Below are 115,343 nucleotides of genomic sequence, written 5' to 3'. Positions count from 1 at the left end.
ATCACCAATTTTTTTTTGGCTATGTATCCTAATTTATATTTCGCTTTTAAGGACCTGTTCGGCCTAGAAATCCCGTTTCTCAAATTATTCCAGACCTTTGGTTTCTTTGTTGCCATTGCTTTTCTTGCTGCTGCTTACGTATTGACCCAGGAGTTGAAGCGCCGTGAAAAGTTGGGCTGGCTGAAAGGGGTACAGGAAAAAGTATTGGTGGGACAACCTGCTACCAACGCAGAAATTATTGTTAATACCATTGTTGGTTTTATCCTAGGTTTCAAAATCCTTGGCCTTTTCTTTCAATGGGATACTGCTATGCAGGATTTCCAAGGTTATGTGATGTCTGGACAGGGAAGCTGGCCTGCAGGGATTTTCCTGGCTGCCGCTTTCGGTGGATATAAACTTTATAAAAGACAACAGACATTAAAAAATACAAAGCAGAAAGAAGAAATCGTTACCGTGATGCCGCATCAACGGGTGCCCGATTTTACGGTGATGGCTGCCATTGCTGGTTTGATCGGTGCTAAGATTTTCCATAACCTGGAAAACTGGAACGATTTCGTTGCCAATCCGGTGGAAGCGCTGCTTTCCTTTAGTGGCTTGACTTTCTACGGTGGTTTGATTGTCGCTGCGATTGTTATTATTAATTATGCCCGCAAGAAAAAGATCAATATCAAACAGTTGATTGATAGTGCCGCTCCGGCGCTTATGCTGGCGTATGGTATTGGTCGTATGGGTTGTCATTTCTCCGGGGATGGCGACTGGGGTATTTATAACAGTGCCTATGCAACGGATAGTGTTGGGAAAGTGGTGAAAGTAGCCCCTGCACAGTTTACCGCAGAAGTAGAAAAGAATTCCGCTTTCTTCCTGAACCAGTATCCATCATTGGATAAAATCCCGCATGCTGCATTTGAAAAGCCTGCTTCATTTGGATTCTTGCCTGATTGGTTTTTCGCTTATGGCTATCCACATAATGTGGTTAGAGAAGGCGTACAGATGGCGGGTTGTGATGGCCAATATTGCAAGGTGTTGCCTATCGCCGTATATCCGACTCCGTTATATGAAATTATTGCCTGTATCGGGTTATTCCTGGTATTATGGGCTATCAGAAAACGCATAACAGTACCTGGTGTTATTTTTGGAATTTACCTGATAATGAATGGTTTAGAGCGATTTTTTATAGAAAAGATCAGGGTAAATACTAAGTACAATATATTCGGATTCCATCCTACACAGGCGGAAATTATTTCTGCCCTAATGGTAGTAGGAGGTTTGGTATTGATCTGGTATTGCCGTAAAAACAACAATAGTACAGCAACAGCAGTTTCCTGATAACGAGATATGCAAAGACATTCCACATTAGTACCACTGTCACATGAACACAAACGTTTACTGTTTGTGTGTCGGTATTTGAAAAAAAATGCCGCTTCCTATGAGGGGTTCCCATTGGAGACTCAGGCAAAGTTTGAATATGTAGTACGCATATTCCAGGAAGTGATGGTACCACATATTCAAAAAGAAGATCATTTATTTGAAAAATGTTTTGGGAAGACAGCCAGTATTGATGCTGCCATTACTGAACTACAGGCAGAACACCGTATCATTTCAGGCATGTATGCCGTATTAGCCGATAGCGCCAACTTGGAGGACGATATGGATCTCCTCGCGAATAGCCTAGAAGCACATATTAGAAAAGAAGAAAGAGTATTATTTGAACTGTTACAGAAAGAACTTCCAGATGTACTGGATAGTATCCAGTTTGAATAGTATTCCTATATATTACGACATTAAATAAAATGGAGAAAACGACATCATTTTGATGTCGTTTTTTTTATGGGGGTAGCTATCTGGAAATGTATTGAAAGTGTTATTATTTCTGTTATCAAATTATCTACCTTCAACTGACTTATTAACCGCAAACAATTCACCAGTTCCTTTTGTAGCTTTTCCATTGTTGCATTGATCCACGTTTTCTATTAATGCCAATTTTATGAGTATGCGTCGTATATACTGGGTTTTCTGTTTCCTCATTGTACATTCTACCGTTTTTGGTACCGGTATCGATTCTGTTATTTCCCATTTCAAATGGCAACATACTGCGCAGGTATTGCCGGAGGGTATTAAAATGTCTGTTCCGGCAGGGTTTCGTTACCTGCAGCAACAGGATAGTTATACCTTACTGAAAGAGCTGTGGCATAATGACGTGCACAATGGCACTGTAGGGATGTTCTTGCCGGAAGGCGTCAACCCTATGTCGAATCAGGCATGGGGCGTTACGGTCACCTATGAGCCTATCCAGGAAGATTTTTACAACCGAATTTTTGATTATGATCATTTGATAGCAGAACGTAGGGCGGAGCAAAAAGGTCGCATGTTGGTGGAGTGGATGGTGCCACCCCATTACAGTATGGAGGATCATGCCTTGCATTATCCTTGGATTTATAAAAAGTCCGCGACTGATAAAGGAATTATTAATTATGAGGTAGTGCTATTAACAGATGCTGGACAGTTATGCCTGAATTTCTTCGGAGATTATGATCAATTGAATGACATGATGAAAAGCATGCCGGACCTGGTAAATAGTATGCATATCCATTCCGGCTTGCGGAAATATACGGGGGCGATTGGTTTTGTAGCACCTAGAAATGCAGTAGGTATTTCTGGAATCCCCGATTTGTTGGATGCTATCTATAATAGCTGGTTATTTGCAGTGGTCATGATATGCATGGTTTTATTTGTTTATTGTATGCAATACATCCGCAGGCCTAATACCTCCAGGCCTCGTGTAATGGTCGACGCCAGTTTGAACTAGCATCTCCCGAAATCATCTATATATTATATAACAGAAAGGACCGTCTCGAGACGGTCCTTTCTGTTATATAATATATTTATCCCTCCTTTTGTCGCTTAATTTCCTTTTAAGTGCAGATCCGACAATTTGAAATTTTTTTCAAAAGGATTGAAACATACCCGATTACCGGTCGTCTTTATGACATCATCACAAACTTTACCAATCATCCCTGTCTACAGACCGCTTGTGTAAAACAGTGTACTATGCAATGCATAATACCTATTTTTACATTGTAGTTGTTAAACTACTGTAGTAGATAAACCAAGGATCTAAATTAATCCAAGTACTAAATACCTAAACTGCCCAATATATGAAAGCAACTTTTAAAGCGATAATGTTGACAACCAGTGTTATCTGCGCTGCTTTAAGCTCTCATGCTCAAAACAACACCAAAGTTACCGGTCAAGTAATGCAAGCCGGAGATAAACCCGTAGAATTTGCCACTGTAACCCTCCTCAAAGCCAGCGATTCCTCACTTGTAAAAGGAGCGATTGCGGATATGAATGGTAAATATGAATTCGAGAATATCAAACAAGGAAAATATATTATTGCTGCGGCCTTTGTTGGTATGAACAAAGTGTACAGCAATAGTTTTGACCTGAAAGCAGCTTCTTTTGCTGCAGCCCCATTGGTACTCACCGCCAACGCTAAAAATCTGAAAGCAGTAGACGTTACTGCCCGTCGCCCTTTCATCGAACAGAAAGTGGACCGTCTGGTGGTGAATGTGGAAAGTAGCATTGCTACTTCCGGTGGTACTGCTATGGAAGCCCTGGAAAAATCCCCGAATATTACTGTAGACAAGGATGGTAACATCTCTATGAAGGGAAAAAGTGGTGTGATTATCCTAATAGATGGTAAACAAACCAATATGTCTTCCGCAGATGTAGCCGAAATGCTGAAAAGCATGCCAGCCACCTCTATGGACCAGATAGAACTGATCTCCAATCCATCCGCCAAATATGATGCTGCAGGTAATGCAGGTGTCATCAACCTAAAACTAAAAAAGAACACCAACTTCGGAACAAATGGTAATGTAACTGTAGGCGGCACTATGGCAACATGGCCTATGTACAACGCTAGTCTGAATCTGAACCACCGGAGTTCTAAATTCAATGTGTTCGGATCTTTGAACAATACCTATCGTCATACGAAACAGTTCCTGAACGTTGACCGTACCCGCCAGGAAAATAAAGGTACACAGCTCTTTGATCAGTCAAATGTGACTGTTAACGAATCAAGATACCTGAGTGGCAGAATTGGTGCGGATTATTTTATCAATAAGAACAATACCGTTGGGGTACTGGTGGATCTGACCAACCGGGATTGGGAGGCAATGAACAATAGTGCTACCAAAATGGGCTATGGTGCTATCGTCGATTCCATTCTTAACACCAGTTCTGGTAATTTGAGTCGTTGGAAAAAAGGCGGATACAATGTGAACTATCGTGGTATACTGGATACGACCGGTAAAGAATTGAACATCGACCTGGACTATGCTAAGAACGGCGATAACAGACCATCAACAATTTACGCCTTAACTACTGATGCTCTTGGTAAACAGATATTCAGTACTGATACATCCCGTAATATTCCGCATTCCGATATTACCATTAAAACTGCTAAAGTTGATTATGTACAACCATTGAAGAATCAGGCCAGACTGGAACTGGGGCTTAAAAGCAGCTTCGTAACATCCGATAATGATGCGCGTTTTGATTCGCTTCGTAGTGGTAGCTGGATTGCAGATACGATGCGTTCCAACCACTTCATCTACAAAGAAAATGTAAATGCAGCTTATGTGAACTTCAGCAAACAGTTTACAAAACTGCAGGTACAGGTGGGATTGCGTGCAGAACAGACCAATGTTTCCGGCACCTCTACTTCTCTGCGTAAATCACAACAAGAAGCTATTAAGAATGATACCAGCTACTTCAACCTGTTCCCAAGCGCAGCAATGACTTACAAGCTGAATAAGAGCAATAGTCTTGGATTAAGCTATAGCCGCCGTATTCAGCGTCCGAGCTATGAGGATCTGAATCCATTTGAATTCTACATCGATAGATATACCAAAACGGCTGGTAATCCTTCTCTGAAGCCACAGTATTCCAACAACTTTGAACTGTCTCATACCTTTAAGGATTTCCTGATTACAACCGTAGGTTATATCCATACAAAAGATATGATGATGCGTATCCTGGAAGCAGACAGAGATCCAGCAACAGGAGATACCACCGTACTGCGCTATAAATATATGAACGTAGCGAAATCTGATAACGTGAGTTTAAGTATCGCAGCACCAATGCCGATTACCAAATGGTGGAACAGTTATACTACTATGTCAGTCTACTATAACGCTTACCAAGCATATGTGAACGATAACCATGTAAACATGAATGCGGTAGGTTATTTTGGCCGCACAGCGCAGACCTTCACCCTGTCTAAAACCCTGACAGCAGAGGCAGTAGTATTTTATTTGTCTCCACAGATCTCCGATAACGAGTTATTCCGTATGAAATCCATGTGGAGCCTGGATCTGGGAGTACAACAAAAAGTGTTGAAATCAAAAGGTACTATCAAGCTGAATGTAACCGACTTGTTCCGTACACAGTATTTCAGAGGGTCTTTTGAGAATGCCGGTATGTACACTGCCATTCGCAATACCTGGGATTCAAGACAGGTAAGAGTTTCCTTCAACTATCGTTTTGGAAACACCAATGTAAAAGCCGCCCGTGATCATAAGACAGGCTTGCAGGATGAACAGAGTCGTGTAAAGGGAGGCAATTAATCCGCGTACCAAGGAAGGTTTTTTAGGTATATATAAGGATGGAAAAGCGCGGTTTCAAAATTTTTGAACCGCGTTTTTTTCATTTCGTCACAAAAAACAGGACGTTGGTGGAATTTGGAACATGCTATAGGGAGATTGAAGGTACATTTGAAAAAAAATATCTGGCATATATAAAATTAGAATTCTCTTCATAATATACTGATATTTAATAATGTAAATCAAAAATGCGCTTCGGGTATTGCTGATAAGAGACCCTCCCGCCTGAAAATTTATTCCGGAGCGTGCAACCTTTCATACAATCATTGTCTTTATAATGAAAGCATCAGAAAACACCTTGAACCAAACGTTATTAGCCGAGAATGTAGTAGACCGCTGCAAGAAGGGGGATGTTCGCGCATTTCGCGAGCTGTACGATTCCTACTCCGCAGCCATGTATAATATTTGTCTTCGTATGACCAATCACGTTAGTGATGCAGAAGATATTTTACAGGAGGCATTTATACAGGTCTACCGCAGTATTGGCAAGCTGGAACGTGGTGCCAGTCTTAGCGCATGGATCAAGCGGATTGTAGTGAATCATTGTCTGAATTATCTTCGCAAAAAGAAAGTCTACTTTGAAGAAGTGGATGATGTGGAGGTATCAGAGGATAACGGGGTAGATGAAGCGCAGTTTAGTTATACGGTAGCCGCCATTAAATCGGCTATTCATACGCTTCCTACAGGATATCGGACGGTGCTGAACCTTTATCTCTTTGAAAATTATTCTCACAAGGAAATAGCAGAGATGCTGGGAATATCCGAGTCGACTGCGAAAACGCAGTATATGCGGGCAAAGGAGAAGGTTAGACAGATTGTAAATCAGCAAAATTTAATGAATTAATGTCGGACAATTTCGAGCAATTTATTCAACAAAACAGGGCGGCCTTTGAGCAGCCCGGGCCATCATCCAGGGTATGGGATGCGTTGGAGAAGGAACTGAGTGGCAAGGAAGAAAAGGGCCGGGTCGTACGAATGCTGTCATCAAACTGGTTTAAAGCAGCCGTGATAGCACTATTATTAATCAATGCAGGGGTGTTGTTCCTCTTCGTACAGCACAAACAACAATCTAGGAATGATGTGGCGCTGATGATCCCTGAAATGCAGGAAGCACAGGTGTATTATAGTGCCAGGATTGAAGCCAGGCTGGATTCTATCAAAACTTACCCTGCCGGGGAGTTGGGATTGGATAGTGCTGCATTGAAAGAGCTGGAGCTTAAGAATGAGACGTATAAAATGCTCGAAAAAGAGCTGAAAAATAACCCTGGTAATGAAAGAATCCGCGCGGCCATCATCAGGTATTACCAAATGAAATTGGATCTACTAGACAAAATCCTGGAAGAGATGCAGTCCCGACATGCAGTTCCGGGTGATTTAAAAAAGCAATATGAAGAGAAAATTTAGTTTCCTGTTATGCCTTTTACTTCCCCTCCTTGCACTGGGAAATACTGGGGACGAAGCCTTCAAAAGAACAGAAGTCAAAACCTACAATGTAGCTAATGGTGCGCAATTTAAAGTGAGCAATAAGTATGGACAAATTGTGCTTCACACTTGGAACAAGAATGAAATTAAGGCAACGGTTACGATTACCGGTTATGGTAAAAGTGACGCAGAATCGCAGAATATTGTAGGTTCCGTGAGCATTAGTGGCAAGCAGAGTGATAATACCGTGGCGTTGAGTACAGAGTACAATCCAGGCTCCGGAGGCCGCTGGTTTAACTGGGGTAGTAATAAGAACTCCAAGGATTATGTGAGTATTGACTATGACATTTATCTACCTCAATCCTTGCAGATGGCATTTGTAGAAAATAATTTCGGAGATGTAGTTGTGGGAGACAAGCTTACATTTCCTACCAAGTTTACTCTGAATTATGGCAATTACGATATCCGGGATGCAGCAGATGTACAACTGACGGTAAACTACTGTAGTAAAGGGCGTATAGGTAAGGCTGGAGTAGTGAATCTGAGAAGTAACTATTCCGATCTGAAAGCGGAGAGTATCCGCAGCTTGTCGGCCGTGTCTACCTACAGCACCTGTAGCTTTAATTCCATTGGAGAAGCAACTATCAAAGCAACTTACGACGATTATAAACTAGAAGACGTAGGGAGTCTGCGTTTGATAGGTACTTATACAGATGTGGTAGCAGGGGGATTACGGGAAGATTTGACAGCTACATTAACTTATGGAGATCTGAAAGTACGTAAAATTGCCGGTACATTTAAAGGAGCAGATCTTAAAATGACTTATTCAGATGCGAAATTAAGCTTTGCCCGCAAAGTGCCTGTACAACTGGATTTCCGCTTTGTATATGGTGGTATTAAAACCGGTGGAATGGAATTGAAAAATGTACAGTCAGATAAGAAATCTGTGAAGTGGGATTACTCTGCCCAGGCAAATGGCGCTACCGAGCAATCGCCTAAAATCAAAGCCTCTGGTACCAATGCAGATATCTCCGTTGATGTAGAATAAAGCACTTTACCATTTTAAATAGAACCATTCTAAATCCTTTAAGTATATAACGTCATGAAAAAATTAACATTCCTCTGTGTTGCAATGATATCTGCCATTGTATTATTATCCTCCTTCAAGGCTTGGAATGAGCGTATAATAGGAAGTGGCAATGTGAAATCGGAAAAACGTACTGCTGGCAAGTTCAATCAGATATCTGCTGGTGGCGTTTTTAAAATAGAGTTGACACAGGGAGCTACTGAAAGTATCAAGCTGGAAGCAGAAGACAATATCTTACCATTAATAGAAACAGAGGTATCCAGTGGGGGACTTGAAATTCGCATGAAGAAAGGTTATAGCATTTCCCCTAACAAGGACATTAAAGTGTATGTAACATTACCGGAGTTGAAGCGATTATCCATTAGCGGTGCGAGCAAATTGAATGCTACCAATAGTTTTAAAGGTGATAGGCTCAATATTGATCAGAGTGGTGCGAGTACTATTACGATGGATCTGGCAGTAAGTAACCTGGATCTGGAGATATCTGGTGCTGCATTATTGGATTTATCAGGCAAAACTGGTGGTATGAATATAGGCGCCAGTGGAGGAGCAAGAGTACATACCGCAGATCTCCGTGCGGAAACTGCAAAAGTGGGCGCATCTGGTGGTGCCGACGTGATAGTAAATGCTGCAAAATCGCTCTCAGCAAGCTTATCCGGTGGCGCAAGGGTGAAATACAAAGGTACGCCTGAAGTTCAGAAGAGCACCTCTGGTGGCGCCTCTGTGACCAAATATTAAAGATAATGACCAATTTCTTTATATTTGCCGCTGTAAGAAAGCAGCTTATATACTAAAAATTGTCAATTATGCCGTCCTTTGATATTGTTAGCAAAGTAGATTTACAGACGTTGGATAATGCCATCAATACTGTAAAGAAGGAGATTACGAACAGATTCGATTTTAAGGATTCACATGTCAATCTTGAGTTGAACAAGAAAGACTTGAAGTTGACAGTAGAGGTGGAGAGTGATATGAAACTGGGGCAGGTGATTGATGTATTGATCAGTCGCAGTATGCGTCAGGGTTTGGATGCCACCATCTATGACCAGAGTAAGGAGCCTTATCAGAGCGGAAAAGTTTACAAGCAGGATATTTTGGTAAGAAATGGTATCAAACAGGAAGATGCAAAGAAAATCGTGAAGTTGATCAAAGATTCAGGATTAAAGGTACAGGCCGCCATTATGGACGATATTGTTCGGGTGACTGGCAAAAAAATCGATGATTTACAAGACGTTATACAGCTTTGCCGCAATGCGAACCTGGGTATTCCGTTACAGTACATCAATATGAAGTCCTGATTTTTTTAGAATAATCTTTGAGTGTTTAAGAAAAAGTTTTACCTTTGCACTCTGTATTTACAAAATTTTGATATGAAACAGGGAATCCATCCAGAAAGTTACAGATTTGTGATATTTAAAGATATGTCAAACGGACACAGCTTTTTAAGCCGTTCCACTGCTCCTTCTAAAGAGACTGCTACGTGGGAAGATGGTAATGAGTATCCGTTGATTAAGTTGGAAATTTCCAATACTTCTCATCCTTTCTACACTGGTAAGAACGTATTGGTGGATACTGCAGGACGTATCGATAAATTCAACAAACGCTACGCTAAAAAAGCATAGTAGTTTACGAAAATATTTTTTTGGGGATCCCATCGGTTTAATCGATGGGATTTTCTATTTTTAGCCATTATGGAGCGTAACATTATTTTATTCGACACGCCCGTACGTGATTTGTTATACCCCTTTACCCATACCAGGCCTATTGCCGAATGCAGAGTGGGGATCCTGAAGATCCGTGAAAAATGGGAGCGATGGCTAGGAAAAGCGGTTAGTCATTTCACCGTACAGCATCTGCAAGATAAGTACCCATTAAAATTGGGTAATGAATCAACCGTCAACATATTGATTAGCGGGCATTTATTGCCTGATGCCGGGCTGGTAGCCGCGATAGAAGCGTTGTTACCGGATGAGGAGTTGTATGTCGATAATCGCCTGGTAGCGAAAGTAGCACTAGGAAAGGATGTGCAACTATTGCCTGCCCGTGCTCGGAAAAATTATTCTGGGAAGGTATTGGGAATTCATAAGCCCTGGGATATTTTTGCGCTCAATGATGTGGCGATTAGGAATGATTTTAAGTTATTGACGGAAGGGCGGGAATCTGCGCCTATACCGGAAGGAAATACTGTTATCAATCCATCGGCCGTATTTATAGAGCCTGGTGCGGAAGTGCAGTGTAGTGTTTTGAATGCGTCTACAGGACCGATATACATAGGGGCAGATGCTGTGATTATGGAGGGGAACTTGATTAGGGGGCCATTTGCCATGGGAGAGAAGGCGGTATTGAAGATGGGAAGCCGCATTTATGGTGCTACTACATTAGGGCCTTATTGTACCGGTGGTGGCGAGATCAAAAATACAGTGATGTTTGGGTACTCCAATAAAGGGCATGATGGTTATATAGGCGATGCCGTTATTGGAGAGTGGTGCAACCTGGGGGCAGGAACGAATTGCTCCAATCTGAAGAACAATGCCTCTGACGTTAAAGTATGGATGGAAGCTACGGCAAGTGTTGCATCGGCAGGTACCAAATGTGGAGTGTTGATGGGTGATTATAGTCGGACGGGTATTGGTACCTTATTGAATACGGGCACTGTCTTAGGCGTATCCTGTAATGTATTTGGCGGTATTATGCCGCCCAAGTATGTAGGGTCCTTCAGTTGGGCAATAGGAGATGATATTGTCCGATATAGAAAGGAAGAAGCATTGAAAGATGCGGCGGCCTGGATGAAGATGAAAGGTAGGGAAATGGAGGATGCCGAGCGAGCGATGTTGCAGTATTTGTACCAGGAAACGGTGCATGTGAATCTTTGACATTACAATCACGATAATTATATGAGAAAAAAAATTGTAGCGGCGAATTGGAAGATGAACCTTACGCTGGCACAGGGAGAACAACTGATTAACGATATCCTGGCAGCGGGTATCCGATTGGCAGATGGCCAGGAAGTAGTTATATCTACTCCTTTTCCGTACCTGGTAAAGGCTAAATCTCTGCTGAAGAATTACCCTGGATTTTATGTAGGTGCTCAGAACTGCTACAGTGAAAAATCAGGCGCATATACTGGTGAGGTATCTGCAGAGATGTTGCAGTCAATTGGCGTGGATTATGTGATCCTGGGCCATTCCGAGAGAAGAGAATATTTCCATGAGAGCAATGAAATGCTGGCAAAGAAAGTGGATCAGGCATTAGCAAATGGTCTGAAACCAATTTTCTGTTGTGGCGAGCCTTTGGCCATTCGTCAGGCAGAAACGCAGAATGATTATGTAGCGAAACAATTAGAAGAGAGTCTGTATCATTTAACAGAAGAGCAACTGAAGCAAGTAGTCATTGCTTATGAGCCGATTTGGGCTATTGGTACTGGTTTGACAGCTAGTGCAGCGCAGGCACAGGATATGCATGCGTTTATTCGTTCTCAGATTGCCGCAAAATATGGCCGTGAAGCAGCATTGCGCATGCCTATTTTGTATGGTGGTAGTGCGAAGCCTGGTAATGCAGCAGAATTGTTTGCGTGCCCGGATGTAGATGGCGGTTTAATTGGGGGAGCTTCATTAGTAGCGGCTGATTTTGCTGCTATTGTTAGCAAACTCGCTTAATAAATTGAAAATACGCAGCTTATATATGGTTGCGTATTTTTTTAGTAAATAATGCTAAAAAAATTAGTATTTCTGAAAAATGAGTGTATCTTTGTATTGTCATTCTAACACGGAGATTTAAAAAAACTGGTTATGAATACGAATATTGAAAATACAGAGGTATTATTTGATTATTTGGTAGTAGTAAATCCTGATGTATTGGTAACGAAGGATATACTTCGCATCAGGCAGTTTATTGGTCGAGAGATAGGGGAGGAAGGAATGGTAAATGCTGCTGTTCAGATTCCGTTATTTCGATCAGTATTCCCGGAGCGTTTTCAGGAGGCTTTCGTAGGGGTATTGGAAGATGTAGCGAGACACCAGGCTGGTTTTGCGGTATACACTTCCCGAATCGACAGTCTGGTACATGAAGATGGCAGGAGTAGTATTTTTATTAATGTGGCTAATCCGAAGCCGATGATGGATTTACAGCGACAATTACTGAAAGGTTTTGAGATGGCGCCACAGGATTATCGTCCGCACATATTGGTGGCAGGTCGGGTACAGCATCCTGCGTTGGCGGGTTTTTTACCGCAGATTTCTCAGCAGATGTTTGTTCGCAGTTTTAACTGTCACTGTTTCAGTTTATTGAAACGTCCATCAGCAGGAGGTCGATATGAGCGGGTAAGAGATTTTGTATTTGGTGATATTGAGCACATGGTAGGTTCTCTGTTTAACTATGCTGCCTAATATGTTAAACTATGCTGCCTAGTAGGGCAAAGTACAGGAAGTGTGGGATAGCGGAATAACAACAAGATTTATTGCTATAGCTGTATACCTTAGAAGAATTGTTTGCTTTTTGCCTCAACACTGATATAGGTTCCCTCGGCGTTCGTCCGAACCTGGCTCACTGAATTCAAATCTGATCAGCACTGATAATTTCCAATTTAGCATTGGGCCCTCTAATTGCTGCTGGTATTGATTTCCTTAGTATAGGCTTCACTCCATCCAAAATTGATATACTTGCGATCTACCATGGTGGTGGAATAGGAAAGTTATGTCTAGAAAGTATGTCTAACTACGGGCGACACATCTCCTTCATTCGCGGTGAGGATGTGTAGAACATGTAGACGTTTAGCGAGAAGTATGTATCGGGTATTTAGGATGTAGCATTTAGTATGTAGTATGTATAAGATAATGTATAGGATGTGTAAGATGATGTATAGGATGTATAGGGGGGAGTACGTGTATTCGCGTATAGGATATATTAGTTAGATACCCTTACTATATTAAAGATATTTGACAGACTGTTTTAAAAGCTATTTGATAGCCTACGTTTCGGCGGGTTTACATCATTGTATAGCCGACTTTAGCGTCCATTGTTTCATCTATGTTTGTTTGCCCCTCCTCATTGTAACCATGACTTACTACCCCATTATTTTCTATTTATGAGGAGTTGGGATTTTGCAGGACGCTGGAATAGGTTTAATTTGTATACTCGCAGGAATGTTTTGAGAGCTATCGGATTAAGATTTAAATTAGTTACGTTTTATAATCATCATAATAGTTCTTTTCCTAAGAGGGAAAGGAGCGTCTCAAAAAGCCATGAAAAGGAATAATATTCCCTCGATCATGTTGAGTGTGCATCCTGTAAGCGTTGGGTAAATTAGCCCTGGTGGTAAATTTGCAGCTTTATTCATCTCCTATATTTTTCGAAATGGCAACAAATTCAATTGTACACAATGAGATCAATGTGAAAGGTCTTGTGCATGGTGTAGGATATCGCGCCAATGCCAAACACATGGCTGACTTGCTAGGAGTGCAAGGCAGTGTCAAAAATATGCAGGATGGCAGTGTATGGATTGTCGCGGAAGCTACCGCGGATGCGATGAAAACTTTTCTGGAATGGTGTCGTAAAGGTCCAAGACCTTCCGTGGTGAAGGAAGTGATCGTGATTCCGGGAGAAGTGATCCATATTAAAGAGTTCACCATTCTGCATTAACAGGATCAGCAGAGGTTGTACATTCCGGGTAGGGGGAATGAAGGAAGCCTATTGTCTGTGATGAAGGAGAATAGCTCTTAGTAATAACCTGATTACAGTTATTTATTTAGATGTAAGCTGGTTTATACTGGCCCCGTTCTGTGAAAGTTTGGGCTAAGGGGAAAGTTATTTCTAAAATCGGAATGCACTGGGGTGGTATCCTCGTCAGTTCATTATCAAATCACCAGCAGATTATTATCAGATCATTGTCAGATTATCATTAGATTATCATCAGATTATCATCAGATCATATTCTTGTTTGTGGCTGCCTCCATCATTGTTAATCCAATAAAGATATTTGAAATCGAGTACGTTAGTCCTCCGGGCGGCACGGACGCTTTCCGCCCGAAGGGCCTCCGTATTATTTATTTTCCCCCTTTTGCTACTCTTGCTCTCAGGGCTTTGTCTAGCGCAGCTTTAGGGACTACAATACTAACGGTATTAGTAGCCATGTAAGCTTCGGAGACATTTAGATATCCATGAAATGGACCTCCCTTTCCCCAGGAGTTTTTCACAATAAAATAGGTTTTACCATCAGGACGTTGACCGATACCTGTTATTTGCATCATGTGATCATCCTGAGTGACAAGTTCTTCAAATAATCGCTGGCGAGATTCCTGTGTTACCTTTTTTTCTGCTATATCAGGTGAGAAATTCTTTACGCGCATGAGGGAATCTACTTCTGGCACTAGTCCATAGCCCTGGCCAGCATTCCAACCTACATTGGAAACATCCGCATCCCATGCTACTGTGTAGCCCTTGCGGAGACTGGAACTGATGATATTCAACAATTCCTCCAACGGTACATTATAGTAAGCACCATTGGAGAAATTATCCGGTACTTCTAATATGAAACGGGTATTAAAAGGATGATGGGTAAAGGAAGTAAATCCTATGTAATCATCTTCATTGAATTTTACTACCTCTTTAGCAAATGACTGTGGAGTATAGGTTTTACCGTTATACTGAAAAGTAGCTGGTGGTTCACCCATATATTTGTTGAGGATCACCACAATGTTATCCATCCAATTATCTGGAATGGGGATTCTGGATTTGAGCACACTATCCAGATAAGTTTTCATTTCCGTTACCATTTTCCCATGAGCGTAATACTTGACGCCTTCCGCCTTACCACTGTATACACTTCCCGGAATGATACCATAAGTGCCCATAGCGTGAATAACATCGTGTCCTAAACCGCCTTCATCAAATCGGGAAGTACCTTGACGTAAAATGTAGTTTTTTGCCTTTTCAATATAGATGTTCCGAACGGTAAACATCACTGAAAAATCGGGCTCAGAATGGCCTTTACGCAGACTTTCAGATTCTACCATGGAAGTAGTGCCAAAACTCCAGCAGGTACCTGATGCCTGTTGATTTTTGACAGAAGTAGCGAGGTTTAGTTTTTCCCTTAGCAGGCTACTGTCTTGCGCTTGCGCAAGCACAGAAAGAGAGAGGGTTACAAGGAGGAACAGTGATTTCATATGCTGTAATCTTCTAGTGATAACTAACAATATCTAAAGATAACAGATGCCACTGCGAAAATAGCACTGTTCGTTTAGGAACAGTGCTATTTCTATTTATGAAGAACGATATGAAAAATGAATAAGGGGTGGACGTATGTCAGTTGAATAGATAATGTCAACTGATGCCCGTTTGAAAGGGATTATTTGTTGTTATTAGCATCAATATCCAGGTTATTCTTATTACCGGAGATAGACAGATTAGATTCTGTAATATATCCTTTGTATTTGCTGGCTACGGAAGCTGATTGCTCTACGCCGTTTATGCTCAAGGTGTTGTTGTGGTACTCGATCCGATAACCTTTGGTTTTATCGATCAGGTTATCATCGGAAAGTTTATCAATCAGTTGATGGTATCGGTTGGTGCTGGCCTGATGAACGACTGCTCTTTTCTCTGCAGCCATCCTGTTAGTTTCAGCAATCATCCTGCTACGTTCAGCAGCTATTCTACCACGTTCAGCAGCAACTCTTCCAGCTTCTGCTGCTACATATGCCATGCTATCGCCATCGATGCCGTAGTAGGAGGTATGACTACCAGCTTTGTATTTGGAATTATTTCTGATTACATAAAATTTCTTGGATGAATCTGCGGAATATCTCATTTCTTTCAGATCGCCTTTCATCTTGTCCCAGTCGATACTGTTGAGCGAAGCGCGGGCCTGTTCCTGTGCTGCCAGTACCTCTTCATTGATTTTCTTCCAATCAACTTTATCTATTGCGGCTTTGCTTTCCGCCTGGATACGTTTGAGATCTGCTGCTTTCAGTTGTGCCATGGCTTTCTGCATGGTTCTCTCTGCGTCATTGATCTGTTTTTGCAGTTTTTCGCGTTCCACTTTGGTCAGCTTTTTCTCTTGAATATCGCCATCGCAAGTGTAAATATATCTACCTGAATGTACTTTCACATTTTTAGGAAGTGCTGGTGGTGGTGGCGGAGCTGGCATGTCCACATCGCCTGGTGCTGGTGGCATAGGCGGTTCGGCAGGAGGTGCTGGAGGCGCAGGAGGTTCCGGCCAGGTGGTATCAGACACCATTTCTTGCACAGTAGTAATTGTTTGGTCTATTTTATCTTTATAGATAGCAATATTACCAAGGGATTGTGGCTGCGCTTTAATAGCAGGAATAGCATTTTTCTGGTTGCTTTCAGATGCTTTCACCTTGGCTGGATTGAGCCATGCAATAGAGATGATGCCGGTAGCAATGATTAAAACTGCCAATAATCTTTGACTATAGTTGAGATGTTTTGTTTTCATTTCCATAATGCGTTTAATGCGATTAAACAGATGCTGTTTATTATTCGCTGCCGCCATGGCCAATGCATTGGAAGATAACCGGTATTCTTCCAGGGCTACAAGTGCCTGGGCGTAGTGCAACGGCTGTATGGAACCAACCACCAGATCATCACAGCAGTGTTCGCGCTCCTGCCGGATTATCCTGGAGATCTGCCATACAAAGGGGTTAAAGAAGAGAATTGTCTCTACAATGGACTGGAAGATATTCAACAGATAATCATTGCGTTTGATATGCGCCAGTTCATGAAGCAAGATAGCTTCTAACTGTACTGGCGTAAGATTGTTTACCATGGCTATCGGCAACAGGATGATGGGTTTGAAGAAGCCCAACATCACAGGTACCTGGATGTATCCTGAAACTAGCAACTGTACTTTTCTGGGTATACGCAATTGCGCTACCAGTCGCTCCAGATGCTTATCCCAAGAAGGATCCATGGGAGAGGTTTTGTTTGTTTTGATCTGCTGCAATTGTGCGAGATCAGAAAACAATTTGATGGTCATTAAACAGAAACCAACAACATACAGTGCCACCAATACGGGGAACCAGTCTTCCATACGGGGGAATAACCATTTCAGTTCATCTTGACTCTTATACACCGTTTCCACATGGAGAGGGGCGGTTGGCGCTAGCAACTGGAGATGCGTCATCGCAGTTGCCACGCTTTCTCTGGCAGCCTGGAAGGCTGTGATCTGCTGGCATAACGTAATCACAAACCAGGTGAAAATCCCTGCAAGTGAAACGACAGAAAGATTGTACTTAATTTTGGCAGAGGCCATTGGCCACAGTGCCAGTACAGCTTTCAGGCAGATGAATACAAAGAAAGCCTGCCAGGTGGAATGGAGAATAGTCCATCCCAACGCACATATCAGGTCTCCGGTGAGTGGGAATAAGGTCATACGACAGGAATTAAACGGTTATCGCTGTTGCTTTTCGATTTCGGATAAGTATTTTCGAATTTGGTCTAGTTCTTCTCCAGAAGATTTATGATGGCCTAGTGCCTGCATTACCAACTGGGTAGCGGAACCACCAAAAACAGTATCAATCATTTTGTTGAGCAGCTGTTGCTGGGTTTCCTGCTGCGATACGGCCGCCGCATAAATATGCGTTTTACTGCTGGCATCGCGGGTGAGCAGGCCCTTTTCATACATGATCTGCATCAACTTAAGGGTGGTGGTATAACCAGCTTCTTTTGTTTCTGCCAGCTTCTCATGCACCTCCCTCACCGTACTAGCCCCTCTTTCCCAGAGGATGCCCAGTATTTCCAATTCACTTTCTGTAGGCTTTTGCTGTTTCAATATTATGTAATTAGGATGATCGAATCTTGTTTCAGAATCCTGATGCGCGAACATCTACGAATATCTTCGTAAACAAATGTACGATAGTTTTCGTAAATGCAAAATATTTTCTGAAAAAAAACTACTTCTCTTGTTCCTGCTGCATTTGGCGTAATTGCCGGGTGGTTTTCCGACTACCATCTGCACTCCAGCCCGGCGCATCAAATAGGTAATGCAGGGCTTCCTTAAACGACTTGGAACCACGTAGGTCCGTCCAGATATTCATCCATTCATGGGTGGCAATGAGCAGTGGATTGTAAGTATGTATATTGGTAGTCAGCCCGTAATGTGGTCTGTCCTTCTCTTCGATGAAAGTACCAAACATCCGGTCCCAGATTATCAAAATACCTCCGTGATTGCGGTCTAGGTACTCAATATCGGAGCCATGATGTACCCGATGATGTGAAGGAGTATTTAAAACATACTCCAAAGGAGCAGGAAGCCTATGTATTACTTCTGTATGTATCCAAAACTGGTAGATCAAACTGATGGCCTGCATACTCATCACCATGATCGGATGAAAACCTACCAGCGGCATCCAGAGCCAGAATAGAAAGGTTCCGGTGAGATTGCCAGTCCATGTTTGCCGCAGTGCTGTTGCGAGGTTGTATTTTTCGGAGGAATGATGAATGACATGTGATGCCCAGAAGAACCGTACTGTATGGCTGGTACGATGGAACCAATAGTAACTGAAATCATCGGCAAAGAAGCAGAGTATCCACACCCACCATGCAAACCCTAATTCGAACAGCCGAAACTGATAAATGAGGGTGTATGTACCAAAGATGACTGATTTGGTGAAGATGCCAATAAAAACATTACCTAAGCCCATAGCTATACTACTGGCGGCATCCTTTGGCTCATATTTGTTCCTGTTATCAATAGAAGTGAAGATGATTTCCAAGAGGATCAACAACACGAACCCTGGGATGGCATATGTAATTAGGTTAGGAGGCATACGGGTATTCTTTTTAGTAAGTTACTGAATTTCCCCCGTAATTGCCTGGCATAAAAAAGGCGGCCGGGAAGCTTCCCGTACCGCCTGTAGTTGAGAGGGTGTTACCTTATTTGATGGTGATCTCAGCACGACTAACCGCTGATGTACCGAACCATCCCAGCAGTTTTACCTTACCATTAGTGGTGGTATTCTGCATATTACTTTTTACATTTTCCAATACTTTGGCAAAGAGCCCTCCAGCATTGACCTGCTGATCAACCTGTTTCAGGAAATCAAAGCTAGGCTTGCTGCAGGAAGAGAGGCGCATGATTACTTTATCATTTAATAACCATGGATGTTGGCCGTCTGTAATACTTTGGGCTATCGGTAGAATGAACTGGGCGCCATCACTTACTCCTTCACTATAGCTACCATCTATGGAAAACTCATCACGTACGCGGTGAAGGCTATCATTTCTATAGGATCTGATCCAATAATAATCAGTAGCCCCTTTGATATCAATAGCATAGAAGCGGCAATAGTAGCCTTCTTTGCCAGACGTAGACTCTCCCTTTGCTTTATATTCATAAGTCATGGAGTCAATTGGAGGTACACGTTTGATGGTGTCTATTCCTTCCAGAATTTCACCTTGGAGTTCTACATGGAGTTTATACACATGGCCTACTACACCAATCGCTTTGTTAGTAGCATCGTACTGGTAGAGGTTATCCTTAAACAAGAAAGGATAGCTATCGCCCGTGGTCAGGTCATTCAAAATAATTTTAGCATCACTTACAATAGGAGCAGGCGCTTGATCTGTATAAGGCACGCTCATGGTGATACGAATTTTCTGAATGCCAGGTTCGGTGGTAACCCAGGCATCAAGCACTGGGAATGACTGCCCTTTGGGAACATTCAAGTTGATGGTATCCGTACATGCAGTCAGTGCTCCGAGGCAAACTATTACTATATAAAAGAGTATTTTTTTCATCACTAATCTTTTTGTGCTGTTAGAACTTGAAGTTATAGGTAATGCCAGGAATGATAGAACCTATGATGGACAGTCGTACTGCTTCTTTTTTCTCAGGATTATCTGGGTTCTGTCTGAAATAAATGGTGTATGGGTTTTTGCGACCATAAACGTTATACAGCGAAAACACCCATTCGCCTTTCCAACGGTGCAGTTGCTTGCCCTTCAGGGTCATAGACAGATCCAGACGATGATATGGGTCCAAACGATAGTTATTTCTCTTATCAGTACTGTTGTAAGGAATGTCCCAACCTTGGTATTCCAGACGGTTGTCTGCGAAGGTTGCAGGCGTACCTGAAGCAAATACCCAGTTACCAGAGAAGGAAAGACGATCGTTCACTGTATGTGTTACGACTACGTTTAGGTTATGGGTACGGTCATAACGGTTCAGGAACCATTCATTCAGACTGATACCTGGCGTTTTGCGCTCAGAACGGGACAGTGTATAGCTGATCCAACCAGTTGTTTTACCAATATCTTTCTTCGCATACAATTCCAATCCATAAGCACGTCCTTGTGAAGGCAGCAGATCTGCTTCAATGTAAGGGTTCAACTGCAAGTCTGCATTATCAATGTAGTCCAGTTGATGATCGGTGGTTTTATAGAACACTTCTGCAGACAGTTCATAACTATCGTGAGGCGAGTTGTAGAAATAACCGGCTGTATACTGATTAGATACCATCGGCTGAATATTGTTGGAGCTAGGCGTCCAGATATCCAGTGGAGTAGGAGAGGCAGTATTAGACAGTTGATGCATGAACTGAGAGGTTCTGCTAAACGCAACTTTCACTGCATTCTGATCATTGAATGAATATTTAGCACTGATACGTGGTTCGAAATAGTAGTAGGTTTTCATATTTTCACCTGCACCATATTCTTTGCTGCCGATGAGTCTTTTCCGAATACCTGGAGTGGTGTCTGCATAATAGTATTCAATGCCTTTACCTAGTAACTGATAGGAGGAAAGACGAGCGCCATACTGAATGCCAAAACGTTTGCTAGGCTTGTATTCGTGATCTACATATACTGCCGACTCCAATGCATGTTTGTCTGCCAGCGATCTTATATGTTGGTCATCTCCTTGAGTTCCTATACCAGTACCTGGTTTGAAGGTATAATAAACACCTTGTACACCAAAACGAAGGGTATTCTCCGCATTGACATAATAAGTAAAGGAAGGCTTCAGACCATAGTTAATGATGTTGGAAGTCCAGTCGTACTGCTGGTTCGCCTCGCCGGCGGATTTGTGCTGGCTGTTGCTGAACATCAAACTATAATCGTATTTGCTATAGTAAGAAGTCAGGTTCAGGAACAACCTGTTATTGAAAACGTGGTTCCATCTGAGCGTAGCCGTAGCGTTGCCCCAGTTGATGTTGCCATCTTTTCCAAAACCGAATACATCTCTACCGAAGTAACCACTGAGGAAGAGGGTATTATTACTGTTGAATTTATAGTTCGCTTTGGCAGTGATATCGTAGAAGTTCAGTTTGGTATCTTTCATGTCGCCTTTCATGAAAGGTTTCATCAGTACGTCAATGTAAGATCTTCTAGCTGCTACGATGAAGGAAGATTTATCTTTTACAATCGGCGCTTCCACAGAAAGACGGCTGAAGATATTACCAATACCGCCATTCAGGGCCAATTTCTGGTTGTTTCCATCTTTCATGCGAATATCCAATACAGAAGAGGTACGACCACCGTATTCTGCTGGAAATCCACCTTTGATGAGGTTCAAACTTTTTACTGCATCTGGATTGAATACAGAGAAGAAGCCCAACATATGGGTGGAATTATAAACAGGTGCTTCATCCAACAGGATCAAGTTTTCATCGCTATTACCGCCGCGCACGTTAAAGCCGCTGGCGCCTTCTCCCACTGTATTTACACCAGGAAGCGTTTGAATAGCTTTCAGTACATCTACTTCACCCATGAAAGTGGGCAGTTTTTTCATCTGAGCGATATCCAGTCTATTAATACTGGTGTTCAGTGTATTGATGGCTTTTTCTTGTTTATCGCCTTTGATGGTCACCTCATTGAGCGTACTACTACTGGTTTCAAGGTTTACATCCAGGGTAGTGTTTTTTTGTAGGTGAACGGTGGTTTTAAAAGAATTGTATCCCAGGAAGCTGAATTGTATTTCCTGGTCTCCGGCTGGGAGGGTTATGGAATAAAATCCATACTGGTTGGTAACAGTACCGAGGCTGGTACCTGGCTTCCCAACGGAGATACCGATGAGGCTTTCGCCATTTGTTTTATCTTTCACATATCCGCTAATGGTATACTTGGCTTGCGCAAAAGTCTTGCTGGTGCTCAGTATTAGGCATATAGCGGCAAAAAGCATGATCGCCCTGGATTTCATAAAAGGTATTGCTGTTTTTAAATGAGATGTTTTCAAGTTTGGTAACATGCATATATGACGTAGGACGGACTAGTTACCCCTACGTATATGGTGAAAATAAAATGAAAAACGGGTTTACTCATGGTTACGGTTAAAAATTGATGGAACCATAACTATGAGTAAACCCGTTGAATATTGCGTAAAACTGGGACTAATCCAAGATATGACAGGAAAATCCGAGTCTGGTGACAAATTCAATAATGACTTGTTCTTCCAGGTTTTCTGGGGCGTCTACGCGCAATACGCGATCGCAGTCTTCTATATCTACGCTGCAGGCTTGTACCGAAAAATTTTTCGAAATGGCGCTAATTACGCTATTTTTATCATGTACAGAGCTGATATTTGTACGGAATATTCCAATCATTGCTAATCTAAATTTGGTTATTCGGAATATATTTGTGCAAATTTGCTACTGTTATCCCATATAACTGTTACACGAAACGGAGTAAAACTTATACGAAACGGATTTTTTATGGCTGTAGTGATTAAAAATGATGCCAGCGACATCCTTCTAGAGGAAGAATTTCCGTTCGACGAGGAGACAATGTCATCGCCAACGATAGTAGAGAACGTGAAAAACATCTCCTACGATTTTGGCAATGCTACCTTTAATAGTCTATATTTCGACGGATATCATCTCGGATATGGCAAAGCCCATGTCTATGAGAACCTCCATATATCGCATTCTAAATTAGCCCGTCCGCTGGTGGACATGCTATTTTTACAACGAGGAAGTTTTCACACAACCCTGGACGGGATGCATGACAACCTTCATTTCTCTACGCTGGAACATAACCTGATGTTTACCCCTACCCACGGGGAAAATGCGGCTGTGGAGAAGCAGGATGGCCTCACTTTATTTACCATCAGCTTTACGCAAGACCGATTTCTCGCCCTGGCAGAGCATAATGGTGAAATTCTGGACAGGATGGCCAACAATATTGCAGGCAATCGCCCTGTAATGCTGGATCAGCACCATAATCCGCATATTACCCCGCGAATGAATGCTATTATTGAGGAAATGACAAACTGTACCTTTCAGGGCGGTTTGAAGAAATTATTCCTCCAATCCAAAGCCCTAGAGCTATTGGCATTACAATGCAGTCAGGCCAGCGAGGTAACGGACAGGCGTACACGTCAGGTGAGCGCTTCGGACCGGGAGCGATTGGATCATGCCCGCTCCATCCTACAGGCGAATGTGCAGCAACCGCCTACCATGGCGCAATTGGCTAGGATGACAGGCCTGAATGAATTTAAACTGAAGTCTGGTTTCCGTGATATATATAATAATACCGTATTCGGTTATCTGAGTGATTTTCGCCTGGAGCAGGCCAGGATACTCGTATTAGAAGCTAAGCAATCCCTGACGGATATTGCTGAAGATGCTGGTTTTTCTTCCCTGCAACATTTCAGCAATGCCTTCCGAAAGAAGTTCGGGGTAAGTCCGAGTAAACTACGATAATAATTTTTGATATAACGGGAGATGACAGTCTAGCCAGACTGTCATCTCCCGTTATTATTCATACGACTTAATAAGCCACTGTGAACTGCTGTTTGATATGCTGTGGTTTTTCCAGCTCATCTACCATAGCGATGGCGTAATCGGCCACAGATATTTTACTGTTGCCTGCTGCATCTGTCAGCAGGGTAGTAGTACCTAATCTGAATTTACCAGTGCGTTCGCCCGGTTGAATCATCGCAGCAGGACTTAACGCGGTCCATTCCAGGTCGTTTTCTTGTTTTAATACCAACAGTCCGTCGCGGGTAGCCTGGGCAATAGGTTTCCATTCAGCCGGGAAATGAGGGCTGTCCAACAATAGCTGTCCTGGAGCCACTTCCAGACTAGCAGCACCACTTACCAGCAAGAAACGCTTTACACCCGCTTTTTTCAAGCCATCAATAGTTGCTTTGGTAGCCTGTACGTAAGTTTTGCTGTCGTCAGATTTATATGCACTTATTACCGCATCATTTCCTGCCACCAGCCCAGCTACTGTGGCCGCGTCTGTAATATCCCCTTGTTTAACAGTCAGTTTATCGTCTTTAATAGTGATTTTCTCCGGGTGACGTACGATTGCAGTCACTTCATGCCCTCTGCGGAGAGCTTCTGCCAATATTTCGTGGCCTATAAAACCAGATGCGCCAATAATTGCAACTTTCATTTTAGTCAATTTTTAAACTGTAATAAAAATAATTACAGTACAAATGTAGGGCAGAAAAATATACGGACCAAGAAAATTTCTATAAAAACAAACGGTCCCACCAGTTAACAACTGGTGGGACCGATGGTTCAGGGATTTTGGCGTTGTATAGTTATTTTACCTTTTGCACATATGTTACCTGCGGTGCTTTCACTGATTTTTCCACCTGCTGTACTTTCGTAACCGGAGCCGCATTGCGGGTATGGAATCTATCGGCCAGGGTTGGCGCGATCACCAAGGAAACAATAGACATCAGTTTAATCAGGATATTCATGGAAGGACCAGAAGTATCTTTAAAAGGATCACCTACGGTATCACCAGTTACAGAAGCTTTATGTGGCTCTGATTTTTTATAGTGGGTTTCACCATTAATTTCAACACCTTTCTCGAAAGATTTCTTAGCGTTATCCCATGCACCGCCTGCATTACTCTGGAAGATGCCCATCAATACACCACTTACGGTTGCACCGGCGAGGAAACCGCCCAGTACTTCCGGACCAGCTATGAAGCCCATCAGGAGTGGGGCAATCAGCGCAATAGCGCCAGGAGCCAGCATCTCGCGGATAGAAGCATTTGTAGAGATCGCCACGCATTTATCATATTCTGGTTTGCCGGTACCATCCATGATACCAGGGATTTCGCGGAACTGGCGGCGTACCTCCTCTACCATCGCCATGGCAGCGCGTCCTACGGCCGCAATAGCCAGGGAGGAGAAGATAAATGGAATCATACCACCTACAAACAGACCAGCCAGTACATCTGCTTTATAGATATCGATACCGGTGATACCAGCTACACCTACGAAAGCCGCGAAAAGCGCCAGTGCAGTCAAGGCTGCGGAAGCGATAGCGAATCCTTTACCAGTTGCAGCGGTGGTGTTACCTACAGCATCCAGAATATCTGTTTTTTCACGCACATCTTTCGGCAGTTCACTCATCTCCGCGATACCGCCTGCGTTATCCGCAATCGGACCAAATGCATCGATAGCCAACTGCATAGCAGTAGTAGCCATCATACCCGCAGCGGCAATCGCCACACCGTAGAGGCCTGCGAAAGAATAAGAACCCCAAATACCTGCTGCCAGCACAAGAATAGGCAGGGTAGTGGATTCCATACCTACAGCGATACCACCGATGATGTTTGTCGCATGGCCGGTGGCAGACTGGCGGATGATGGATTTCACAGGGCGTTTACCCATGGCCGTATAATACTCAGTAATAATACTCATGAGTGTACCTACTGCGAGTCCCACTACAATAGAACCGAATACCTGAGCTCTTGTGAAGGCATGACCGCGGAGGGTCATTTCGGAATCAGGGAGGATCCAGTTTACCAGGAACCAGGAAGCGATCAATGTCAGAACAATGGAGCCCCAGTTTCCCATGTTCAGGGCACGTTGTACCACGCCAGTACTGAGACCTGCGCTATCGCTTATTTTAACGAAGAAGGTACCTATCATGGAGAAGATGATCCCTGTACCTGCGATGATCATTGGTAAAAGGATAGGTGCGATACCTCCAAAAGCGTCGTTGGAAGAGGTTTCGGAGCCCAATACCATGGTAGCTAATACGGTAGCTACATAGGAACCGAAGAGGTCTGCGCCCATACCGGCCACATCACCCACGTTATCACCTACGTTATCTGCGATGGTGGCAGGGTTGCGAGGATCGTCCTCTGGAATGCCTGCTTCTACTTTACCTACGAGGTCCGCGCCAACGTCGGCAGCTTTGGTATAGATACCGCCCCCTACACGGGCGAACAATGCGATACTTTCCGCTCCCAGAGAGAATCCGGTCAATACCTCGATTGTCTTTATCATTTCAGCCGTATTGGCTGCTGCACCAAAATAAGTTTTGAGAATAATGAATAAAGAACCCAGTCCCAATACGGCAAGGCCGGCAACACCCATACCCATCACGGTACCACCAGTAAAAGAAACCTGTAAGGCTTTGGCCAGACTAGTTCTTGCTGCCTGGGCAGTACGTACGTTGGCTTTGGTAGCGATTTTCATCCCAATGAAACCTGCTGTAGCAGAGAATATAGCACCTGCAATAAAGGCCAGCGCTATCGACCAGTGGGAGTTGGCATGAGAGGCGCCCATATAGCCGAGCAGCAGGGCTGCAATAATTACAAAATAGGTAAGGATTTTATACTCAGCTTTCAGAAATGCCATGGCTCCTTCTGCAATGTGCTGTGCGATTTCTTTCATCCTGTCGTTTCCTGCATCCTGACGCGTTACCCAGGCACTTCGGAAGGCGGTAAATAACAAGGCTAATAATCCAAAACATGGAACGAGGTAAACTATACTCATATAAGCGAATTTAAAAGATGCAAGGTTGACAAAAGTAGTTTAGTAGTTAAAAGATCATCGGATTCCAAATAGTGTTTCAACTAAATATAAAACATAAAAAATTAATACGCATCCTTGTGCGCTAAGATTTTGTTGAAATTAGCCATGGTATTATGTTTGGGGGAGAAAATTTTTACGTTATATGCCTTGGAGAAATGCGCTGCCCAGGTGGGAGGTAATATCGCCCGCTGTCATTGCCTCTTGCGACAAACTGGCTGCGGCCAAATCACCGGCAAATCCATGAATCCATACACCCAATATGATAGCGGCTTTCGGGGTATATCGCTGGGCTAACAAGGCAGTAAGAATACCTGTGAGTACATCCCCGCTACCGCCGGTAGCCATCCCGGGATTACCTGTAGGATTGAAATACACGGAGCCATCTGGACAGGCCATCGCACTATAACGGCCTTTGAGCAGGATGTAAATGCCTAGTTCCTGCGACTTGCTACTGAGTAGTTCTAGTCGCTCAAAATCATTAGCTGTTTTCCCAAACAAGCGTTCAAATTCTTTGGGGTGAGGGGTGAGGATAGAACCCTGGGGAATACGATATAACAGGTAAGGATATACGGAGATAATATTTAATGCATCGGCATCTAGCACCATGGGCTGACGGAAATTTTCCAGTAGTTTTTCTAGGGAGAGGGCCGTTTGCTGATGGCTACCCAGGCCGGGGCCGATGCCTACGGTGGTATACTTGCCTTCGGCGATGTCCTCATGGAAGTGCGTGCTGTGTTGTATTTCCGAATCAGTAATGCACATGGCGGCTGGTTCTCCCAATTGCATGATCTGGTAGCCACTGGTCGGCACATGGCAGGTGAGTAAGCCCACGCCTGCGCGGAGGCAGGATCGGGCAGCTAGGAGGGCGGCCCCCATTTTTCCATAGCAGCCCGCTATGAGTAGCGCATGCCCGTAAATACCTTTATGACCAAAGGGATCACGGGGCTGGTAGATGGTACGAATAGTTTCTTGGTCTGTCAGGTGAAATCGTGCTGGCGTATGCGTGAGGTAGTCCGGATGCAGACCAATAGGGAGTATATGTACCTGCCCGGTAACAGCGGCATTTTCCGGCATCAGAAAGGCCAGTTTCCAGGTTTCAAAGCTTAAAGTATAATGGGCTTGTACTACAGGTGTATGGAGGGAGCTGCTATCGGCGCAGAGCCCTGAAGGTGTGTCTATGGCAATAATGGTATGTTTTTGCCGTAGATTATTTATATGATGAACGACACCAGCCATCCAGCCATCAATAGGTTTATTGAGCCCCGTACCGAAGAGCGCATCCACTATTAGGGCACCTGCCGGTAATGTAGGAAACGCTTGCAAATCATTGAGGGGATGTACTTTATCTGGGTAAGATTCCTGGAGGCGAAGCAGGTTGGCAGCATGATCGGGGCTGGTTTGGCCTTGGATGGTCCAGGCGGCAGCTTCGTAGCCAAGTTGTAGCAGTTGCCGTGCGATGGCCAGGCCGTCTCCCCCATTATTTCCTTTCCCACAAAATATATATATCGGATTCTTTGGAGAGAAATGCTCTTCAATCCAGGTAGTACAGCGACTGGCGGCCCTTTCCATCAAATCGAGGCTGCTAACCGGTTCATGTTGTATGGTATATGCATCGGCTTCCCTTACCTGTGGCGCACTGAAGATTTTCATAGTCTGCTCTTATTTCCTAAAATTAGGGAAAATTAGCGGGATCCTATTTGACTTGGAGTTGCTTCACCTGGGTGCCATCACTCCACTTGCCCATATTTTTCTGCGCTTCGGTATTGCCTAAGGCGGTTTCGCAGCCTTGTTTATTGAAGATGCAGTCCATCAGGGCATCCGTCAATTTCCAATAGCAGAAATAATCTGTGGCATCTATGCGGGTACCGGAGAAAGATAGATTGATAAATGTATTGCGCTGGCCCGAATCGAAGGTCATATCTGTGGCGGCAGCTTCCCCATGATCCGCTGTGATGGCCGGATAGCCGTGCTTATCTGCCACATGGGTGATATGGTTCTTGTTGGCAGCAGGAATATAGGTGGTAGTATTATATAACAAATCAGGAAACGTAGTGCCGTTACTGTTATCATCTGCTTCTGTAATCAGCAGCATTTTCAGTTTGGAAGACATCATTTTATAGCTGGAAGCAGCGCCTTGGGAGGTATTACCTGTGCCCGGACAAGCCAGGATAATCGCTTTGGGAGCCGGAACACTATAAGTACCGGGGCTTAAAGCCAGATTCGCGCTGATAACGCCGCCAAAGGAGTGGCCCACATACACGAGTTTGGATTTGATAGGCTGTGGCCAAGTCGGTTGGCTGGCAATCTCTTTGAAAGCACGGTTAATAGCCGCTGCCACATTGGAGGTATAAGTACTAGGAGAGGTCATCAGTGTAGCCTGATACCTTGGGAAAATGACAATATTACCACGTCTTACCAGGTGCTTGATCCAACCTCCATAGCATGCAGGGTTCCAGAGCCCGTAGCCATGGTTGAAAACCACTACAGGAGCTTCTTTCAGTGCAGTATCTGCTGGATAGTACAACCAGAAACCGAGGTTGGTATTATCATCGAAATTGCGTTTTACTACCCCTCCAAACTTGTAACTGCGGCCGCCATACCCTTCCAGTGGTTGATCTGGTTGTTGAATGACAGGACCGTTCCTGGCTGGCTTTTTACAGTCAGTCAGCAATAGTATAGTGAATAAAGTCAACAGCAGTGATCGCAAATGCACAGGTTGTAAAGTTGGTATCTGTCCTAAATAAAATAAAATAGCGGATCAAGAATAATCCTTGATCCGCTAATATAGATAATTTAGGTATTGCTAGAATGCAAATCTTGCAGAAACACCTCCGATTTCTTGATCCAGGTGGTTGGTCGGGCCAACAAACTGTACATAAGGTTTCAGATCGGCGCTGATATTTAATGGTATATTCTTGAATGTATATTCAATACCGATGATACCATCCAGACCTGGGGTAACATAATTACCATTACCTTTTTCATGGAATTTGTCTTCCCAATAGTCCAGGCGATCGTAGATGCCCACATGAACACCGCCACCACCGTACATGTTCAGGCCTTGCATGCCAACATTCCAGTGGTATTCATATAAACCAGTGAAGGTTACATTCGTGCGTTGTGCGAAGTTGGTAGAAACGATACCTTCGATGGCATGTGGTCCTGCAATAAAGTGTTTGATGGTGAAGCCTGCTAACCAAGGGTTTAAACGAACGCCCAGTGCGGTATTATAGTTTTCTACACCATAACTGCCACCATGATAGCTGCTTTTCTTTTTCTGCGCGTTAGCCTGGGTTGCGAGTACAGCGAAAAGGCTGAAAAGTAACACGACTTTTTTCATAGATGATTGATTATTAAAATAAGAAATACTTGAGTCTTTTAACGTTAGATTTTTCTCTAAAGTATGATGTCCGTTATAAAAATTCACAGACTTTTAACAATAACAATGCCAAGCACTATTTTCCTCAAGTATTTTTAAGTAGTCGGAAGTATATAAAGCCCGCCAGGCCTGCGATTAGGGAGGCTGCTATCACTGAGATAATCGCAATGATTTGTAAGTCTCTTTCTTCATATGCCAACGAAGAAATGAAGATAGACATCGTAAAACCTATCCCTGCAATCATGCCAATTCCCCAGAGTTGACGCCAGTTCGAATTTTCTGGCACTACCGCTAGTTTCATTTTTACTGAGAGGAAAGAAAGCAGGAAAATGCCTAGTGGTTTACCTATTACCAGACCAGCCATAATACCATAACTGATATCATGGTTTAATGAGCCCAGTACATTTCCAGGGAGTGCGATGGCGGTATTTGCCAAGGCAAACAGGGGCATGATAATAAAATTAACGGGATCGTGTAGGCCATGCACTAGCTCCTCAATTTTAGTTAAAGGAATGGTAAAAGCAAGTAGTACACCAGCGATGGTAGCATGTATGCCGGAATTGAAAATGCAGTACCAAAGCACTATTCCGGGGATAATATAGAAGGTGAGTCTTTCTACTTTCAGGAAATTCAGCAGGATCGGAATACTGAGAGCGCCGGCTCCATACAAGAGGAATTTTACGTCCAGGTGAGGGGTGTAAAATATAGCAATGGTTAGGATTGCTCCTAGATCGTCGATGATGGCCAAGGCCATTAAGAAGATTTTCAGGCTTACAGGGACTCTATTACCCAACAGCGACAGGATACCCAATGAGAACGCAATATCCGTAGCCATTGGAATGCCCCAGCCATGAGAATATTCGGTGCCTTTATTGAAAATAGTAAAAATAAGTGCTGGCATCAGCATACCACCGATAGCCGCTAGTACCGGGAGTACAGCCTGACGTACCGAAGATAATTCACCTATTGTCAGTTCTCTTTTAATTTCCATTCCTACCAAAAAGAAGAAAAGCACCATCATCCCGTCGTTTATCCATAACAGGTAGGAATTGGGCAGCGACAGTGCGCGGTATTGGTAATGATGTCCGGAAGTGGGATCGAACAAGTCATTCCAGAAACCGATATATGCCTGTTGCATGCCAGAATTGGCCAGTATCATGGATATCAGGGTGCATACGATCAATACTATTCCCACAGCACGACTATCTTTCAGAAACATGTAGAGGGGGGATAGCAGTGATTCTTTGATAAAGCTTTTAATCACGACAAATAGATTTTCTGTTTGAGTTACCTGGCAAATATAAGGCAAAAAAAAGCCCTCCATTTTGTGGAGGGCTATATGGTTATTGCATTAGCTCATATTTGCTTCTGGGTTTCCGTTTGATTTCCCATTTGAAATGTTCGAGTTTAAGCTCGTCTATTGGTCGGTGGGTGAACGGATAGACCGTTGTTTCAGGTTGTGTATAGAATACCACTTTAGATAGTTCCCCTTTTGTGAAATAGAGTTTCATAGTAGCAGACAACGTTCGGGTGACGTTCATAAATGCTCCTTGATTATCCGTAGCATAGGAGATTGTTTCAGCGTTTCCTTCTACGTGTACCCAGTCTAGTTCCTTATCTCTCACATATCCGGTGATGAGGTTTCCTTTGATCTGGTTATACATATCAGGGCCAGTTTCATTGATGATGAAAGCGTTTTGTTTCATCACTACTTTATCTGCCGTTTGATTTTTCGTATACATATAGATGGTGTCTCCATTCATCTGTGTATTCCGGGTAGTCCAAATCACAGGGTCGCGGAAGAAGCGGAAGATGGAGTCGCTGGTGCTGTAATATACGGAGTCCGCCACTCCCTGGAGGGAATCGGAGAACATGCGTACATGGTGATAAGCCAAGAGGTATCTTTCTTCTGTAGTATCCTTTTCCTTACGTTTTTGGGAGATGAGTGCCATACTATCTGCATAGTGCTTCACTCCGGGAAGTGAGTCTCCTAGTAGCACGGGGTGCATAGGAGCTATTTTCACATTTTTGACCGCGTTCACGTCCATTCTATTCCTGGATTTCGCCATGGCGGTGTCGGCGATCATCATCATTTCTGAACCTGTGATATTATCTCGTTTTTGTTTGGCGAGTAATTCATCTCGTTTCAGGAATTCCGGTTCATTATTGATGTAGGTGCTGGGCGTTCTGCTTTTCACGGGAGTAAGGCGCAATGGTGGCGGTACTTTCCGGAGGCCTTGCACGGAAGGAATAGTGAGACTATCGCCGGGCTTGATGATACCAGAGAAGAGGGTATCGGCGCGGAGATAGAAGGTATCTTTTCCGTTTTCCATGATCATCAGTGGCTTTTGGGTAGCGAGGATTGTTTTTGCAATTTGGTCTACTACGCCGTAATTGGCCAGCAATGACATTTTGCGAACAGTATCTCTATACACCATATTTCCGGTAGCGTAAGCTTTTCCGGCGATTTTATCCATTTCCAACTGATCGGCGGTAAGTGTACCGGTGCTATCTTCAATGAGGGGGCGACTGGTAAAGTTACCATAGCCTTTATCGGTATCATAGTAACCGCTAGTTACGTACATGATACGTTTGCCTTCATTGATAGTAGTAGGAGCGATAATATTGGCAATTTTCGTTTCTGTGTTGTACAGGAGGGCATCAGTAGCCAGCGTGTACTCTGGGTCTACCAATAATACATTTCGTTGGAAATGCATTTCTTTCATGTCTACGTAATAGAAGCCTTCATCGCTGGTGAGGACACTTTTCCCATTGACGAGCTTACCGGTTTTAAGGTAGCTGCCTATTTTGGAATTCATGTCGTATACCAGTTCTGGGCCGGAGATGGTTACTTTACCATCTGTCATGCGGGCATCTTTGGTCAGCGTAGCAATGCGAGTGGTTGCATCGTAATTTAGTGCTTGTCCGTAGATATGCACGCTATCAGCCTGGTTAATATGGATATTCCCGTAGGCATCGATGATATTGGATTTCAGGTTCTGAATGGCGCTGTCGCTGGTAAACAGGGTATTCCCCTGGGTGAGGCTGACATGTCCCAGCAGTCTTCTGATATGCATGGTATCACTGGTCATTTCAATAATGGAGTCAGCATTATTGATAATGACTTTGGTACCTTTTACAGGAGCGGGTTGTTGCGGCTCCTGGGCTTTGGCAGTGATGATGGATGTCAGGAAGATGACAGCCAGTAAAAGCCCCGATTTAAAATATGCGCGCATGAATTATTGTTGAGCCGTTAATGTATCAGACGCCAGAGGCTTTATTTTATCTTTTTTCCCAAACAGGGAGAAGTGCACATAACGTTTAGGGTTTGTGCGCAGGTCTTCCAATAATTTGTTCAGGTTACCGAGGGAATACTGCAGGTTGTTATAGACTTTTTTGTCGTTTAGCAGGAGGCCGGCGGTACCGTCGGTATTATTGAGTTTGGAGATAGTTTGGTTCAGGCTGCCGGCGGCTTTTTGTAGGTCCACCAGGGTTTTGTCCAGGTTTCCGTTAGCGAGGACGCCGGTAGTTTTTTCAGCGTTATCGAGGATAGCGGAAATTTTCTGGTTATTATTTTTCAGGTTAGCGGTAAGGGCTTCCAGGTTATTGATGGTAGCCTGCACGTTGCCTGTATTAGGGTCCAGCATACCGTTGAGGGCCGCGCTGGTATGGGTAAAGTTGCGAGTGATCTGGTTCAAGTTACCGATTGCCTGCTGCAGGTTTAATTTAGAGGTAGAGTCGAGCATACCGTTTACGTTCAGGAGAACGGAATCGATATTCATGAGAGTACCTTGGAGTTTTCTTACCAGTGGGTTTAATTGTTCCTTGAGGGCATCTGTCATGGAGCCGTCTACGGCAGCATATACAGTATCTCCGCTTTTCAGATAGTCGCTGGCGTTACCCAGGTCGAGCTGAACTGTTTTAGTGCCTAGCAGGTCGGAGGAGATGCGGGCAACGGAGTTGCGAGGAATTTCTATTTTTTTATTGATAGTGATGGTAACGAGGATTCTGCCTGCATTTTTGTCCATTACATCGAGGTTGGAAACGGTGCCGACTACGAGGCCGTTTACTTGCACAGCATTGGATGGTTGGAGGCCATTCACCTGTTTATATACTGCATAAATGGTTTTTGAGTTCTTAAACAGGCTCTTTCCCTTCAATAAATTAAAGCCCAGTACAAGGAGAGTAATACCTACTGCGGTAAGTATACCCACTTTGGTTTCGTTTGATAATTTGAGCATGTGATTCGTATACGTTCAACGCAAAAATAATCAAAAAGGCTGTCCGGGGAGTGTCTTAAAAAAAATGTTGATAATTATGGAGAGGAAAGTGGGGCGTAGGTTATGGGGAGACACGGAGTATTTGGGATTAGTTGTTTACAACCAGAGCGTCTTTGAATCCTGATTTCTTGGCCTTTTTCAGGGCGGTGGAGGCAATTTGTTCTGTATGGAAATGTCCCCACGTGTACTTGTTTAGTTTCTTGCGGTTCTTGACGATAGCGGTTCTTTCCACGTTACCGGGGAGCTTCTTAAAAATAGAAGCTCCCGGTTTGTATAATTTGTCGGTAATCAGTAACTGCACAGCATAATCTTGCTGTTTAGGGCTGTTTTTACCATTTTTATTGTTTTTGCCGGCTTTATGGTAGGCAGAAGGTGCACCAGTAGTGGTGCTGGCCTCATTTACCGGGTGGTTACGGTTATTGGTGAACCTATCCAGTTCATCACGGTAACGCTTAATCGCTTTGAAGATACCATTAGCGAGTTCCATTTGACCGCTATTGGAGTTCAAGTAATCTTCCTCTTCCGGATTGCTGATGAATCCCAGTTCAACGAGAACGGAGGGCATAGCGGTAGCGGAAAGCACCCAGATGCCTTTTTCATTACGTTGTCTTGCTCCGCGGCTGATGCGGCCTACCTTGGTAAATTCGTCCTCAATGAGGGTAGAGAGGCGAAGGCTTTGGTCAAAATAGGCGTTACGGAGGGTATTTAGGAGGATGAATGTTTCTGGATCTGTATCATCCATCAGGGCGCGAGACTCTTCGGAGTTGGCATCCAGTACGATAACGGAGTTTTGTTTGAGGGACTCCATTTTCGCGCTGTTTTTGCTGGTGGCCCAGATGTACGTTTCAGTACCTTTGGCAGGATTGGGATAATACGCGTACACAGGTACATGGGTGGTTATCTTTTTCTTGCCTTTTCTTTTTACCACGGCCCTGCTGCCCACTTGACGGGCTACTTTGGCCGCTGAGTTACAGTGAATTGATACAAAAAGCTCTCCTTTGGCATCGTTGGCAATCTGGGCTTTCACCCTTGGATTGTCGAATCGGTCGGTTTTTCGTGTATACACAACCTTTACATCCGGCATGTTCTCTTCTAGCAGTTTACCTAATTTGAGTGCTACAGCGAGTGTAACCTCTTTTTCCGTGGAGTAACTGCCCTTTGCGCCCGGATCTTCCCCACCGTGGCCTGCATCAATCACAATCGTTCTGATGGGTTTCCCCTGCTTTTCAGAAACTGGTGTATTTTTTGCCTGAATAAAAAAGGTACAGGTGAATAATGTTCCCAGTCCTAAAGTCCAAAATCGGTTCCAGCGCATGATTCTCTTTTTAATGGGTGCTGTAATCACAAAAAATAAAAAATAAGTTTATCTGTTAAAATAATAATTTACTTACTCCATGCGCATTTCAAGTGCCTTTCTAATGTCTGCTCATCAAACTTTACAAGTTATCATTTGTAATAAATTGTTTAAAAACTTGTAGGTTTGTGCCCGCCTTAACACATGAGCTCTAGCTACAAAAATAATTATAAAAAGTTTTTGAGACGGACATACCTGGCAATTGCAGGTGTGACTATTGCCGTTCCCTTTATTATAGATGCATCTGCGCACATAAAGCCACATGCATTCTTCGGATTTAACAAAATTTTTGCAGACACGGTACCACCGTCGTCTGTTAGTCCGAAGCCTATCCGTAAGGGAGCCGCTGTTCCAGTCGGTTCTAAAGATACGTCTATTGTCCCTAAACATGGCGATTCCAGTGCGATAAAATTGCCGGGAGATAGTACATTGAGGGACACGACCATCGTAACCGTAGACACGATGGCTTTGCCCAAAGCCTCTAAAGACTCTCTGGATGCGGTGGTTACCGCCAAAGCCCAGGATTCCATGGTATTGATGATCCAGGAGAAGAAATTCTACCTGTACGGCAGTGCCAATGTAAAATACAAAACCATCGATCTGACGGCTGCCCAAGTGAGCTTTGACCAGAATTCAGGGGTCATGAGCGCTACCCATACCAAGGATACTGCGGGTAAACCTGTAGGACGGCCAGTGATGAATGAGGGTAGTCAGAGTCTGGAATCTGATACCTTAGAATACAATTTTACCTCTTCCAAAGCGCTTATTTTCAATACCCGTTCCCAATATGGGGAGGGTTATGTGCATAGTGAGAAGACCAAACGAATGGCCGATAATACCATTTTTGGTTTCAAAAATGGCTATACGACCTGTAACTTGGATACCCCGCACTTTAGTTTCCGGGCGAAGAAAATCAAGGTAATTCCGGATAAACTCATCGTATCCGGGCCAGCTAACCTGGAAATTCAGGGTATTCCTACACCGATCTTTATACCATTCGCTATATTCCCGATTACACAGGGACAGCGTTCTGGTATCCTCCCGCCTCAGTTTGTGGTAAACCAACAGAAGGGGATGGGACTTGAAAACGGCGGTTATTACTTTGGTATGGGCGATCATATGGACATGACCCTGAGAGGGGATATCTATTCCTATGGTAGCTGGTCATTGACGGCGAGTCCGACTTACCGAAAAAGATATAAATATAGCGGCGGGCTGACTATCAGTTTCGCGAACACGCGTCTCGGCGACCCATCTGTTCCGACAGAGTTTGTTAACTCGCATGACTTCCGCATTATGTGGAATCATAGTATGGATAGTAAGGCTCGTCCGGGAATTAACTTTGGCGCCAGTGTGAACTTCGGAAGTTCTTCCTATAATCAATATAACGTATACGACTATACTACCCGTGTCAACAATAATATTGGTTCTAGTATCAGCTTCTCCAAAACCTGGCAGAACAAGCCGTACAACCTGACTGTCAATATCTCCGATAACCAGAACTTACAGACTAGGGATGTATCGCTTACCTTCCCAGATGCGAACTTCTCCGTACAGACCATATATCCTTTCCAGCCTAAAGAGCTGATAGGTACTGCCAAATGGTATCAGAAAATAGGTATCGGCTATACGAACGAATTACATAACCAGGCATATTTTAAAGATTCTGCCTTCGGGAAAAAGGAAATGTTTGACGCCTTGCAAACAGGTATGAAACAGAATATTCCTATTTCCTTCTCTATTCCTGTATTTAAGACATTTACGCTTTCTCCAAGCGTGGGATTGACCGAGTACTGGTATACCAAGAAGATTAAACGTCAGTGGAATGAGAGTAAAATAAATTTAGGAACGGGTGCTACAGGTGCGCTGGATACCACCTATATTCCGGGATTCTCTGCCCAGCATGAGTTGACTACCGCCATGTCGCTTTCTACGGCGTTATATGGTATGTATAGTTTCGGAAAAAATTCTCATGTAAAAGCAATCCGACATGTTATGCGGCCGTCCCTAGGAGTATCTTATCGTCCTAACCTGAATAGCGGGGCTTATTATGACATGCGGTATAATGCTGCAGGCGATGTTGTCCGTAACTCCTATTATACAGGATCTGTGATAGGTGTACCTAGTGAGTCCACCTTTGGCGGTATGACCTTCGCGTTGGACAACAACCTGGAGATGAAAGTTTTCAGTAAGAAGGATACCAGCGCCAATCATGAGAAGAAAGTGAAATTGCTGGATGGTTTTGGGTTCAATTTCAACTATAACTTTGCAGTGGATACTTTTAAGTTGTCGCCAATTACCTTGTATGCACGTACCAACTTATTCGAGAAACTGAATATTACTGTCAACGGAACATTAGACCCATATGTAGTTGGAAAGGATGGAAAGCCTAAAGATCGTTACGTATGGCAGGATGGCAAATTGAGTCCAGGACGTCTTTCAAATGCCAGCATTACCCTGTCCACCTCCTTCCAATCGAAGGATAAGAAATCGCAGGATAAGCAAAAGGCATTGGATTCTATCGCGAATGTAACGGACCCGAATATGCTCTTGGCTGCGCAGCAGCGTCAGTTGCAGATGATCCGTAATAATCCAGGTGAGTATGTAGATTTTGATATTCCGTGGAGAATTGATCTCTCTTATAGCTTCAACTACGTCAACAGAATTCTGCCTGACTCTGGCGGGCGAGTGAATACCATTGTACAGTATATCAATTTCAATGGAGATTTCAGTTTGACGCCTAAGTGGAAGATTGGTATGAACAGTGGTTTTGATTTTGTGAGGATGGAAGTGGCTTATACGAACATGTATATATCCAGGGATTTGCACTGTTGGCAGATGTCGATCAACGTAGTACCGTTTGGTACCTTCCGACAGTTCAGTATTACGATCAATCCGAAGGCAGGTATTTTGCGAGACTTGAGAATAAATCGATCGCGAACGTTTTACAATATGTAGCGAGCTAGCATAAAAAGAAATGCCCCCTGAGATCTCAGGGGGCATTTCTTTTTATTTATCGTTAGCAACGTAATAGTCCCACATAATTTTGAAGACTTTTTCCTTCAGGGCTGGCACATCATCCTTTGTCAATCCTGTTGTAGGAACAGGTGGTAGGAAGTGATAATCGATATGATGTGGCCATGCGTAGAATCCTTTACCTGCTGGATTGATGATTTTAGTATGAAACAGCAGGGAAGGGATAATGGGCACTTGAGCATCGATGGCGAGGGTGAAGGCGCCATCATAGAAGGGCTTCAGCGGTTCGCCGGTACGATTGCGGGTCCCTTCTGGATAGAGGAGCATATGCATCCCCATATTGAGGGCTTGGCGCATTTTAATAATGCTGTTTTTGCGGCTGGTTTCGTCACTTCTGTCGACCAGTATCCCACCGATGCGATATAACACGCCAAACAGCGGGATTTTGCCCATAGAAGCCTTTGCCAGCGTTTTATTAACGCCAGGAACACCAGGAGTGGTTACAGGCACATCGATGAGTGCATTATGATTGCAGACCACCACGTATGTCTGACCTTTGGCGAAATTTTCCCGTCCTTTGGTGTGAACAGGGCAGCCTATAAGGGGCATATAGATTTTCATCCAAATGCGTCCGATGGTCAGAAATACCCTTGATGGGAAGGGGTCAGGGAAGAAAGAAGATATCCAGATTGGGATAAAAACAATCAATAGTGTGCCTGCAAAAAGGAGCAAGGCATATACTGCGAAGATTGTTCCCAGGATTTTTTTTATCATTTTCATATAGCCGTTCTCTTTCGCTGTGCAGCGTATGCAGCTAATATATTAATTTTATTTTATTCGCAATTAAAGTCGCCAATCCACTGGTTCGATACCTGCTTTAGAGAGGATTTCATTGGTTTTTGAGAAGTGTTTACAACCGAAGAAACCTTTGTCAGCGCTGAATGGAGAGGGGTGGGCGGCTTTAAGGATATGATGTTTGGTGGCATCTACGAGGATTTGTTTATCCTGAGCGAATCTGCCCCAGAGTAGGAAAACGACATCTTTTTTCTGGTCGGAGATTTTACGGATGACGGCATCGGTAAATGTTTCCCAGCCTATTTTCGAGTGTGATGCAGGTTCGTGTGCGCGTACGGTAAGGATTGCGTTGAGGAGGAGAACGCCGTGTTCTGCCCATTTGGTGAGGTTACCGCCTGTTGGAGGTTCCAGACCGAGGTCAGATTTCATTTCTTTGTAAATATTAACGAGAGAGGGAGGAGGTTTAACGCCATCCTGCACGGAGAAACAGAGGCCGTGTGCTTGGCCGGGTCCGTGGTAAGGATCTTGCCCGAGGATCACTACTTTTACCTTTTCGAAGGGTGTTTGATCGAAGGCGTTGAAGATCTCAGATCCGCCAGGGTAGATGGTTTTGCCGAGGGCTCTCTCGTGTTTGAGAAACATGACAATCTGTTCGAAATACGATTTCTGGAATTCATCTTTGAGGGCTTCCTTCCAGCTTGATTCAATTTTTACATCCATAGTAATCACAACATTATCGAAAAAAAATAAAATTAATTTGTTTTTTTTAACAGAAAATTTATACATTTGCACTCCCAAAACGATAGATAAATATAACAAAATATCTGTCACGATGGTCGGGATGTCTCGGTAGCTCAGCTGGATAGAGCAACTGCCTTCTAAGCAGTAGGTCATTGGTTCGAATCCAATCCGGGACACGAAAGAGGAAAATTGCGAAAGCGGTTTTCCTCTTTTTTGTTTTGGGGAAATTGGATTCTGAGAATAGTTTTAACAGTTCACATGAGTCGTAAAATTACTTGGCTGCTCTCACCCAATGTGGTGCATCTCCAGTATCTTTTCTTAGCAACATATTTAACTGTGCCGCGTGATGTTGTACATGGCGCATATTGTATAACATCAATTCAAAAACGGGCATCACTTTATTCCCGTCTACTTCCACCCATTGTTGGGTGAAGTCTGCCTCCGACATGTTGCTTATCAGATCATGGCATTTTTTTCTGCTTACTTGCAGATAGGCGAGTATTTCTGCCTGGGAGTAAATCCTGTTGGGAACTATGTCGTCGATGCCGTCAGGAGGGATGTTGTTGCTTAATGTAAATGGAAGTGGTGAGGAGAGGGGACTGGCGGGAATGGTGAGGTAGTAATCCAGGAAAATGGCGACATGATAAGAGATGTAAAAAAACTTTTTCTCTTGGTCCCAAAGGTTTTTGGGATATGCGGAGATGGCATTGATCAGCATATCGATACTGGCGCCAAATTGTTTCCACAAGGATGGTTTGATAGCATGTACCATGATTTTGTTTTCTGAAAAGTAGATATTTCTGATTGATTTGCTACTGATGACATTGTATTTTTAATGTAATTGTTGGCCTTTATGAAAAGGCTATCTCGAGAAAAGAATCACTACATCCGTATGTAGTTTTTGCAGTCTTAGATGCGTTTTTATATTGAATCCGTTGGTAGTGTCGATTCCATTTACCAGCAAGGTATCATTGGATATCCATTTAATGTCCACACTTTTATTACTACCCAATATTGTATTTTCAGGTGTCCCCTTGTCGGTAGGATTATTACCTTCGACTAATCGAACACCATAAGAGGTGGCGGTGGTTGCACCGCAGTCAGTGACAGTGGCTATTGCTTGAATGGTATTATTGGGATTGGGAATGCGTTTTAAGATGTCTGTATCACAGTCGCCTGCTATATTTATACAGCTAGTCAGACAAAAAATGCTACTGAAAAGTAGGAAGGAATGGAGGTGAGACATGAATTTTGTTTTACTGAAAGAGCCTTTGTATAGGAGGGAAATTAAATAATTAATCATCTAAGCATCTAAAGTTATTTTAACATGATAGCCTTGGGAATAGATAGGGGCTTTACTTTCCTGCGACAAACATGAACCAAATGTCTGTAAGGATTATTCATCCCACTTTGTAGACTGGATTGCACAGTACTTTTTAACTGGATCTAATTATGCGATATTAATTATTATTCTAGTCTATATTGTTGTCATTGTTTTCTTCCTCTTCTTCAGTGCCAAAGGTTTCTTCTTCATTTTCTTCCTCGATACCTGGCACATCCAAAGATTCATCTTCATTTAGTAAATCGCCTTCATCATCGCGCATGTCAACTTCAGCTTTGTGCATGCGAATTTCTTCTTCGTAAGCAGGGTCTTCGTTGGCGGCTTCGTCCAGCAGATGGCGTTCTGTATCGCTCACATTGGTATCATCGCTTAGCCTGGTGTCATTGTCGTCATCGAGGATACCTTTACCTTCTTCATCGTCGGAGGAGGGGGTATCGGGCCCTAGCTTTTCAACTTTATAGTTTTCTTGTCCGGGAATATCGCTTACTTCAGGCAGATCCATTTTGATATCTTTATTTCGTTTTTTCATGGTGGATCTTTTAAAGAAAAAGGCGAAATAATCGTGCCATTGGCAATATAATTAGGTATATAACCACGGCAGATTATTGTAATTTAGCGTTGTATGTTACATCCTGTATTGTCAAAAATTACAGATATATATTAACTTCATCTTACTTAATAAATATCATATGACAAACCTTTCCACCCCAAAGCCATATTGTACTGTTATCAATAATCAGCATGTAGCAGTAGTAGTTTTCGGAAATGAGTTGGATGAATGGATGGATTACGCCATGGATGCTGGAGATCCATTCTGGTATATCCTTGGAACCGATGCCTGGTTTGAAGAAAAGGTGATTGATGGGCAACTATCACTAGTGGCGCGAACTTATGATGAAACCTACTTTGATTGTCCGATAGATCAGCGGGTCATAGACTTGCTCAAGAATGAAAATGGTATCATTGTTTTCTTTCCGAAATTCCACCTGAAAGCAGAGGATATTAAGCAAACTTCTGACCTGGAAGAGTTGAGTAATTGGATGAACCATGAGATAGGAGAAGAAAATATGGAGGGCTTGATTTATTGTTTCTTTACGGAAGAGGATAAGAAGAAGTATCATGGGGATGATGAAGTGGAGGGAATAATTTAAGAATATGAAGTTAATAACCTCTTTTTTGGAAGATTTTGAAGTTTACTTTGGTCGTATTTTTTAATTGTTTGATGTACATCGTCTGGATATTTTATGCCAAAATAGATTGATCACCCTAAATGCCCTATAAAATGTACCTAAGAAGTATTTTCATCACTTTATCGATTGTTTTACTGATTAACAAGGTAACGCTAGCTTGTGATTGTATAATGATGGTTCCCGTGACTTACTATATTCCCAAATCGGATTACATTATGCTAGTTACAGTAAAAGAGATCCGCCCTGTGGCAGATACCTATTATACAGGCGTTAACGCGCAGATAGAAGTGGTAAGCGTGTTGAAAGGGAAATCATCACCCGGTGAGTTACTAGAATTTGAGCCACATACGATTACCAACTGTTCGTTTAAGTTTGAGAAAGGGGGTACTTACCTTGTATTTGCGTACAAGGAGGGGGATAAATTCAGTGTTTATGATTGCTCTTGGTCAGGTGATATCACTTATAAAAGTGTGAAAGAAGATATCAAGAAAATAAGAAAATATATGAGGAAGCATAAGATGGGTTGATATGGAATAATTCTGCAAAACTGCCCGTGAATTTGGAAAATCAAAATAAAATAAAATAAACTCCTATTATCCTTATGCCTAAATTCCTTTTATCTCTTCCCTTACTCTTTATTTTCGCCTGCTCAGCTCCGTCAACTGGTATGAAACAAACGGTGAAGTCAACAAATACAGATTGGCATGCTGCACCGGGCAGCCCTGAAATCATTACAATGCCAGCAAATCAGGTGGAATCTGATATTGCGGAGGAAAATGTATGTATACGCTGGGGTATGGAAACAATCAAAATACCTGGCTCTAGCATCCATCCATTACATGTCGATGGGCGCGGAATTGACAGCCTGGCAATAGTAGACTATAATCACGATAAGAAACCTGTAATGCTGGTGCTGGTAGATGATGCTTTTCGTGGTGGGATTTCACATCTGATAGCCATGAGAATGGTGGATAATGCAGTGGAGCCTGTAGTTTTTAAAGCGCCGGATGACGTTTATGATGAATTGGTCATTAAGAATCACATTGTCATAATTCAAAAGGATGAATATATTTATGCATACTGTTCAGATGCTATGAACGAGGAGGAATCTAAAATTCAGATTGATAAGTATAAATGGTCTCCGCAATATGGATACTTTACATTCGTCGGCAGTAAATTATTTGATGATTTCCCTGCTAAACTGGAAATGTTTAAATTCTAAGTGGCCGTTTACTATGGGGTCTAACAATTCCACTGCAGCCTTCATTGGCAAAAGCGCGCGAGTAAAAACTTACGGGAGAGAAAAAATCATTTAGCATGAAAGCTGAAATTCTTGAAATTTTTGAATTAACCAACAGGATAATTTTGATTGCTGAATTTGAAGATGGCATGTTCCTACGTTCAGGGATGCATATATTAACTAATGATAAGTCCTTTAAGATAGTGGCTGTTGGGGCAAAAAGAAATTTAATAAATCATCCCCAATACCGTGAGACTCTATTCGAAAGAAATATAATAGACTTTGATATTGCTAAATTCCAAGATATCTATACCTACTTATCTGTAGGTATGGCAGTGGATATTGTTGATCGTTGATTTGTTAAAAGAGGCTATATTCTGTTACCTAATTTATGCGTATTCTATATTGATATATGAATTCGAAAGACAGGGGATAGGAGGGTAGGGAAACTTAAGGTCTTCGAGTGGGTATAGTCTGGTCATTAGAGCTGAGATTAAAATGTTTAATCTATTCGTAAAAATATGAGCTGTATAGAGCGAAACGAATTTGTTGGATTTGGTCAACCAGTTATTAAAGGTACGCGTCTAACTGTTTATACTGTTGTTTCTTATGCGTATTCCAGCAACGTGATCCAACATTTTCTTACTGAATTTGAGTTGTCATTGCTGGAATTAAAGGCGGCATTATCCTATTGTAAACATAGACAGTGTCAGATCTTCAATCATACTTTCGATAAATATTGTGATGGATGTATATTACGGAGTATTAATGATGGATGGAAGCCTGCTAGTCTGGATTTCTATGAAAAAGATAATATTTCATATTCTAATGATGGAACCATAATTTTCCTTGGTTCATTGCAAGAACTAGATGATGAAGAGTTTGGCCGCATTGGATGGCAGATTGAAAAGAAGTTGCTTTTATAAATTATAAAGAGGGTATACAGTGTGCGTTCAACTCCCACCTGGGGGGGAGGGTTCGAATCTCCTCTTTCGCACGGTCATCCGACTCTTAATCAGTGGGCCTACGTTTCCAGAACAGGAATCCAATCTGAATGTTGTGGAGCTGATGGGAATCGAACCCCATATCAGATTCCCTGACTCAATAACCTGAAACTACCACTGCTATTCTAAAATAATAAAAAAAGGATGATGAAAGAAATTTTGAGAGAAATCATTGATAAACCAATTGAAATGGTAACATTAGAAGCGTTAATGAATTGTTTTGAAGTGATTAAAGACAATGGGGATATAGGTCTTATTAAGTTCGATGGGCTAAGAGAAAGTAGCCATTATACGGTAGTTGTCACCATTCCATCTTTGGATAATACTCATATTCGAATGGATGATTCTTCCCTAAAAAATGCTGTGATTAAAGTTTTGGTAAAATACTATAAGTTGAAGTATGATTCGAATTAATAAGATACCAATTAATTAATCAATTAAACTGTGATGTATAGCTTTTTCATTAAAAACCATATTAATAAAGCAGCAATATGGGAAGGTGTAAATACCTATTTTGATGGTGCTTATTCCATCGATTGGGTTGACAATGCAACACCATCTAATAAGGATGTGTTATTGGAATGTGTTTTAATGGAAGGCGATGTCAGTATTGATTTACATATATATACTAAAATTTATATTGATTATTTAGCCCTGGCTATCTTTTGCACTAAATACTGGAATGTTGATATTATTATTAGTGATGAAGATATTAATCCATTTGCCTGGATTTTAATCGATAAAAATGGCAATCAGGGCAAAGTGTCTCAGATTCCTACAGATAACGAGGAGTTCAGAATTGAAAAATTATGATAGGAAAGAAATAATGACCTAGATCTCAAAGGAGCAGTCCATTTAGTCCTTTTGCTAAAAAGTATACATTTGCCGAGCTACAATGAACTAAATCAGTCAGTGCAGTTGTCGTCTCCCTAAACAATAATTATTTGATAATGTATCCGTTTTATATCCGTAAAGTACATGCAGATGAACTTTCACTAGTCCTTCAATTGTTGAAAGAAGCCGCAACTGCCCTTCAGCAGAAAGGGCTGGAGCAATGGCATGTCTGGTTACAACCAAAGCCGGAAAATATCGCCTGGATTGAAGAGGGGTTAAATAATCAGGAATTTTTCTTTGTGGAAAACGATGCCAGTGAAGTGATGGGAATGTATCGTCTCTCTTACAATGATCAACTATATTGGGGAGAACAAACTGAAAAAGCCGGATATGTTCATTCACTGGTAGTCAGAAAACAATTTGCAGGAGCGAATTTGGGCACTGCGATGCTGAACTATATAGCGGATGGTCTAATACAGCAAGGTATTCATCTTTTTCGCCTGGATTGTGATGCAGCCAATAAATGGCTTTGTAATTACTATGAAAGCCAGGGATTCCAGCACGTGGGAGAGAAGCGAATGCCCCATGGATTAAATAATTTGTATGAGAAAGAATTGGGGAAATTGTCAGGAATCTAATTTACTCACTAATCTACTCCTCCCGATCAAATACCTCTTCGAGGTAATTATTAACTGCTGCTATATCATTTAATCGGATAATGTTCCATGCATTCCAATCGACCAATATGAGGGAATGCTTAGTGCCTAGGTCATGTAATACAGGCAATATAGGTTGACAGATTTTTTCTTTGGGAGGGTAATAATCTATCAAAAATAAATTTTTAACAATACTATCCGTTGATTCAACTACTATTGCTAGTTTATCAAACCCATAAGCTACCGCATTATTCACTATTTCCACATAACTGCCGTACCCTGTTTTAACAACGTCGAATACTTGCGTGCTGTGTGAGGTAAGGTAATTATTGAGTAGAGCTGCATCGATTTTTAATTCGCTGATGTTTATGGGTGTCTCGTCCCTGACAACGATGCTACTGAATCCCATTACTCCTTCTTCCTGTGGAGGAAAACTATCCATCTGCCTTTGGGCACTAGCAAAATTTTGTTCAGGAACTATTTCCACTTGGTTATAGTCATCCTCATGAAAGTATGTTTCAGATTTCATTGTTACTAGCTGTTTATTTTTTTTTGGAAAAAACTTTTCATTTCCAACGAAGATACTTATTAATAACAAACGTGATTGTATATACGAAAATGAAAATCTACTTTTTATTTTGATCTGTTCATTATCATGCTGACAACGCGAATCATCGTGAATGATAATGAACAGATCATTGAAAATGAACAGAAATGAACAGCATGATCTTGCTTGTATCCCCCTACATTTGATCGTAAATAAATTAACCCAAATTATGAAATCATTTTACAGTAACGACTACCTCATAGAGGTAAATGAAAAGAGATGTGCAGAATATTTAGCTGCCAGTCAACAGTTCAGTAGTAAGTTCACCGTGATGATTGTGATTTACTCGGCGATATCAGCTTTTCTACTACCAGTATGTAAAGATGTGATAGATGTTGGGCCTACTAATAAGCTATTATTATTTTTATTCACAGTATTTGCATTATTTTATTTGGGCTCTGTAGTACTTACATTTTTACTTTTATTTCCTGAAGATGAATTTGCTATCACTAAACCTTCTGATTATTCAATCGTATTGAAGAAATCCTTAGAAGACGCAGTTCCAAAAGCTCAAATTGCATTGTCGGATGTTATAGATCGCCAGTTGATCAAGGCTTATATTTTTGAATTGGAGCGGCTGGCAAATGAAACTTATTTGCAAATGCATTGGAAGCGAAGATGCTATATTGCTGATTTATTTTTGACGGCGGTGGCTGTATTGTTATTTGTTACTTGTATTTGTTTACATTTTTTTAATAGGTAGAAGAGTAAATTATGTATCGCAGATTCGTTAAATGGTATATCAAAAGACAGCAAATGAAAATTGCCCAAATGGATAACCTGTTTAATCCGAGGAGTAAAAAACTCATTTCTGAATCCACCTATGATGCATTGCATATGGTTGGGCATAGATTATCCAATGTGGGAAGTCCTTGAAGAAGAAATTACAAGACTGATTTAATTCCATTCTAATCAACATCCATTTTTATTAACAATAAATTATTTCTTTATGTATCGCAGATTTGTGAAATGGTATATTAAACGAAAGCAACGTAAAGCAGCAGCTATAACGGATCCAAAAAATCCGAGAAGTAAGAATTATATTCTGGAGAATCCTGGACTGACAGAGGAAGAGAAACAACTTTATCTGAAACGCCCGCCAATTATGCTCTGCGTATGGCTAGGCATCACCTACCCCCTCTGGGAAGTGCCAGATCCGGCTTAATATTCACACGATCACCAGGCAGCGAAACCTCGCTGCCTTATTTATTTTATGGACTTCCACATACTGCACGTATACTCTTCCCCGTTTTAGGAAATAAACCATATTTTTACAGTTTCTCACTGCTGTTATGATCGGATCCATTTTAAGCAGGTTGGAAGCCTCCCGCAAAGAACTGCTGGACCTCGGCCTCAGAAATCCCCTGCTCAACTATAAGTTACCCACCGGCAAAGGCCTGCACATTGTGCAGGAACAATCTGCCGCTATATATAACCTGCTGGTACGCGAAAATAAAGCCATGACATTCGCCGGTAGAGCCGTTGGAGAGACTGCCAGTCCTCAGGACCTGCCATCTCCCGCACCTTCTCCGGAAGCCCTGGAAAAAGGTTACACGGATACCAAATTGCAGACCAACGAAAATAATATCACACTTCAGCATAAATTGCTGAATACCTACTACGCTGCCCGCACCAGCATGGAAGAACAAGGGGTGAACATCCTCTATATTTCTCTAGGCATGTTGCAGTGGTTTGAGAATGAATCCAGTCAGGAACCCCGACTGGCACCACTCATCCTCGTTCCGGTATCACTGGATCGTAGCAACGTAGGTGATCGGTTCCGACTCAGATACACCTTGGAAGAAGTAGGAGAAAACATCTCCCTACAAGCTAAAATGAAATCGGAATTCGGTATCCATATCCCGGAATTCCCGGATGCAGAGGATGTCGATATCAACGAATATTTTAAAAGTGTAGCTACAGCTATCCACGGATTCACCCGATGGGAAGTAATCCCCGACGCTATCGAATTGGGTTTCTTCTCCTTCGGTAAATTCATGATCTTTAATGATCTGGATAGCAATAACTGGCCCGGTGGACAAAAACCAGAAGACCATCCCGTAATCTCCAGTCTCTTCGGTGGCGGATTTCAACAGAATTCCCCAGAGATTCCAGAGAATGCTTTCATCGATAAGGACACTAATGCGGCTGAACTCTTCCAAGTGGTGGATGCCGACAGCTCCCAGATCATGGCCATGCTGGCCGTACAACAAGGTAGAAACCTTGTTATTCAAGGCCCTCCAGGTACTGGGAAATCACAGACAATCACCAATATCATCGCAGATGCTATTGGCAGAGGCAAAAAAGTCCTGTTTGTAGCAGAAAAACTCGCGGCGCTCGAAGTGGTGAAACGCCGACTGGATAATATCCACCTCGGTGAAGCCTGTCTTGAACTCCACAGTCACAAGGCTAATAAGAAAGTGCTCCATCAGGAATTACGTCGGGTAATGGACTTGGGCAAACCCAATGTGGCCAAACTGCAAGAGGAACTCACCATGTTGGACAACACCCGTGAGGAACTAAACGACTACTGTATCGCCATTAATACGCCTATACAGGATAGTGGCCACACGCCACAACAAATTATCGGATATCTGCTGCAACTCCGCAAGGAAGCAGCGAATGTTCCTCTACCACGTATATCCGTTCCCGATATAAATACCTGGAATGCGGTTCGTGCCAATCAAGCAACCGCATTGGCCGAACGTATGCAAGCATGCCTGCGCATGATTGGCATGCCGTCCACCGCGCCTTTCAGAGGTTCGCGCCTCACTAGTTTGCTCCCACATGAACAGGAAAAAGTGAAAGGACTGCTGGAGGAAACATTGGCTACAGTAAAGCAACTAGAGCAATTATCCGCTAACGTGGCGGAATGGTTACAGTTGCCTGTTCCTCACCAAATATCGTCGGCGGAAAACCTGGCGCATATTTGCGAAGTAATAGCGGCGCAACCTGATATCCGTGCTATCAATGCAGCCCATCCTGCATGGACCAATCAAGGACATCAAATCCAGGAAATCCTGGAGGCTGGCCAACAAGCAGCTTCCTTACGCCAACAATACCAGGGCATCCTTATTCCAGAAGCTTGGGACCAGGATCTGCTACAGGTACGTCAGAATCTGTTGGCACACGGATCGAAATGGTATAAATTTCTCATCGGCAGTTATCGCCGCAGTAAACAACAACTGGCCGCTCTCTGCCTGCAGGGGCTGCCGGAAGATAATGCAGTCCGCCTTCAATATGTGGATGATATCATGTCTTGCAGAAGACAGGACGCGGTGTTGAGAGAACATACCACATTGGTGGAAAACCTCTTTGGTACACGATGGGAAAAACTCCACACCAATTGGGAACTGTTACATAAAGCGACCGATTACCTAACGGATGTGCATCAGCGCATTCAACAAGGAACCCTTTCAGTTGCGGTGATAGACTGTTTACAAAGACAAGTAGATCCCCTCCGAGCCGCGCAGGAAAAAAATAATATCCGTCAGCAGATAACTGTTGTGGCAGATAAACTGCGTACCACCTTGGATACGCTCCAGATGGATGAACAGCAACGTATTCCTGCGTCTCCATTGCAGTTGGACTCCTTTGCCGGCCAGCAGCAAACCTTGCAGGAATGGCTATCACATCTGCCTACTATTACCTATACAATTGCTTGGAATAATATTGCCACTACTGCTCACCAGGATAACCTGGAATGCCTGGTAACCACCTCGCTGTCGTGGCCAGATGCCAGTGCATGGTTGAAAACAGCACTGCTGAAAAGTTGGTATGAATACCTGATCGAAGAAGCAGTTAGACTGCATCCTGAACTGCGGAAGTTTAACCGCTCCAGTCATGAAGAACTAGTAAGACAGTTCCAACGACTTGATACACTGAACTTACAGTATAACCGCGTCCGTGTGGCATTGCAGCATTGGGAACAGATGCCTAAAACAGAAGCAGGCGGACAAATGAACATCCTGAAAACGGAGTTCAATAAGAAAGCCCGACATATGCCGGTGCGCAAATTGATGCAGGCTGCGGGTTGGGCTATTCAGGCCATCAAGCCGGTATTCATGATGAGCCCTATGTCTATTGCGAATTTCCTGCCGCCAGAGTCCTTGGAATTTGATTTGGTGATATTCGATGAGGCCAGCCAGGTAAGACCTGTAGACGCACTCGGTGCTATAATGCGCGGACGTCAGTTGGTAGTAGTGGGAGACAACAAACAATTACCACCGACCAGCTTCTTTGATTCGCTGAATAGTGAATCCGATGATGAAGATAACGTGACAGCCGATATGCAAAGTATTCTTGGCCTTTGTGATGCCCAGGGAGCGCCACAACGCATGCTGCGCTGGCACTACCGGAGCCGTCATGAATCCTTGATTACATTGTCTAATCACGAATTTTATGATAACAAGCTGGTAATATTCCCTAGTCCTGGTACAAAGGAACAAGCCGGGCTTGTGTTTCATCATCTCCCCGATACTTCCTACGATCGCGGAAAAACTCGTACCAATCCACTGGAAGCAGAACGTGTAGCCGATGCCGTTATCGCGCATGCGAAAAATTTTCCACATCAGAGTTTGGGGGTGGTCGCCTTCAGTACTTCGCAGCGGGAGGCCATCAGTAATGCCCTGGAAACGAGACGTAAGCAACATCCTGAACTGGAGAGCTTCTTCACAGGCCATGCGGATGAACCATTTTTTGTGAAGAACCTGGAAAACGTACAAGGGGATGAAAGAGAAGTAATTTATATCTCTATCGGTTACGGGCGTACGGAGGAAGGATATGTGGCTATGTCTTTCGGGCCACTCAACAACGACGGTGGTGAAAGACGACTCAATGTATTGATCACGCGTGCTAAAACGCGTTGTGAAGTATTTACCAATATTACCTCGGACGATATTGATATCAACAGAACAAAAAGTTATGGTATCCATGCCCTGAAGAATTTCCTCTACTATGCACAGCATGGCAGATTGAATCATACCACAGAAACTGGCATGCCAGCAGATAGTCCTTTCGAAGAAAATGTAGCTGCCATGCTTACTGCAAAAGGATATCAGGTACGGAAACAGGTAGGGGCCAAAGGATTTTATATTGATCTTGCTGTAGTAGATCCTGAATATCCAGGTAGGTACCTCATAGGCATAGAGTGCGATGGTGCTGCTTATCATTCAGCCCGTTCCGCCAGGGACCGCGACAGACTTAGGCAGCAAGTCCTGGAAGCGATGGGCTGGCATATCCATCGGATCTGGAGTACTGATTGGTTCCATCATCCGGCCGCAGAGTTGGAACGGCTGGTGGAGGCCATCGAGTCTGCCAAAACCTATCAAGCAGCAGTTGATAAAGAAGTCGCTATTGTTCAGGAAGACCTGGAAATGGAGCGCACCACCGTGGAAACGCCTAAAGAGGAAGCCCTGTTATATAAAACAGCCGTATTACCAGATGATATCCGTGAGCAGGAATTGCATCAAGCATCCATGGGGCAATTGTGTAGTTGGATACAACAGGTAGTAGAGGTGGAAAGTCCGGTACATTTTGATGAACTGGCGCGTCGTATGGTGGAAGCTGCAGGCGTTACGCGTGTAGGGCCACGTATCCGGGAAGTATTGCGACATGCTGTACGTCATGCGGATGCCGGTAAACGCATCAAAATAAAAGGACAGTTTCTCTGGCATTCAGATCTACCTTCGCCGGCGGTTCGAGATCGTAGTGAACTGCCTTCTGCCGCAAGGAAAGTAAATTACATTGCGGTGGAAGAAATGGGGGTAGCATTAGAGAAAGTAGTGAAAGACGCAGTGGCCATACAGCCGGAAGCGGCTGTGCCTTTCATTGCCCGTATGTTCGGTTTCAGTCGGGTGACCGAAGAAATGAAAACAGAAATTCTGAAAGCAATTGATGCGAACGTGGAGAAAAATGTAGTACAGCTCGAAGGAGAATACCTGAAGGTGTAATCACATTATCGGCAACTGGACTATGTCATGCATGCGAATATGGGCTTTAACAGGGACCAGGTGTTAACCTTCCATTTGCCTTCTGTGGAGAGTCGTAATCATGTTGCAGCGATGAAGCAGCAGTTATTGCAAAATCGTCTTATTCAAGGAGTGTCTGCAGCCAGCAATCCTATTGGCGGGAATGATATCGGTACCAATGGATTTTATTTTGAGGTGGATGTCAAGATGCCGAGTGCATCGATGATGGCGCAGAACTTCTTTGTAGACGAGGACTTTGTGAAAACAATGGAGCTGAAAGTCTTGCAGGGGCGTAATTTCAGTGTACAAGGGGAAGGAGATCGCTATAATGGTGTGTTGATCAATGAAACGCTGGTAAAGAAATTAAACTGGAAAGATCCGCTTGGTAAGCGGGTGGAGTTTAATATTGATAATAAAGGCACGAAGGTTTCGCGTGTAGTCGTTGGCGTTGTAAATGATTTTCATATTTACTCCATGCAACATAAGATAGCGCCGCTGGCATTTACGGCTGCTCAGCGGAAGAAGGAGATAGGAGTGAGGAAAGTGTTGGGAGCGTCTGTTTGGGGTATCGTGAGACTACTGTCGCTCGACTTTCTAAAGCTGCTTGTAGCAGCAGTGTTGGTGGCTGTTCCACTGGCCTGGTGGTATATGGATAAGTGGTTAATGCAGTTTGCTTATCACATTGATGCCGGTCCTGGTGTATTTGTACTCACCGCAGCAATGGTGACTATTATCGCATTGCTTACGGTGAGTTATCATGCCATCCGATCCGCGTTGGCGAATCCGGCACAGAGTCTTAGATCGCCGGATTAATCAGACGCTTTGGAAGCAGCGCATGCTGATGCTGGCGTTTTGAATTTCTTCGTAGGTGAATTTGATATCTTCCTTTTGATCGATGAGTCCTAAGGTGTATATCATAGGGAGATAATGGTCATTCGTAGGGATCGATAACATCGCTTCCTGGCCTAGTGTGTGATATTTTATCAGATCCTCAAACTGATGGGCAGATAATTTTTTCTTTACCGTTTCATCAAAGGAGATGGCCCAGTCGAAGGGTTTGGCATGTTGAGAAAAAACGACCTGGTACAGGTTATGGACGATATTTCCACTTCCCATAATCAGCACCCCTTTTTTGCGTAGCGCTTTTAATTCGCTCGACAATTTATAATGATATTCCGGTGATTGTAGATAGTCGATGCTCAACTGATAAACAGGAATATCCGCTTCGGGGTACATATGTTTCAATACTGTCCATGCGCCATGATCCAGGCCCCAATGATCATCTTCCACCACAGTGGTACTAGTAATCAATTTTCCGGTTTCTATTGCCAGTTCAGGAGCGCCAGGGGCAGGGTATTGCACTTGGTACAATGCCTGTGGAAATCCACCAAAATCGTGAATGGTTTTAGGTTGTGGTGCCACTAGCACATGGGTACCTTTTGTCAGCCAGTGCGCTGAAATCACGAGAATGGCCGTTGGTTTATGTGGAAGCGATTTACCCATATTGCCGAGCGCGCGTGTGAACGCGTTATCACTGATCCCGTTCATTGGATTTCCATGACCGATGAACATGACAGGCATTAGATCCGTACCTGGGAAGTTGTCGCTGATATTTTTAAGTTCGTTCAGTTGCATAAACGTTAATTCAGATTGATATCGTAAGCTTCATTGAAGCGTTGATTGATTTTACGAATAATGGTTTCCGCTATTTCATATCCCTGTTCAATGGGAATGAGTTTGGTCCCTTTCACCATTAGGATGGAAGGGTAGCTATGAGCGTAGGTCGCAGCTTTCTCAAAGGTCCGTAATGTTTGGAGACGCATTGCATCGCTGTGAAAATATTGTAGGAACTGATCCGCGGGAATTCCCAGTGATTCAGCGATCGCAATATAAGTATCATTATTGCTGAGATCTTTTGCTTCTACAAAGCGGGCGTGCTGGATGGCATGTGTGAATGTCAGCAGCAGATGGGGCCATTTTTCGTTGACTGTTACGATGGCCCTGGAAGGTATTTCGCTATCGAGGATACGGGAAGCATCTTGGAGGGTGCGGAAATAAGCGTCTGTGAATTTGGCGCCTGTTCTACTGGCCACTTGAAGGTCGTGTGATTGAATATATCTAGCCAGATGGCTGTTTTGCGGTCTTGCGTTGGCGCCTGCCCACATGCCGGCAGGCAATACTTCCAATTGCATTTGATCGCCGTAGTGGGCCGCTAGTTTCTCTACCTGTTCACTGGTGCCATAGCACCAACCACAATAGGGGTCCATTACATAAATCAATTTCATAAATCGTTATTTAGAAGTGTAAGTTTTAATATTACAGTTTCGTTGAAAAAATTTTAACCGAACTGTTGGCTGAAGTCAGCCAGGGTTACAAGTTGTAATTTACGTATTAATGCGCCTTCAACCTCGCTATAGAGGTTATCCAGGTGTAGATTTATCTGTTTGCCCACCTCGCAGTCGGGGTTGGGGGTATTGCGGCTATTGCCAAGCAGGGAAGACTGCTTAACGGCCTGGTAGATATCTGACAGGAGGATATTAGCGGCTGGTTTGGCGAGGGTAGCGCCGCCGTTCTTGCCTTCTTTACTTTCAATCAGGCCATGATTACGGAGGTTACTGATTTCCTTGCGCACCAGTACAGGATTGATGTTGATACTGCCGGCGATATGTTCTGAAGACAGCAATTCCCCTTCTGCCCTGGCCATCAGGGTCAGAATATGTAAAGAGATGGGAAATCTGCCGTTATTCATTCTGTAATTTATGTTGTTACAGTACAAAGGTACAATAAAGTCCTTTAAAAGAAAAATTAACCGTGATGGCTGAGGAAGAAATAGACGACGGAGGCCACAATGAGCAATAGTACGATTAGTACGACCACACAGCCATTTTTACTCGGTTTTTTGATGGCATGGGTCAGTCCTCTTGAGGCCAGGAGGGTATCCACATCCTGTTTAGCCTGGAGGAGGTTGACTTCGGGGCCGCCAAGTTTATTCATTTCCGTGTAGTAAAATCTAACGCCATGGATGAGGCCATGATTCAGACAGAGATCTACTACCTGGTCGGTAATGGCCTTTTTGGCCTGGACCTGTGTTCTGGGGGAGGGGGAACCGGGCAGGACAGCTCTGTGGCAGTGAATGCACACTATGATTACATCGGAGGCATTTTGTTCAGGTACAGTGCGAATGACATCATGGCTGCCACAATATGGGCAGGTTGAGGCAAGGTCTTGTACAGTGCTCATTAATGGAATTTAATGGAGTATCAGTTTTTATAACTGACGGAAGATAACAAAACATTTCGGGATTAACTCCCGAAATGTTTATTGCTTTTTAAGATGGTCCTTGAAAACCTTCTTAAATTTTTCCAGTTTTGGTTGGATGATAAAATGACAGTAAGGTTGCGAACGATTCTGATTATAATAGTTCTGGTGATAGTCTTCCGCCTTATAAAACGTCTTAAAAGGAGCGATTTCTGTCACAATTGGATGTTCATAAGCGCCGGATTCCTGCAGTTTCTTTTTGTAATATTCCGCTTTTTCTTTCTGCTGTTCGTTGTGGTAAAAAATTACAGAACGGTATTGCGTACCAACGTCATTACCCTGGCGATTGAGTTGGGTAGGGTCGTGGGCGGTATAGAATGCCTGGAGTAGTTCATCATAGCTAACTTTTGTGGTATCGTAGGTAACCTGGATAACTTCCGCATGGCCGGTATTTCCTTCGCAAACTTCTTCATAGGTTGGATTGGGAACGGTGCCGCCGGAATATCCGGATTCTACTTTTACTACTCCGTCTAGGTATTGGAATTGCGCTTCTGTACACCAGAAGCAGCCACCACCGAAGGTTGCCGTCTGATAATTGCTGTTGTGCGTATTCACATCCATATTTCTTGGAACTTTTTCTTTTTTATTTTGGGCGCAAGCATACAGCGCTAATGTTATTAGGAAAATAAATATTGAGTATTTTCGCATAAGGATCAGTTTTATCATTGGTATAGCCCAACTAGTTGTTAGACCTGAATTCTTCCCAAAATTTACACCGTCTAAATATTATTTACGTGTAAAATGATACAACAGAGCAACAAGTTAAGTAACTTTAACATTCTTTTTTGCCCAGCAGCAGCGTTTTAACCTTAGCAAACAGAGAATTGTAAATGAAATTAGCGGCCATAACCAAACGTTTAGCAGCACGTGCGGTGGGTGGCCAGGATTATTATTAAACACAGAAGAGAAATTGAAATATTTTCCTGAATCTGCGGTGATGCAGTTGGAATTTGATAAAGTACAGGAGCTTCTTGGCGAGCACTGTAAAACGGAGCTTGGTAAGCAAATGGCTGCAGAACTCCGTCTGCATACCCACATAGATTATGTAAGAACGGCCCTCCAACAGGCCCATGAATATAAACAGCTAACCCTCCTGCAGGAACATTTTCCAAATGATTTTGTCCTGAATCTTAAAACTGAACTGAGGCTATTAGCCATACAGGGTGCTGTTTTAGCAGGTGATCAGGCGATGCAGCTTCGCAAACTAGCGGAAAGCATGCATAGCATCACCCGTTTCTTTGGTGACGACCGTAAAGAGCAGTATCCTGCTTTGCATGAAGTCATTAAAGACACTTATTATGAAAAGAAAATCACCGCTTTAATTGATGAAGTGCTGGATGAAGTGGGTCAGGTAAAGGACAATGCCAGTCCTGAACTGTCTAAAATCCGCATGAATCTTTATCGTAAGCGGATGGAACTACGTAAGGTATTTGAGAGAATCCTGCAGAAATTGCAGAAGCTCAATTACCTGGCAGACCAGGAAGAAGCGTTTCTGAACGGTCGTAGGGTAGTGGCCATCTACGCGGAAAACAAGCGTATGGTGAAAGGTATCATTCATGGAGAATCTGATACAGGTAAGACAACCTTCCTGGAACCGGATGAAACCATCGAATTGAACAATGATATTCAGTCGCTTGAAAGAGAGGAAAGCCGGGAAGTGTACCGTATCCTGCGTCAGTTGACCAGTCAGCTTAGTCAATATAGTGGTCTGCTCAACACCTACCACGACGTATTGGGCATATACGATTTTATCCGTGCCAAAGCCAAACTGGCCCTTGATATGGATGGAAACTACCCGATGCTTGTACCGCATGCGCAGGTGCACTTGGAAAAGGCATATCATCCTTTGCTGTTATTATATAACCGCAAGAACAATAAGCCGACTATCCCGGTGAACATTACGCTGGACAAGGATAACCATATACTAGTGATCAGTGGACCGAACGCAGGTGGTAAGACGGTGACTTTGAAAACAGTAGGTCTCATCCAACTGATGTTACAGGCGGGCCTGCTGGTGCCAGTGCACCCAAGCTCTCAACTGGGCATTTTCAAACAATTGATGATTCATATCGGGGATACGCAGTCCCTGGAGTTTGAGCTGAGTACTTACTCTTCTCATCTGAAAAATATGAAGTACTTCATGGAGAATGCCAATGGTAAGACCTTATTCTTCATAGATGAGCTGGGAAGTGGTTCCGACCCTAATTTGGGAGGAGCCTTTGCAGAGGTGATTATGGAAGAACTGGCGAAGAAACACGCCTTTGGTATTGTTACCACCCACTATCTGAACCTGAAAGTCATGGCTAATAAGGTGAAAGGGATTATCAACGGGGCAATGGGCTTCGATGAACAAACCCTTTTGCCGATGTACAAACTGATGATCGGTAAGCCTGGGTCTTCCTATACCTTCTCTATAGCCCAGCGTATAGGTCTGCATCCATCGCTGATTGCCCGTGCCAAGAAATTGGTGGATGAAGGACATTTCCAGTTGGATAAGCTGTTGAACAAGGCAGAGCAAGATCTCCAGAAAGTGGAAACGAAGGAGAAAGATCTCCAGAAACTCGTGAAGGAGAATGAGCGCCTGAAGAAAGAATATGAAGAGCTGGCTGATAAAGAGCGCAAACATCAGCAGATTACTTTCTTGAAATTGCAGAATAAGATTAAGGAAGACGACCTGCAATATCTGAAGGATATGGAGCGTAAACTCAAGCAAATCGTTGTAGAATGGAAACGTGCCGAGAAAAACGATGAGCGGGAGAAAGTAATGAAGCAGGCAGAAATCCTGCTGTTCCGTCGCAGAGAAAAGCAAGTAAATGAGAAGCTCGATAAAAAAGTGAACGACAAATTCCAGGAAGTGGGCGGCGCAGCCCAAATAGGCGACCAGGTGAAGATTATGAGCAATCGCCAGGTAGGTAAACTGATTGAAATCCGTGACAAGCGGGCCATTGTACAGTTAGGAAAAGTACCTATCAATGTGAAGCTCAGCGACTTGGTGGTAGTCCAGGAAAAAGTAAACGAATAGTAATTGACGTTTAAAATTGACCCAGATGGAAGTAGCAAGCAAATCACCCATACCTGTATATCGACTGGAAGACTGCACAGACGGTTTTCCGTTCCTGATTACGAGAATGAAAGGCAGTGAGCCTATGGTGAAAGATTTTGCCATTCCGCATCGGCATACAGGATATAGTATTGATATTGTAGTGAAAGGGAGTATTCATCAGTCGGTCGATTTCCGCCAGCACGAGGTGCAGGCGCCGGCCGTTATGCTGTTGGAGCCTGACCAGGTACATCTGCATGAGATGGCAGATGATTGTGAGATGATCAGTATATATTTTACAGATCACTTCTTGGTGTCTGAATTACAGGGAGTGGTAAGTTGCTGGCGTTGTATTTTTAATTCCGGAGTCATACCCTTAAATAATGACCAGTTGGATGAGTTACTCTCTTATGCTTTGCTGATAGAGCGGGAGTATGAGAGTAACCGCATCCGCCGGGAGGAGGTTCTCCGTAACCTGCTCAATGCCTTTATAATTGCCTGCGGTCGTATATCCGAGCCAGTTACCCGTGATAATATATGGTTACGTGTAGAGAGCTCTCAATATAATATGGCGCGGCAATTTAAAGTGCTGGTGGATCAGCATTATCATGAAAAATCGCAGGTGTCGGATTATGCCGAAATGTTATATGTCACCCCAGGCCATCTGAATGATACGGTAAAGGCCCTGATGGGTAGAAATGCGAAGTTTGTTATAGATGAGAAGCGTATACTTGAGGCAAAACGGCTGCTGTATTGGGGAGAGCACTCTGTAAAGCAGATTGCATCGCACTTAAGTTTTGAAGATGATGCTTATTTTAATCGGTTTTTTAAGAAGCATACCGGACAGACCCCGGCCGTATTTCAACGAGAAAGCCGTGAAAAGTACAATTAAACCCGCAATAATTTAAATCCTTCGTAAATAGAATTTTCTATTTTTGCATCGTGAATTTAATCAATGACGCTGCCCGTACGTCATTCTAAAATTGAAAGCCATGGAAATTGTAAGCGAATAGCCGCACATTTGCTGAAATGCTTTAATTATTTTTTTACAGGAGTTACATATTGTCGCACTTGTGCGTATAACATTGCTGTATAGTTATACGTGTGCCAGGTGAACATCTTTGGCTGCATAACACCCGCCCGTAATCGTTATGCAAGTACTTAGCGCGCTGCCATACAATATGGCCCTGTATCCTCACGCCCGAATGCTGTCACTGAATTATTGCTGCGAAGCGAGATGAGTTGTATTGTCTTCGCACAGGGGATTCTATGCAGTATCACTAAAAACAACAACAACGTATGAAACCATTGAAATCAATTTTTGCAAACCTGCCGACAGGCATACTCTATAGTGCAATAGTTCTTTCTGCCATGTATGGCTGTGGTACTTCACAGGCCACTCCTGGCGCAGAGAACCACGCTGCACCACTACCGGTACTTCAGTTGAGCAATGTACCTGCTACTACTTACCGGGAATACAATGCCGCCATCGAAGGGCGTGTAAACGTAGAAATCCGCGCGCAAGTGGATGGCATTCTGGAGAAAATATTCGTAGATGAAGGGGCTTATGTAAAAGCTGGTCAGCCGTTATTTAAAATAAATGACAGGCCGTATAATGAACAGCTTAGCAATGCCAGTGCCACTTTGCAGGCAGCCCAAGCTAACTTGGAAAAAGCGCAGGTGGAAGTAGATCGCATCTCCCCATTGGTAAAAAATAATGTAGTATCTGATGTGCAGTTGAAAACGGCACAGTCGAACTACGCTGCCGCCAAAGCCGCTGTGGCACAGGCGCAGGCAATGGTAGGTAATGCCCGTATTAACACTGGTTATACCCTCATTTCCGCTCCAGTAAGTGGTTATATTGGCAGGATTCCATATAAAACAGGCGCCCTTGTAGGCCGTGCGGAACCACAGCCACTCACAGTTCTATCTGATGTTTCTGAAGTATATGCTTACTTCTCTATGAGTGAGCCCGACTTCTTAAAATTCAAGAACAATACAGAAGGTGCTACCATTGCCGATAAAGTGAAACATCTGCCACAAGTAGACTTGCAACTGGCGGATAATTCCATCTATCCACAGAAAGGAAAAATTGAAACAATGGAAGGCCAGTTTGATAAAACCATGGGCGCCGTAAGTTTCAGGGCTTCTTTCCCGAATGCATCTGGACTATTGCGTAGCGGTAATACTGGTAAAATCAGGATCCCTGAACAGTTTGAACAGGCAGTACTGGTACCAACAGAAGCTACTTTCGAGATCCAGGATAAAGTAATGGTGTTCCTAGTGGCCGACAGTAATAAAGTAACAGGTGTGCCTATTACGGTGTCAGGCAAAAGCGGTAACTACTACTTCGTGGATAAAGGTGTGAAAGCTGGTCAACGTATCGTTTACACGGGTCTGGATCGCCTGCATGATGGAACAGTAGTGGCTCCGCAGATGATGTCGCTCGACAGTCTGCTGAAAGTTAAGCCGCTCTAATCAATAATATGTTATAACGGTAATGGATATCCGTGGTTATTTCTTCGTATAGTCATTACCGTAATTACATCATTTTCCGCCATCTGAATGGATGGCACTTAAATTCTATTGCAAAATGTTCAGAAAATTTATAGAACGGCCGGTATTAGCCACCGTTATATCTATCATACTGGTGTTACTGGGGCTGATTTCCATTTTTCAGTTGCCGATGACACAGTTCCCTGATATTGCGCCGCCTAGCGTAGTCGTGACTGCTTCCTATCCAGGAGCGAACGCAGAGGTGGTAGCTCGTTCAGTGGCAACGCCTATTGAGGAATCCGTTAATGGTGTGGAAAACATGACTTACATGACTTCCACCTCCAATAATGACGGTTCCATGAACCTCACTATTTACTTTAAACTAGGTACTGATCCTGATAAAGCAGCTGTAAACGTACAAAACCGTGTTGCGAAAGCTACTCCACTGCTGCCAGCAGAGGTAGTGCAGGCAGGTGTAAGTACGCAGAAGCAGCAGAATAGTATGATCATGGTGGTGAACCTGGTGAGTGATAAGGAAGAGTATAATGAAACCTTCCTCCAGAACTACGCCAAGATCAATATCGTTCCTGAGATGCAGCGTGTTACGGGTGTGGGGCAGGCCATGGTATTTGGTGCCAAGGATTACTCCATGCGTATATGGCTGAAACCAGAGCGCCTTGCCGCCTATAACATGGCGCCACAGGAAGTGCTAGGAGCTATCCGTGATCAGAACCTGGAAGCAGCTCCTGGTCGCTTCGGAGAAGGTAGTAAGGAGTCTTTTGAATATGTGATTAAATACAAAGGAAAGCTGAATAAAAACGAGCAGTATGAGGAGATCGTTCTGCGTGCGAATCCGGATGGTTCTGTGATCCGTCTGAAAGATGTGGCAAAAGTGGAGTTTGGCTCCTTCAGCTATGGCACAGATACCCGCGTGAATAATAAGTATGGTATCGGGATTGCCATCTACCAGACCGCTGGTTCAAATGCGAATGAGATTCAGGAGAATATCAACAAGCTGATGGCAAAAGCGAAGATTTCTTTCCCAACCGGTTTGGAAACTTTCAATATCTATAGCACAAAAGAATACCTGGATGAGTCTATCGATCAGGTGAAACATACGCTGATAGAGGCATTCATACTTGTATTTATTGTGGTGTTCATCTTCCTGCAGGATTTCCGTTCCACTTTGATTCCGGCTATTGCAGTGCCGGTAGCGATTATTGGTACGTTCTTCTTTATGCAGTTATTTGGATTCTCTATCAACCTGTTGACGCTGTTCGCCTTGATTCTGGCGATTGGTATCGTGGTGGATGACGCCATTGTAGTGGTGGAGGCCGTCCATGCGAAGATGGAAAAGGGGAAAGATCCGCGCTCGGCCACTATTACTTCCATGCAGGAGATCTCCGGAGCGATCATCTCCATTACATTGGTGATGTCGGCGGTGTTTGTGCCTGTAGGCTTTATGCAGGGACCTGTAGGGGTATTCTATCGTCAGTTTGCCTTTACGCTGGCTATCGCCATTTTGATTTCTGCATTGAACGCATTGACATTAAGCCCTGCGCTTTGTGCCCTGATTTTGAAAAACAATCACAGTGGTCATGATGCTCGTGAGAAAGCAGCGCCAAAAAGTTTCAGCAAACGTTTCTTCAGCGCTTTCAATACTGGTTTCACTGCCATGACCAACAAATATGGTCGCAGTTTACAATTCCTGATTAAGCACAAATGGATAACAGTAGCTGGTTTGGTGATTATCGGTGCAGTTACCGTCTTTATGATGCGTAAAACACCGACTGGATTTATTCCTACAGAGGACCAGGGCTTTGCGGTATATGCCGTGACCATGCCTCCAGGTTCTTCCCTGGAACGTACCCGTCAGGTGGTAGACAAAGTGGAGAAGATCATGAAGAACATGGAAGCTGCGCATATTTATCTCAGTATATCTGGCTTGAACATCATGACAAACTCTGCGAGCTCTTCTTCTGGCGTAGGTTTCGTGAAATTTAAACCATATAAGGAGCGTGGTAAGATAAAAGATATGAATGCCCTCATGGCAACAATGCAGCAGCAGTTGTTTGGTATTCCAGAGGCAAGTGTATTCGTGTTTAATTTCCCAACCGTACCAGGTTTCAGTAACATGGCCGGTTTCGAAATGATTCTGCAGGACCGCAGCAACGGTCAGTTGGATAAACTGGCTAATACTGCATATGGATTTATTGGTGAGCTGATGAAACGCAAGGAAATAGCGTTTGCCTTCACCACCTTCAATACAGGCCATCCACAATATGAAGTGGAAATAGACGACAAAAAAGCCAAACAACTGGGTATTTCTGTATCGGAAATTCTGCAGACACTCCAGGTATACTATGGTAGTATGTTTGCGTCCGACTTCAACCGATTTGGTAAATATTACCGGGTGATTGTGCAGGCAGACGCGGATCTTCGTAAAGAACCATCTTCACTGAATGGCGTGTATGTGAAGAACCAGAGCGGTCAGATGGTGCCTATCAATACAGTAGTATCACTGAAACGTGTATACGGACCTGAAACAGTTACCCGTAATAACCTCTTTAATGCCGTAACCATCAATGGTCAGACTAAACCTGGCTACAGTAGTGGTGATGCTATTAAAGCAGTACAGGAAGTGGCGGAAAAATACCTGCCAAGAGGCTATGCTTACGAATGGGTGGGTATGTCCAAAGAAGAGATCAGTGCTGGTAACCAGACCACCATCATCTTTGTGTTGTGTCTGATCTTCGTTTACTTCTTGTTGGCAGCGCAATACGAAAGTTATATCCTGCCATTGGCGGTGGTACTCTCTATTCCACTGGGTATTTTCGGGGTATTTGTCTTCATCAATATGTTTGGCATTGATAACAATATCTATGTACAGGTAGGTTTGATTATGTTGATGGGATTGTTGTCGAAGAATGCGATCCTGATTGTGGAATACGCCGTACAACGACGGAGAAGTGGCATGGGCCTGGTAGCCTCGGCTATACGAGCAGCCACGCTGCGTTTACGTCCTATCCTGATGACCTCCTTCGCATTTATTGCGGGATTGTTGCCGCTGATGACAGCAACAGGTTCCTCTGCGTTGGGTAACAGGTCTATTAGTACGGGTGCTGCCGGCGGTATGTTGACAGGGGTAGTATTAGGCGTATTTGTGGTTCCTGTGTTATACGTGATTTTCCAATATCTGCAAGAGAAAGTGGGCCGTAAGAAGCCAGTAGTAGTAGAGGAAGAAGAAGCAGAGCTGGTACATTAATCGACATTCATTGAAAGAATAGAAAAATGAAAAGAAGATATCATACAACTTATTTCATTGTGTTGTCTTTAGTTGTAGGGCTTGCAGCTTGTCGGGTTGGTCGTAATTATGAGCGACCCCCGATGGCGCTGCCCACTCAATTCAACAATGCTGCCCCATCGGACAGTAGTATTGCAGCGATGGAATGGAGAAAATTTTTTACAGACCCTACTTTACAGCAACTGATCGATAAAGCCATTACTGGCAACCTAGATTTGCAGTTGGCTGTTAAGCGTGCCGATGCGGCTCAGCAATACCTGAAACAGGCCAAATTAGCCTGGTTACCAGGATTTAATGGTCAGATAAGCGCAGGTACCACTTTCCCTAGTAAAAACAGTCTGAATGGCATGAATATGAGTCAATTTGGTATGGGCGACCATATCGAAGACTACAATGCCTCCATCAGTATGGCATGGGAGATTGATATTTGGGGTAAGATACGTCGGCAAAAAGAGGCAGCGTTGGCTACCTATCTGCAGTCCTATGAAGGGGCACATGCCGTGCAAACCTCCATTGTATCTGCAGTAGCCAATAGTTACTATAATCTCCTCATGCTGGACAACCAGTTGGAGATTGCTCGTAAGAACGTAGCCTTGAGTGATACCATTGTGCAAGTAATGCGTTTACAGAAAGCCGCAGGGGAAGTGACCGAACTGGCAATTCAGCAGGCCATCACCCAGCAGCAGGCAGCGCAATTGCTAGTGCCTCAGTTAGAGCAGGGGATTGCCATCCAGGAGAATGCCCTTCAAATCCTCACTGGTGAATTACCGGGACCGGTTACACGTACTGCGCGACTGCATGATTTTGTAGTAAGTGATAACCTGCCGACAGGTATTCCTGCAGAAATGGTGAGTCGCCGTCCGGATGTTCGCGCTAGCGAAATGGGATTGGTTGCCGCCAATGCGAAAGTAGGAGTGGCCCAGGCCAGCATGTATCCATCCTTAAACATCACCGCCAGCGGTGGACTGAATTCCTTCAAAGCGAGCAATTGGTTTAATATTCCGGCCTCTTTATTTGGATTGGCAGCAGGAAGCATTGCGCAGCCTATATTCCAGAAAAGAGCGCTAAAAACGCAATTGGAAGTGGCCCGTATAGCGAGAGAGGAAGCCGTGATACAGTTTAGGCAGTCGGCATTATATGCGATTGGAGAAGTAAGTGACGCCCTGGTAAAACTGGATAAGCTGAAAACCCGCCAGGAGCTTGCCGGTAAGCAGGTCGCCACCTCCCAATTAGCTATCCAGCAGGCGCAACTACTGTTCAAAAGTGGCATGGCCACCTATTTGGAGGTCATTACTGCTCAGGGCAGGTCGCTGGAATCAGAGCTAAACCAAGCAAACATTGATAGAGAACGCCTTTCCGCGATGGTAGATCTGTACAGGTCTCTCGGAGGTGGCTGGAAATAAAGATATAGAAAGTACGAGCCAGGTAAAGAGGGATGAATCAGCAATATCTATGAAACCATGGCCAACAGACAGGAATAATAAACGGCCTGGTTCGTACATTCTTCGTTAAACGTAAGCCAGGAGCGGAAGTAAAAGAAATTTTAAATTTATTTTGGAAATTTAAAATCGTTTTATACCTTTGCGCTCCACTGGAGAGTTGGCAGAGCGGTCGATTGCGGCAGTCTTGAAAACTGTTGACTGTAACAGGTCCCGGGGTTCGAATCCCTGACTCTCCGCAAAGAATAATATCTTACTGAACTGAAACGCGCAAATTTTAGGATTTGCGCGTTTTTTTATTTTGCCCCAATGACACTTGGTAAAAACTAAAAAACATAGGATCTTTCAGTTAGATTGTCTAAATTATTTGAGAATTATCAACTTGATATAATATCCTTCAATTAAACCACCGCATTAAAGTAGCGTACCATCTTAATTATGAATACAGCCGTACATAATAAACTTGTTTCCTTTATCTGGTCTATTGCAGATGATTGCCTTCGTGATGTATATGTAAGGGGTAAATATCGGGATGTAATCCTCCCGATGGTTGTTTTACGCCGCCTGGATGCTTTGTTAGAATACACAAAGGATGCAGTGATGGAAGAGTTGAGATTTCAACGGGAAGAAGCTGATCTTACAGAACTGGATGATAATGGCCTCTGTGCCGCCTCTGGTTATGTATTTTATAACATTAGCAATTGGACCTTACAGCGATTGTTTACGACAGCTACCAATAGTCAACAGATATTACAAGCGAATGTAGAGGACTATCTCAATGGTTTTAGTCAGAATGTAAAAGAAATTATAGAAAAATTTCATCTGAAGAGCCAAGTAAATCATATGGCCTCCAAGGATGTACTTTTGAGTGTACTAGAGAAGTTTACATCTCCCTATATTAATCTTACCCCTTTTGAAAAGGAAGATCCAGAAGGGCGGAAGCTTCCTCCACTAACTAACTTGGGCATGGGTTATGTGTTTGAAGAGCTTATTCGTAAATTCAATGAAGAGAATAATGAAGAAGCAGGAGAACACTTTACGCCGAGGGAAGTTATCGAGTTAATGACGCATTTAGTATTTGATCCTGTAAAGGATGATCTGCCTCCTGTAATTACAATTTATGATCCTGCCTGTGGTAGTGGTGGTATGTTGACAGAGTCACAGAACTTTATTAAGGATGAGGATGGTGCCATTCGTGCGACGAGTGATGTGCATTTATATGGTAAGGAAATTAATGATGAGACTTATGCGATCTGTAAGTCGGATATGATGATTAAAGGTAACAATCCGGCGAATATCCGTGTAGGTTCCACTTTATCCACAGATGAGTTTAAGGGTACGAATTTCAACTTTATGTTGAGTAATCCCCCATATGGTAAATCGTGGGCAAGTGATTTGAAAAATATCAAGAATGGTAAAGAATTAATTGATGACCGTTTTGAGGTGGTATTAAAAGACTATTGGGGAAATGAAGAGAAAGTGGATGCGACACCGCGTTCATCTGATGGGCAATTGCTGTTCCTGATGGAAATGGTTAGTAAAATGAAGCCACTAAGTCAAAGTCCTCAAGGTAGTCGAATTGCTTCTGTACATAACGGTAGTAGTTTATTTACTGGAGATGCAGGTGGTGGAGAAAGTAATATTCGTCGGTATATCATAGAAAATGATTGGTTAGAGGCCATTGTTCAAATGCCCAATAACCTTTTTTACAACACTGGTATTACAACTTACATATGGTTGTTGAGTAATAACAAGGCGGCGCATCGTAAAGGTAAAGTGCAATTGATAGATGCTGGTCTGATGTATCGGAAACTGCGTAAAAACCTAGGCGCCAAAAACTGTGAGTTTGCACCTGAAGATATCACAGAGATTTCTCGCGTGTATAGGAATATGGAGGTAGTAGAAAGGCGTATTAACTCAGATACACAGGAGGAAGAGGGTATTGCCTCCAAAGTATTTGATAACAGCGATCTTGGCTATTATAAAGTTACCATAGAGCGTCCTAAGCGATTAAAAGCACAATTTACTGAAGAGCGACTTGCTACTTTACGCTTTGAAAAAAGTATAAGAGAGCCAATGGAATGGGCATATGAGCAGTTCGGAGAGGAAGTTTATACAGATCTCAAAAAACATGAAAAGGCTATATTAGACTGGTGTGAGAAGCAGGAGCTCAACCTCAATGCCAAGCAGCGTAAAGCACTTTGTAGTGCTGAGACCTGGCAGAAACAGTTGGGCCTGTTGAAAACCGCTAAAAATTTGATGGGCATCATTGGAACTGAAGAGGTAAATGATTTTAATGTTTTTCGTGAGCAAGTAGATACAGTACTTAAAGCAGAAAAGATTAAACTATCTACCTCGGAGAAAAATGCCATTCTCAATGCAGTAAGTTGGTATGACGCCGATGCGGCAAAAGTGATTAAATCTATTACTAAGTATACTGCTGGTGAGTTACAAGATATGTTGGTTTATCTACATTGTAAAGAAGAGCAACTGGCCGATTTTGGGTATTACCCAACTGGAAATAAAAATGAATATCTGGAATATGAAACCGAGAGTGATCTTCGTGATTACGAAAATGTGCCGTTGAAAGAGAATATCTATTCGTATTTCTTACAGGAAGTACAGCCGCATGTATCGGAGGCATGGATAAATTTGGAGGCAACCAAAATTGGTTATGAAATTAGCTTTAATAAATATTTCTATCGACATAAACCATTGAGGAGTTTGGAGGAAGTGACAGAAGAGATACTACAGCTTGAAAGAGAAAGTGATGGCTTAATTCAGGAAATCTTAAACCTTGCATAATGGAAGAAATGGTAGAAACTGTGGGAATAGAGAAGTATTCGGCATATAAGGATTCGGGGGTGGAATGGATTGGGAAAATACCAGCACATTGGGACCTGGTGAGATTTAAGTTTACCAATAAGATATTTAATGGAGATAGTTTAAATGAAAAAGAGAAGTCTTATTACGAGAGGAATATTGAATCAGATATTCCTTATATCTCAACGAAGGATATTGACTTGAGTGACTCAACCATTAATTATAATAATGGTTTGAGGATACCGCATGAGGAGAAGAAATATAAAAAAGCTCCCGCGAATAGCTTTTTATTATGTATTGAAGGAGGAAGTGCTGGTAAGAAGGTTGGATATCTGAACCAAACAGTTTGCTTTGTTAATAAATTGGCCTGTTTTGTAACAGAAGCTAAATCAGATTCAAGATATTATTTTTATTTTGTTAAGTCAATTGTCTTTCAACATCAATTCAATTCGGCTATGATCGGACTTATTGGAGGAGTGTCAATCTCTGCTCTAAGAGATTTTAAAACAATCTTGCCTCCAATTGAAGAACAAAAAAGTATAGCTACTTTTCTTAATCAAAAAATTGCATTAATTGATAAAACTATTGCACAGAAGACTGAACAAATTAACTTACTCAAAGAAAGACAGCAAATTCTTATACACAAAACTGTTACACAGGGCCTAAATTCTGGTGTCAAGATGAAGGATAGTGGTGTAGAGTGGATTGGTGAGATTCCGGAACATTGGGAGGTAATGCCCTTAAGATTTTTGGGTAATACGCAGAATGGAATAAGTAAAGGTGGAGAATACTTTGGTTCAGGCTACCCATTTGTTAGTTATGGAGATGTGTATAATGGAATAGAGCTTCCAAGCGATGTGAATGGTTTGGCAAATTCAAGTTCTGATGATAGAAGATTGTATTCAGTAATTGAAGGGGATATATTTTTTACTAGAACATCTGAGACGATTGAAGAAATTGGCTTTGCATCAACATGTGTCAAAACGATTGAAAATGCGACTTTTTCGGGTTTTTTAATTCGTTTCAGACCATTTACGAACAAATTACATAAACTATATTCCAAATACTATTTTAGTAGCAGAACGCACAGACCTTTTTTTGTAAGGGAAATGAATCTTGTAATACGTGCTTCACTAAGCCAGGAGCTATTAAAACAATTAAAAGTATTATTACCTCCCTTGGCAGAACAAAAAGAAATAGCTGAATATTTAGAGCTCCATTCCAGGAATCATATTGCCCTAATATCCAAAAAACAACAAGAAATCACCAAACTAAAAGAATACAAATCCACCCTAATCAACGCCGCTGTTACCGGTAAAATAAAAGTTTGTTAATTATGCCTAGTGAAACCAATGAACAAGCCCTAGAATCCACGATTGAAAAAGGCCTTACTGGCTCTTGCCTGGAGGAGCTCCATGGTAAGGTAAAAGTAAATGATTCGCAATTCGACGAACGAGAAGCGGTCTATAGTGGAGGTAATGGATATCAAATAGGATTTCCTGCAGACTTTAATATCAAGTATGCAATTGATGAAGTGAAGTTCTGGGATTTCCTTGAATCCACACAGGAAGATGAATTGACCAAACTGAAAAAGCAAAGCGACTGGAAGTTGAAAATATTGGAACGACTAGATCGCATGATTAAGAAATATGGTATTCTTCGTTTGTTGCGAAAGGGGCTAGAGGTGGATGATGCCCATTTTACATTGTTTTTTGTACCTCCTGTTGCTAGTAGCAGCCAAAAGGTAAAAGATAATTTCGAAAAGAACCGATTCAGTGTCACTAGGCAACTTAGGTACTCCCTTGCTAATCCAGGGGAAGAAATTGATATGGTCATCTTCATTAATGGATTACCAATTGTGACGATGGAATTGAAGAATCCATGGACTGGACAAAATGCAAAGGTACATGGACAGGAGCAATATAAATTCAAAAGGGATGTTAATCAGCCGTTATTGAATTTTGGGCGCTGTATCGTGCATTTTACGCTGGATACAGACGAGGCATATATGACTACCAAATTGGATGGTGCAAATACTTTTTTCTTGCCATTTAATCTTGGGCACAATTTCGGAAAAGGAAATCCTCCAAACCCCTTCGGGCACAAAACAGCCTATATATGGCAGGAAGTGTTTACGAAGCTGTCACTTGCCAATATTATCCAGCATTTTGTTCGTTTTGATGGAAAAGATACAGACCCTTTAAGCAAGAAGAATTTATTCTTTCCTCGTTACCATCAATTGGATGTGGTTCGTAGATTGGTAGCAGATGCAGGAAGGAAAGGTGTTGGTCAATCTTATTTAATACAGCATTCGGCGGGATCCGGTAAATCAAACTCCATTACCTGGACGGCCTACCAATTGATTGAAATCTACCCTGAAAATGAGCAAGTGCCTGGAGCTAGAGGTATTTCTAATCCATTGTTTGATTCTGTAATCGTTGTTACGGACCGAAGATTATTAGATAAGCAACTTCGCGAGAATATCAAAGAGTTTTCAGAAGTTAAAAATATTGTAGCACCGGCATACACTTCAAAAGAGCTAAAATCAAGCTTGGAATCAGGGAAGCGTATCATAATAACCACCATTCAAAAATTTCCATTTATCCTTGATGGGATGGCTGATATGAGTGAGAAACGTTTTGCTGTAATTATTGATGAGGCGCATAGTTCTCAAAGTGGTACTGCTTCAGATAGTATGAATAAAGCAATGGGAGGCGGAAATGGTGCAGAAGAGGATGAGGAAGATCCACAGGACAAAATTCTGGCGGCTATGCAAGCCAGGAAGATGAGAGGGAATGCATCTTACTTTGCTTTTACTGCCACTCCCAAAAAAGAAACCCTGGAGAAATTTGGTCAAAAACAAGAAGATGGCAAATACAAACCTTTTCATCTTTATAGCATGAAACAAGCAATTGAGGAAGGGTTCATTTTAGATGTGCTGGCCAATTATACTACTTATCGGAGCTATTATGAAATAGAAAAGTCGATTGCCGAAAATCCGATGTTTGATAGCGTCAAGGCACAGAAAAAATTAAAAGCCTATGTGGAAGGGCACCGCCAAACTATTGCAGTAAAGGCTGAAATTATGTTAGATCATTTCCTTACACATGTTGTTAATACCAAGAAATTAAAAGGTAAAGCTAAGGGAATGGTGGTTTCGCAGCGAATTGAATCAGCCATTCATTATTATTTTGCGCTGAAGGCTTTGTTAAAAGAAAAAGGAAACCCTTTTAAAATTGCAATCGCATTCTCTGGTAAGAAAATAGTAGATGGAGTAGAGCATACGGAGGATAGTCTCAATGGTTTTCCCGAAAAGGACACTCGTGATAAATTTGCTGAAGATGCATATAGATTGCTAGTAGTGGCCAATAAATATCTCACTGGTTTTGATCAGCCGAAATTGACTGCGATGTACGTAGATAAGAAATTGCAAGGAGTACTTGCCGTGCAAGCTTTGTCAAGATTAAACAGAAGTGCGAATAAACTAGGTAAACGAACCGAAGACCTCTTTATACTTGATTTTTTCAATTCGACTGAAGATATAAAAGCAGCATTTGATCCCTTCTATACAGCAACCACGCTCAGTAAGGCAACTGATGTGAATGTGCTCCATGATTTAAAAGCTCACCTGGATGATGTAGGAGTGTACGAGTGGTTAGAAGTAGAACTGTTTAATGAGAAATACTTCAAAAAAGGGAATGAGCAATTGTTAAACCCTATTATTGATGTTCCTGCGGATCGCTTTAATAACCAACTAGACCTGGATGATCAACAGAAGGCGGATTTTAAAATTAAAGCCAAACAATTTGTAAAGATTTACGGGCAGATGGCTTCCATATTGCCTTATGAGGTAGTAAAGTGGGAAAAACTATTCTGGTTCTTAAAATTCCTGATTCCTAAGTTGATTATTACAGACCCTTCACTGGATAAGTTGGATGAGATATTGAATACGGTAGATTTATCTACCTATGGTCTGGAGCGTATCAAGTTAAATGAAAATATTGGTTTGGATGCAACAGAAACAGAGTTAGACCCTCAAAATTCAAATCCACGGGGCGCATTTGGAAATGATCATGATAAAGATCCATTAGATGTAATTATCCTTAACTTTAATCAAAGGTGGTTCCAAGGTTGGGAGGCAACACAGGAAGAGCAGCGGGTGAAGTTTGTTCACCTTGCTGAAAGCATTAAAGCTCACCCAGATTTTAAAAAGAATTATGCTGATAACCCAGATAAGCAGAATAGAAATCTTGCTTTCGATAAAATTTTTGGAGAAGTAATGCATAAACAGAAGAAATCTGAACTGGATCTATACCGACTGATTTCAAATGATGAAGCATTTAAATTGGCAATGCAAGATACCCTGAAACGAATACTCAATATATAATTCCCAATTACTGGTTTACAAGTAATTGTTGAGATAACTACAGAAAAACTCAACTTTTGGTCAGCTTAGGACTTGTAGCAAGCTGCATAACCAGTAGATTTTATTGTTTGATGTTTTTAACCTGAATATCATATCAGCTCGAAACTAATACATCTTATCAAATTTTTGAAAATATGATACTATATTCAAAACAAGGTAATCTATTGCAAATAGCTAAAGAGAATGCTTTTAAATTGGAAAAAGAAATCCAAACCCTATTTGAAGACAACTTGGCTATTATCATGGGTTTGCAATTGGTAAAAAGTGAATGTGTTATTAAAAATAAGCGTATTGATACGCTGGCATTTGATGCAGATGCCAATGCTTTCGCAATTATTGAGTATAAAAGAGATAAGAATCATAGTGTAGTAGATCAGGGTGTTTCATACCTTAATTTAATGCTTGACTATAAGGCTGATTTTATAATCGAGTACAATGAAAACTTGAAGAAAAGCTTAAAACGCGACGATGTTGATTGGAGCCAAACAAGGGTGATATTCGTATCTACATCATTTACGGATAATCAAAAACAAGCTACAAATTTCCGAGACTTAGCAATTGAGTTATGGGAGATTAAAAAGTATGATAATGGTGCTGTAATTATTAATAGCATAAAAAAATCAGCAGCGGCACCAAGCATTAAGCAAATAGCCACACAAAGTGAAGCTTTGCAACAGGTAACAAGGGAAATTAAGGTATATACAGAGGAAGATCATACAAATGGTAAATCTGATGAGGTTAAAGAACTATATGAATCATTTAAGAATGCCATCCTCAATTTATCGGATAATATAGAAGTGGTACCCAAGAAAACATATATTGCTTTTAAGATTAAAAGCAATATTGTAGATATTGAAATTCAGGCCAGCTCTCTTAAGCTTTGGATTAACCTCCGGAAAGGTCAATTAAATGATTCGCTAAACATCATGCGAGATGTCTCTGCCTTAAAAGGTCATAATGGTAATGGTGATTATGAAATAATTGTAAGGGATACTACTAAATTAGAATATATTATGAGCCTGATAAAACAAGCTATTTTATAAATAACTAGATGGATTTAGAATAAGGAAATCAAAATTTACATTTCCTAACCTGGGTAATATTTGTTAACTTCAGTTTAATCTTGATACACCAGATTGTTGCTTGTTAATCATGTTTGTAGCGTAAATCCTGAAAATCTTCAAAAGCACATATATGACAACCTTTAACCAGCAAGGACAGCACGTTAATACCCAATATAATGCAGGGGGAGATATCCACATAGGTAATATTCAAAATACAGCGGAACTGATAACACATTTGCAGCAATTGACTGCTGTATTGGAGCAGCTTACTGCTGAAAATAGGATAGATGCTACTGTTGGCGCCGATGCAAAAGAGGCACTTACCCATGCTGAACGAGAGGCTGGTTTGCCCACTGTACACAAAGCTACTTTGGTAACTTATCTTGTAAAAGCAAAAGAAATACTCACGGGTGTCACCGCGGCGGAAGGGTTAGTGCAAGGTATCACACATCTGATACGGGCAATAGGAGGGCTGTTTTTATGACCACTTTTCATCAACAGGATCAGAAGGTAAATACACAGATGAATGTCGGTAATATGATTTTTCATGTATATGCCACGCCTGATGTTACCTCCCTGGTTGAAAAAGCCATAAAAAGTGTGCAACAAAGCCGATATGCGGATGCCTTAAAATTGCTGGATACCATATTGCAAGCTGATGATTCCATTGCAGATGCTTTCTACTATCGCGCGCTGGCAAACCTGAATGGGAAGCGTCCTAAATTCGCTACCAAATCCATTGCGGATAGAATTGATCCCGATCTCGCTACTGCCATCACTCTAAATTCAACTCAGGCTCACTATTATTACTTGCGTGCATTGGTTAAACATGATTTCTATCTTGGTAATGGCTTCACTGCAGATATTGGGGACATCCAAAAGCTAATAAACCAAGCCGCTAGATGCCCAGTTGACAAACCGAAATGCAAAGAACTATTACAGCATACCAATGCGGCAAATTCTGAAGTGATTGCTATACTCCTTCAAAGACTATAATAACCTGTATATCGACCTTAAAAGATCTGACCTTATGGATAAAAACTATAGAAGTGATGAGTTGAGAAAATACTTCTTCAGACCCAATTTGAAGGCTCCAATAATCATATTGGCACTAGGGCTTTTGGTGATCAATTATAATTCATCACAAACAAAAGGATTTTCAGAACTGGGATGGATAGCTACCCTCATAGGATTGGCCTGGATAGGCTTTGCAATTTACAGAATCCGTACAGCTCCCTCAGATGAAACAGTTGATGGCTGGTTCCAGGAAGACTTGGACAACTTAGTTGCTGCCGCATATGCAAAACTGGGGCTTGAAAAGGAACAGATTATCAAGGAACCGTTGGTAATCTTTGCCCCTGTTTACTGGCCTGTATACGGTATACCAGACCGTGAAGTTGTATTTCATAAAGGAAAAGACAAAGTATTGCGATTTGGTGTTTACAGGGTGACTATTTTTTTACTGGCGGATCACCTACTAGCTTCTTATATCTGTGATTATAACTTCATCAGAAAAACTCACCTGAATGATAGAACGCATGAATACCATTATCAGGATGTAGTATCAGTATCTACAGAGGAATATTCAGCCTCTTATACCTTACAGGAAGGAAGACGCCTTATTAAGGCGCAAAAATTCCGCTTATCTGTTTCCAGTGGTGATAAAATAGAGGTAGTGGTCAACCCGTATAGCATTGCCGATAATGTAGGTGGCAAACTACCGCCCTCAGGTGCAGACCAGGCAGTGCAAGTTATCCGAACGATGCTTCGCAGCAAAAAAGTTACCCGAGATCAGCCATGATGAACAGCAAGACTAGTTCCTGTGATGTTAAAATATCTACTTACTGATAATAGAGAAATGTTATCTGTCAACTGGCTATAGCCGGTTGACAGATGATAACCGAACTTTCTCCAATATTGATAATTACATCACCCCCTTCAACCTCACCCACTGCAACAACATAATCGTCTTTCCATCCTTAATCTCCCCACTCTCCACCATCTCCAGCGCTCTATCAATCGGCACCTCCATCACTTCAATCTCCTCCTGTTCTTGCTCTAATCCCCCGCCGTTATTGATTTTCATCTGATGGTCATAGGCAGCTACGAAGAAGTGGAGCATTTCTGTTACGGAGCCGGGCGACATATACACTTCAAAAACTTTCTTTACATCTTTGATACGATAGCCTGTTTCTTCTTCTGCTTCTCTACGAATACATTCTTCCGGATTGTTTTCATCCAGAAGGCCGGCGCAGGCTTCTATGAGCATGCCGCTGCTGTTACCATTGATATAGGAGGGGAGGCGAAATTGACGGGTGAGTATCACGGTGTTGCTGGTGGTGTTGTACAGCAATATGACCGCACCGTTCCCTCTGTCGTACGCTTCGCGGGATTGCGTTTGCCAGGAGCCATTCCTGCGCTTGTACTCATAGGTCACTTTTTTAAGGGTATACCAGTTGTTCGAGAGGATTTCCGTTGACATGATTTTAACTTCCGGTTGCATAAAAATGATTATATTTGATCAAAAATGATAATTTTGATCAAATATAATCAGAAATGGGATTCCTGGAAAGAAAAAGGCAAATTTTAAAACTACTCGATAAGCAAGAGAGCATGGAAGTGCAGGAAATCGCAGATGCATTGGGGATTTCAGCGATTACCATCCGTAGAGACCTACAGCAACTGGCGGAGGAGGAACTGCTCATCCGAACCCATGGAGGCGCCATGAAAGCGCCACCTAAGAGTCCATTTACGGCATTCGCAGATAAAGAGACAGTGGCAGTTGCCCGAAAGAAACAGATAGGTAAACTGGCGGCTACCCTGGTTAAGCCCGGTGATACTATCTTTATGGACTGCGGCAGCACGGTTTTTACTATGTGCCCTCATCTGAAACATATCAGTCCACTACGTATCATTACGAACTCTTTGCCCGTTGCCGCCGCCTTTATGGAGGCAGACGGCATCCATGTGAACCTGATTGGAGGAGAAATAGATAAACAACGTAAAGCTATACACGGAGATAGGGCTATAATGCACATTGAAAGCTACCATGCGGCCAAAGCGTTTATTGGCGCAGACGGACTGTCTACGAAAAATGGCCTGACTGCCTTCAGCGAAACGGAAGCCGGCATTAGCAAGGCGATGATAGCCAATGCAGATACGGTATACCTCTTATGTGATGCTACTAAAATCGAAAAAGATAGCTACCTGAAATTTGCACCACTTTCAGCTATCACGGCCTTGGTAACTGATCAGGAACTTTCTAGTGCACAAGCCACTGCATTGAAAAAGAAATCACTGAAAATCTATTCTTGATACTTATGCATTGGCTTTGTTGTTGAGCACCGTTTCCAGCTTCTTCAGTTTATTACTCCAGAATTTATCAAAATAACTGATCCATTCCTGCAACCTGGTAAACCCATCCTGGCTGAGTAAACAATATCTTTCCCTGCCGATATCCCGAATAGTGATAAATCCTGCCTGTTGCAGAATCTTCACATGCTTGGATACGGCAGGGCGACTCATCTCAAAATTCTGGGCTAAGGCATTGATGGTTAAACTCTCCTTGGACAGTAAGTGCAACATTTCCCTGCGACTCGGATCTGCGAGGGTCTGGAAGATATCTATTTGCGCTGTTGTCATGACGCTAGTGCGTTTAACAAGTCTGCAATTTTGGTGATATTTTTCAACCAACCTTCACTCATGATACCGAAGATCATGGCCTGATCAGCGGTAAACCCACTGTGCACTAACGATAATTCTGTACCATTGTCTTTCTCCTGTAACTGCCATTCTACCACGGTGTCCAAGTTGATCACTCCCGGCTCAGGACCGCCTTGCCAACTATATACCAACTTTTTCATGGGGTCAATCTCTAACACCTTACAGTAAATAGTGCCGTCGAAACCGAAATTAGGCATGGGCCTGGTATGGAAATTAAATTCATGACCTACCTCCGCCAGAAAATCATTCGGCATCAACCATTGAGCTATCAATTCAGATTCCGTAAGATAGGCCCATACTGCCGCTAGGGGCTGCTCATAAAAGTAGCTGTGCTGAATACTGTTTTGCATGATATGTAACTTTTAGGTTACTTAAAATTATACGTAACTTTTGAGTTACGCAAAATTATTTTTCGGGAGACGACATCTGCACTGGATAGAAGGCCCTCACTATGCTTCGCGGCAAAGGGAGGTGCTTGGGAAGAGGGTTGCGTGTCTCCCTACAGCCCGACAAGACCTAAAAGCCAGTGGCAGCACCGTATCAGTGTATTTACAAAATGTGAGAGACAATTGTTTCCAATGAAGAACATTACTTGGGAATAGTAGCAGTGCCATGGATGAATTCCTGATATCTTTGTTTGATATACACATAAATATCATAAGTGGAAGCGCCTTCCAGAAACGCCTTCCCAGGACGATACCGTTGCATAAACAAGGTAAGGCTGTCTCCACTAAGCGGCACCACATGACTCACCATATCAATAGTAAAATGTTGGTTTATATAATTTTCTTCTTCCTTTGCCAGTAGCACTCTACGGAAGTGCTTCTTCTTATGAATCGTTTTAAACTGCGTAGCCTTGAAGAGGTTGTTGATATTGACAGCAAAAGGTCTCAGGTGTTTGACATCCCAGACCTCATCCCAGTGGGGAGGACGATACGTGAATTCGCGGGCATATTCCTGACGCAGGCGCAAGGAATCTCGTTGAAAATTATAATGGATAATGTTGATAGCATTCAGTTCTATGATATTTCTTTTCATGTAACGAATGATCCAGTCCTGGTGACGATCGTATAGGTACAATAACGGCAGATACCCCAACATTTTTATCAAGAGGGTATCTCCTGGTCGGGCAGTGATGGTAAACAAGCCGTTAGCATCCGTAATAGTACCGGAATTAGTTCTTTTATTCAAGATGGTGACACCAGGCATGGGCAGACTGTCTTCGTCCATTATCTTCCCTTTGAGCGGATGCTGGGCGATAGCTGGCAGCGCAGAGCAGCACAATAGGATAATCACAAGGAGGTGGCGCATGCGGAAAGATAAAAACTGATTTGAATGATTCATCGCATACAATTTGTTAAATTTATAGAACCCTACTCAATCATCATTTTCCAAACGAACGCATTTATCAAACTGGTTATTTATGCAAAAGGAGAAAATTCATACGGATGTATTACTGATCGGTGCTGGTATTATGAGCGCTACGCTAGGCACTTTTCTGAAATATCTGAACCCGGACTGGTCCATTCATATTTACGAAAAACTAGACCTCGTTGCGGGAGAAAGCTCTGATGCCTGGAATAATGCAGGTACCGGACATTCCGCTCTCTGCGAACTGAATTATACTCCTGAACTGGAAGATGGTTCCATCGATACCAGCAAAGCCTTACATATCATCGAAGAATTTGAAGCTACCAAGCAGTTCTGGTCTACATTGGTGGAGAAAGATATTATTCCTGATCCTGCTGCCTTTATCCGCAGTGTTCCTCATATGAGCTTTGTGCATGGGGCGGCAGATGTAGCCTATCTACAGAAACGTTTTAACGCTCTACAACAGTATCAGCTTTACCAAGGAATGGAATATTCCGAAGACCCTAATGTGCTGAAAAGCTGGATACCATTGGTAATGGAAGGACGCGACATGTCTGAAAAAGCGGCTGCTACCTATATGGAATTGGGTACTGATGTGAATTATGGAGAACTGACACGCATACTCATCAATCACCTGCAAAAACAACCAGGTGTAAAACTACATCTGCAACATGAAGTGAAAGACCTGAAACAATTGACAGACGGTCGTTGGGAAGCAAGGATCAAAAATGCCAAAGTAAGAGATTCCCTTTATGTGACGACAGATTTTGTATTCATCGGCGCCGGAGGTGGTTCATTGGAATTACTGCAAGGATCAAATATCCCTGAAGCACGTGCCTATGGCGGATTCCCGGTAGGGGGTGAATGGCTGGTTTGTCGTAATCCGGAAGTGGTCAACCGTCATCATGCAAAGGTATATGGCCAAGCATCTGTAGGCGCACCTCCCATGAGCGTACCCCACCTGGATACACGGATCATTAACGGCGAAAAAGCGATTCTTTTCGGCCCTTTTGCTACATTTTCCACCAAATTTTTAAAAGAAGGATCCCACCTGGATTTGTTTGAATCCATTAAATATTGGAATATCCTGCCTATGCTGGAAGTAGGTTTGAAGAACTTTGACCTGGAAAAATACCTCGTGCAACAACTGCGTTTATCCTTCCAGGATCGCATCGATGCATTAAGAATTTTTTATCCTAATGTGCATGATAAGGACTGGATATTACAGGAGGCGGGGCAACGTGTACAGGTAATTTACAATAGTCCAGGTAAGGGCGGAGAGCTGCGCTTTGGCACGGAAACCGTTACCAGTAAGGATGGTACCGTGGCAGCATTGCTGGGCGCATCACCTGGTGCATCTACAGCAGTGTCTATCATGCTGACGGTGATGGAAAAATGTTTTCCGGATAAAATGTCGGGCGATTGGCGGGAAGACCTACTGGAACTGATTCCTACCTATGGCACTCACCTAGAAGGCAACGCAGATCTGTTATATAAAATCAGGAATTGGACCAGTAAAACCCTTAAATTAGACTGGAAACAACCTGTGATTAAAAAGACAGTAGATGAAACTAATTCGATACGGAAATCCCGGTGAGGAAAAACCGGGAATCATGCTGAATGACAACTATTACGATACTTCCGCCCTGGGAGAGGATTATACCAATGAATTTCTCGGTAATGGCGGCCTGGAGCGATTGGCCGCTTTTATCAAAAAAGATCAGCACCAACTAAAACAGATTCCTGCCGATGCCCGACTAGGCGTGCCATTGGCTAATCCTGGTAAAATCGTTTGCGTTGGCCTTAATTACAAAGATCATATTGCGGAAACAGGATTTATTCCAGAAGCAGAACCCATTCTTTTCCTGAAAGCCATGAGCGCCTTAAATGGGCCGTTTGATGGTGTTACCATTCCGAAAGACAGTCTGGAAACGGATTGGGAAACAGAATTGGGCGTGGTGATCGGTAAAAAAGGGACCAATATCACCACTGCGGAATCCATGGATTATATCGCAGGATATATTCTACATAACGATATCAGCGAACGTGCCTATATGAAAAAGCGCGGTGGTACCTGGGACAAAGGAAAGGGATGCAACACCTTTGCACCACTGGGGCCGTGGTTTGTGACAAAAGATGAAATCCCTGATCCTGGCCAGTTGCGGATATGGCTGCGATTAAACGACGAAATTATGCAGGATGGGCATACCTCCGACCTGATATGCAAGGTGCCTAATCTGACAGCTTATATTAGCGAGTTTTTTGGATTGTTTCCGGGAGATATCATCTCCACCGGGTCGCCGGCGGGAAGCGGTACAGGGCGTATGCCCCAGCGCTTTTTACGTCCTGGGGATGTCATTGAATACGGTATAGATGGCCTGGGTACTGCCCGACAGGTGATGCAGGAATATAAGCCCTAAACGACGACTGGCCTGCGGCTATCCTGGATGGATACACGCAGGCCACAGTCGCCGGTTTTGTACATACTATACTAATCACTAATCCAGATGCCCCAGGATTTCTTTGATAGTTGTCAGTTTAATATAGTTGGGATGTTGTGGTTCCTCTTCATGCACTTCATGGGCCCAGGTGATATGGTAAGGAATATGCGAGGCATATCCTTGTAGTTCCAACACTGGCAGCACATCTGATTTCATGGAGTTGCCCAACATCAAGAAGTGGTCTGGATCACAGTTGAGCTTTTTCAACATATGTGCGTAATCAGTTGATTTCTTATCGCTCATGACTTCAATGTGGTGGAAATAGGCTTCCAGACCTGAATTCTTCACTTTTCGTTGCTGATCCAGCAAATCGCCTTTGGTAGCTACTACCAGTTGGTATTTTCCTTGTAGATTTTGTAATACTTCTTCCACGCCATCCAGTAATTCTACTGGTTTTTGCAACTGCGTTTGACCAAGGGCAATGATATTGTTAATCAGTGTAGCACTGGCATGTCCGTTGGTGATTTGATTGGCTGCTTCAATCATACTGAGCATAAATCCCTTCACGCCATAGCCATAGAGTTGCAAGTTCTTCATCTCTATGCTGAATAAGGTTTTCAGGATTTCCTCTTTGGGCATATAGTCCGCCAGTAAATCGGCAAAAATTAATTCATTTTCACGGAAATAGGGTTCGTTTACCCACAATGTATCATCAGCGTCAAAAGCAATGACTTTTAATTTGTCTTTCATCTTATTTTTGTTTTTCAACAGGGCACGAAGTTCCTGATTACTATTTATTCAAAAAAGGACAATTGTCCCGGATTACGTTTTATGTTCCGTACAAATGAATCTTTTTACAGCTTCATTGAAGATCTCTACAACCAGCCGGCACTGAGAGATCAAATTTCCTTGAAGGTATACGATAAGGGCGACTTTCTATTGCAGCAGGGAGATACCTTGGCAAGAGTCCTGATTATCAGGGAAGGAATTGCCAAATGTTATAGTACAGAAGATAATGGGAAAGACTTCATCCGCCAGTTTATGGGAAAAGGGCAGCAGGTAGGTGACCTGGAAGTAATTAAAGGAATTAAATGTATGAATAATGTACAGGCAATTACCCCGCTGACCGCCTTTGCGGTGGCGGTTCCTTATTTCCGTCACCTGTATAGTACGAATTTAAAATTCAGTAGTATCCTCATGGAGGAACTGGCGGACAGGTTGATTATTACCGACACCAAGGCCACCCTGCAACAGTTGTATACACTGGAACACAGTCTGCGGAAATTACTGGAATTAATGGAAATACAACAGTTGACTATTTCCAAAGAAGATATGGCATCCTACTTGGGGATTTCTGTTCGCAGTCTTAACAGAATCCTGAAAACCCTGTAATTGACAGGGTCTACCGCGTGAACTATATTGCCTGCAAGTGTATTATATCATATAAACGATTTGCGGAATGAGTCTTGCGAAATACCGTCAGAAAAGGACTTTCACCCATACGCCTGAGCCTGAAGGCGGAAAGAATCGCACAAAATCCTTGCATTTTGTGGTGCAGAAACATGATGCTACCCGTTTGCATTATGATTTCCGACTGGAAATGGAGGGCGTATTGAAAAGTTGGGCGGTCCCTAAAGGACCCTCCCTGGACCCGAATGTAAAAAGACTGGCCATGATGGTGGAAGATCATCCCTATGATTACCGCCAATTTGAGGGGATTATTCCAGAAGGCAATTATGGTGCGGGCACTGTGATCGTTTGGGATGAAGGCGACTATGAGCCGGAAGAACCGCCAGCACGAAGGAAATCCGTGGAGAAGGAATTATTAGATGAATTGCATACCGGCAAAATCAAATTCATTTTACATGGTCATAAGCTGAAAGGCGTATTTTTTCTGGTGAAAGCACCGGGCCGTGGGGATAATGCTTGGCTGCTGATGAAAGGGAAAGATAAATACGCCAAGACAACCGATATTACTACCCGCAATAAATCCGTCATTTCCGGGAAAACGATTGAACAAGTTGCTAAAGCTCCAGATAAAGTATGGAAGAGTAATAAAGCCAGTAAAGTAACGGCATCGGATATACGAAAAAAGAATAATTTTAGGGAGACAGCCAGTACACGGGCCACTACTGCTATTCCAGGGAAGAAATCGGCCATGCTAAGTAAAGTATCTCCTATGTTGGCCACGCTCACAAAAGGCCCTTTTGATAACCCAGAATGGCTATACGAAATTAAGTGGGATGGCTATCGCGCTATCGGCTATCTCAATAAAACCAAGGTGGAGCTCCTTTCTAGAAATCAAATCAGTTTTAAAGATAAATTTGGAATCATTGTAGACGCCCTGAAAGCGTGGAATGTCAAGGCGGTAACAGACGGTGAAATTGTTGCCCTAGATGAGCGTGGCGATCCCGATTTTCAGCAGTTGCAGAACTTCATGAAAGAGGGTAGGAGTGCGCATCTTGTTTATTATATTTTTGACCTACTGTGGTATGAAGGGAAGGATTTGCGTCAGTTGCCATTAATAGAAAGGAAGGAGTTGTTACGGGAAATAATACCTTTGAATCATCCTTTATTGCGGTACAGCGATCATATCACGGAGGAAGGAACTGCTTTCTATAAAGTGGCTGTGGAGCGTGGATTGGAAGGTGTTATGGCCAAAAAAATGGACAGCGTTTATAGCACCGGAAGAAGAACGGATACATGGTTGAAAGTTAAAAATAATCACCAAACGGAAGCTATCATCTGTGGCTATACGAAAGGGCGTAATAGTAGAAAATATTTTGGGGCGGTTGTGTTAGGGAAATACATTGGGAAAAAGCTGACTTATATAGGTCATACTGGGGGCGGCTTTAATGAGGAACTTTTAAAAACGCTTCATGGAAAATTTCAGCCACTGGTGTCGGCTGTCTCCCCATTCCATCCTATTCCCAAAACGAACATGCCCGTTACTTGGTTGAAACCTGTACTTGTTTGCACCGTCAAATATGCACAGATAACAGCGGAAGGCCTTCTGCGACAGCCTATCTTCCTGGGTATGCGGGAAGATAAAAAGGGACCCAAAGAAAAGCAAGAGAAAGTAGTAGCCACACCTGCCAACAAAACTACCACCAAAAAAACTACCGCTATGGCGTCAACTGCAAAACAAGCTGCCCCTAAAAAGGCCGCTACCACTACTGCTAAAAAAGCGACGAGCAGCAAAAAGAAAGCCGTTGTCGCTACACAAAAGAAGGCAGCAGGAAGCAAAAAGAAAGCTGTTCCCAACGGTTTCCTGCCACCCGATGAACCAGAGGTGGAAATCAAAGTAGATGGACAGTTACTAAAATTCACCAACCTGGATAAGGTATATTGGCCGGTAGAAAAAATCACCAAGCGAGATATGATTAATTACTATGCCGCCATCTCGGATGTGATTTTACCCTACCTGAAAGACCGGCCACAGTCGCTCAACCGCTTCCCCGACGGCATTGACGGTTTTCATTTTTACCAGAAAAATGTAGAAGACAAAGTAGCGGATTGGTTACCCACTTTTCCTTATCAGAGCGAATCCGATAATGAAACGAAAATGTTTTTGGTGTGCAAGAACAAAGCCACCCTATTGTACATGGCTAATCTAGGTTGTATAGAAATGAATCCTTGGCATAGTAGGGTCAGTAAGCCGGATAACCCAGATTATTGTCTGATAGACTTGGACCCTGATAATAATCCTTTCAGCCAAGTAGTGGAAACCGCTTTAGTAGTAAAGGATGTGTTGGATGAGATTGGAGCGGAGGCATTTGTTAAGACCTCTGGGTCTACGGGGATGCATATACTTATTCCGTTGGGAGGGAAATATGATTATGATCAATCGCGTATGCTGGCAGAGTTGATCGTAGGTATCGTAAATAAGCGCTTGCCGAAAACCACCAGTGTGGCGCGTACGCCCGCCAAACGGAAAGGTTTAATATACTTGGATTACTTGCAGAACAGGCAGATACAGACGATGGCATCCGCCTATTCCCTCCGCCCCAAGCCAGGAGCCACGGTTTCAGCGCCATTGAGTTGGAGCGAACTGAAAAAAGGAGTGAACATGAAAGATTTCAGTATCTATACCATGACATCACGTATTGCAGCCAAGGGAGATTTGTTGAAAGGCTTGATGGGTAAAGGTATTAACCTGCGTTTGGTATTGGAAAAACTGAAAGCACTGCTTTAGTCTCAGTAGTTGGCATTTTTCTCGTACAGATAATTCAATATCCAGGTGGATCTGGCAGTTACCACGTCTTTAGGCACTTCAATCACGTCATAACCCAGGCTGGTATAGGTTTCCTTCATTTGGTGATAGGTGTCAACAGCCAATTGGAAATCCTGTTTTCTTTCCGTATCTGTTTCATAGATTTCCTCCCATGGTGGCAGTATGAAAACGTCTGCATTGTAGCGGTAGGTTGCTGCCGCAGCTTGGTAGAGATCGATGGACGGGCCTTTAATGAGTGATACATATCCCAAAACATCTGGCACACCTCTGTCAAAAAAACAAGTATTCGTTGACGTTAGGAAGTGCTGGTAGTCTTTAATAGACTGTTGTAGCATTAAGCGGGAATAAGCTGCAGTATCACCCCAGGGGAGTGCATTCCCGTTTTGTTTAACTTGGTCCTGAATAATTTTTCTGCCTGCTTCCGGCACTGCATTATACCCTCGTTTTTGAAGATCCGTCAGTAGTGCGCTTTTCCCTGAGCCTGGGCCACCAGTCAGGATATAATAATTGAATTTATAAAACATAGTGATTGAAATTTCGGGTTAATTCCTTTAGTGGAAAAGGGAGTAGTTGTAAAATTGAGGCATCATTGTCTTTATCAAAGATAAGGAATCCGGCGGAATTGGAAGCAGTTCGCTTAAAAGCCGCCGGGGACGCCTATTGCAAGGACATTCGCTCTGCCCATTGAAGTGGAGCCGGTAGTTCCAAGCTAGCCAGTTCGATATGTAGCACTCTTCTGGGGAGTCCATTGGTAGTGCGGGAGGAACTGTGCAGTAAGAGTGGTTTCATCAGCATAATGCCGCCGGCAGGCACTTCGCAACAAACTTCTTTTTCTATATTCCAGTCGATCGTTTCAGGGCGATAAATTTTTTTCAGGTGAGAACCGGGAATTACTTTCAGCGCCCCGTTATCAGCGGTGGTATGATCTAGATGGATGCGTATAGTAGTCAAGTTCTCCAGGTATGCTACCGGTGGCTGTACAGCAAATTGGTTCGTTTTTACCGTCCAGGGGCCGAAGCCCGGCGTATCTGTTTTCTGATCTGCCGAGATGGTCAGGTCCTGGTGCCAGGACACGTACCAGTTGGAGCCGGGAGGTTTATCGAAATAAATGCTTTTCACGACAAATGGATTTTCGCCGGGGAGTTGGGAGATAATTTTCCGTAGATTTTTGTTAAAAATCAACGGAACAGCGTCCGGGATTTCGTGGAGGAATTGCCGTATAGCGAAGAGATCTGCCGATTTTCGGAAGGTGCTTTTCGAAGTATCGGCCGGGTGAATTATCTGGGAGATCCGGGTAATTTCGTCTTCCGTAAATATATTGCTAATCATTGCAAAACCTGCTGTGGTCAACAGTTGTAGTGCATTGTTGGTATTATTCATAGCTACAGTAATAAGGTTAAATATAGCGTATTAAAAAGGTACGCCGACTTTTTTTCTAACTTGCGGCAAAAGCATCAGCATGGAGAATTATAGTATTGTTTTGTTTTTGTTGGCAGTGATGATAGCCTTATCGGCCATGGCAGATAAGATTCGGCTGCCATATCCGGTATTGCTGATTGTGGCAGGTATAGCCATTGGATTTATTCCTTCCATGCCAGAGATAGAGTTGAACCCGGAGATTGTGTTCCTGATATTTCTGCCCCCGTTGCTATATGATGCCGCCTTTAATATATCCTTCGAACAGTTTAAGGTGAATATTAATACCATCAGTACTTTGGCGATTTCTTTGGTGTTTATAACGGCAACGGGTATAGCCGTAATGGCGCATTATATTATTCCTGGAATGACCTGGCCGCTGGCTTTTGTATTGGGATCGGTGTTGTCTGCTACAGATGCCGTGGCGGCTATGAGTATAACCAAAGGATTGGGATTATCCCATAAAACCATGACCATCTTGGAAGGAGAGAGTTTGATTAATGATGCCAGTGCGTTGGTAGCGTATCGTTTTGCGGTGGCTGCTGTCACTGGTACTGCTTTTTATCTCTGGAAAGCTTCGCTGAATTTCCTCCTATTGATGGCAGGAGGAGCGTTGGTAGGGTTTGTAATGGCGAAGATATTGGGGTTCCTGTTATTTAAGCTCCGAAAAAATCATATGGTAACGATCAGTTTCATGCTGTTAATGCCTTTTATCACCTATTTATTGGCGGAAGAGTTGCATGTATCGGGGGTGATAGCGGTGGTTATTCTTGGGTTAGGCATAGCGCGGTTTAGTAGGAAAATATTCCCTGATAGTCTGAAACACCAGTCGAAGTCCATCTGGGATATCATCATTTTCCTGTTGAATGGCCTTATTTTTATCCTGATAGGATTGGAATTGCCTTATGTATTGCGGGGAATTGATGCCGAACATGTATGGCTATACGTTTTTTATGCTTTTTTAGCGGTAGTGGTAGCGTTTATACTCCGTATGGTGCGGGTATTTATGCAGAAAAATACGTTACAGCGGGCTTTCAGCAAGAAATCCAAGCGGGTGACAGAAGGGGCGTTATTGGATTGGAAGACGAGTTTGATCATTACCTGGTCGGGCATGCGGGGGATTGTATCTTTGGCTACTGCCATTGCGCTGCCACGGACAATGGAAGATGGAACCCCGTTCCCAGAGCGGAATATCATCATTTTTATTTCAGTGGTGGCGGTGCTGATAACGTTGATAGGACAGGGTTTAACACTTCCATGGGTGGTGAGGACAGTAGAAAAACACCCTGCAAAAGCAGCGCAGTAGCTGCTCGCGTGAGTATACGTCAAAAAAAGTTAAAAAAAATGTCTCTGTAAATTTTTTATAATCAATACGTTTTATACATTTGTGGCCTGTTGGAGAGTTGGCAGAGCGGTCGATTGCGGCAGTCTTGAAAACTGTTGACTGTAACAGGTCCCGGGGTTCGAATCCCTGACTCTCCGCTAGAAGCCTTCGGATAATATCCGGAGGCTTTTTAATTTAAGTAAATGAAGCGTTTATTGCGGCAGTCTTATCACAAATGATTATGACTGTAACAGTTCCTGGGGGGTGAATCCCTGACTTTCCGCTAGAAGGAGACGATCAATTTTGATCGTCTCCTTCTTTTCTGTAGTTGACCAATTGATTTTCAATTCCGCGAAAGAGTTTAATTATCCCGATCACTAATCCACAGAAAATCAATCGCAGATATTGGATTTTCCATCATGATTTAAAAGAAATAGAAAAAAATCAGTCCTCTAACATCTCCGTTGCAGCAGTTTTTAGAGTCTCTTCTCCCTCACCAAAACAGGACGCCTGATAAGTTGCGTTATTCATTTGAATTAAGGTGCTTGAATTATAAGCGCCACTGGCCTTATTTAATCGTAGTTTAATCGGCATGGTCAAATGAAACCCACTAACATCCAAAAAATCTTTCACCTGAGTGCCAATTCATTTTTCTATTCTCATAACATTGCACGCTTTCTCTAGGTCAGCTTAATATTAACTATCTGCTTTCTAACTAGGAGCATTTTCCGGTATAAAGATTAAATTAGTAACTTAGAGACTATACTGAATGTAATAAATGAGTATGATGGATCATTCGTTCATAGTGTACTTAAAAAATAAAACATCCCTGAAATTTGAGTACAAGAGGGATGTGTCAACGGTTATCCATACTAACAATGGATATCGCATTACATTTAACAACGGGAGAAGTTATAATTATGGAGCTGACAAAGTACAATATTATCCTCTTGTATCAAGACGAGAAGATGTGCGCATATATGAGAAAGGCAAATTAAGTACGACATATAATACAGTTGATAACTATGGGCGTTATTTGATTTTTAGAAATGGAGATAATTGTTCTTATCCAGTTGAAAACAGTGCCGATATTGAAATCTATGATACAAAAAAGAATACTGGCCAGACAGAATCGGTAGTCAATTATTTTAAGAGGATACTGGAAGGAAATTTTGACGTATCATTTGATATTCAACCTGAAGAGACAGATCGCAAAAGCTCAAATCAAATAAGCAACGAAATATTACTCAAGGCTATTGAAGATATAGATATATTGGAGGCAAGGTCGGTGCTGTCCAAGTACATCGATGGGATCAATCCTTTTATAAGCTCTCCCAATGAGCTACTGATTTATCCTTTTGGTTGCAATGAGAGTCAAAAACTGGCGGTTGAGACTGCGCTTAGCAATAGTCTAAGTATAGTAGAAGGGCCCCCAGGTACGGGAAAAACTCAGACGATCCTAAATATTATAGCCAATCTTATCGTACAGAATAAAACTGTTGCAATTGTTTCGAACAATAATGCTGCGGTATTTAATGTACGGGAGAAGTTAGCGAAATACGGCTATGAAATGGTTGTGGCTTCACTTGGAAATAATAACAACAAGGCCTCGTTCTTCGACAATCTCGAAGAACAAAAAGTCCATCAGGATTTTGAGGTTTCGGAGGAGCGGTTAAAAATACTAAAGAATAAAGTTCGCAATCTGGATTCCATACTCACAGGATGTTTTCAGTACCGGAATAAATTAGCCTTTTTGAAAACAGCATTGTCAGATGCTGAAATAGATTTTAGCCACATTAAAATAGAACAACCACTCAATCAGAACATAAAATCTATACTCGACAGGAAATTTCACCGTAAATGGACTTCTGCCAGAACCTTAAAGTTAAAAAACTTACTATCAGGTATCGGCACAGAAAACAAGTTGTCCATCATCAATAAGTTACGGTTTGTGCTGCAATACGGCTTGTTTGACCTGAACAGTATTAGCCGGTACCGCGAACAGTTGCACGTTTATATTAATCACAAATTCTATGAATTATATATAGCAAAAATAAAAAACGAAATCCTGGACGTTGAAAACTGGTTGATATCAAACAATGAAGAGGCTAATCTTAATGATTTTATCGAGGCATCTAAAGAGATATTCAATGCAGTGTTATTTGAAAAATATAAGCGTTTAGACAAAGTTACATTTAAAGTTGAAGGTTATCGCAATCAATTTGATGCATTCACAGCGCGTTATCCTGTAATTCTGAGTTCCACGCTCTCGTTACACACGAGCATTCCAAAAGGGTACCTTTTTGATTATCTGATTATAGATGAAGCTTCGCAGGTAGATATCATCAAGTCTGCTGCATGTTTTTCTTGTTGCCGAAATGCGATTGTAGTGGGAGATAGTATGCAGCTTCCCCACATTGTAGACAAACAGAGTAGAGCAGCTTCAGCGAAATTTCTGGTTGAGTACAATATTTCTCCTGCGTACGACTATGTTGAAAAGAATATTCTGGACTCGCTAAAAAGCCTATACGGGGATAAAATAAAGTCGGTGCTGCTAAAAGAACATTACAGATGCCACCCTATTATTATTGGATTCTGCAACAAGAAGTACTATAAGAATAATCTGGCTATTATGACTTCTGGATACAATCATCCGTTTAGGATTATTGAAACAAACATATCGGGGCAAAAAGGAAATCACAATCAAAGACAGATCGATGAAACGGACTTGTATATCCGTGAGAACTATTCTGCGAACTATACAAAAGTTGGTGTTGTTGCGCCATACAGAGACCATGCAGATATTCTGCAAAAACAGCTGCCATTTGGGGCAGAGGCTGACACTATACATAAGTTTCAAGGGCGTGAGAAAGAGGTGATTATATTTAATACGGTTAAAAACAAAATAGAAACATTTATAGATAATCCTAGGCTAATAAATGTGGCAGTATCAAGAGCTGTGAAAGAATTTATTGTAGTAAAACCGGCATCTATGGAACTTCCTCACGGGACAGCGATCGGTGATATGATACGCTACATGTGTTATACCACTGATCCGAATGAAACAATTGTCCAAGGCCGTATCTGTTCTGTTTTTGATCTCTTGTACAAGGAGTATAATCAGGCCTTTACTTCGTTTCTTTCGTCCAACAAGAACATACAAGGATCTCCCGCGGAGATCATTATTCACAAGTTGTTGAGTGAAAATATTTTATTAAATAATGCCCAATTCTCATCTATTGATATGGTGAGGGAATATAAGCTTAGAGATCTTATTCAAGATTTTCAACAATTCTCAGAAGATGAAATCCGCTTCATAAGAAATAATTCAAGGATTGATTTTCTATTGTATAACAAGATTGACAAAACTCCCGTCTTAGCTGTCGAGGTAGACGGAGTATCATCCCATGACAATATATTGCAGCGGGAAAGAGACCATAAGAAAGACTATATCTTGAAAATGATAGGCCTTCCATTGCTAAGGTTATCAACTGATGGGCACAGTGAGGAAGCAAGGATTATTGAAAAATTAAACACTGCCATGGGTCAAGGGTGATCATATGCCATATTACCTATAGTACTTAGTATTATCTTACGCTATCCCAAAACGTCAAAATAGATATTAGGTGTTCGATAGTAATCCCTGACTCTCCGCAAAAAGAAGTCTTCAAATTTTTTTAAAACTTTTTTATTTTATTATTTTAGCGTAGATATTAATTCCCCCATATTACGAAACAGCGATAGTAATTCGATAAGAATTAGTATCGCTGTTTTTTTATACCCCTAATTCTTAGAGAAGCTGCTATACCTATCATTAGCAAACGGTCCACGAAGAAGCGTTTTTAAAAAAAGCCTTTAGAAATTTTGTTAATCAAATCAATTTAAGATTGTCAAAAACCCATAGTTATGTTAATCAATCAAACTTTTATTACAGACATCAAATCGATCATTTCATCATCAAGAGAAAATGCCATTCGCGCTGTAGACCATCAGCGGACGCTGATGTATTGGCATATTGGTAAACGTATATTTGAGGAAGAACAGGAGGGGAAAGACCGGGCAGATTATGGTACCTATCTGATAAAGTATCTTTCTGAAAAGATACAGCCAGAGTTTGGTAGTGGTTTTGCTCCGAGACAATTGCACTGGTATAGGCAGTTTTACCGCACATTTCCAATTGTGTCTGCACTGCGGACACAATTGAGCTGGACCCAGTATAAACTGCTGTTAAGTGTTGATAATGAGGATGCTAGGACCTTCTATATTGCTGAAGCGGTTAAAAATAATTGGACTTCTCGACAATTAGAAAGGCAGGTTTACAGTAAATTGTATGAACGCCTTTTGCTTAGCAATGACAAAGAAAGTGTGCTGGCGGTAGCAAAAAAGGAAAAACTCCCATCAGATGCCAAAGAAATCATAAAAGAGCCAATGGTGTTGGAATTTCTGGACTTAAAGCGGGAAGCATCCTATTATGAGAGAGACCTAGAAAGTGCCATTATCACCCATCTCAAAGATTTCTTACTGGAACTAGGCAATGGCTTTTCCTTTGTGGCAAGGCAACAACGGATCCATCTTGAAGGGGATGATTTTTATGTAGATTTGGTATTTTATAATCGACTGTTGAGGTGCTTTGTGATCATTGAATTAAAAACCCAAAAGTTCGCTCCTCAAGATATAGGACAGTTACAGATGTATGTAAATTATTACGACAGGGTGGAGAAATTGCCAGAGGAAAACCCCACCATCGGTATTTTGCTGTGTACAGATAAGAATGATGCGGTAGTAAAATTCTCGCTACCAGAAGGACAAAAACAAATCATTGCCAGCCAGTATGCACTTTACTTGCCAACTGAAAAGCAGTTATTGGATGAGATAAATAAAGAGTTAGTGAGTTTTAAAGAAAAGGATAAGAAATAAATTAATTAAAGTGTAAAAGCCTTCGGATATAATCCGAAGGCTTTTTTTGTGTTTAGTAAATGAAGTAGTTTGTGAGATAGTATTCTCTCAAATGATGTTACTTGTAACCATTTATACCAATGCGTCAAAATTATTTAATCCTTGGAAAACCACCGTCAACAAACAGTTCCGTACCATGCATAAACGAAGAATCTGCGGATGCTAAAAAGGTAACGGCCTTTGCAACTTCCGAGGGCTCTCCAAAACGAGCCAGCGGAACCTGCGGCATAACAGCATCTGCCATCGCCTGTACCTGATCTGATGACAAGTTAGATCGATCGAAATAATTGGTATTGATAGGCCCAGGGCTTACTGCATTGATCCTGATTTTTCTTGGTGCCAATTCAGATGCAAATGATTTCGTAAACGATTGTACTGCGGCTTTTGCTGCCGAGTAAACGGAAGAATTTGGCATTCCGACTTCTGTCACGATGGAAGTATTCAAAATAATAGATCCGCCCTCTTTCATTAAAGGTAAAATCTGTTGCACCATAAACAGTGTCCCCTTTACAATTACATTGAATTGTTCATTAAAATGTGTCTCATCTATCAGCTCTAGTGGAGCATATTTGCCGAAACCGGCATTTACATAAAGAATATCTACCTGAGGTGAAATCAATTTCACTTTATCCGCCAAGCTTAAGATATCTTCCATTTTTCCAGCATCCGAAACAATCCCTTTGGCATTGGACCCCAGTTCAATTACAGTGTCGTCTACTGTGTTTTTGAAACGTCCGGTAATAATCACTGACGCGCCGTTTTCAATAAAATCAATGGCCGTGGCCTTACCAATTCCACTCGTACCACCTGTAATTAAAGCCGTTTTGTTCTTTAACTTCTGCATATAATAAATTTTATTGCACGAAATTAAAATGCCTTGTCGCCTGATAAAACCCGTTTCTTGCTATATTCTAGCTATCTTTTCTATGCTCCTTACCCCAAGCCCTCATCGCATCAATGATGGGCAGCAGTGTATCGCCGAATGGCGTCATCCGGTATTCAACCCTGGGAGGTATTTCTGCAAAAACAATTCTCTCTATTACGCCATCTGCTTCCAATTCGCGGAGCTGGTTGGTGAGCGTTTGCTTACTGGCCTCCGGCATCGCTTTCTGCATGAGGCTATACCTATTCACATCTTTACAGATCAGGTGTATAATCACCGGTTTCCATTTACCACCAATGATATTCATACAATAGGTTACCGCACAATTGGTGGGGTTAAAGTTTTTTGTCTTCCTAACACTTGAATTTCCCATTAGTCTAAAATTATAGTCCAAGGCAATAAAATTGGTCTTATCTGCAAGTCTATCTAGAAAAGAGAAATTTGCCAATAAAATTTACCAGGAACAAATATCAGTAAAATGACTAGTCAACACCACCATGCAGTGATGCAGGGCTTTACAGCATTTCAGAGCGCAAACATGGAGATCTTAGTGGTAACCGATGGAGATGTCCCCTATAATAGTGATTGCTTTGCGCCAGGAATAGATCGGCCGGAGTTAAACAGTGTTCGTGTACAAAGTAGTGATTATATCACCCTTGCTCATAATATACTTGTTATAAGTGCACCGCCACATCTAGTGCTGATAGACGCAGGGAATGGATATTCTTCCGCTCCAGCAGCCGGTTGTTTGCCTGACAATCTGAAGGCTACGGGAATCGATCCCGCCGATGTCACCGACATTATACTTACGCACGCTCACCCAGATCATATCAACGGTTTGATAGATGAGGCTGGACTTTTCGTGTTTCCCAATGCTGAAATACATTTACAGGAAGCAGAATACAATTTCTGGCAATCGGTATCGCCGGACTTTTCAAAAAGTAAAAATTTACCAAAAGTATTAAAACAATTGCATCAGGATATCCGACAAGTACTTGCTGCAATAGGCCCCAAACTCCGGTTGTTTAATACTTCGGACCCAATGTTTCCCTTTCTGCGGCCAATTCTTGCCCCCGGACATACACCTGGGCACTGTATGTTCGCTGTAACAGCCGGTTCCGAAACGTTTATTCATATGGCAGATATCTGTCATGATGCAGAGATTTTGTTTTCCAGACCTGAATGGGGAACCATCTTTGATGTTGATTTTGACCTGGCGGCACAAACACGCCGGCGCATACTCGGCGAATTGGCGGATTCTCAGCAACTCGTATTCGCGTATCATCTACAATGGCCAGGTTTTGGACGAATAGTACGCATTGGTAACGAATTCAAATGGGTGCCTGGAAGATAGTGCAGTTCTAAAGAGAAAAGCCTTCGGATGTCATCCGAAGGCTTTTCTGGATTTAGTCTTCAACATCATTAAGCATACTGGTTGACAACAACCCCACATGCAAATGGAGTGGATTTTATCAGTTTTAATTGCTTTCGTTTTTTAAAAATAGATAAACCACTTCCTATTGCAACAGGATTTACAATGAGATGGTACTCATCAATTAAATCTTCATTTATCAAGTTAGCCAGCAGTGTTGCACCACCATAGACAATCATATTACCAGATGCGGATTTCTTCAATGCGGTGATAGATTCCTTTAAATCGCCATTTAGAATGTTGGTTTTATCCCAGCCTCCTGGTATTTCCACCTCTTTAGTCAAAGTAGTGGAGGCTACATATTTGGATGCATGATGGATATGATGGGCAAATTGGTACCGCTTATCATTTGGGTCAGAAGCGGCGGCCTGCCAATGTGCATTAAAGCCTTCTTTGGCCATCTGGCTGCTGATAATAATGGTGCTGGCGGATTTATTCAGATCGGTGTGATACTTTTGTAAATCCTCATCCCAAGTCCATTCTGGCCCCCAGTTCCAAATCATCCAATCTGTACTGCCATTTTTATCTGCTATAAAACCGTCTATGCTGATCTGTGTTTCCAGGATTAGTTTGTTCATATACGAGCTGTTTATATAAGTGGAGATTCGAAAATTTATATAAATCTATTGAAAAATACCGAATAGGATTGTTTCATCGGTCCTTTCCCGGTGGGCCTGTACAGTAGATACAATCGCGCTTTCAGTATTAAGGGATTGGGATGGAAAATGTAATATGTCTAACAATAATATGATTCAATACTTTTCCCTTGTTTTAAATTACCGCATCAAGAGCCATACAATTTGTATATTTACACAATGAAATGGTTTGTTTATCTATTTTCATTTTATGTCTTGCTGTTATCGGGTATTCCTTGCAATGCCGATGATGATTGCAATGTTGATGAAATAGTGCTGACTACCACATCCGGGAACACAAGGCAGGATAACGATCATAAGCCCATTTGCCCTTGTTCTCCATTCTTTGCCTGTGGCACTTGCCACGGCGTTATTGTGCCGGACTTCAATTTTGAGCTTCCAAAGGCGTTGTCTCCTATAGCGAAGCTGCGATATTTCTATACCACACCACCGCTGCTTGATTTCCCCCCTTCTATCTGGCAACCTCCCAAAATAGCTTGACTTCTTTGCAACATTGTGTAAACTCCTGACCTGTAGGTCTGGCTATTATTCTATGCTATTATACTTCGTTTTAAAATGAGGAAAATTTTAAGTTTAATGATATTGCTGTGTACAGGAAACCTGTGCGCCGCTCAAAATATATTAACAGCTATTATAAAAGATGCTGATACGAAAGCACCCTTGGTGGGAGCTACGATACAACTGATCGGTACCAATAAAGGGGCTACAGCAGATGAGAATGGTCTTGTTAGCCTTTCCAATATCCCAAATGGTAAGCAGGTTTTATCGATCCGTTTTGTTGGCTATAAGGACCGTTCCGAATCATTGACATTCCCCCGATCCAATGATACGCTGGTCATCTTAATGGAAGCCATGGGAGAGCAAATGAACGAGGTCGTAATCAGTTCTACCCGTAGTACCCGAACTATACAAAATATTCCTACCCGTGTGGAATTTATTGGAAGGGAAGAACTGGAAGAAAAAGGCAACATGAAACCAGGTGATATCCGCATGATGCTAAATGAAAGCACGGGTATACAAACACAACAGATATCTGCCACTTCCGCAAATGCCACTATCCGCATTCAGGGTTTGGACGGACGGTATACGCAGATTTTAAAAGATGGTTTTCCGCTATATGCTGGTTTTTCTGGAGGACTGGGCCTTCTGCAAACTCCCCCCTTGGATTTAAAGCAGGTGGAAATCATTAAAGGAGCATCCTCCACTTTATACGGTGGAGGCGCTATTGCCGGCCTAGTCAATCTGATTTCTAAAGTGCCCACAGAAGAAAGAGAACTGCGTTTTTTGGTGAACGGCACTTCTGCAGGAGGATTAGATATAAATGGATTCTATGGGCAAAAGCTGGAAAAGATAGGATGGACTGTTTTTGCCTCACGTAATAGCAATAAGCCGTATGACCCTTCCAATACAGGGTTTACAGCTATTCCTAAAACAGAACGCTATGTATTTAATCCTAAACTGTTCATTTATTTCAGCCCTAAAACCCAAATGAATATTGGCGTGAATATGACCTTTGAAGATCGAATGGGTGGGGATATTCGGTTTATTAAAGGGGATGGCGACAGTACCCATAGCTATTTTGAAAAGAATAAGAGCAATCGGTTTTCTACGCAGTTCTCCCTGCAACATCAGTTTAACAAGAATAGTAGCATTACTTTTAAGAATGCTGTCAATACTTTCAGTCGAACTATTACTATACCCGACTATACATTTGATGGAAAACAATGGTCGACTTATTCAGAAATAGTCTATAATAATAACCATGAAAAAACGGATTGGGTAGCTGGTTTGAACGCCTATACAGACAATTTTAAAGAATATCCGAAAGACAATTTCCCTAAAAGAAACTATGACCAGCATACCATTGGCGGCTTTTTACAAAATACCTGGAAGGCGAGTGACTGGCTGCAAATGGAAACTGGTGTACGTGGAGACTATGTGAGGGACTATGGCGTTGTATTCCTGCCGCGTATTTCTGCCCTGTTTAAAGTTTCCCCCCAGATTACCTCCCGCCTAGGAGGAGGTTTTGGCTATAAAACACCTACTATTTTTACCGAAGAAACGGAGCGTATTCAATTTAGGACGGTGTTGCCAATCACTCCGGAAGCTAATAAGCAGGAAAGGTCGTATGGCGCTAATTTTGATGTCAATTACCGCACGTCCTTATTTGGTAAGGTAAGTCTAAGCATAAACCAGCTTTTCTTCTACACTCGTATCAACAACCCGTTGTTACTGGAGAATGCCTCTGGAAACCTTTACCAGCTTGTAAATACGAATGGGTATGTAGATACGAAAGGATGGGAAACCAATGTTAAATTAGGATATGGGGATTTCAAACTATTTATAGGATATACATTTACGGATGCCTGGCTTCATGAGGGCGCAGCAAAGCTAGAGAACCCATTGACAGCGCGCCATCGACTGAATAATGTGCTGATGTATGAGATAGAAGATAAATGGAAAGTTGGACTAGAAGCCTATTATTGCAGCAGGCAACCCTTGAATGACGGAACAACCGGAAAGTCTTACTGGACCTGCGGATTTATGGCGGAGAAAATATGGGAGCATTTCTCCTTATTCGTGAATTTTGAAAACTTTACAGATACCCGTCAAACGAGGTTTGATAGTATTTATACTGGAACAGTTACTCATCCAGTATTTAGGGATATATATGCACCATTAGATGGGTTTGTTGTAAATGGAGGGATTAAGCTAAAGTTATAATTCCAACGTAGTAGTCCTGGGTTTTGAAAACGCATCATGTGAAAATGGTTGTAATTACCAGGACTACTATGATTTCCATTATTTGTTGTAGTAGTCGTAAGTAGCTTTGGAGATATCGGCAATGATTGCTTCTGTGTCATCAAAACTTTCGTAGGTATTGTGTACAAAAACAGCTACAATTATTTTTTTGTTATTCGGCAATACAATGATACCGTAGCTATTGATAGCGCCTGTCATTCCTGCATCATTGGTAAACGAAGTACCACTTCTGTGTGCCACTTTTATATCTGTTGGAAGCTTTCCTTTAAGGCGTTTCAATCCTGTTTTATTATTGAGCATGGCATCGTACAGCCATTTTGTATGCACCTTGTTTAGTATTTTTCCTTGATAAAACTTTTCTAGTAGCAGTGCTGCTGCGTTTGGCGTGATCTGATTCACAAATTGGGCATCCCAATTTTTATGCATATCCTCTTTATTGTTGCGGATAATAAAATCTTTACTACCAATAAACTGTTGTACAGGTTCAGTTCCACCGATTAGTCGGAGAATAATATCCGTTAGATTATTGTCGCTGTAACACATCATCCACGTCAATGCTTCTGCTAATGTAATACTGAGGTTACCTTCCGGATGTTCATCTTTGAATGGGCTCCAGGTATTATCTAATAATTCCTCTTTTTTGATGAAGATTTTTTGGGTCATGGCCAGTTCCCCTTTTTCCACTTTATGCAATACTGTTAGTGCGATAGGGAACTTGAAGGTACTCAGCATGGGATATAACTGGGTGCCATTGATCTGCACTTTATCGTTTTTTTGAATTCCAATGATGGAGACACCAATGTCTGCTTTTTTGGTTGCAATTATTTGCGCTATCTTTTGTTGAAGCACCGGTTGTTGGGCAAACATTGGAAGGGAAATCAGCAGGCAGCCAAGTATCAATAATATCTTATTCATTTTATTTAACGTTGTGCAAATATAGAAGGAAAAGTCACTATTGGGTGACATGTGTGAATTTACGTTACATCAACTTATATTTGATATAGCAGTATGCCAAAGAAATCATTAAGTAAACTGTCTTTGTAAAATTATCATGAATACACTCGCATCATCTGTTGTTATTCCGAAGTATTCCCTGGAGCAATCTGGTGGTAAGGATAATCTGTTCGATATACGTTTGGTAGATAGCGATTACAAGGAACATCCGTCTATTTTTCTCACACCCCACCGTAAAGATTTTTATATGTTGGTATTGGTGGAAGAGGGAGACAGAAAGCATTGGGTAGATATGGAGCCATACACGCTGCAACCTGATACCTTGTATTTTACTACGCCGCAGCAGGTACAAGTAAAAGAAGACCCAAGGCCTATGCGGGGGATTGTACTGAGTTTTACGGAATCTTATTTGCTTACGAACGCATCTCCACAAATAAGGCAGTTGCCCATTATCCAAAATCCTAATAATGGGCATGAACTGCAACTACAACCGGAAGCCATGGCTTTCCTTCGGGATATTATGGAGAAAATGCTCTTGGAATATGAGCAGCGGCCAGACTGGCATAACAGTATGCAGCAAGCTTACCTGCAATTATTACTGGTGTATCTGAGTCGATTATATACCGAAAAGTTTTCTACATCCGAACGACAGCCAGATCGTATTTTACTGAAAAAGTATCTTCAACTGATAGATAGCAACTATACCACCCATCATGAAGTGGCTGCTTATGCGGGCCTGTTAAATATCTCAGCAGGGCATTTGGGAGATGTTATTCGCCAGCAGAGTGGGAGGTCGGCCATAGAGCATATTCATGCGCGAGTGTTGCTAGAGGCGAGACGTATGCTTTTCCATACCGATCAGTCTATAAAAGAAATTGCCTTTGCACTGGGATTTGAGGATGCTTCTTATTTTAATCGCTTCTTCAAACGGGGGTATAATCAAACGCCACTTGCATTCCGGAATGCCACCCGGGAAATGTACCATTGATGCCGGAATGAGTCCTGCATGCGCGATTATTATCCTTGTAATTTTGTGCTGTAACAATAAATCAAAATAATCAGATGAAAACAGCACTCATCACAGGAGCCAATAAAAGCATAGGATTCGAAACTGCCAAACAACTGCTGAAAGCAGGATACTTCGTATACATAGGAAGTCGGGATGCCCAAAAAGGAGAGGAGGCAGCCGCCCTACTTGGCCATACTAATACCGCCGTTATTCCCTTGGATGTAACCAATATGGATTCCATCGTTGCAGCACGTGAACTGGTAGGTCGTACCACTTCTAAACTGGATGTATTGATTAATAATGCAGGTATTAGGGGCGTATTCCCGCAGTCCCCTTCAACGGTATCATCGACTGATATTCGAGAAGTCTTCGAAACTAATTTCTTTGGTGCGATCAATGTAACCCAAGTATTCCTGGATCTTTTAAAGCAAGCCCCAGCACCAAGGATTGTGAATGTCACTTCCGGCCTCGCTTCCTTAACCTTGCACAGTGATCCTACGTGGGAATATTATCCCATAAAAGGAGCTGCTTATGGCCCTTCAAAAACCGCATTGAATGCCTATACCGTAGCATTGGCATATGAACTACGCGATACCGCATTTAAAGTGAATGCAGTTGATCCAGGATATACCGCTACGGATTTCAATCAGCACAGAGGCACTGGTACCGTGGAAAATGCGGCGACCTTACTAGTTCGTTTCGCCACACTTGACGCTGATGGCCCTACGGGTCAATTTTATAGTAATGATAGGGGAGGAGAAGAAAGTCCTTGGTAATGGTTACAAGACAAGTATAAACACATAAATTTTTTTAGCTGTTATTTTATCATATATATTTGTATTGTCATACATAAAATCAAAGAACAATTTAACCCTTCAGACAATACACTTTTACATCAATTATTCATATCCCTTTAAACTATGAAAGCTAAAAAAATCGGCTTTGTAATGGCTATGTGTGCCATTTTTTCTGTAACCACTTTGCGTGTTCTTGCGCAGGATGATAAAAAGAAAGTAGCGATCGTAACTTTCTTTGTAAACAAACAAATTGGATTAGGTGATGGTAATGCGCAATTGGCATCTAGAGTCACAGATCTGGCAGATAACCCTAAGTTCAACCTGCAACCAGTATTGGATACGTTTTATTCCAAGTTCTTCCACAATTTCGCACAGAAATTTCCTTTTGAGCTGATGCCGGAAGATTACGTTATTAAGAACCCCACGTATAAAGCATATGACACTAGTTCCGTAGGTATCGTAGTGTTGATTTCTGGTCGTGAACTGAACCCGCAAGGTTACAAAACCATCTATCCTGGCGGTTTCTTACAGAAAAGTGAAAACCGTAACCAGAATAAATTGCTGGAAGTATTTCCAGAAGCAGACGGTGTAATGTTTGTTTGGATGGACTACGAATTCGTTCCTAAGAAAGGTTTCGCCGGTATGGGTACCTGCGGTATGAAAGCTACTATCAATATGTGGCTGTATAACAAAGAAGCGAAAAAAGTATTCCGCATTTCTGAATACGCTACCTCTAAAAAACAAGTAGCTATGGTAGGTGGTATTCCTGTAACTGCATTCGACAAAGTACTGCCTATGTGTGAAGATGCATCTGAAAGACTGTTGGTAGAACTGGAAGACAAACTGGATAAAATCAGTCGTAAGGTGGATGCCAAACTGTAATTTATCACTAACGGCACCGATTACACGTCGTTACAAGTATAAATGATAGCATCATAAAAAAGGAGCGGGTCTTAGGATATCCGCTCCTTTTTTTATGACGTCTACCAAACTTTTCAAGTGAAAAAAAGGGCGTTATGTATTCGTGATATTTTAATTTAATATTATTAAATATATAAAGTATACTATATATTGCATTCGCAAAAAAAATGAAACCAGATCCTATTGAAGTCAGCCCATCACTAAAAACGATTTCGTTTGCGTCGACCCATTTTGAAAAAAGCCTATACCTATAGTACAGCAGCCCTCGTGATCACCCTGTTTTGCCTGCTGACATCTGATCTCCACGCACAGCGCCTGGATGCTATCGGAAAGGAAAAACCACTGAAAGTAACCGGTGGCATTGGATTGGAACAAGTTGCCTATTTCTCCTCCGGACTGGATGCAGGACGCAGGGACCCTTACAATTTCTTCCTCACCGGAAATTTAAACCTCGACCTGTTTGGATGGGCGGTACCTTTTTCCTTCTCCTATACGAACCAAGGAAGAATGGCTTTCTCTCAACCCTTTAATCAGTATGGCCTCACGCCTACGTATAAATGGATTACTGGTCATATTGGTTACTCCAGTATGAACTTTTCCAGCTATACCCTCAGCGGTCACTTATTTAATGGAGTGGGTGTAGACCTCGCACCAACCGGACGATTCAAGTTCAGCGCTATGTATGGTCGGTTACAGCAAGCTGTAGCCCCAGATACCACACGCCCAGATGTTATCCCCGCGTATAGGCGTATGGGTTATGGCTTTAAAGCTAGCTATGGTACCGGAAGAGATAATATCGACCTGATACTTTTTAGGGGAAAAGATGACGCAGGATCTATTCCGGCATTATCTCCTTCCTATAACCTCACGCCACAAGAAAACCTGGTGCTAGGTGTAAACGTTAGCAAACAATTATTCAATCGGCTTATTGTAAACGCGGAAGTGGCCTGGAGTGCCCTGACAAGAGATTCCCGCGCCGAAAATGATACGGTGGCTCATGTGCGCTTCCCTTCGCTTGGTATGCTCACCAAAAATAGTTCTACTGCTTTATATTCGGCTTATAAAACAGGTATTACCTACGCTGCCAATAAATACTCCGTTGGTGTAGGCTATGAATGGGTGGCGCCGGAATATAAAACCCTTGGCGCTTACTATTTCACCAACGACTTCGAGAACCTTACTGGTAACTTCCAGTTCCGCATGCTGAAAGATAAAATCACAGGCGGTATCAATGCGGGGGTGCAACATAATAACCTGAAAAAAGATAAGATAAGTACAATGAGTCGCATGGTAGGGTCTTTGAACCTATCATGGGTAGCCACAAAAAAATTGAACCTCAATTTCAGCTACTCCAATTTCCAGTCATACGTCAACATAAAATCTGATTTTGATTATATCAACCAAGTATCTCCCTATCAGAACTTGGATACCCTCAATTATACACAGATTTCTAGGAATGCGTCTGTTAGTATGAACTATAATATTGCTCGTACAAAGGAAAAGACGCAGATGCTGATGTGCAACGTGTCCTTTATGCAAAGCAGCGATCTTCAAGGCGGTGTGAAACAAGCTACTGGCGCCACTTTCTATAATCTGAATACGGCTTATAGCATGCAAATGGTACCGCAGAATATGTCGGTCACCCTTGGATTTAATGCCAACCGAAATACTACGATGAACATGGAAAGCTTTACACTCGGTCCCACGCTGGGTCTGAATAAATCCTTACTCAATAAAAAGTTGAGAACTTCTGGTAGTCTTTCTTGGAATGGTAGCTTTAGTAATGGAGCGTCATCCAGTAAAGTGTTGACAGGCCGACTTTCAGGTGCGTATTCTATCAAGAAATCGCATAACCTGAACCTGGGTATCACGGGATTGAACCGTAGCGGCAACAGTAAAACCAAGAGCATTTCTGAACTGACCACGACACTGGGATATAATTACAATTTTTAAATTATCAGCGGACAGGAGTTAATAAAGTGGAATGCCTCCGCTATGCAATAAAAACATCAAGAATATTCGTCAGCGATATATGCTAAAGAAGGTTTACAACTACAGCACGCTTTGCTGACTATTCAATGAAATATTTTTCAGGAGTCACTATATCGGCTCCATACCTATGAAACTATGATCAGACACCTATACCTTACCATCCTATGTCTGTTTGCGGTTACCGCCGCTTTTGGCCAACAGCAGAAGAAGGCGCCGCTTCCGCGTACTCCCCTGCAACAGCATATTCATGATGTGAATAGGACCGTTCAGCAGAGATGCGGCGCCAATTTATTGAATGGTAAAGATCTGTATGATAAACTGAAAGATTCTACAGACTTTAAACTACCGATGGGTATAGGATCCTGCGGTGGTAGTGGTACACCGATGGTCATTATCGATAGTATCCGATTCCTGCCTGACCATGCGGAAGTGACTGCCTATATCGTCGTTGAAATGCCTGGAGATGGCCAGGAAGTTATGTTTGCGGCTAGTAGCATTCCAGTCAGTATGCATGGAGGACTAGTAGGTACCGCACGACTGGAGCTTGTGAACGATCCAACGCTGAACCTCTTCGGAGATCAGTCGGAGTTTCATTTTTTACATGGTAAAACGTTTGTCGAATTCGATTGTGATGGGTTTAAAAAAATGGGTATTGCGGCGGAAGTAAATCTGCCGAAACACCTGGTGCCTGCTGGCGTAAATGCTTCTGATACTACGAATAAACGTGTGAAGGCCAACTTCGAAGTGGTTACTTCCAATATCAACGATATTTTAGCCAAAGTTCAAATTGAACCATTCCAGATCCGTGGGGTAAATAATGTTACCATTACGGTGCAGGACGCGATCATCGATTTGAGCGATGCGAATAACAGCCCTGATGTAGTATTCCCGAAAGAATATACCAGTGATGATAAGGCTTTCTGGAGAGGCTTTTTCCTCCGCAGATTTGAAGTACAATTACCTCCTGAACTTAGAAAACGTAGCGCTAAAAAACCAGCCACTTTCTCGGTTAGTAATGCCTTGATTGATGAAAGAGGATTCTCCGGGGATATGGCTGTTACCAACCTGATTCCGTTAGATGATGGAGACCTTGGTGGCTGGCAGTTCTCGGTAGATAAGCTGGGAATGCGTTTTGTAGCGAATCAGTTGAAAGGTGGTGAACTGGGAGGTCAGTTGATAATCCCTATTACGGCTAAGGAAAAGCACTTCGATTATTCCGCAGTGTTCCGTCCGGGGAATGAATACATCTTTAAAGTAAATATGCAGGATACAGTGCCGATCCCTATCTTCATTGGTAAGGCATCCCTGAATCCTAACTCCTCGATAGAAGTGGCTGTAAAAGACGGTAATTTCCAGGCAATGGCTGTCCTAAACGGTACTTTGTCGATTGCCGGTGGTAGTGCGGGAAGCGCCATTTCTGCGCTGGCACAAAAGCTCCATGTGCCAGATATTCGGTTCGAAAGACTGACCATTTCTACAGAAGCGCCTTACTTCCATGAAGGGGTGTTTTCTTTCTCTAGCTCCTTGCAATTCCCTACCATCGCCGGCTATGGATTCTCGATTGATAAAATCGGCCTGGTGAAGAAAGGGGAGAAGCGAGGATTATCCATGAGTGTGAAATTAAATATCAGCGGTACTGGTAGTAACGGATTCGCTGCAGATGCAAGTTTCGCATTGATGAGTGTTATCGATAAAGATGATGATGGAAAAATCAATTTCAGATTTTCCAGCCTGGATATAAGTCGAATTGCGATAGATATTCATCAAGGCGTGTTTGCACTGAAGGGCTCTCTGGAATCATTTACGGATGATGCTATCTACGGTAACGGTTTCCGCGGGGATATTGATGCTACTTTACAAATATGCAAAGCAGAGGTGAAACTCCAATCCACGGCGCTTTTCGGTAATGTAAAAGGGGACCGTTATTGGTATGCGGATATCTTAGTGGATCTACCGGTGCCTATCCTGATCTTCCCGCCTGCGGTGAGTATTAAAGGTTTTGGTGGCGCATTGTTCTATGGCGTATCTGTACTGGAAAAAGGCGCGAATAAAAGCGCTTACGAATTGGGGACCACGCATACGGGCATCATCTACAAACCGGATCCTAATGCCGGCTTGGGTATTAAAGCTTCCTTGAAATTTGTTGCCTTTAAGGAACAGACCCTCAGTGGAAATGTTGGACTTGAACTGGCATTCAATCGTAGCGGTGGTTTGAGAAGAATTACTTTCCGTGGACAAGTAAATGTCATGTCTATTGGTTTGAGTCCTGGTACAACGGCTATGTTGAAAAATCTGTCAGGTATGATGAAAGACGGTCAGCCTGCTGATGGTCCGGCTGGTGACTGCGGCTACGACCCGAATGCATTTACACCAGAAGGATTGATTTCTGCAGGTTTGTTGGTAGACGTGGATTTTGAGAACAGCAGCATGCTGGCAAATCTGAAAGTATATATTGATGTATATGGTGCCTTTACTGGTATTGGTCCGAAAGGGCTGGCGGGTGAGGGTGAATTTTACGTAGGCCCTGAAGGCTGGCACCTCTTTGCCGGTAAGCCGGATAATCCTATTGGAGTGAATATCCTGGGATTGGCGAAGGCACATGCTTACTTCATGGTGGGGAATGGCCTGCCTGGAAGTCCGCCGCCACCGCCTATTGTATCGGAGATACTCGGTGGTATAGACTTGGATTATATGCGAGATCTGAATGCGTTGGGTAAGGGTTCTGGGTTTGCCTTCGGGGCAGGACTGGAATTTGATACCGGCGATCTGTCCTTCCTCATGTTCTATGCCCGTCTGAGAGCAGGTTTAGGATTTGATATCATGATGAAAAACTACGGTAATGATTTCCATTGTGAAGGTAGCAATGGTCCTATTGGTATCAATGGATGGTTTGCCAATGGTCAGATCTATGGCTACTTCCAGGGTAAAATCGGTATCCGTGTAAATCTCTTCTTTAAGAAAGGCAACTTTGATATTATAGAGCTCGGGGCAGCGGTGGTACTGCAAGGAAAGCTGCCAAATCCTTCCTGGATGCGAGGTATCGTAGGTGGTTATTTCAAACTATTCGGCGGAATGATCTCCGGTAACTGTCGTTTCGAAATGACCCTTGGTAAAGAATGTAAAATCGTTAGCAATAACCTGTTTGCGAATGCAGGCGTACAGGTAATCGGCGATGCCACCCCAAGAGATGGTGAGGCAGACCAAAGTATTTTTACGGCACCACAACTGGTGTTTAATATGCCTATCGGGCAGACGATCAGAATTACGGAAGACAATGGTAGTACCCGTTTATTCAGATCCCGACTGGAGTATATGTCATTACGCAGAGAAACTGCCAATGCTACAGGAACGCAAGATTGGAGCAGTGATAATACGGTGGTGGTATTGAATACCACGCAATGTCTGGAACCTAAATCCAATTACAAACTGACAGCGCGTGTGAGCTTCGAGGAGAGTGTGAACGGTAGCTGGACACCATTCCTGGTAGATGGTAAACCATACGCAGAGGAAGTAAATAATACTTTCTCGACTGGCAATCTCCCGGATAAAATTCCAGAAGATAAAATCAAGTTTACTTATCCTATCAGAAAGCAACTGAACTTCTATAAAGACGAATTGCCTTCTCATAATGGATATATCCAGTTTAAACAAGACCTGGCGCCAATGTTCAGACCAGATAGTTCTTTCAAACAGACCGCCAGACTGATTCCTACTAATGGTGATCCTATCGATATCGCATTTAGCTATGATACTGGCCGAGTAAGTTTCAAGTATCCGGATGCGATAAAGAATGAGGAGATATATACGTTTGCGTTAGTAAATGTACCGGTGGAAAATGAGGAGGATATCAGCCGTAACGTAATATCCCAGAAGAAAGACATCGGTAGTGCAGAAAGTGGCGACCTGAACGTTACCACTAAAAAGGCTACACGTAGTATTACTGTTGGATCAGAGAAAGCGTTCTACCAGCTTGATTTCCGTAGTAGTAAATACAACACGTTCAATCAAAAATTAGATGCCCTTGGAGTGGGTAATTCCTACCGACTGCCTATTAGCAATGGTGTACACGAATTGGGCTATCAGTACATTAACGGCGAGCTTTTCGATAATGCCGAAGTAGACGCAGATGGCAACAGCCAGGTATTGCAGTTCGAAGCATTGCTGGATGATAATATATGGTATAAGGAAGACATCTTCCCTTATGTCTATAATGGTTACCCGATGCAACCATCAGGAAGTCTGTCTGGCCCTGCTATTACGATCGATTGGCGCGATCCTCAGATCTTGGGTGTACCGCCAGTAAGAGGTATCTGTATCCGTCAGCAATTGCAGGGACTTCAGTTAAAAGAGAATGGCAATGCACAGTTTTCGGGTGTTTCCACTTTTGTGTTCAATCTGCCATATTATTTTGAACGGGATAATTTCAACATTGCCAACAAAATGGTCAACAACATGTACGGCATGGGATTGAATTATACTGCGCAGCAGCAATCCATCATCACCCATAATTGGGTACCAGTAAGGAAAGGGGATTACAAGTTCCGGATTAAATATGTGCTGCCTGGTATTAATATGAGTACCTCTTCCAGGATCATTACCATTCAAAACCCAATAGGACTATAACGATGAAAATAACAAGTGATATGAGGGTGAAACGTGTATTAGCAATAGTAGGAATGGCCGTTGGCCTGATGATGCCGGAATGGCTGTTGGCGCAGAAGAAGCCCGCTGCTAAGCCGGTACAGATTGCAGTGATGGCCCGTGCTAGCCAGGATTCCATCATGCTACGATGGGCGCCGGTTAATTATGAGTTGTGGCAACATGCTAATAAGTATGGCTATATGATTACTCGTTATACGGTGATGCGTGATAACCATTTATTACCTGTGCAAACAGCGCAAGTAATGACGCCACAGCCTATCAGACCATTACCACTGCCTGCTTGGGAGGCTATCGCAAAGAAGCATGAAAAGTATGCCAGTATAACTGCGCAAGCGCTGTATGGTGAGAAATTTGAAGTGGGTGCAGGTAATGGCGCTAAGGGAGATGTGATGTCGGTGTATCATCGATCCCAGGAGCAGGAGTCGCGCTATGGGTTTGCGTTATTCGCTGCGGATCAGTCGTACGATGTGGCCAAGGCCGCTGGTTTAGGTTGGGTAGACCATACCACCAAGTCTAACGAAAAGTACCTCTATCGTATATACATGGCCGTGATTCCTACCAACGTAAAATCGGATACGGGTTTTGTGTACACTGGAGCCGCAGATGCCCAACCGCTGCCCTCGCCGAAAGAACTGAAAGTAGGCGGATTGGAGAATGGCGCCATGATCAGTTGGAATAAAAAGATCTACGAGCATATCTACAATGCCTGGATACTGGAACGTTCCACAGATAATGGAAAGACGTTTACCGCTGTTAGCAAGGAACCATTGATTAATACCCAGGATGGACTAGCAGATAAAGTGAATTATTTCTATCGGTTGGATACCGGACTTGTACAAGAGAAGCCTTATGTCTACCGTGTGAAAGGGCTTACTGCATTTGGCGAAACGGGCCCTGTATCTGATACTGCGATGGTAACATTGCACCAGCGTTTGGATGTAAACCCGGTAATCCTGGAAACGGAAATGCGTAATGGTCAGGTGTATATTCGTTGGAGAATGCCTGCGAATAAAGCTAAGATTGTGCGTTTTGATATGGAGCGTTCCGTGTCTCCCCAGAAAAAATTTACACTGATTAATAAATCGCCGCTGCTGGAAAAGGACTCCATTTTCGTAGATGCGACACCGTTAAATAGTAACTATTACCGTGTCACGGCTACTACCAAAGACGGGCAGGTGATGCATTCCTTCCCGCATTTCGTGCAGCAGGAAGATTCTATCCCGCCGGTGGCTCCTGTTGGCGCAAAAGGTATGATCGATAAGAATGGTGTTGTATATCTCTCTTGGGATCAAAATAAAGAGCCGGATTTATTTGGCTATCGTGTATTCCGTGCCAACTCACCAAAAGAAGAATTTGTGCAGGTAACCAGAAAAGCTACTGAAACAAACAGTTTCATTGATACTATTTCCCTGAAGACCTTGACAAAAGATGTTTACTACCGGATTGTGGCGTTGGATAAGCATTACAACCCATCTGAATATTCTGAAATCCTCGTATTGAAACGCCCAGATATTATTCCGCCAGTGTCGCCGTTCTTTACCAGCGTTGAGGCGTCCACAGAAGGGATTTCGCTGGAATGGACGCCTAGTGGTAGTGAAGACGTGGAATGTCATGAGTTACTGCGTGCGAAAGATAGTACCTGGGAAACAGTAAGGTTTATCCCTGCAGGAGATACTACCCATACTTATATCGACACGGCTGCTCTTGTGGGCGTGAAATACATTTACCAAATAACAGCTACGGATGATAGCGGTCTGAAAGGGATATCCAAGCCTGTTACTGCTGCCCGTATTGACATGGGCCGACTGGATGTTTCAAAAGCCTTGAAAGTGGCGATAGACAGAGATGCTAAACTGGTAAAGCTAAGCTGGCAACGGAAGTCAGGTGTAAATAAAATATGGATCTATAGAGCAGTGGGAGATGGCCCATATAAACTGTATCAAACCATCACTGGCACTGAGAATAGTTTTGCAGATAGTGGGTTGTTGATTAATACCATTTATAAGTATAAACTGAAAATGATAGATACCAATTCCAGCCGTACTGGATTTACAGAGGAAGCGATTGTTAATTATTAGTAGATCCTATGAAATCCTCATTAAAATTTTTATTGGTTGCGTTCCTGCTCCTGATTAATGGTACTGTATGGGGACAATCAAAATTTTACTTTATCAGTTTCAACGGAGATGTCTCTGGAAGCTGGACTAGCTCCTGTGGCCCTATGGCGGCAATTGCCTATCCCATTTTTCAAGGCACAGTGACGAACTATAATAAGTCGTTCAGGTTGAGACTTTGGAGTCAGAAGAACTTTTCGGATGCTTTTTATGACCTGAATTTTCCAACAACAGGAGGGATTGATATGAGTCCTTTCAGTAGTGTTACAGCGGACATTAATCCGCTAGTAGGTGGTATTTCCCATACTAATATAACGGATGACTATCAGACAGGTCCAGGTTGTGGCGTGACTTATGGGATTTTTATTGATGTATATGAGGTGTTGATGAAATTGCAGAATGATAGTACAGACAAAAGGCTCTTCTGTATGGATGGAACTATCAGTTTTCAAGTGCCAGAAAACCCTACTAAGGTAACCTGGCAGATTTCCTCTGGTGGACAACCTTTTGTAAATCTGAATCTCTCTACAGGAAAAAAAATCTTGATTAAATCATCTGACCTGGTGGCGAGAGGAATTAATCCATTGGATAACTTTACCCTTCACGCGATTGCAGATTATGGTACGGTTGTTACTAACCAAACCTCTGATTATTATCCCAATCTACGCTTTACTAAGGATGTTCCCCAACCAATGACGATTGATCCACAGCCACCATTATGTTTTGGACAAAATGGCTCTATCACACTTAGCAATTTTGTTTATTCTGATGGCTCGCAATATACAGGTAGTACCACTCTCAATCTTACGCTAATAGGGAGAAACAGCAAAATGGTGGTGAATGTACCACCATTAAATGCACCTTCTGTGACAATATCAGTGCCACCTGATTTTTACGATATATCTGTCGATAATGGGGCCTCAGATTGTGCTAAAACTTTTGTAGGAAAGGAGGTGCCTGCAATTGCACAGGATTTATCCGCTACTACCGTACAGTCATGCGTGAATGGTAAGCCGGCAGTGACTATTACCGCTGTTGGTGGAACTGGTCCTTATACGTATTCCTTGAATGGCAATCCAGCAGTGGCCAGTAATGTTTTCACCGACTTACAACCCGGTACCACTTATACCCTCACTTACTACGATAAGAATCTTTGTAATAAAACGCTTAGCATCACCACGCCTTCGGCAGTGGCAGTAGCTTCTTATACTACCAAAGCGCCTTCTGGCACAGCTACAGACGGAGAGCTTACCATAACGGGCACTGGCGGCGTTGCACCTTATACTTACAGTCTGGATAAAACAACCTGGCAAACCAGTAATACCTTTACAGGACTGGGTTCGGGAACATATAATTGCTGGGTGCAAGACAACAAAGGTTGTATTAGCGCCGCTACTACTGTGTCGCTAGTGCCACTGGATTTTACTGCTTCCTCTACGCAGGTTTCTTGTTCCGGCTATTCCAATGGTAGTATTTCCATTGTGATTACAGGAGGTAGCAGTCCGTATAAGATTAAATTGGATAATGGCGTATATCGCAATAATGATAACCAGTTTCCTGGACTGGCAGCAGGCACATATGAAGTATATGTATTAGATAGCAGAGGTGTAGAGATGCATCATCCAGTAACAGTGGGCAGTCCTACGCCGGTTAATTTTACTTACACTACTAGCAATGCTATCTGCAAAGGCAGTACCGATGGAACCATCACGATCAATGCTAGTGGTGGAAGCGGCGGTTATAAGTATCTCTTGGTGGGCAGTGGTTTTCAGCCATCAAATGTGATGAGTGTAGGAGCAGGAAATTATACCTTACGGGTAGACGACGTCAATAATTGTAGTTCCGCCACTCAGGTAGCGAGTGTAGGGGAGCCTCCATTAGCCGTTAGCGTTAGTTTACAAACCCGCGATGTACTTTGTTATAATACACCTACTGGCCAGATTATAGCGCTCCAGGGAGCCAATGGAGTTGGTAATTATCAGTACAGTGTTGATAATGCCACATGGACCAATGGCGCTAGTATCAATGGTCTCAATGCGGGTAATTACACCGTATACGTAAAAGATGGAAAAGGCTGTTCTGGCTTGCAAAATAATGTGAAGATAAATGCGCCGGCTCAACTGCAGATTAGCCAGCAAGGCGCTGTTGCGCCTGTAAGCTGCTTCGGTTTATCCGATGGTAGCTTCTCCGTAGTGGCCAGTGGCGGAAGCGGTAATGTCCGTTTCTTCTTAAGCACTGCACCCACTATCGCTAATACTAGCGGCATTTTCAATAATCTGGCAGCAGGAAATTATACCGTTATTGCCAGAGATGACAATGGTTGCGAGGTGTCATTGCCTGTGGTAAACATTCCACAACCAGCAGCGATGTCTTTGGCTATTAGTGCTAGTCCTGTATTATGTTTCGGTCAATCCAACGGAAGCATTAATGTGACTAGTATCAACGGTGGAAATGGCGGCTATACTTTTAGTAAGGATGATATCAATTATTCTGGTAGTCAGACATTT

General features: G+C 42.7%; 96 protein-coding genes and 3 tRNA genes. 61 read left to right on the top strand and 38 right to left on the bottom strand.

Annotated features, from left to right (window positions below):
• Nucleotides 1-21 precede the first annotated feature (21 nt).
• The 14 genes from JO154_RS07725 (at nucleotide 22) to JO154_RS07660 (ending at nucleotide 13,812) form a co-directional block, all read left to right on the top strand.
• Complete coding sequence (locus JO154_RS07725) at nucleotides 22-1,326, top strand: prolipoprotein diacylglyceryl transferase family protein (protein ID WP_291943388.1); 1,305 nt, start codon at nucleotides 22-24, stop codon at nucleotides 1,324-1,326.
• A gap of 9 nt (nucleotides 1,327-1,335) precedes the next feature.
• Complete coding sequence (locus tag JO154_RS07720) at nucleotides 1,336-1,761, top strand: hemerythrin domain-containing protein (RefSeq protein ID WP_291943387.1); 426 nt, start codon at nucleotides 1,336-1,338, stop codon at nucleotides 1,759-1,761.
• Nucleotides 1,762-1,990: 229 nt separating this feature from the next.
• Nucleotides 1,991-2,806, top strand: a complete 816-nt coding sequence (locus JO154_RS07715; RefSeq protein WP_291943386.1) for a DUF2167 domain-containing protein — start codon at nucleotides 1,991-1,993, stop codon at nucleotides 2,804-2,806.
• 349 nt (nucleotides 2,807-3,155) lie between these two features.
• Nucleotides 3,156-5,630, top strand: coding sequence for a TonB-dependent receptor (locus JO154_RS07710; protein ID WP_291943384.1), 2,475 nt, complete (start codon nucleotides 3,156-3,158; stop codon nucleotides 5,628-5,630).
• Between the two features lie 313 nt (nucleotides 5,631-5,943).
• Entirely contained in the window at nucleotides 5,944-6,510 is a 567-nt protein-coding gene (locus tag JO154_RS07705; protein ID WP_291943382.1) for a sigma-70 family RNA polymerase sigma factor, read from the top strand.
• Entirely contained in the window at nucleotides 6,510-7,070 is a 561-nt protein-coding gene (locus JO154_RS07700; protein WP_291943381.1) for a hypothetical protein, read from the top strand. Before JO154_RS07705 ends, JO154_RS07700 begins: the two co-directional genes overlap by 1 nt.
• On the top strand, nucleotides 7,054-8,136 hold the full coding sequence (locus JO154_RS07695; protein ID WP_291943379.1) for a hypothetical protein: 1,083 nt from the start codon (nucleotides 7,054-7,056) through the stop codon (nucleotides 8,134-8,136). Before JO154_RS07700 ends, JO154_RS07695 begins: the two co-directional genes overlap by 17 nt.
• Before the next feature lie 54 nt (nucleotides 8,137-8,190).
• On the top strand, nucleotides 8,191-8,913 hold the full coding sequence (locus JO154_RS07690) for a head GIN domain-containing protein (RefSeq protein WP_291943378.1): 723 nt from the start codon (nucleotides 8,191-8,193) through the stop codon (nucleotides 8,911-8,913).
• 68 nt (nucleotides 8,914-8,981) lie between these two features.
• Nucleotides 8,982-9,473, top strand: a complete 492-nt coding sequence (locus JO154_RS07685; protein ID WP_291943377.1) for a YajQ family cyclic di-GMP-binding protein — start codon at nucleotides 8,982-8,984, stop codon at nucleotides 9,471-9,473.
• Between the two features lie 72 nt (nucleotides 9,474-9,545).
• Complete coding sequence (locus tag JO154_RS07680) at nucleotides 9,546-9,797, top strand: type B 50S ribosomal protein L31 (protein WP_111590847.1); 252 nt, start codon at nucleotides 9,546-9,548, stop codon at nucleotides 9,795-9,797.
• 69 nt (nucleotides 9,798-9,866) lie between these two features.
• Nucleotides 9,867-11,048 carry a putative sugar nucleotidyl transferase gene (locus JO154_RS07675; RefSeq protein WP_291943374.1) on the top strand — a complete coding sequence of 394 codons (1,182 nt, stop codon included), beginning with the start codon at nucleotides 9,867-9,869 and terminating at the stop codon, nucleotides 11,046-11,048.
• A 21-nt stretch (nucleotides 11,049-11,069) separates the two neighbouring features.
• Nucleotides 11,070-11,831: a triose-phosphate isomerase gene (gene tpiA / locus JO154_RS07670; RefSeq protein WP_291943373.1), complete on the top strand. Its 762-nt coding sequence runs from the start codon at nucleotides 11,070-11,072 to the stop codon at nucleotides 11,829-11,831.
• Between the two features lie 132 nt (nucleotides 11,832-11,963).
• Entirely contained in the window at nucleotides 11,964-12,560 is a 597-nt protein-coding gene (locus JO154_RS07665; RefSeq protein WP_291943371.1) for a 2'-5' RNA ligase family protein, read from the top strand.
• Nucleotides 12,561-13,527: 967 nt separating this feature from the next.
• On the top strand, nucleotides 13,528-13,812 hold the full coding sequence (locus JO154_RS07660; RefSeq protein ID WP_291943369.1) for an acylphosphatase: 285 nt from the start codon (nucleotides 13,528-13,530) through the stop codon (nucleotides 13,810-13,812).
• A 404-nt stretch (nucleotides 13,813-14,216) separates the two neighbouring features.
• Here the strand turns inward: JO154_RS07660 and JO154_RS07655 are convergent, their stop codons facing one another.
• The 7 genes from JO154_RS07655 to JO154_RS07625 all read right to left on the bottom strand — a co-directional run bounded on the left by JO154_RS07655 (nucleotide 14,217) and on the right by JO154_RS07625 (nucleotide 22,727).
• Complete coding sequence (locus JO154_RS07655; protein WP_291943367.1) at nucleotides 14,217-15,335, bottom strand: C1 family peptidase; 1,119 nt, start codon at nucleotides 15,333-15,335, stop codon at nucleotides 14,217-14,219.
• 182 nt (nucleotides 15,336-15,517) lie between these two features.
• Nucleotides 15,518-17,560 (bottom strand): M56 family metallopeptidase, encoded by a 2,043-nt coding sequence (locus JO154_RS07650; protein WP_291943365.1) that lies wholly within the window; start codon nucleotides 17,558-17,560, stop codon nucleotides 15,518-15,520.
• Nucleotides 17,561-17,578: 18 nt separating this feature from the next.
• Nucleotides 17,579-17,959 carry a BlaI/MecI/CopY family transcriptional regulator gene (locus JO154_RS07645; RefSeq protein ID WP_291943362.1) on the bottom strand — a complete coding sequence of 127 codons (381 nt, stop codon included), beginning with the start codon at nucleotides 17,957-17,959 and terminating at the stop codon, nucleotides 17,579-17,581.
• Between the two features lie 121 nt (nucleotides 17,960-18,080).
• Nucleotides 18,081-18,956 carry a sterol desaturase family protein gene (locus tag JO154_RS07640; RefSeq protein ID WP_291943361.1) on the bottom strand — a complete coding sequence of 292 codons (876 nt, stop codon included), beginning with the start codon at nucleotides 18,954-18,956 and terminating at the stop codon, nucleotides 18,081-18,083.
• A gap of 106 nt (nucleotides 18,957-19,062) precedes the next feature.
• Entirely contained in the window at nucleotides 19,063-19,926 is an 864-nt protein-coding gene (locus JO154_RS07635; RefSeq protein ID WP_291943360.1) for a DUF4249 domain-containing protein, read from the bottom strand.
• A gap of 19 nt (nucleotides 19,927-19,945) precedes the next feature.
• Nucleotides 19,946-22,324 (bottom strand): TonB-dependent receptor, encoded by a 2,379-nt coding sequence (locus JO154_RS07630; protein WP_291943359.1) that lies wholly within the window; start codon nucleotides 22,322-22,324, stop codon nucleotides 19,946-19,948.
• A 190-nt stretch (nucleotides 22,325-22,514) separates the two neighbouring features.
• Complete coding sequence (locus JO154_RS07625; RefSeq protein ID WP_291943357.1) at nucleotides 22,515-22,727, bottom strand: hypothetical protein; 213 nt, start codon at nucleotides 22,725-22,727, stop codon at nucleotides 22,515-22,517.
• Nucleotides 22,728-22,835: 108 nt separating this feature from the next.
• Between JO154_RS07625 and JO154_RS07620 the strand changes: the two genes are divergently transcribed.
• Complete coding sequence (locus tag JO154_RS07620) at nucleotides 22,836-23,825, top strand: AraC family transcriptional regulator (RefSeq protein ID WP_291943355.1); 990 nt, start codon at nucleotides 22,836-22,838, stop codon at nucleotides 23,823-23,825.
• 67 nt (nucleotides 23,826-23,892) lie between these two features.
• Here JO154_RS07620 and JO154_RS07615 read toward each other — a convergent pair whose 3' ends face one another.
• The 9 genes from JO154_RS07615 to JO154_RS07575 form a co-directional block, all read right to left on the bottom strand.
• Nucleotides 23,893-24,522, bottom strand: a complete 630-nt coding sequence (locus JO154_RS07615; protein WP_291943353.1) for an NAD(P)-dependent oxidoreductase — start codon at nucleotides 24,520-24,522, stop codon at nucleotides 23,893-23,895.
• A 151-nt stretch (nucleotides 24,523-24,673) separates the two neighbouring features.
• The gene (locus JO154_RS07610) at nucleotides 24,674-26,872 is read right to left on the bottom strand and encodes a sodium-translocating pyrophosphatase (RefSeq protein ID WP_291943351.1); all 2,199 of its coding nucleotides are present in this window, start codon (nucleotides 26,870-26,872) and stop codon (nucleotides 24,674-24,676) included.
• 177 nt (nucleotides 26,873-27,049) lie between these two features.
• Nucleotides 27,050-28,561, bottom strand: a complete 1,512-nt coding sequence (locus JO154_RS07605; protein ID WP_291943349.1) for an NAD(P)H-hydrate dehydratase — start codon at nucleotides 28,559-28,561, stop codon at nucleotides 27,050-27,052.
• Nucleotides 28,562-28,604: 43 nt separating this feature from the next.
• Entirely contained in the window at nucleotides 28,605-29,624 is a 1,020-nt protein-coding gene (locus JO154_RS07600; protein ID WP_291943347.1) for an alpha/beta hydrolase, read from the bottom strand.
• Between the two features lie 90 nt (nucleotides 29,625-29,714).
• On the bottom strand, nucleotides 29,715-30,251 hold the full coding sequence (locus JO154_RS07595) for a hypothetical protein (protein ID WP_291943345.1): 537 nt from the start codon (nucleotides 30,249-30,251) through the stop codon (nucleotides 29,715-29,717).
• Nucleotides 30,252-30,375: 124 nt separating this feature from the next.
• Nucleotides 30,376-31,554, bottom strand: coding sequence for a Na+/H+ antiporter NhaA (gene nhaA / locus JO154_RS07590; RefSeq protein ID WP_291943343.1), 1,179 nt, complete (start codon nucleotides 31,552-31,554; stop codon nucleotides 30,376-30,378).
• 79 nt (nucleotides 31,555-31,633) lie between these two features.
• On the bottom strand, nucleotides 31,634-33,526 hold the full coding sequence (locus tag JO154_RS07585) for an OstA-like protein (protein ID WP_291943341.1): 1,893 nt from the start codon (nucleotides 33,524-33,526) through the stop codon (nucleotides 31,634-31,636).
• Nucleotides 33,527-33,529: 3 nt separating this feature from the next.
• Nucleotides 33,530-34,531 (bottom strand): MlaD family protein, encoded by a 1,002-nt coding sequence (locus JO154_RS07580; RefSeq protein ID WP_291943339.1) that lies wholly within the window; start codon nucleotides 34,529-34,531, stop codon nucleotides 33,530-33,532.
• Between the two features lie 127 nt (nucleotides 34,532-34,658).
• Nucleotides 34,659-35,885 (bottom strand): N-acetylmuramoyl-L-alanine amidase, encoded by a 1,227-nt coding sequence (locus JO154_RS07575; protein ID WP_291943338.1) that lies wholly within the window; start codon nucleotides 35,883-35,885, stop codon nucleotides 34,659-34,661.
• 219 nt (nucleotides 35,886-36,104) lie between these two features.
• On the opposite strand from JO154_RS07575, the gene JO154_RS07570 reads away from it, so the two are divergent.
• Nucleotides 36,105-38,882 (top strand): putative LPS assembly protein LptD, encoded by a 2,778-nt coding sequence (locus JO154_RS07570; protein ID WP_291943337.1) that lies wholly within the window; start codon nucleotides 36,105-36,107, stop codon nucleotides 38,880-38,882.
• Nucleotides 38,883-38,933: 51 nt separating this feature from the next.
• Here JO154_RS07570 and JO154_RS07565 read toward each other — a convergent pair whose 3' ends face one another.
• A complete protein-coding gene (locus JO154_RS07565) occupies nucleotides 38,934-39,680 on the bottom strand; it encodes a 1-acyl-sn-glycerol-3-phosphate acyltransferase (RefSeq protein WP_291943335.1) in 747 nt (248 codons plus the stop codon).
• 63 nt (nucleotides 39,681-39,743) lie between these two features.
• Nucleotides 39,744-40,415 (bottom strand): uracil-DNA glycosylase, encoded by a 672-nt coding sequence (gene ung, locus JO154_RS07560; RefSeq protein WP_291943333.1) that lies wholly within the window; start codon nucleotides 40,413-40,415, stop codon nucleotides 39,744-39,746.
• A 123-nt stretch (nucleotides 40,416-40,538) separates the two neighbouring features.
• On the opposite strand from ung, the gene JO154_RS07555 reads away from it, so the two are divergent.
• Nucleotides 40,539-40,612: transfer RNA gene (locus JO154_RS07555), tRNA-Arg, on the top strand.
• 95 nt (nucleotides 40,613-40,707) lie between these two features.
• Here the strand turns inward: JO154_RS07555 and JO154_RS07550 are convergent.
• From JO154_RS07550 to JO154_RS07540, 3 genes are all read right to left on the bottom strand, one after another.
• Entirely contained in the window at nucleotides 40,708-41,208 is a 501-nt protein-coding gene (locus tag JO154_RS07550) for a DinB family protein (RefSeq protein WP_291943332.1), read from the bottom strand.
• Nucleotides 41,209-41,298: 90 nt separating this feature from the next.
• Complete coding sequence (locus tag JO154_RS07545) at nucleotides 41,299-41,682, bottom strand: hypothetical protein (protein WP_291943330.1); 384 nt, start codon at nucleotides 41,680-41,682, stop codon at nucleotides 41,299-41,301.
• A 226-nt stretch (nucleotides 41,683-41,908) separates the two neighbouring features.
• Nucleotides 41,909-42,307 carry a hypothetical protein gene (locus tag JO154_RS07540; RefSeq protein WP_291943329.1) on the bottom strand — a complete coding sequence of 133 codons (399 nt, stop codon included), beginning with the start codon at nucleotides 42,305-42,307 and terminating at the stop codon, nucleotides 41,909-41,911.
• Between the two features lie 160 nt (nucleotides 42,308-42,467).
• On the opposite strand from JO154_RS07540, the gene JO154_RS07535 reads away from it, so the two are divergent.
• The 8 genes from JO154_RS07535 to JO154_RS07500 all read left to right on the top strand — a co-directional run bounded on the left by JO154_RS07535 (nucleotide 42,468) and on the right by JO154_RS07500 (nucleotide 46,684).
• The gene (locus JO154_RS07535) at nucleotides 42,468-42,929 is read left to right on the top strand and encodes a hypothetical protein (RefSeq protein WP_291943327.1); all 462 of its coding nucleotides are present in this window, start codon (nucleotides 42,468-42,470) and stop codon (nucleotides 42,927-42,929) included.
• 254 nt (nucleotides 42,930-43,183) lie between these two features.
• The gene (locus JO154_RS07530) at nucleotides 43,184-43,495 is read left to right on the top strand and encodes a hypothetical protein (protein ID WP_291943325.1); all 312 of its coding nucleotides are present in this window, start codon (nucleotides 43,184-43,186) and stop codon (nucleotides 43,493-43,495) included.
• Between the two features lie 74 nt (nucleotides 43,496-43,569).
• The gene (locus JO154_RS07525) at nucleotides 43,570-44,190 is read left to right on the top strand and encodes a hypothetical protein (protein WP_291943323.1); all 621 of its coding nucleotides are present in this window, start codon (nucleotides 43,570-43,572) and stop codon (nucleotides 44,188-44,190) included.
• Between the two features lie 95 nt (nucleotides 44,191-44,285).
• A complete protein-coding gene (locus JO154_RS07520) occupies nucleotides 44,286-44,564 on the top strand; it encodes a hypothetical protein (RefSeq protein ID WP_291943322.1) in 279 nt (92 codons plus the stop codon).
• A gap of 165 nt (nucleotides 44,565-44,729) precedes the next feature.
• Nucleotides 44,730-45,134 (top strand): DUF433 domain-containing protein, encoded by a 405-nt coding sequence (locus JO154_RS07515; protein ID WP_291943320.1) that lies wholly within the window; start codon nucleotides 44,730-44,732, stop codon nucleotides 45,132-45,134.
• 222 nt (nucleotides 45,135-45,356) lie between these two features.
• A complete protein-coding gene (locus tag JO154_RS07510; protein ID WP_291943318.1) occupies nucleotides 45,357-45,626 on the top strand; it encodes a hypothetical protein in 270 nt (89 codons plus the stop codon).
• A gap of 33 nt (nucleotides 45,627-45,659) precedes the next feature.
• Nucleotides 45,660-46,025, top strand: coding sequence for a hypothetical protein (locus JO154_RS07505; RefSeq protein ID WP_291943316.1), 366 nt, complete (start codon nucleotides 45,660-45,662; stop codon nucleotides 46,023-46,025).
• Between the two features lie 137 nt (nucleotides 46,026-46,162).
• Nucleotides 46,163-46,684 carry a GNAT family N-acetyltransferase gene (locus JO154_RS07500; RefSeq protein WP_291943314.1) on the top strand — a complete coding sequence of 174 codons (522 nt, stop codon included), beginning with the start codon at nucleotides 46,163-46,165 and terminating at the stop codon, nucleotides 46,682-46,684.
• 13 nt (nucleotides 46,685-46,697) lie between these two features.
• Here JO154_RS07500 and JO154_RS07495 read toward each other — a convergent pair whose 3' ends face one another.
• Entirely contained in the window at nucleotides 46,698-47,231 is a 534-nt protein-coding gene (locus JO154_RS07495; RefSeq protein WP_291943312.1) for a hypothetical protein, read from the bottom strand.
• 247 nt (nucleotides 47,232-47,478) lie between these two features.
• Between JO154_RS07495 and JO154_RS07490 the strand changes: the two genes are divergently transcribed.
• The 4 genes from JO154_RS07490 to JO154_RS07475 all read left to right on the top strand — a co-directional run bounded on the left by JO154_RS07490 (nucleotide 47,479) and on the right by JO154_RS07475 (nucleotide 54,091).
• Nucleotides 47,479-48,012, top strand: a complete 534-nt coding sequence (locus JO154_RS07490; RefSeq protein ID WP_291943311.1) for a hypothetical protein — start codon at nucleotides 47,479-47,481, stop codon at nucleotides 48,010-48,012.
• Nucleotides 48,013-48,258: 246 nt separating this feature from the next.
• Nucleotides 48,259-48,474, top strand: a complete 216-nt coding sequence (locus JO154_RS07485; RefSeq protein ID WP_291943310.1) for a hypothetical protein — start codon at nucleotides 48,259-48,261, stop codon at nucleotides 48,472-48,474.
• Nucleotides 48,475-48,601: 127 nt separating this feature from the next.
• Nucleotides 48,602-53,260, top strand: coding sequence for a DUF3320 domain-containing protein (locus JO154_RS07480; RefSeq protein WP_291943308.1), 4,659 nt, complete (start codon nucleotides 48,602-48,604; stop codon nucleotides 53,258-53,260).
• A gap of 27 nt (nucleotides 53,261-53,287) precedes the next feature.
• On the top strand, nucleotides 53,288-54,091 hold the full coding sequence (locus JO154_RS07475; protein ID WP_291943306.1) for an FtsX-like permease family protein: 804 nt from the start codon (nucleotides 53,288-53,290) through the stop codon (nucleotides 54,089-54,091).
• Here the strand turns inward: JO154_RS07475 and ygiD are convergent, their stop codons facing one another.
• The 5 genes from ygiD to msrA form a co-directional block, all read right to left on the bottom strand.
• Nucleotides 54,092-54,913, bottom strand: coding sequence for a 4,5-DOPA dioxygenase extradiol (ygiD, locus tag JO154_RS07470; RefSeq protein WP_291943304.1), 822 nt, complete (start codon nucleotides 54,911-54,913; stop codon nucleotides 54,092-54,094).
• A gap of 5 nt (nucleotides 54,914-54,918) precedes the next feature.
• Nucleotides 54,919-55,563: a DsbA family protein gene (locus JO154_RS07465; protein ID WP_291943302.1), complete on the bottom strand. Its 645-nt coding sequence runs from the start codon at nucleotides 55,561-55,563 to the stop codon at nucleotides 54,919-54,921.
• Between the two features lie 53 nt (nucleotides 55,564-55,616).
• A complete protein-coding gene (locus JO154_RS07460) occupies nucleotides 55,617-56,027 on the bottom strand; it encodes an Rrf2 family transcriptional regulator (protein ID WP_291943300.1) in 411 nt (136 codons plus the stop codon).
• A gap of 56 nt (nucleotides 56,028-56,083) precedes the next feature.
• Entirely contained in the window at nucleotides 56,084-56,518 is a 435-nt protein-coding gene (locus tag JO154_RS07455; RefSeq protein ID WP_291943298.1) for a hypothetical protein, read from the bottom strand.
• A gap of 78 nt (nucleotides 56,519-56,596) precedes the next feature.
• Nucleotides 56,597-57,157 (bottom strand): peptide-methionine (S)-S-oxide reductase MsrA, encoded by a 561-nt coding sequence (gene msrA / locus JO154_RS07450; protein WP_366935579.1) that lies wholly within the window; start codon nucleotides 57,155-57,157, stop codon nucleotides 56,597-56,599.
• 349 nt (nucleotides 57,158-57,506) lie between these two features.
• On the opposite strand from msrA, the gene JO154_RS07445 reads away from it, so the two are divergent.
• The 13 genes from JO154_RS07445 (at nucleotide 57,507) to JO154_RS07385 (ending at nucleotide 76,989) form a co-directional block, all read left to right on the top strand.
• On the top strand, nucleotides 57,507-59,618 hold the full coding sequence (locus JO154_RS07445; RefSeq protein WP_291943295.1) for a MutS2/Smr-associated SH3 domain-containing protein: 2,112 nt from the start codon (nucleotides 57,507-57,509) through the stop codon (nucleotides 59,616-59,618).
• Nucleotides 59,619-59,643: 25 nt separating this feature from the next.
• The gene (locus JO154_RS07440; protein ID WP_291943292.1) at nucleotides 59,644-60,528 is read left to right on the top strand and encodes a helix-turn-helix domain-containing protein; all 885 of its coding nucleotides are present in this window, start codon (nucleotides 59,644-59,646) and stop codon (nucleotides 60,526-60,528) included.
• 407 nt (nucleotides 60,529-60,935) lie between these two features.
• Entirely contained in the window at nucleotides 60,936-62,114 is a 1,179-nt protein-coding gene (locus JO154_RS07435; RefSeq protein WP_291943291.1) for an efflux RND transporter periplasmic adaptor subunit, read from the top strand.
• Between the two features lie 115 nt (nucleotides 62,115-62,229).
• Nucleotides 62,230-65,397, top strand: a complete 3,168-nt coding sequence (locus tag JO154_RS07430) for an efflux RND transporter permease subunit (RefSeq protein WP_291943289.1) — start codon at nucleotides 62,230-62,232, stop codon at nucleotides 65,395-65,397.
• Between the two features lie 26 nt (nucleotides 65,398-65,423).
• On the top strand, nucleotides 65,424-66,839 hold the full coding sequence (locus tag JO154_RS07425; RefSeq protein WP_291943287.1) for an efflux transporter outer membrane subunit: 1,416 nt from the start codon (nucleotides 65,424-65,426) through the stop codon (nucleotides 66,837-66,839).
• Between the two features lie 190 nt (nucleotides 66,840-67,029).
• Nucleotides 67,030-67,114, top strand: a tRNA-Ser gene (locus tag JO154_RS07420).
• 199 nt (nucleotides 67,115-67,313) lie between these two features.
• Nucleotides 67,314-69,680 (top strand): class I SAM-dependent DNA methyltransferase, encoded by a 2,367-nt coding sequence (locus JO154_RS07415; protein ID WP_291943286.1) that lies wholly within the window; start codon nucleotides 67,314-67,316, stop codon nucleotides 69,678-69,680.
• Nucleotides 69,680-71,032, top strand: a complete 1,353-nt coding sequence (locus tag JO154_RS07410; RefSeq protein ID WP_291943285.1) for a restriction endonuclease subunit S — start codon at nucleotides 69,680-69,682, stop codon at nucleotides 71,030-71,032. The genes JO154_RS07415 and JO154_RS07410 overlap by 1 nt, the downstream gene beginning before the upstream one ends.
• A gap of 2 nt (nucleotides 71,033-71,034) precedes the next feature.
• Nucleotides 71,035-74,085, top strand: a complete 3,051-nt coding sequence (locus JO154_RS07405) for a type I restriction endonuclease (protein ID WP_291943284.1) — start codon at nucleotides 71,035-71,037, stop codon at nucleotides 74,083-74,085.
• A gap of 173 nt (nucleotides 74,086-74,258) precedes the next feature.
• A complete protein-coding gene (locus JO154_RS07400; protein WP_291943282.1) occupies nucleotides 74,259-75,167 on the top strand; it encodes a DUF5655 domain-containing protein in 909 nt (302 codons plus the stop codon).
• A 151-nt stretch (nucleotides 75,168-75,318) separates the two neighbouring features.
• Nucleotides 75,319-75,672, top strand: a complete 354-nt coding sequence (locus JO154_RS07395) for a hypothetical protein (protein ID WP_291943279.1) — start codon at nucleotides 75,319-75,321, stop codon at nucleotides 75,670-75,672.
• Nucleotides 75,669-76,184 (top strand): hypothetical protein, encoded by a 516-nt coding sequence (locus JO154_RS07390; protein ID WP_291943277.1) that lies wholly within the window; start codon nucleotides 75,669-75,671, stop codon nucleotides 76,182-76,184. Before JO154_RS07395 ends, JO154_RS07390 begins: the two co-directional genes overlap by 4 nt.
• 34 nt (nucleotides 76,185-76,218) lie before the next feature.
• Complete coding sequence (locus JO154_RS07385) at nucleotides 76,219-76,989, top strand: hypothetical protein (RefSeq protein ID WP_291943275.1); 771 nt, start codon at nucleotides 76,219-76,221, stop codon at nucleotides 76,987-76,989.
• 123 nt (nucleotides 76,990-77,112) lie between these two features.
• Here the strand turns inward: JO154_RS07385 and nudK are convergent, their stop codons facing one another.
• Nucleotides 77,113-77,691 carry a GDP-mannose pyrophosphatase NudK gene (gene nudK, locus JO154_RS07380; protein WP_291943273.1) on the bottom strand — a complete coding sequence of 193 codons (579 nt, stop codon included), beginning with the start codon at nucleotides 77,689-77,691 and terminating at the stop codon, nucleotides 77,113-77,115.
• A 53-nt stretch (nucleotides 77,692-77,744) separates the two neighbouring features.
• Between nudK and JO154_RS07375 the strand changes: the two genes are divergently transcribed.
• Nucleotides 77,745-78,503 (top strand): DeoR/GlpR family DNA-binding transcription regulator, encoded by a 759-nt coding sequence (locus tag JO154_RS07375; RefSeq protein WP_291943272.1) that lies wholly within the window; start codon nucleotides 77,745-77,747, stop codon nucleotides 78,501-78,503.
• 3 nt (nucleotides 78,504-78,506) lie between these two features.
• Here the strand turns inward: JO154_RS07375 and JO154_RS07370 are convergent, their stop codons facing one another.
• The 3 genes from JO154_RS07370 to JO154_RS07360 all read right to left on the bottom strand — a co-directional run bounded on the left by JO154_RS07370 (nucleotide 78,507) and on the right by JO154_RS07360 (nucleotide 80,255).
• Nucleotides 78,507-78,830, bottom strand: a complete 324-nt coding sequence (locus JO154_RS07370; protein ID WP_291943270.1) for a metalloregulator ArsR/SmtB family transcription factor — start codon at nucleotides 78,828-78,830, stop codon at nucleotides 78,507-78,509.
• Nucleotides 78,827-79,261, bottom strand: a complete 435-nt coding sequence (locus tag JO154_RS07365; RefSeq protein ID WP_291943269.1) for an SRPBCC domain-containing protein — start codon at nucleotides 79,259-79,261, stop codon at nucleotides 78,827-78,829. Before JO154_RS07365 ends, JO154_RS07370 begins: the two co-directional genes overlap by 4 nt.
• Before the next feature lie 238 nt (nucleotides 79,262-79,499).
• The gene (locus tag JO154_RS07360; RefSeq protein ID WP_291943267.1) at nucleotides 79,500-80,255 is read right to left on the bottom strand and encodes a carboxypeptidase-like regulatory domain-containing protein; all 756 of its coding nucleotides are present in this window, start codon (nucleotides 80,253-80,255) and stop codon (nucleotides 79,500-79,502) included.
• Nucleotides 80,256-80,334: 79 nt separating this feature from the next.
• On the opposite strand from JO154_RS07360, the gene mqo reads away from it, so the two are divergent.
• Both mqo and JO154_RS07350 read left to right on the top strand, forming a co-directional pair.
• Nucleotides 80,335-81,879, top strand: a complete 1,545-nt coding sequence (gene mqo / locus JO154_RS07355) for a malate dehydrogenase (quinone) (protein WP_291943265.1) — start codon at nucleotides 80,335-80,337, stop codon at nucleotides 81,877-81,879.
• A complete protein-coding gene (locus tag JO154_RS07350; RefSeq protein WP_291943263.1) occupies nucleotides 81,848-82,702 on the top strand; it encodes a fumarylacetoacetate hydrolase family protein in 855 nt (284 codons plus the stop codon). Before mqo ends, JO154_RS07350 begins: the two co-directional genes overlap by 32 nt.
• A 78-nt stretch (nucleotides 82,703-82,780) precedes the next feature.
• Here the strand turns inward: JO154_RS07350 and JO154_RS07345 are convergent, their stop codons facing one another.
• Nucleotides 82,781-83,473 carry an HAD family hydrolase gene (locus tag JO154_RS07345; RefSeq protein WP_291943261.1) on the bottom strand — a complete coding sequence of 231 codons (693 nt, stop codon included), beginning with the start codon at nucleotides 83,471-83,473 and terminating at the stop codon, nucleotides 82,781-82,783.
• An 81-nt stretch (nucleotides 83,474-83,554) separates the two neighbouring features.
• Between JO154_RS07345 and JO154_RS07340 the strand changes: the two genes are divergently transcribed.
• Both JO154_RS07340 and ligD read left to right on the top strand, forming a co-directional pair.
• Nucleotides 83,555-84,115: a Crp/Fnr family transcriptional regulator gene (locus tag JO154_RS07340; protein ID WP_291943258.1), complete on the top strand. Its 561-nt coding sequence runs from the start codon at nucleotides 83,555-83,557 to the stop codon at nucleotides 84,113-84,115.
• Nucleotides 84,116-84,182: 67 nt separating this feature from the next.
• Complete coding sequence (gene ligD, locus JO154_RS07335; protein ID WP_291943256.1) at nucleotides 84,183-86,918, top strand: DNA ligase D; 2,736 nt, start codon at nucleotides 84,183-84,185, stop codon at nucleotides 86,916-86,918.
• Between the two features lie 2 nt (nucleotides 86,919-86,920).
• Here ligD and JO154_RS07330 read toward each other — a convergent pair whose 3' ends face one another.
• Both JO154_RS07330 and JO154_RS07325 read right to left on the bottom strand, forming a co-directional pair.
• Nucleotides 86,921-87,481: an AAA family ATPase gene (locus JO154_RS07330; protein WP_291943254.1), complete on the bottom strand. Its 561-nt coding sequence runs from the start codon at nucleotides 87,479-87,481 to the stop codon at nucleotides 86,921-86,923.
• Nucleotides 87,482-87,614: 133 nt separating this feature from the next.
• Nucleotides 87,615-88,337, bottom strand: a complete 723-nt coding sequence (locus JO154_RS07325) for a phytanoyl-CoA dioxygenase family protein (protein ID WP_291943252.1) — start codon at nucleotides 88,335-88,337, stop codon at nucleotides 87,615-87,617.
• A gap of 79 nt (nucleotides 88,338-88,416) precedes the next feature.
• Here JO154_RS07325 and JO154_RS07320 point away from each other — a divergent pair, with 79 nt between their 5' ends.
• The 4 genes from JO154_RS07320 to JO154_RS07305 all read left to right on the top strand — a co-directional run bounded on the left by JO154_RS07320 (nucleotide 88,417) and on the right by JO154_RS07305 (nucleotide 94,614).
• Nucleotides 88,417-89,679 (top strand): Na+/H+ antiporter, encoded by a 1,263-nt coding sequence (locus tag JO154_RS07320; RefSeq protein WP_291943251.1) that lies wholly within the window; start codon nucleotides 88,417-88,419, stop codon nucleotides 89,677-89,679.
• A gap of 91 nt (nucleotides 89,680-89,770) precedes the next feature.
• Nucleotides 89,771-89,855: transfer RNA gene (locus tag JO154_RS07315), tRNA-Ser, on the top strand.
• Nucleotides 89,856-90,481: 626 nt separating this feature from the next.
• Nucleotides 90,482-93,253, top strand: a complete 2,772-nt coding sequence (locus tag JO154_RS07310) for an AAA domain-containing protein (protein WP_291943249.1) — start codon at nucleotides 90,482-90,484, stop codon at nucleotides 93,251-93,253.
• 350 nt (nucleotides 93,254-93,603) lie between these two features.
• On the top strand, nucleotides 93,604-94,614 hold the full coding sequence (locus JO154_RS07305; RefSeq protein ID WP_291943247.1) for a PDDEXK nuclease domain-containing protein: 1,011 nt from the start codon (nucleotides 93,604-93,606) through the stop codon (nucleotides 94,612-94,614).
• Nucleotides 94,615-94,744: 130 nt separating this feature from the next.
• On the opposite strand, the gene JO154_RS07300 is transcribed toward JO154_RS07305, so the two are convergent.
• On the bottom strand, nucleotides 94,745-95,497 hold the full coding sequence (locus tag JO154_RS07300; RefSeq protein ID WP_291943245.1) for an SDR family oxidoreductase: 753 nt from the start codon (nucleotides 95,495-95,497) through the stop codon (nucleotides 94,745-94,747).
• A gap of 67 nt (nucleotides 95,498-95,564) precedes the next feature.
• Nucleotides 95,565-95,909 (bottom strand): helix-turn-helix domain-containing protein, encoded by a 345-nt coding sequence (locus tag JO154_RS07295; protein ID WP_291943243.1) that lies wholly within the window; start codon nucleotides 95,907-95,909, stop codon nucleotides 95,565-95,567.
• Between the two features lie 105 nt (nucleotides 95,910-96,014).
• On the opposite strand from JO154_RS07295, the gene JO154_RS07290 reads away from it, so the two are divergent.
• Nucleotides 96,015-96,890, top strand: a complete 876-nt coding sequence (locus JO154_RS07290) for an MBL fold metallo-hydrolase (RefSeq protein ID WP_291943242.1) — start codon at nucleotides 96,015-96,017, stop codon at nucleotides 96,888-96,890.
• Between the two features lie 68 nt (nucleotides 96,891-96,958).
• On the opposite strand, the gene JO154_RS07285 is transcribed toward JO154_RS07290, so the two are convergent.
• The gene (locus JO154_RS07285) at nucleotides 96,959-97,546 is read right to left on the bottom strand and encodes a dihydrofolate reductase family protein (RefSeq protein ID WP_291943240.1); all 588 of its coding nucleotides are present in this window, start codon (nucleotides 97,544-97,546) and stop codon (nucleotides 96,959-96,961) included.
• 237 nt (nucleotides 97,547-97,783) lie between these two features.
• Here JO154_RS07285 and JO154_RS26495 point away from each other — a divergent pair, with 237 nt between their 5' ends.
• Both JO154_RS26495 and JO154_RS07280 read left to right on the top strand, forming a co-directional pair.
• Nucleotides 97,784-98,104 (top strand): DUF6660 family protein, encoded by a 321-nt coding sequence (locus JO154_RS26495; protein WP_366935571.1) that lies wholly within the window; start codon nucleotides 97,784-97,786, stop codon nucleotides 98,102-98,104.
• A gap of 96 nt (nucleotides 98,105-98,200) precedes the next feature.
• Nucleotides 98,201-100,348: a TonB-dependent receptor gene (locus JO154_RS07280; RefSeq protein WP_291943238.1), complete on the top strand. Its 2,148-nt coding sequence runs from the start codon at nucleotides 98,201-98,203 to the stop codon at nucleotides 100,346-100,348.
• A gap of 78 nt (nucleotides 100,349-100,426) precedes the next feature.
• Here the strand turns inward: JO154_RS07280 and bla are convergent, their stop codons facing one another.
• On the bottom strand, nucleotides 100,427-101,302 hold the full coding sequence (gene bla / locus JO154_RS07275) for a class A beta-lactamase (protein ID WP_291943236.1): 876 nt from the start codon (nucleotides 101,300-101,302) through the stop codon (nucleotides 100,427-100,429).
• Between the two features lie 136 nt (nucleotides 101,303-101,438).
• On the opposite strand from bla, the gene JO154_RS07270 reads away from it, so the two are divergent.
• From JO154_RS07270 to JO154_RS07240, 7 genes are all read left to right on the top strand, one after another.
• Nucleotides 101,439-102,329: an AraC family transcriptional regulator gene (locus JO154_RS07270; RefSeq protein ID WP_291943234.1), complete on the top strand. Its 891-nt coding sequence runs from the start codon at nucleotides 101,439-101,441 to the stop codon at nucleotides 102,327-102,329.
• A 74-nt stretch (nucleotides 102,330-102,403) separates the two neighbouring features.
• Nucleotides 102,404-103,126, top strand: coding sequence for an SDR family oxidoreductase (locus JO154_RS07265; RefSeq protein WP_291943232.1), 723 nt, complete (start codon nucleotides 102,404-102,406; stop codon nucleotides 103,124-103,126).
• Nucleotides 103,127-103,270: 144 nt separating this feature from the next.
• Nucleotides 103,271-104,029 (top strand): hypothetical protein, encoded by a 759-nt coding sequence (locus JO154_RS07260; protein ID WP_291943230.1) that lies wholly within the window; start codon nucleotides 103,271-103,273, stop codon nucleotides 104,027-104,029.
• A 255-nt stretch (nucleotides 104,030-104,284) separates the two neighbouring features.
• Nucleotides 104,285-106,021 (top strand): hypothetical protein, encoded by a 1,737-nt coding sequence (locus JO154_RS07255; RefSeq protein ID WP_291943228.1) that lies wholly within the window; start codon nucleotides 104,285-104,287, stop codon nucleotides 106,019-106,021.
• A gap of 174 nt (nucleotides 106,022-106,195) precedes the next feature.
• Nucleotides 106,196-110,683, top strand: coding sequence for a hypothetical protein (locus JO154_RS07250; RefSeq protein WP_291943226.1), 4,488 nt, complete (start codon nucleotides 106,196-106,198; stop codon nucleotides 110,681-110,683).
• Nucleotides 110,684-110,685: 2 nt separating this feature from the next.
• The gene (locus tag JO154_RS07245) at nucleotides 110,686-112,800 is read left to right on the top strand and encodes a hypothetical protein (protein WP_291943225.1); all 2,115 of its coding nucleotides are present in this window, start codon (nucleotides 110,686-110,688) and stop codon (nucleotides 112,798-112,800) included.
• A gap of 8 nt (nucleotides 112,801-112,808) precedes the next feature.
• On the top strand, nucleotides 112,809-115,343 hold a 2,535-nt coding region (locus JO154_RS07240; protein ID WP_291943223.1), incomplete at its 3' end, for a SprB repeat-containing protein.

Origin of the sequence: Chitinophaga sp. (assembly GCF_019236475.1) — a bacterium.
In the GTDB taxonomy this organism is placed as follows: domain Bacteria; phylum Bacteroidota; class Bacteroidia; order Chitinophagales; family Chitinophagaceae; genus Chitinophaga.
This window is presented reverse-complemented; position numbering and strand designations above follow the sequence as displayed.

What these genes read in the sequence shown, in the direction of transcription:
- JO154_RS07580 (WP_291943339.1), bottom strand. Translation starts at nt 34,531, where the DNA reads ATGCTCAAATTATCAAACGAAACCAAAGTGGGTATACTTACCGCAGTA.
- JO154_RS07505 (WP_291943316.1), top strand. Translation starts at nt 45,660, where the DNA reads ATGTATAGCTTTTTCATTAAAAACCATATTAATAAAGCAGCAATATGG.
- JO154_RS07265 (WP_291943232.1), top strand. Translation starts at nt 102,404, where the DNA reads ATGAAAACAGCACTCATCACAGGAGCCAATAAAAGCATAGGATTCGAA.
- JO154_RS07325 (WP_291943252.1), bottom strand. Translation starts at nt 88,337, where the DNA reads ATGAATAATACCAACAATGCACTACAACTGTTGACCACAGCAGGTTTT.
- bla (WP_291943236.1), bottom strand. Translation starts at nt 101,302, where the DNA reads ATGAATAAGATATTATTGATACTTGGCTGCCTGCTGATTTCCCTTCCA.
- JO154_RS07395 (WP_291943279.1), top strand. Translation starts at nt 75,319, where the DNA reads ATGACAACCTTTAACCAGCAAGGACAGCACGTTAATACCCAATATAAT.
- JO154_RS07715 (WP_291943386.1), top strand. Translation starts at nt 1,991, where the DNA reads ATGCGTCGTATATACTGGGTTTTCTGTTTCCTCATTGTACATTCTACC.
- JO154_RS07550 (WP_291943332.1), bottom strand. Translation starts at nt 41,208, where the DNA reads ATGGTACATGCTATCAAACCATCCTTGTGGAAACAATTTGGCGCCAGT.
- JO154_RS07455 (WP_291943298.1), bottom strand. Translation starts at nt 56,518, where the DNA reads ATGAGCACTGTACAAGACCTTGCCTCAACCTGCCCATATTGTGGCAGC.
- JO154_RS07540 (WP_291943329.1), bottom strand. Translation starts at nt 42,307, where the DNA reads ATGAAAAAACGAAATAAAGATATCAAAATGGATCTGCCTGAAGTAAGC.
- JO154_RS07370 (WP_291943270.1), bottom strand. Translation starts at nt 78,830, where the DNA reads ATGACAACAGCGCAAATAGATATCTTCCAGACCCTCGCAGATCCGAGT.
- JO154_RS07360 (WP_291943267.1), bottom strand. Translation starts at nt 80,255, where the DNA reads ATGAATCATTCAAATCAGTTTTTATCTTTCCGCATGCGCCACCTCCTT.
- JO154_RS07695 (WP_291943379.1), top strand. Translation starts at nt 7,054, where the DNA reads ATGAAGAGAAAATTTAGTTTCCTGTTATGCCTTTTACTTCCCCTCCTT.
- JO154_RS07290 (WP_291943242.1), top strand. Translation starts at nt 96,015, where the DNA reads ATGACTAGTCAACACCACCATGCAGTGATGCAGGGCTTTACAGCATTT.
- JO154_RS07625 (WP_291943357.1), bottom strand. Translation starts at nt 22,727, where the DNA reads ATGATTGGAATATTCCGTACAAATATCAGCTCTGTACATGATAAAAAT.
- JO154_RS07300 (WP_291943245.1), bottom strand. Translation starts at nt 95,497, where the DNA reads ATGCAGAAGTTAAAGAACAAAACGGCTTTAATTACAGGTGGTACGAGT.
- JO154_RS07465 (WP_291943302.1), bottom strand. Translation starts at nt 55,563, where the DNA reads ATGAAATTGATTTATGTAATGGACCCCTATTGTGGTTGGTGCTATGGC.
- JO154_RS07595 (WP_291943345.1), bottom strand. Translation starts at nt 30,251, where the DNA reads ATGAAAAAAGTCGTGTTACTTTTCAGCCTTTTCGCTGTACTCGCAACC.
- JO154_RS07260 (WP_291943230.1), top strand. Translation starts at nt 103,271, where the DNA reads ATGAAAGCTAAAAAAATCGGCTTTGTAATGGCTATGTGTGCCATTTTT.
- JO154_RS07605 (WP_291943349.1), bottom strand. Translation starts at nt 28,561, where the DNA reads ATGAAAATCTTCAGTGCGCCACAGGTAAGGGAAGCCGATGCATATACC.
- JO154_RS07545 (WP_291943330.1), bottom strand. Translation starts at nt 41,682, where the DNA reads ATGTCTCACCTCCATTCCTTCCTACTTTTCAGTAGCATTTTTTGTCTG.
- mqo (WP_291943265.1), top strand. Translation starts at nt 80,335, where the DNA reads ATGCAAAAGGAGAAAATTCATACGGATGTATTACTGATCGGTGCTGGT.
- JO154_RS07655 (WP_291943367.1), bottom strand. Translation starts at nt 15,335, where the DNA reads ATGAAATCACTGTTCCTCCTTGTAACCCTCTCTCTTTCTGTGCTTGCG.
- JO154_RS07525 (WP_291943323.1), top strand. Translation starts at nt 43,570, where the DNA reads ATGCCTAAATTCCTTTTATCTCTTCCCTTACTCTTTATTTTCGCCTGC.
- JO154_RS07610 (WP_291943351.1), bottom strand. Translation starts at nt 26,872, where the DNA reads ATGAGTATAGTTTACCTCGTTCCATGTTTTGGATTATTAGCCTTGTTA.
- JO154_RS07295 (WP_291943243.1), bottom strand. Translation starts at nt 95,909, where the DNA reads ATGGGAAATTCAAGTGTTAGGAAGACAAAAAACTTTAACCCCACCAAT.
- nudK (WP_291943273.1), bottom strand. Translation starts at nt 77,691, where the DNA reads ATGCAACCGGAAGTTAAAATCATGTCAACGGAAATCCTCTCGAACAAC.
- JO154_RS07700 (WP_291943381.1), top strand. Translation starts at nt 6,510, where the DNA reads ATGTCGGACAATTTCGAGCAATTTATTCAACAAAACAGGGCGGCCTTT.
- JO154_RS07575 (WP_291943338.1), bottom strand. Translation starts at nt 35,885, where the DNA reads ATGCGCTGGAACCGATTTTGGACTTTAGGACTGGGAACATTATTCACC.
- JO154_RS07630 (WP_291943359.1), bottom strand. Translation starts at nt 22,324, where the DNA reads ATGAAATCCAGGGCGATCATGCTTTTTGCCGCTATATGCCTAATACTG.
- JO154_RS07530 (WP_291943325.1), top strand. Translation starts at nt 43,184, where the DNA reads ATGCTAGTTACAGTAAAAGAGATCCGCCCTGTGGCAGATACCTATTAT.
- tpiA (WP_291943373.1), top strand. Translation starts at nt 11,070, where the DNA reads ATGAGAAAAAAAATTGTAGCGGCGAATTGGAAGATGAACCTTACGCTG.
- JO154_RS07620 (WP_291943355.1), top strand. Translation starts at nt 22,836, where the DNA reads ATGGCTGTAGTGATTAAAAATGATGCCAGCGACATCCTTCTAGAGGAA.
- JO154_RS07680 (WP_111590847.1), top strand. Translation starts at nt 9,546, where the DNA reads ATGAAACAGGGAATCCATCCAGAAAGTTACAGATTTGTGATATTTAAA.
- JO154_RS07650 (WP_291943365.1), bottom strand. Translation starts at nt 17,560, where the DNA reads ATGACCTTATTCCCACTCACCGGAGACCTGATATGTGCGTTGGGATGG.
- JO154_RS07500 (WP_291943314.1), top strand. Translation starts at nt 46,163, where the DNA reads ATGTATCCGTTTTATATCCGTAAAGTACATGCAGATGAACTTTCACTA.
- JO154_RS07565 (WP_291943335.1), bottom strand. Translation starts at nt 39,680, where the DNA reads ATGAAAATGATAAAAAAAATCCTGGGAACAATCTTCGCAGTATATGCC.
- JO154_RS07320 (WP_291943251.1), top strand. Translation starts at nt 88,417, where the DNA reads ATGGAGAATTATAGTATTGTTTTGTTTTTGTTGGCAGTGATGATAGCC.
- JO154_RS26495 (WP_366935571.1), top strand. Translation starts at nt 97,784, where the DNA reads ATGAAATGGTTTGTTTATCTATTTTCATTTTATGTCTTGCTGTTATCG.
- JO154_RS07270 (WP_291943234.1), top strand. Translation starts at nt 101,439, where the DNA reads ATGAATACACTCGCATCATCTGTTGTTATTCCGAAGTATTCCCTGGAG.
- JO154_RS07385 (WP_291943275.1), top strand. Translation starts at nt 76,219, where the DNA reads ATGGATAAAAACTATAGAAGTGATGAGTTGAGAAAATACTTCTTCAGA.
- JO154_RS07375 (WP_291943272.1), top strand. Translation starts at nt 77,745, where the DNA reads ATGGGATTCCTGGAAAGAAAAAGGCAAATTTTAAAACTACTCGATAAG.
- JO154_RS07410 (WP_291943285.1), top strand. Translation starts at nt 69,680, where the DNA reads ATGGAAGAAATGGTAGAAACTGTGGGAATAGAGAAGTATTCGGCATAT.
- JO154_RS07725 (WP_291943388.1), top strand. Translation starts at nt 22, where the DNA reads ATGTATCCTAATTTATATTTCGCTTTTAAGGACCTGTTCGGCCTAGAA.
- JO154_RS07400 (WP_291943282.1), top strand. Translation starts at nt 74,259, where the DNA reads ATGATACTATATTCAAAACAAGGTAATCTATTGCAAATAGCTAAAGAG.
- JO154_RS07520 (WP_291943322.1), top strand. Translation starts at nt 44,286, where the DNA reads ATGAAAGCTGAAATTCTTGAAATTTTTGAATTAACCAACAGGATAATT.
- JO154_RS07490 (WP_291943311.1), top strand. Translation starts at nt 47,479, where the DNA reads ATGAAATCATTTTACAGTAACGACTACCTCATAGAGGTAAATGAAAAG.
- JO154_RS07535 (WP_291943327.1), top strand. Translation starts at nt 42,468, where the DNA reads ATGACAAACCTTTCCACCCCAAAGCCATATTGTACTGTTATCAATAAT.
- JO154_RS07705 (WP_291943382.1), top strand. Translation starts at nt 5,944, where the DNA reads ATGAAAGCATCAGAAAACACCTTGAACCAAACGTTATTAGCCGAGAAT.
- JO154_RS07365 (WP_291943269.1), bottom strand. Translation starts at nt 79,261, where the DNA reads ATGCAAAACAGTATTCAGCACAGCTACTTTTATGAGCAGCCCCTAGCG.
- JO154_RS07245 (WP_291943225.1), top strand. Translation starts at nt 110,686, where the DNA reads ATGAAAATAACAAGTGATATGAGGGTGAAACGTGTATTAGCAATAGTA.
- JO154_RS07305 (WP_291943247.1), top strand. Translation starts at nt 93,604, where the DNA reads ATGTTAATCAATCAAACTTTTATTACAGACATCAAATCGATCATTTCA.
- JO154_RS07415 (WP_291943286.1), top strand. Translation starts at nt 67,314, where the DNA reads ATGAATACAGCCGTACATAATAAACTTGTTTCCTTTATCTGGTCTATT.
- JO154_RS07480 (WP_291943308.1), top strand. Translation starts at nt 48,602, where the DNA reads ATGATCGGATCCATTTTAAGCAGGTTGGAAGCCTCCCGCAAAGAACTG.
- JO154_RS07460 (WP_291943300.1), bottom strand. Translation starts at nt 56,027, where the DNA reads ATGAATAACGGCAGATTTCCCATCTCTTTACATATTCTGACCCTGATG.
- JO154_RS07515 (WP_291943320.1), top strand. Translation starts at nt 44,730, where the DNA reads ATGAGCTGTATAGAGCGAAACGAATTTGTTGGATTTGGTCAACCAGTT.
- JO154_RS07440 (WP_291943292.1), top strand. Translation starts at nt 59,644, where the DNA reads ATGGAAGTAGCAAGCAAATCACCCATACCTGTATATCGACTGGAAGAC.
- JO154_RS07430 (WP_291943289.1), top strand. Translation starts at nt 62,230, where the DNA reads ATGTTCAGAAAATTTATAGAACGGCCGGTATTAGCCACCGTTATATCT.
- JO154_RS07435 (WP_291943291.1), top strand. Translation starts at nt 60,936, where the DNA reads ATGAAACCATTGAAATCAATTTTTGCAAACCTGCCGACAGGCATACTC.
- JO154_RS07345 (WP_291943261.1), bottom strand. Translation starts at nt 83,473, where the DNA reads ATGAAAGACAAATTAAAAGTCATTGCTTTTGACGCTGATGATACATTG.
- JO154_RS07635 (WP_291943360.1), bottom strand. Translation starts at nt 19,926, where the DNA reads ATGAAAAAAATACTCTTTTATATAGTAATAGTTTGCCTCGGAGCACTG.
- JO154_RS07340 (WP_291943258.1), top strand. Translation starts at nt 83,555, where the DNA reads ATGTTCCGTACAAATGAATCTTTTTACAGCTTCATTGAAGATCTCTAC.
- JO154_RS07495 (WP_291943312.1), bottom strand. Translation starts at nt 47,231, where the DNA reads ATGAAATCTGAAACATACTTTCATGAGGATGACTATAACCAAGTGGAA.
- JO154_RS07285 (WP_291943240.1), bottom strand. Translation starts at nt 97,546, where the DNA reads ATGAACAAACTAATCCTGGAAACACAGATCAGCATAGACGGTTTTATA.
- JO154_RS07250 (WP_291943226.1), top strand. Translation starts at nt 106,196, where the DNA reads ATGATCAGACACCTATACCTTACCATCCTATGTCTGTTTGCGGTTACC.
- JO154_RS07690 (WP_291943378.1), top strand. Translation starts at nt 8,191, where the DNA reads ATGAAAAAATTAACATTCCTCTGTGTTGCAATGATATCTGCCATTGTA.
- JO154_RS07665 (WP_291943371.1), top strand. Translation starts at nt 11,964, where the DNA reads ATGAATACGAATATTGAAAATACAGAGGTATTATTTGATTATTTGGTA.
- JO154_RS07510 (WP_291943318.1), top strand. Translation starts at nt 45,357, where the DNA reads ATGATGAAAGAAATTTTGAGAGAAATCATTGATAAACCAATTGAAATG.
- msrA (WP_366935579.1), bottom strand. Translation starts at nt 57,157, where the DNA reads ATGGATGTGAATACGCACAACAGCAATTATCAGACGGCAACCTTCGGT.
- ligD (WP_291943256.1), top strand. Translation starts at nt 84,183, where the DNA reads ATGAGTCTTGCGAAATACCGTCAGAAAAGGACTTTCACCCATACGCCT.
- JO154_RS07310 (WP_291943249.1), top strand. Translation starts at nt 90,482, where the DNA reads ATGATGGATCATTCGTTCATAGTGTACTTAAAAAATAAAACATCCCTG.
- JO154_RS07660 (WP_291943369.1), top strand. Translation starts at nt 13,528, where the DNA reads ATGGCAACAAATTCAATTGTACACAATGAGATCAATGTGAAAGGTCTT.
- JO154_RS07675 (WP_291943374.1), top strand. Translation starts at nt 9,867, where the DNA reads ATGGAGCGTAACATTATTTTATTCGACACGCCCGTACGTGATTTGTTA.
- JO154_RS07615 (WP_291943353.1), bottom strand. Translation starts at nt 24,522, where the DNA reads ATGAAAGTTGCAATTATTGGCGCATCTGGTTTTATAGGCCACGAAATA.
- JO154_RS07475 (WP_291943306.1), top strand. Translation starts at nt 53,288, where the DNA reads ATGCATGCGAATATGGGCTTTAACAGGGACCAGGTGTTAACCTTCCAT.
- JO154_RS07585 (WP_291943341.1), bottom strand. Translation starts at nt 33,526, where the DNA reads ATGCGCGCATATTTTAAATCGGGGCTTTTACTGGCTGTCATCTTCCTG.
- JO154_RS07685 (WP_291943377.1), top strand. Translation starts at nt 8,982, where the DNA reads ATGCCGTCCTTTGATATTGTTAGCAAAGTAGATTTACAGACGTTGGAT.
- JO154_RS07405 (WP_291943284.1), top strand. Translation starts at nt 71,035, where the DNA reads ATGCCTAGTGAAACCAATGAACAAGCCCTAGAATCCACGATTGAAAAA.
- JO154_RS07425 (WP_291943287.1), top strand. Translation starts at nt 65,424, where the DNA reads ATGAAAAGAAGATATCATACAACTTATTTCATTGTGTTGTCTTTAGTT.
- JO154_RS07710 (WP_291943384.1), top strand. Translation starts at nt 3,156, where the DNA reads ATGAAAGCAACTTTTAAAGCGATAATGTTGACAACCAGTGTTATCTGC.
- JO154_RS07330 (WP_291943254.1), bottom strand. Translation starts at nt 87,481, where the DNA reads ATGTTTTATAAATTCAATTATTATATCCTGACTGGTGGCCCAGGCTCA.
- ung (WP_291943333.1), bottom strand. Translation starts at nt 40,415, where the DNA reads ATGGATGTAAAAATTGAATCAAGCTGGAAGGAAGCCCTCAAAGATGAA.
- JO154_RS07720 (WP_291943387.1), top strand. Translation starts at nt 1,336, where the DNA reads ATGCAAAGACATTCCACATTAGTACCACTGTCACATGAACACAAACGT.
- JO154_RS07350 (WP_291943263.1), top strand. Translation starts at nt 81,848, where the DNA reads ATGAAACTAATTCGATACGGAAATCCCGGTGAGGAAAAACCGGGAATC.
- JO154_RS07485 (WP_291943310.1), top strand. Translation starts at nt 48,259, where the DNA reads ATGTATCGCAGATTTGTGAAATGGTATATTAAACGAAAGCAACGTAAA.
- ygiD (WP_291943304.1), bottom strand. Translation starts at nt 54,913, where the DNA reads ATGCAACTGAACGAACTTAAAAATATCAGCGACAACTTCCCAGGTACG.
- JO154_RS07390 (WP_291943277.1), top strand. Translation starts at nt 75,669, where the DNA reads ATGACCACTTTTCATCAACAGGATCAGAAGGTAAATACACAGATGAAT.
- JO154_RS07280 (WP_291943238.1), top strand. Translation starts at nt 98,201, where the DNA reads ATGATATTGCTGTGTACAGGAAACCTGTGCGCCGCTCAAAATATATTA.
- JO154_RS07640 (WP_291943361.1), bottom strand. Translation starts at nt 18,956, where the DNA reads ATGCCTCCTAACCTAATTACATATGCCATCCCAGGGTTCGTGTTGTTG.